Source organism: Thermus aquaticus, assembly GCF_001280255.1.
Lineage (GTDB): Bacteria > Deinococcota > Deinococci > Deinococcales > Thermaceae > Thermus > Thermus aquaticus.
The window spans coordinates 1,690,279-1,796,007 of sequence record NZ_LHCI01000106.1 but is presented as its reverse complement, the minus strand read 5'-3'; the positions used below and the strand labels follow the sequence as shown (position 1 = coordinate 1,796,007).

The window sequence follows — 105,729 nt, the reverse complement described above, 5'->3', positions numbered from 1 at the left end:
GTGGGCATCCGGGCCATGGACCAGGACTCGCTAAGCCTGGCCCGGGAAAAGGGCGTGGGCCTCTTCCCCGCCCACCGGATCCACCGGGAGGGGCTTCCCCTGAAGGCCATCCTCGCCGCTTTGGGTAGGCGGGTCTACATCTCCCTGGACTTTGACGCCCTGGACCCCGCCTTCATGCCCAGCGTGGGCACGCCCCTGCCCGGTGGCCTCTCCTACCGCCAGGTGGTGGACCTCCTCGAGGCCGTCTTCCAGGAAAAGGAGGTGGTGGGCATGGACTTCGTGGAGCTTTCCCCAAACGGCCAGTTCCACGCCGAGATGACCGCTGCCCAGCTGGTTTACCACGCCATCGGCCTAAAAGGGCTTCAGGCGGGCTGGCTTTCCCCCCTTTAGCCACATTCGGCCCGCCTTCCCTCCTATAGCCTCAGGGCATGCTTTGGCTTGGGGTTCTTCTGGGCCTCGCCCTTCCCACCCAGGCCCAAGGCCTCACCATTCCCGAGCTCCGGAAAAGGGTCTACGGGGAAGGGGGCTTCCGGGTGGAACGGGTCCTGGAGGAAAGGCCGGGCTTCACCCGGGTCCAGTTCTCCCACCTCTCGGACGGCCTTCGCGTCCACGGCTTCGCCAACCTGCCCAAGGGGCGGGGGTCCTTCCCCGTGGTGGCGGTCCTCCACGGCTACGTGGAGCCTTCCCGCTACCGCCTCCTGGCCTACACCACCCCCTACGCCGACTTCCTGGCCGAAAGGGGGTTTTTGGTCCTCCACCCCAACTACCGGGGCCATCCGCCCTCAGAGGGATCTCCCGCCAGGGGCTTGCGCCACCCTTACGCCGTGGACGTTCTGAACCTGCTGGCCGAGGTGCGAAAAGGGGCCTTTCCCCAGGCCGACCCCGCCAGGATCGCCCTCTTCGGCCACTCCATGGGGGGCGGCGTGGCCCAGGTGGTCAGCCTGGTGGACCCCGGGCTGAAGGGGGTGGTCCTCTACGCCAGCATGAGCGGCGACGAGCGGCTGAACCTGGAGAGGATCCGCTCCTGGTCCCAGGGGAGGCGGGGCGGGGAGTTCTTCACCCTGCCCGAGGAGGTCCTCAAAGCGGCCTCCCCCTGGACCTACCTGGAGGAGCTTTCCGTGCCCTATAGCGTCCACCACGGCACAAAGGACGCCCAGGTGCCTCCTGAGTGGAGCTTCGCCCTCTGCCGGAGGCTCAAGGACTTGGGTAAGCCGGTGGCGTGCTTGGCCTACCCCGCGGGGCACCTCTTCCGGGGTGAGGCGGACCGGGTTTTCCGGGAACGGGCCCTCGCCTTTTTGCGCCAAGCGTTGCGCTAGACTGGCGGCGTGAAGGCCTTCTTGGAAAACCTGACCGCCCTCTTCCTGGCCCTGGCCTTCGGGGCCGCCGTCTTCGGCGCCCTGGCCCGGCTTGTGGGGGCCAGGCGCACCTGGCCCTTCTTCGTCCTGGCCTTTCTCCTTCTTCTCCTGGCCCTCCTTTCCCGGGTAGAATAGCCCCCCGTGGCCAAGCGCGTGGTCTCCGTTTCCCTGGGGAGTAGCCGCCGGGACTCCGTGGCCGAGGTGGAGGTCCTGGGGGAGAAGGTGGTGCTGGAAAGGCGGGGCACGGATGGGGACTTCCAGGGGGCCATCTGCCTCATCCGGGAGCTGGACGGCAAGGTGGACGCCATCGGCCTGGGGGGCATAGACCTCTATTTGGTGGCGGGAGGGCGCCGCTACGTGATCCGGGACGCCCAAAAGCTCAAGGAGGCTGCCAAGAAGACCCCGGTGGTGGACGGCTCGGGCCTCAAGCACACCCTGGAACGCCGGGCCGTGCACGAGCTCTCCACCCTCTTTGACTGGAAGAGGACCAAGGTGCTCCTCCCCTCCGCCGTGGACCGCTTCGGCCTGGCCGAGGCCCTGGACGAGGTGGGAGCCCGGGTCCTCTACGGGGACTTCATCTTCGCCCTGGGGCTTCCCATCCCCCTCTACCGGCTTTCGCTCTTGAAGAAGCTGGCCTACCTCCTGCTTCCCGTTTTGACCAAGCTTCCCTTTGGCCTCCTCTACCCCACGGGGGAGAAGCAGGAAGAGTGGGTCGTGGACTGGCGAAGCCGCTACTACCGCTTTGCGGACCTGGTGGCGGGGGACTGGCACTACCTCAAGCGCCACATGCCCGAGGACATGCGGGGGAAAAGCGTCCTCACCAACACCACCACCGAGGAGGACGTGGCCTTCTTGAGGGCCAGGGGGGCCAGGTACCTCATCACCACCACCCCCAGGCTTTCGGGTAGGAGCTTCGGCACCAACGTGATGGAGGCCCTTCTCGTGGCCCTGGCGGGCCGGGAGCTTGGGGAAGCGGATTATCTTCGGTATATTGACCTATTAGGGCTGAAGCCCCAGGTCCTGGACCTGGAGAAGCCCCAGGAGGAGAGAGCATGATCAGCGTGACCGACCTGCGCCCGGGCACCAAGGTGAAGATGGAGGGCGGGCTTTGGGAGTGTGTGGAGTATCAGCACCAGAAGATCGGCCGTGGCGGGGCCAAGGTGGTGGCCAAGTTCAAGAACCTGGAGACCGGGGCCACGGTGGAGCGCACCTTCAACTCGGGGGAGAAGCTGGAGGACATCTACGTGGAGACGCGGGAGCTCCAGTACCTTTACCCCGAGGGGGATGAGCTGGTCTTCATGGACCTGGAGACCTACGAGCAGTTCCACGTGCCCAAGGTGCGGGTGGAGGCGGCCCGCTTCCTCAAGGAGGGGATGACGGTCCTGGGGGACATGTACGAGGGGCGGCCCCTCAAGATCACCCCGCCCACGGTGGTGGAGCTGAAGATCGTGGACACGCCCCCTGGGGTGCGGGGGGACACGGTTTCCGGGGGCTCCAAGCCCGCCACCCTCGAGACCGGGGCCGTGGTCCAGGTGCCCCTCTTCGTGGAGCCGGGGGAGGTCATCAAGGTGGACACCCGCACCGGCGAGTACGTGGGCCGGGCCTGAAAGGCCGGCCGGGGTAAGGACCCGGGCCTAGGCCCGGGTTTTTTGACCGGGTGCAAAGCTTTTCCTCAGGGAATCCTGGGGTAAGCTTTATGCCACGAGGTGCGGTATGACACCAAAGGAGCTAAAGCAGATCCTGCAGGCCCTGGTGGAGCACGGGGTGAGCGAGCTCACCCTGGAGACCCCCGACTACAAGCTCACCGTGCGCCGGGGTGGGGAGGTCCAGATGGTGGCCGTGCCCCAGGTAGCGGCCCCGGTGCCCGCTCCGGCTCCGGTTCCCGTCCCCGCCCCTGCGCCGGCTCCCGCCCCGGCGGAGGCGGCCCCTGCGCCCGAGGCCCCCAAGGCCGACGAGTGCCCGGGGTGCGTGGAGATCCGGGCCCCCATCGTGGGCACCTTCTACCGGGCCCCCGCCCCCGACGCCCCCCCTTACGTCAAGGAGGGGGACCGGGTGGAGAAGGGGCAGGTCCTCTGCATCATTGAGGCCATGAAGCTCATGAACGAGATTGAGTCTGAGGTCTCCGGCATCGTCAGGAAGATCCTGGTGGAAAACGGGGAGCCCGTGGAGTACGGCCAGCCCCTCTTCCTCATCCAGCCCCTATGAAGAAGGTCCTGATCGCCAACCGGGGGGAGATCGCCTTAAGGATCATCCGGGCGGCCAGGGAGCTGGGCATCAAAACCGTGGTGGCCCACTCCACCGCCGACGAGAAGAGCCTCCCTGTGCTTCTGGCCGACGAGGCCATCTGCATCGGGCCTCCCCCTTCCGGGCAGAGCTACCTCAACATCCCCAACCTCCTCTCCGCCGCCATCGTCACCGGGGCCGACGCCATCCATCCCGGTTATGGCTTCCTGGCCGAGAACGCCACCTTCGCCGAGATGTGCCGTGAGCACGGGATCACCTTCATCGGCCCCACGCCGGAGAACATGCGGGCCCTGGGGGACAAGGCCACGGCCCGCAAGGTGGCCCGGGAGGCGGGGGTGCCCACGGTCCCGGGCACGGACGAGGTGGAGAGCGTGGAGGAGGCCAAGCGGGCCGCCTTGGAGATCGGCTACCCCGTCATCCTCAAGGCCTCGGCCGGGGGCGGGGGGCGGGGGATGCGGGTGGTCCACACCGAGGAGGACCTGGAAAGGGCCGTCCTGCAGGCCCAGGAGGAGGCCCGGGCCGCCTTCGGCAACCCCGCCGTCTACCTGGAGAAGTACATTGAGGAGCCCAAGCACATAGAGATCCAGGTTCTGGGGGACGGGGAGCGGGTGGTCCACCTCTGGGAGCGGGACTGCTCCATCCAGCGCCGCCACCAGAAGCTTTTAGAGGAGGCCCCCAGCATCCTGCCCCTGGAGACCCGGCGGGCCATCGCCGAGGCGGCCAGGAGGCTTGCGGAGCATGTGGGCTACGTCTCTGCCGGGACCCTGGAGTTTTTGGTGGACAAGGAGGGCAACTTCTACTTCATTGAGATGAACACCCGCATCCAGGTGGAGCACCCCGTCACGGAGATGGTGACGGGGGTGGACCTGGTCCAGGCCCAGTTTAGGATCGCCATGGGGGAGAGGCTCTGGCTCAAGCAGGAGGAAATTGAGGTCCGGGGCCACGCCATAGAGGTGCGCGTCAACGCCGAGGACCCGGAGAAGGGCTTCAGGCCCTCCATCGGCAAGGTGGAGACCCTGCTCTTTCCCGGGGGGCCCGGCATCAGGGTGGACAGCCACCTCTACGCCGGCTACCAGATCCCCCCTCACTACGACAGCCTGATCGCCAAGATCATCGCCTGGGCCCCCAGCCGGGAGGAGGCCATAAGGCGCATGGAGCGGGCCCTGGGGGAGACGGTCATTGAGGGTCCCGGGCTCAAGACCACCATCCCCTTCCACCAGAAGGTCCTCCAGAACGCCTTCTTCCGCCGGGGGGCCGTCTACACCAACTTCGTGGCCCGGCGGATGGAGTTGTAGACTGGGCGTGTGATGGTGGACTACGAGATCAGCGACCAGGCCCTCGAGGGCCTGGTGGCCCACGCCTTGGAGGGCTTGGAGGGGGTCCGCCCCCTGGAGGTGGCCCCCCGCTCCCTGGGGGAGGTCTTCCGCCGCATGAAGCCCATCAAGGTGGAGCGCCATCCCGAGGGGCTTTCCGTGGACCTGGTCCTCTCCGTGGACTACGGGGCGGCCATCCCCGAGCTGGCCAAAGAGGTCCAGAAGGCGGTGGCCGAGGCCCTCTTCGTGGCCACCGGCGAGAAGGTCAAGGCGGTGAACGTCACCGTGGCCCAGGTGGAGTACCGGCCGGGGGGGCATGCGTAGGCGGGCGCGGGAACTGGCCATGCGGGCCCTCTTCGCCCACACCCAGGGGGGTGTGGACCTGGAGGAGGCCCTGAGGCACGCCCTGGAGGAGATGGGCGGGGAGGAGGAACCCTACGGGGACCCCCTGGACGAGGAGGGGGTGGCCTTCGCCAGGCGGCTTCTTTTGGGGTACAAGGCGCACCAGGAGGAGGTGGACCGCATCCTTAAGGAGACGGTGGAGGGCTGGGACTTCGGCCAGATGGCCAAGACCGACCTCACCATCCTCCGCCTGGCCACCTACGAGATGCTCTACGAGCCCACCCCCTTCGCCCCCCTTATTGAGGTGGCGGTGAAGATCGCCAACCGCTACGGGGGCGAGCACTCCGGGGCCTTTGTGAACGGGGTCCTGGGGAGGCTTTACCGGCGGATCCAGGAGGGAGAGATCAAGACGGTGCCCAAGGAGGACTAGGTGACCCAGGCGCGCATCCTTTCCGGCCACGAGGTGGCGGAGGCGGTTTACAAGGAGCTAAAGGAAAAGCTCGCCTCCCTTTCCTTCGTGCCCTCTTTGCGGGTGATCCGGCTTGGGGAGGACCCGGCCTCGGTCTCTTACGTGCGCCTCAAGGACCGGCGGGCCCGGGAGCTGGGCCTCAGGAGCCAGGTGGAGGTCTACCCCGAGGACTTCCCGGAGGAGGCCCTTCTTGAGCGCATAGAGGCCCTGAACCGGGACGAGGACGTGGACGGCATCCTGGTCCAACTCCCGCTGCCCCGCCACATCCGCGCCGAGCGGGTCCTGGAGGCCATCTCTCCCCTGAAGGACGTGGACGGCTTCCACCCGGTGAATGTGGGGCGGCTCTGGAGCGGGGGGGAAGGGCTTTTCCCCTGCACGCCTCTTGGGGTGATCCGCCTCCTCCGGCACTACGGCGTGGAGCTGAGGGGCAAGGAGGTGGTGGTCATCGGCCGCTCCAACATCGTGGGGAAGCCTTTGGCGGCCCTTCTCCTCCGGGAGGACGCCACCCCCACCCTGGCCCACTCCAAGACCGAGAACCTGCCGGAGGTGACGAGGCGGGCCCAGGTGCTGGTGGTGGCCGCGGGCCGCCCCCACCTGGTGCGCAAGGCCTGGGTGCGCCCCGGGGCGGTGGTGGTGGACGTGGGGGTGAACCGAGTGGAGGGGAGGCTTCTTGGAGACGTGCACCCGGAGGTGGCGGAAGTGGCGGGGGCCCTCACCCCGGTGCCCGGGGGCGTGGGGCCCATGACCGTGGCCATGCTGATGGCCAACACCGTGAAGGCGGCCCTCTTGAGGCGGCATGGAGCTCCTCGGTAACGGGATCTTCTGGACGGCCATGGCGGCCAACCTCCTGGCCCAGACCCTGAAGCTTTTCATCTACTACCGCCTCGAGGGCCGCTTCCAGTGGGAGCGCTTTCTGGAGACCGGGGGGATGCCCTCCAGCCACTCGGCCACGGTGAGCGCCTTAGCCGTCAGCGTGGGCCTGGAAGAGGGCTTTGACAGCGCCCTCTTCGCCGTGGCCGCCGTCTTCGCCCTCGTCGTCATGTACGACGCCACGGGGATCCGCCGGGCGGCGGGCCTCCACGCCCAGCTCCTGAACCAGCTGGTGCAGGAGATCCGCCGCCTGCAGGAGCTGGGCCCCACCCCGGCCCCCCTGAAGGAGCTTCTGGGCCACACCTACCTGGAGGTCTTCGTGGGGGCTCTTCTGGGCCTCCTGGTGGCCCTTGGCGTTCACTACCTCTTCCCGGCGGCGTAGAAGGCCAGGGTCTGGCCCAGGAGGAAGAAGAGAAGGCCCAAAACGGGGTTCAGGAAGAAGACGAAAAAGCTTAGGAAAAGGGCTACCAGAAGCGGGAGGAGGGGCTTCTTAAAGCGGTGAAACACGTAGAGGTTCACAAGCCCGAAGAAGAGGAGCGCCAGGAAGGCCACCGTTTCCACGGGAGGCCATTGTACGCTCTTGCCAGGCCCGGGGAATGGGGTAAACTTTTACCGAGTATAAGGAGGTGGCGCCCATGCTGACCCTACCGGAAAAAATCCTCTTCGTCCTCCTCCTGGCGGCAAGCCTCTACTACGCCTACACCGGCTTCCGCCGGGTCTATTTGGCCATCAGGCGGGGCCGTCCCGAGGACCGCTTTGACCGCCTGCTCCAGCGCATCGGGCGGGCGCTTTGGCTCACCCTCACCCAGCGGACGGTCTTCAAGAGGAGGCCTTTGGTTTCCCTCCTCCACGCCTTCGTCTTCTACGGCTTCGTCTACTACCTTCTGGTGAACCTGGTGGACCTCCTCGAGGGCCTCTTCGGCCTCCATGCCCGGGGGGGCTTCTGGAACCCTTATAACCTCATCGCCGACCTCCTCACGGCCCTCATCCTGGTGGGCATCCTGGGGCTCATGCTCCGCCGCTACGTGGTGGCGCCCCGGGACTTCACCTGGAACTCCAAGGTCCCCCTCCACGAAAAGGTGCGCCAGGGCATCCCCCGGGACTCGGCCATCGTGGGGGCCTTCATCACCTTCCACGTGGGTAGCCGCCTCCTCTCCAAGGCCTTCACCCTGGCCAAAGACGGCCCCGATCCCTTCCAGCCCGTGGCCAGCGCCCTGGCGGGGGCCCTCTCCGGCCTTTCCCCCCAGGCCCTCACTTTCTTTGAGCACTTCTTCTGGTGGGGCGTCTTGGGCTCCATCCTCCTCTTCTTGCCCTACTTCCCCCGCTCCAAGCACATCCACCTGATGATGGCCCCCATCAACCTGGCCTTCGGCAAGGAGAAGCCCGGGGCCCTGGTCCCCCTGGACCTTGAAAAGGAAGAGGAAAAATTTGGGGCGGAGAAGCTGGAAGACCTCTCCTGGAAGCGCCTCCTGGACGCTTACGCCTGCATCATGTGCAACCGCTGTCAGGAGGCCTGCCCCGCCTACACCACGGGCAAGGCCCTAAGCCCCGCCGCCATCCTCATCTCCGAGCGCTACGAGCTCAACGAGATCCTCCCCGAGTTCGCCTCGGGGAAGGAAAGCCCAAGGCCCCTCATGGAGTTCGCCCTCAACGAGGAGGCCCTCTGGGCCTGCACCACCTGCATGGCCTGCGTGGAGGTTTGCCCGGTGGGCAACGAGCCCATGCTCCACATCCTAGACGTGCGCCGGGCCAAGGTCCTCATGGAGGGCGAGTTTCCCCAGGAGCTCAACAACGCCTTCCGGGGCATGGAAAGGGCGGGCAACCCCTGGGGCATCAGCCAGGCCAAGCGCCTGGACTGGGCCGAGGGGCTTCCCGTGCCCAAGGTGGCGGAAAAGCCCCACCCCGAGGTCCTCTACTGGGTGGGGTGCGCCGCCAGCTACGACCCCCGGGCCCAGAAGATCGCCCGGAGCATGGCCCAGATCCTGAACGCCGCCGGGGTGGACTGGGCGGTCTTGGGCACGGAGGAGAAGTGCACCGGGGACGCCGCCAGGCGGGCGGGCAACGAGTACCTATTCTTCCAGCTGGCCACGGAGAACGTGGAAACCCTGAACCGGGTGGCCCCCAAGACCATCGTCACCACCTGCCCCCACTGCTTCCACACCCTCGCTAACGAGTACAAGGACTTTGGCGGTAACTATAGGGTGGTCCACCACTCGGAGTTCATCGCCGAGCTTCTCCAAGAGGGGAGGCTTAAGGTCAGCGAGGAGACCAGGAAGGTGGTCTTCCACGACCCCTGCTACCTGGGCCGCCACAACGGGGTCTACGAGGCGCCCCGGGAGGTGCTGAAGGGGGTAGGCTTCCAGCTCGCCGAGCCCGGGCGGAGCCGGGAGAAGAGCTTCTGCTGCGGGGCCGGCGGCGCCCAGTTCTGGAAGGAGGAGGAGCCCGGGGCCATGCGGGTTTCCCAGAACCGCTACCGCGAGCTCAAGGGCACGGGGGCGGAGGTCATCGCCACGGGTTGCCCCTTCTGCATGGCCATGATGAACGTGGAGGTGGCCCAGGACCAGGAGGCTCCCGAGGTCCTGGACATCGCCGAGCTGGTGGCCCGGGGCCTACGGGCGTAGGTGGACGGCATAGACCCTAAACCCCTCCATCCACCCCTCCCCGTAGGCCCGGAGGAGGAGGCCCGGGGGAGGGGTGAGGAGCTCCAGGGGTTCCCAGTAGAAGGGGCTTTGGGGCTTTCCCCGCCTCCTGGCCTCCTTTTGGCTGAAGCCCTCCACCAGGAGAAGCCCTCCCGGGAGGAGGAGGGGCGGGAGGAGGGCGAGTAGGGGGCGGTTCACGTAGTAGCTCACGACGATGGCGGCGAAGGGGCCTTTGGGGAGGCGGAGGGGGAAGGCCTCGAGGTCCATCTCCAGAAGCTCGAGGCCCGCCGTCCCCGCAAGCCGCCTCAGGGCCTCCCGGCTCCTTTCCACCAGGACCACCGGGCGCCCCCTCTGGAGGAAGTAGCGGGCGTTCCGCCCCAGGCCCCCCGCCAGGTCCAAGACGGGGCCCGGGGGCGCAAAGGGCCCGTAGGCCCGCACCACGAAGGCGGGGGCGCGCGCTTCTTCCCTTTCCCGGTAGAAGGCCTCCCAGTCCCTAGGCATCTCCCAGGAGGTAGCGGAGCCCGGGGGCCAGGGCCTGCTTCCAGGTGACCCAGTTGTGGCCGGAAGGCCTCTCCCTATAGGCGTGGGGGGCCTTTCGGTCGGCGAATAGCCCGGCGAAGCGGCGGTTGGGGCCGAGAAGCCACTCCAAAAGCCCCACCTCCAGGTAGAGCCTGGGGAGGTTCTCGGCCTCGGCGTAGCGCAGGAGGAGCCACTCCTGGTCCCGGTAGGCGTCCTGGCCCCCGGGGTGGGCCTTGAGGGCGGGGGAGAGGGCCAGGACCTTGGCGAAGCGGTTGGGGTGCCTCAGGGCCTGCCACAGGGAGAAGAGCCCTCCCAGCGAGGCGCCCACCAAGACCACCTCCCCCAGGGGGCCGTAGGCCTTCTCCACCTCGTCCAGAACCCGGTGGAACTCGCCTTCGTAGGCCTCGCTGAAGCGGTATTCCACGTTCCGGTCTATGGGCTCCACGAAGACCAGGCGCACCGGGGGGATCTCCCCCGCTTCCCGAAGGGCCTGGGCCACCTTGTGGAGGCCGGCGGTGCGGTAGAAGGCCACCCCGTCCTGGGCCACCACCGTGGCCTTGGGGGCCTCGCCCGTTTGGGCCACGTAGTAGCGCCTCTCCCCCAGGCGATGCCGCTCCACCCTGGGTTCCGCCTGGGGCTCCGGGGGGGCCTCGTAGCGGAAGCCGGGAAGCCTTATGGCCCTGGGGTAGGTCCACCAGGGGTTGTCGGCCCGCTCGGGGTTATCGGGGTCGGGGAAGGGCTTTCCCTCCTCGTCCAGGTAGGCGTACTCCACGTAGGCCCCTTCGGGGAACTCCAGGGTGAGGGGGCCCTTCAGGGGTATGGGGTTCCTTTCCCAGTCGGTGAAGTCCCCGATCAGGGCCTTGGCCTGGGGCGGAGGGTAGAAGGTGACGCGCCTTTTGCCGATCTCCACCACGGGTATACTCTACCCGTGAAGGTCGGCATCGTGGGTAGCGGCTTCGTGGGGAGCGCCACCGCTTACGCCCTGGTCCTCCAGGGGGTGGCCCGGGAGGTGGTGCTGGTGGACTTGGATCGGAAGCTGGCCCAGGCCCACGCCGAGGACATCCTCCACGCCACCCCCTTTGCCCACCCGGTCTGGGTGCGCTCCGGCTGGTACGAGGACCTGGAGGGGGCCAGGGTGGTGATCGTGGCCGCGGGGGTGGCCCAACGCCCGGGGGAGACCAGGCTCCAGCTTCTGGACCGCAACGCCCAGGTCTTCGCCGACGTGGTCCCCAAGATCCTGAAGGCCGCCCCGGAGGCGGTCCTCCTGATCGCCACGAATCCCGTGGACGTGATGACCCAGGTGGCCTACCGCCTCTCCGGCCTACCCCCGGAGCGGGTGGTGGGCTCGGGGACCATCCTGGACACCGCCCGCTTCCGGGCCCTCCTGGCCCAGCACCTCCTGGTGGCGCCCCAGTCGGTCCACGCCTACGTGGTGGGGGAGCACGGGGACTCGGAGGTCCTGGTTTGGTCCAGCGCCCAGGTGGGAGGGGTAGACCTCGAGGCCTTCGCCCAGGCCAGGGGGCGCGCCCTTACCCCCGACGACCGCCTCCGGATAGACGAAGGGGTGCGCCGGGCCGCTTACCGCATCATTGAGGGCAAGGGGGCCACCTACTATGGCATCGGAGCGGGCCTGGCCCGGCTCACCCGGGCCATCCTCACCGACGAGAAGGGGGTGTTTACGGTTAGCCTCTTCACCCCGGAAGTGGAGGGGGTGGAGGAGGTGGCCCTTTCCCTGCCCCGCATCCTGGGGGCTCGTGGGGTGGAGGCCACCCTTTACCCCCGGCTGAACGAGGAGGAGCGCCAGGCCCTCAGGCGGAGCGCCGAGATCCTCAAAGGGGCGGCCTCGGCCTTGGGCTTTTAAACCTTGTCCAGATGGGGGAAGAGGGTGAGGAGCTCCTCCTCCGTGAGCCCCTCCCCCTCCGCCTCCGGCGTCCAGGCCAGGTGGAAGGCCATGAGGGTGAAGGGGGTGCTGCCGGCGAAGGCCATGAGGACCTCCTTGACCCTCTTTCGGTCCGGGGGGCCGGGCCTGGGGAGCTCCCCCCGCACCGCCAGGAGGAGGGAGGCCACCAGGTACCGCCCCCCGGGCTCCACCCTGGGGGTGTAGGGGGTCGCCACCTTCTTGCCCTCAAAGTGGCGAAAGGTCTCCTGGTAGGTGCTGCGGTCTTCCAGCATCCAGGCGTCAAAGAGGGCCAGGACCCTCTCCTCGTCTCCGAAAGAGGCCTCGTAGCTGGCGAAGCGCCAGGCGGGCTCCTCCTTGAGGAGAAGGAGGGCCATCTCGTCCACCAGGTCGGCCAGCCCCTTGGCCGTGGTGGTGTCGGCGGCCTCGGCCAGGCGGCGGATGGCCCGCTGGACCTCGGGGCGCACCAGAAGGGCCAGGCGGAGCCGCCCCACGCTGGCAGGGGCCACCCCTTCCCCGGCCCGGCTCAGGCCCCGCACCATCCAGACCCCCAGCAAAAAGAGGCCGAAAAAGACCAGGACCGGCGCCACCCCCAGGCTCCCGCCCCCGCCTGGGTAGACGTAGACCGGGCCCGGGTAAGGGTAGGGGACGGGCATGGGGTAGGAAGGGGCGGGCCCGGGGCTCATGGGCGGGGGTGGGGGGGAGGGGGTGTAGGGCCGGCCGCCCACCCCACCCCCCGACTTCTGGCCCAGGCCCAGGGGCAGAAAGAGGAGAAGGGTGAGGAGGAGAAGAGGCCGCACGCCACCAGAATACGCCTTGGCGGCTTACCCCTTTGCGTGAAAGAGGCTTTTGCAGTAAACTTGACATAGGTAGGCTTAGGCTATGGACAAACCCCAAGAGACCGCCAAAGAAAGGAGGGAGAACATGCTACCGGAAACCTTGCCCGTGTGCCCTGTGAGGGGGTCGGTCATCTACCCCACCATGGTCATGCCCATTGACGCGGGCCGCCCCATCTCCATCCGGGCCATTGACGAGGCCCTGGCCCGCGAGCGCGTGCTCCTCATCGTGAGCCAGAAGGACAAGGAGGTGGAGAATCCCAAGCCCTCGGACCTCTACGAGGTGGGCACCGCCTGCAACATCCTCAAGATGCGCAAGAACCCGGACGGCTCCGTCCAGGTGCTGGTGCAGGCCTTCGCCCGGGTGCGGGTCAAGGCCTGGCTGGACCGGGGGGACCACCTCGAGGCCCAAGGGGAGGTGATCCCCGACGAGCCCGGGGACCCCATCCTGGTCAAGGCCCTGGTGCGGGAGGTGAAGGAGAAGTTCCAGGCCCTGCTCAAGGAGGGCAGGTACCTGCCCCCTGAGGTGGCCCAGTTCATCCTCAACCTGGAAGACCCCAGCCAGCTCGCCGACTACGTTGCCTTCCACATGGAGTTCCGCCTCGAGGACAAACAGCGGGTCCTGGAGACCGCCGACGTGGCCGAGCGCCTCAAGCGGGTCCTGGTCCTCCTGGGGGCGGAGCTGGAGCTCATAGAAACCCAGAGGCGCATCCAGCAGCAGGTCAAGGAGGAGATTGACCGCAACCAGAGGGAGTACTTCCTCCGGGAGCAGATGAAGGCCATCCAGCGGGAGCTCCACGGGGAGGAGGGGGCTGAGGAGGTGGAGGAGTTCAGGCAGAAGGTGGAGGCCCTGAACCTGCCTCCCGTGGTGCGCCAGGAGGCGGAGCGGGAGCTGAACCGCTTCGCCCGCATGCACCCCGACTCGGCGGAGGCTAGCGTCATCCGCACCTACCTGGACTGGATCGTGAACCTCCCCTGGAACGCGCGCACCCAGGACAACCTGGACCTGGAAAGGGCCAAGGAGATCCTGGAGCGGGACCACTACGGCCTGGAGAAGGTCAAGGACCGGGTGCTGGAGTACCTGGCGGTGCGCAGGCTCAAGGTGGAGCGGGCCAGGCGGGGGGAGATCCCCGAGGAAGAGGTGAACAAGGGCCCCATCCTCCTCTTCGTGGGGCCTCCCGGGGTGGGCAAGACCTCCATCGCCAAGAGCATCGCCGAGGCCCTGGGGCGCAAGTACGTGCGCATTTCTTTGGGCGGCGTGCGGGACGAGTCCGACATCCGGGGCCACCGCCGCACCTACATCGGGGCCATGCCCGGACGCATCATCCAGGGCCTGAGGCAGGCGGGCACCAAGAACCCCGTCTTCCTCCTGGACGAGGTGGACAAGCTGGGCATCTCCTACCAGGGGGACCCGGCGGCGGCCCTTCTGGAAGTTCTGGACCCCGCCCAGAACAAGGAGTTCGTGGACCACTACCTGGGCGTGCCCTTTGACCTCTCCGAGGTGATGTTCATCTGCACCGCCAACTTCCCGCAGAACATCCCCGCCCCCCTCATGGACCGCATGGAGGCCATTGAGTTCACCAGCTACATTGAGCAGGAGAAGCTGGAGATCGCCAAGCGCTACCTCCTGCCCCGGCAGATGCGGGAGACGGGCCTCTCCGAGGGGCAGGTGGTGGTGACGGAGGCGGCGCTTATGCGCCTCATCACCCACTACACCCGGGAGGCGGGGGTCAGGCAGCTGGAGCGGGAGATCGGGGCCCTTTTGCGCAAGGCGGCCCGCCAGATCCTGGAGGAGGGCAAGAAGCGGGTGCGCATCACGGAGAAGGACCTAGAGAAGTACCTGGGCCCGCCCCGCTTCCTCCCCGAGACCGAGGCCCGCGAGCCCCAGGTGGGGGTGGCCACGGGGATGTACTACACCCCGGTGGGCGGCGACATCATGTTCGTGGAGGTCTCGGTGATGCCCGGCAAGGGGAACCTGATCCTGACCGGGCAGCTGGGGGACGTGATGAAGGAGTCCGCCCGGGCCGCCCTCTCCTACGCCAAGAAGAACGCCGAGCGCTTCGGCATCCCCCTGGAGCGCTTTGAGAAGAGCGACGTCCACATCCACGTGCCCGCGGGGGCCATCCCCAAGGAGGGGCCTTCGGCGGGCGTGGCCATCGTGAGCGCCCTGGTCTCGGCCCTCACGGAGGTTCCTGTGCGCCACGACATCGCCATGACCGGGGAGATCACCCTCACGGGCCGGGTTCTCCCCATCGGTGGGGTGAAGGAGAAGGTCCTGGGGGCCAGGCGCGCCGGGATCCGGGAGGTCATCCTGCCCAGGCAGAACGAGCCCGACCTGGCCGACATCCCGAAGCCCCTCCGGCAGAACATGACCTTCCACATCGTGGAGCACCTGGACCAGGTCCTGGACCTGGCCCTGGTGGGGGGCCTGAAGGCCCTCGAGGCCCGGGCCAAGGCCAGGCCCAAGAAGCGGGTCAAAGGGGAGCTGGTGGCCCACGCCTAATGCCACCCCATGCGGGTCTGGGCCAGCCTGGGGGGCCCAGCCCCGAGTTCACCTCAGGGCCCGCACCCCCAGGAGGAAGAAGAGGAGGTTGGCCCCCCAGGCCCCAAGCTCCGGGGGCAGGGCCCCCACCCCCGCCAGGGCGCGGCCCAGGAAGAAGGCCCCGTAGTACCCCAGGGCCAGGACCACGCTGAGCCCCAGGGCCAGGCCCGTGCTCCGCCCGTAGCGGAGGGCCATGGCCGCCGCCAGCAGCACCAGGACCAGGTTGGCCAGGGGCAGGGCCAGCTTGGAGTGAAACTCCAGCCGGGCCCGGTCCCGCTCCAGGGGGGGGAGGAAGGGGTCCCTGGCCTTCCGCCAGGCCTGGGAGAGGCTGTTCTGGCCGAAGCTGAAGGTGTCGGCGTAGTCGGCGATGGCCCGGGCCCGGGAGAGGTCGGACTCCACCTCCAAGACCTCCCCCCGGCTCACCGCCCGGAAGACCCGCCGCACCTGGGCCAGGAGGTCCCTGGCCCCTTCCAGCCCCGGCACCTCCCGGAAGTCCACCCGGTAGAAGCGGTAACCCCTCAGGGTGATGAGGCGGTCGTCCCAGGTGCCCCGCTCGGCGAAGAGGAAGGTGCCCACCTCGCCCTGGAAGGAGACGATGCGCACCCCCACCATCTCCTTCCTTTCCATGTCAAAGTCCTCAAAGTAGAGGCTTCGCCCCTGACCGATGGGGATCTGCATGCCCTTGAGGCGGAAAAGCCCCGCCCCCTGGGTGTGGATCTCGTCCCACCAGGCCACCCGCACCCGGTTGTTGGCCTCGGGCACCACGTACTCCTGGAGGTACAGGGCGGCCACGGAGAGGAGGGCCCCAAGCCAAAGAAGGGGAAGGGCGGCCCGCCACAGGGGCACCCCTCCGGAAAGGAGGGCGAACTGGGCCCCTTCCGCCGCCAGGCGGCCGAAGACCAGGACGGTGGTGGTCACCAAGGCGATGGGAAAGGCCTGGACCAGGACCCCGGGCACGTGGTAGGAGAGCCAGCGGAGGATCTTGGGGATGGGGACCCCCTCCAGCCACCTCGCCCCGGCGTAGAAGAAGCCGAAGAGGAAGATGGCCGTGAGGAAGAGGAGGGTGAGGAAAAGGACGGGGAGGCTTTCCTTGAGGAGGTGGCGGTAGAGGGTCATGGGAGCCTGGAGGCGTAGGCGGCCAGGCGGGGGGCCTCTGGGGGGAGCTTGGTGCTGGCCTGGACCTTACCCCCGACGAAGCGCAGGTAAAGCCTGGCGGAGGGTCCCTGGCCTCTTAAGGTGGCCTTCCCCTCCTGATAGGTGAAGCGCCCCAGGACCAGGGCCTCCCGGGCCTTCAGGTCCGCCACCAGGGTCTCCGCCTCGAGGCGGGGAGAGTCCGCCCGCACCTTCCCCTTCAGGACCACGATGTCCTCGGCGAAGAGGGCCAGGGCCCTTTCGGCACTTAGGCCCTTGAAGTCGGCGTTGGCAAAGACCAGGGCGCCGAAGCAGGCCTCCTGCTTGGGGATGTCGTAGTCCAGGCTTTGGGCCCGGAAGGTCTCCTTGGCCGAGAGGAGCTCCAGGGCCCGGGCCCGGATGAAGGCCCCCTCCTTGTACTCTATGTAGCCCGCTCTTAGACGGAGGCCGTTCTCGTTGTCCACCAGGACCCCTCCCTGGGGCAGGGTGGTGACCCCGGTGTCCAGGTTGACCCGCTGGGGACCGGCGGGCTCCACGCTGAAGGCGGCGAAGCGGGCCGCCAGGGCCAGGGAAAGAAAGAGGGCCAGGGGAAGAAGCCTCATGGCCTGCACTATACCCCAGCTTTCTGAGAAGGGCCTTATACCCTTGTTTCCCGTTTCCTTCGGCCTACCATGCCCTGGCGCAAGCCAGCATGGGGTGGTATTCCGCCCGGCTCTCCTCCTCCAAAGCCTTGTATATTGGGCCCGTGCGCGCGCTGGCCTGGGGCCTGGCCCTAAGCCCCATCTTCCCCCCCCTAAGCCTGCTAAGCCCCCTCTTCCTCCCCCAGCTCCGGAAGCTTCCCAAGGCCGCCTGGGCGGTTTTGGCCCTCTACGGCCTCTCCCTCCTCCTCCCCGCCCTCTTCGCGGGGAAGGAGGCCCTTACGCTGGCCGCGCTCCGCCTCCTCTACGTCCTGGGCCTGGTGGGGGCGGGGGTGGCCCTAGCCCCGGTGGGCCTGGGGCCTTTGGGCTACGGCCTCTTCGTCCTCTACCTGGAGGCCTTCCTGGCCTCCTACCTGGCCTTCGGGGACCGGGTGTCCTCCGAGAGGCTCCTCCACCCCTACCACTCCCCCGTGGGCCTGGGGCTCATGGGGACCTTGGGAATCCTCCTGGCCTTCCACGTCCGCTACCCCTGGCCCTTTAGGGTCCTCCTGGGGCTCCTTGGCGGGGTGGTCCTCCTCCTCTCGGGAAGCCGGGGGGGGCTTCTGGCCCTTCTGGTGGGCGGGGCGGCGGGGGTCCTCTTCCAAAGGCGGGGGTGGCTGGCCCTGGGGGCGGCGGGGCTTTTCCTCTTGCTGGCGGGAAGTTTAGAGGCGCCCGTCGCCCAGCGCTTCTTCCAGGCCCACCTCTCCGGCCGGGAGGGGCTTTGGCTCAGGGCCTACGAGGTCTTCCAGGCCCACCCCTGGACTGGGGTCGGGCCCTACCTCCTGGGGGACGAACTCAAGGGGGTCCTCTTCGGGGACTGCTTCCTCTTCCCCTTCCTGGAGATGCGGGGAGTGGCCTGTCCCGAGGCCCTGAAGCCCTTGGGGGGCCTCTGGACCTTCGCCCACAACCACCTCCTGCAGGCCCTGGGGGAAAGCGGCCTCTTGGGGGCCATGGGCCTTCTCCTTTTGGTGGGCGCCTTTCTGGCGGGGGCCTGGGGGAGTGGGCTCCTCTTCTCCCTATTGCTGGCCTTTCTGGCCATGGGCATGGTGGACAACCCCTTCAGCGTGCCCAGCCCCTTCCGGGGGGAGGTCTTCTTCTTGGCGGGAGGGATGGCCCTCCTCCGGGGCTTCCGCCCGCCCCTGGCCCTGGGCCTGGCCGGGGCCTCGGCCCTTCTTTTAAGCCTCCCTTTCCTCTACCTGGCCACCCGGACCGCCCCTCCGCCCCCTACCCTCCTCTACGCCGCCATTCCCCAGGGGAAGGGGGTGGGGGTGGTCCGCCTCCAGGGCGAGGGGTACCGGGCCCAGGTCTGGCTCTGCCGGGAGGGGTGCCGGAGGCTTGGGTGGGAGTGGGACGCGGGCAAGCCCATTCTCTTCCCCTTCCCCGAGGGCCTGCCCCCGGGGAGGTACCAGGTGCGCATCGTCCTCTTCGGCCAGCACCGTCTGGCCCAAAAGCCCCGGTACGTTCTCCCTTTTGAGGTGGAGCGATGAGGTGGGTTCTGGGTTCCCTTGCCCTTATCCTCGGCTTCGGAGGCAGCCTTTTCCTCCTGGAAACCGCTTTGGGCACCCAAAGGGACCTCCCCCTGGCCTGCCTCCCCGGCCCCCTGCCCAGGGAGGCGGCCCTTTACAGCAACGGGGCCTTGGAGATCCCCCTCTGCCGAAAGGCCCAGGTGCGGATGGTCCTCGAGGGCACGCTGGCCCAGGGGAGGGGGCCCTGGGCCATGGTAGCGGAGGGGCGGCGGGTCCTCTGGCAGGGGGAGGTGCGGGGGCGCCGGGAAGTAAGGGTGGAGGCCACGGGGGAGGGGACCCTGGCCCTGGCCTTCACCAACGACCTCTACCAGCCTCCCGAGGACCGGAACCTCTTTCTGAGGGAACTCACGGTGGAGCCCCGCTAAAGGCCTACCTGACCCTCAGGCCAAAGCCCAAGGAAAACCCCGTGGCCTCGCCGTACTGGCCCTTGAGGACGTTCTGGGCCTTAAGCTCGTAGGCGAAGCAGCCATCGTAAAGACGCAAGGTGAGGCCGTACCGGCTCACCCCCTCGGGGCCCAGGCCCACCTGGGGCGCCAGCCACAGGGCCTGGCAGCAGGCGCGGTCGGGCTCGGGCATGGCGTAGGCGAGAAGCCACTCCGGGTAGCTCCCCTCCCGCCAGCCCACCCGGAAGCGGCCCAGGGCCCCGTCCTCGTAGGCCACCTCCACCCCCACCATCCGGTTTCCCAGGGGGTTTTCCAGGTAGTACCGCCCCTCCAGCGGCCCATAGGCCAGGAGGAGGTCCAGGCGCTGCCCCTCGGGCCTGGCCTCGTAGGCGAAGAGGTTCCGGGGGCCGAAGGGCTCCAGCCGGCCCCAGTAGCTCACCTCCGCCCTGGCCTCGCCTTCCCGGAACGCTGCCCGAAGGCTTCCCCACAGGGAAAGGTAGGGGTCCCGGCCAGGGTAGAGGGCGAGGAGGAGGCCCGGTTCCAGGCTTAAGGAAAAGGGACCCTCCCGGAAGCCCCAGGGGTAGCGGCCCTCCAGGCCCAGGGTCCACCCCTGGGCGCTCGCGGTCTCGGCGTAGCGCACAAAGGGCTTCAGCTCGGCCCCCTCCAGGAGGAAGCGGGGGGTGTAGCGGGTCTCGAGGCGGGGGGTGGCGGCGTTGGGGGGAAGGGGCGTGGCGGCGAAGAGGAGGTCATCCCAAAAGGCCCGCACCCCGGCCCCGTAGCCCAGGCGCACCTCGGCCCCCAGGCTGCCCTCCTTGAGCCCAAAGAGGAGGCTCTCCTTGGAGGTGGTGAGGCCGCTTGCGAGAAGGGTGAGCCGCCTCTTCCAGGCCCCCACCTCCTCCCCTGGCCGGGGAAGGGGGAAGTCCCTGAGGCCCAGGGTGTAGCCCCCGGTGTCCGAGGCGGAAAAGACCAGGGGGCTTTCCAGCCTGGGGGGGCGGTTCAGGTTGACCCTAGCCTCGGAAAGGGGTACCTCCAGGCCGAAAAGGCCCAGATGGGCCTCTCCCCTAAGCTCGCCGGTGTCCACCAGGAAGGTGGCCTCCTCCAGGGAAAGCCGAAGGTCCTCCCCGCAGGGGCAGGGGGTGGCGAGGAACCCAAAGAGCCGGGCCTCCTTCTCCGTGAAGATGGCCTTTTCGGCCCGCACCCGGTAGGCGGGGGTGGTGAGGCGGACCTTCCGGCCCTCCGGAGGGGAGCTGAGGGTAAGCTCGGCCGCCTCCGCCCTCAAGCGCCCCCGGGCCAGGCGCACCTCCTTCAGGAGCTTGCCCTCCAGGCGCCCCGCCTCCAGGCGCCAGCCCTGGGCCAGCCCGGTGAGCCCCTCGGCCTGGAAGGTTCCCTCCCCTTCCAGGTAGGCGATCCTTGGGGCCTCGAGGCGGAAGCCTTTCCCCTCCAGGCAGGCCCGGCCCTCAAAGACCAGGGCTTCCCCGTCGTAGCTCATCTCCTCGCCCCCCAGAAGCCCCTCCTCGGTTTCCAGCGTGTAGGGCCTTTCCGCGCACGGGCCCGCCAAGGCGGCGCCCAAGAGGAGAACCCAGGCCAGCGCCCGCTTCATGTGAAAGAGGATACCCCAGCTTCAGGGCTTCCAGCCCAAGGGAGCCGCCGGGTAGGGCGGGGCCTGGTTCCGCCTCAGCTCCACCCGAAAAAGCCGGCTAAGGGTGACCGTGCCCCCGGTGCGGGCCGCCTCCCCCAGGGCCTGGTCCAAGAGGGCGGCGAGCTCCATCAGCAAGCGGTCCTGCCGGGCCTTGTCCACGGGCAGGGCCCCGAAGGTGAAGCAGGCCGGGTTCACCGCCTGGCAGTGCCTCTCCAGGCGGAGCTTCCCCCCGAGGAAGTAGAGCCGCCACCCCCCCAGGTCTACCCGATACCCCGCCCTGAGGAGATCCCGGTACTGGAGGGATAGGCTCTCCCACAGGGCCCGGGCCTCCTCTCCTCTCGGGCTTAGGGTGTAGCGCCACCCCTTGGCCCCTCCCGCCGTCAGGGTCTGGCTTTGGGTGAGCCCCCAGTCCTGGGCCAGGACCGGGCCCCACCAGGCCAGGGCGAGAACCATCCAGCGGATCATGGGACTCATTTTGCTCATGGCTCAGCGGAAGATGGAGAGAAGGGCTAGGACCACCCCTATGGCGGTGAGGAGGAGCATGGTCTTGTTGAAGGCGGTGTTGATCTCGGCCTTCACCTCTTGGCGCAGGTTTTCAATGCGCCCTTCAAGCTTGGTCTCTACCGCCTGGATTCGCTCCTCCAACCTGGTCTCTACCGCCCGGATTTGCCCTTCCAGACTGGTCTTCACTTCTTGGATTTGCCCTTCCAGCTTGGTTTCTACCGCCTGGATTTGCCTCTCCAGCTTGATCTCAACTTCTTGGATCCGTCCTTCCAGCTTGGTCTCTACCGCTTGGATTCGCCCTTCCAACTTGGTCTCAACTTCTTGGATTCGTCCTTCTAGCCTGGTCTCTACCGCTTGGATTTGCCTCTCCAGCTTAGTTTCTACTGCCTGGATTCGCCCTTCCAGCTTGGTCTCTACCGCTTGGATTTGCCTTTCCAGCTTGCCCTCTAACGCCTGGATCCGTCCCTCCAGCTTGGCCTCCATTCCCTGGACCTCTTCCCGCAGGCCGTCAATGCGCCGGGAGAGGTCGTTGATCAGGGGGGGAGTATTTGGACCGTGGTCTCCACGATCCCCTCCAGCTTTTCCAGGCGCTCCAGCATCCGGTCCTCGGGCATACCTTCATCCTACTCCCTTATCCTCCTCCGGCGGGAGAGGGCGTGTTATACTCCCTCCCATGAGTGCGCCGATTGGCTTCAGCAGCCAGGGCCTCCGTGGGGTCATTGCTCGGGACTTCGCCTTGCTCGCCATCCTGGGCGTGGATAGCTTGGACGGGGTGAACTGGTTCTACGACAAAGCCTGGTTCATCGCCGAGGCCACAAGCCCCGATCTCGTCCAGGCGCTTTTGGAGGAGACTAAGTGCCCGCGCTGAGGTAGAGCCTTAAGATGGTGGCGAGCAGGCATCCCCGCTGCCCTCCTAGGGGATGAAAAATTTTTTTCAGACTGTGTAAATGGGGTCCGGATGTGTTAGTACATCTTTGGCGCAGAGCAGGAGCACTTCTACGAAGCTCAACCTTACATAATCTCTTCTACCTCTACGCCGTTCAGGCGGCCAATTACCTTTTCCCTCTCATCACCTTGCCTTACCTTACCCGGGTCCTGGGGCCCGAGGGGTTTGGCAAGCTCGCCCTGGCCCAGGCAGTGTCCCAGTACCTCTACATCGTCTTGGAGTATGGTTTCTCCCTCTCGGCCACCCGGGAGGTGGCCAAGTGGCGGGACCGACCGGAGGCCCTCCGGGGGGTCTTGGGGGGGGGTTTAGGTGCTCGGGCGTTACTTTCTTTGCCTGCGGCGGGAACCGCTTTGCTCGCCCTTTATCTATTTCCGCCCCTGCGAGGAGAATTGGGCCTGATAGGGGGAGGCTTTCTTCTCGCCTTGGGAATGAGCTTAAGCCCGGTCTGGTTCTTCCAGGGTATGGAGCGGATGGGTTTCGTAGCCCTGATGGAGTTCTTTGTCCGCCTTTTGGCGACGGTCGGGATTTTCTGCCTTGTGCGTTCCCCGGCGCAGGTGGCTTGGCCCTTGTACATCCAGGCTGTGGCCTCCTTTGTGTTGGGCTTCGCTGGCCTCGCATGGGCAACATCCTGGGTGGGACTTCGCTGGCCAAGATTTGGGGAGGCGTGGGGTTGGCTAAGACGGGGTTTTAGCCTCTTCTTGTTTCGCTCGGTGGTGAGCCTGTACACCACGGCAAACGTCCTTTTGGTAGGGCTTTTCCTACCCCCAGCTCAGGTGGCCCTTTACGCTGGAGCGGAAAGGCTCAGTAAAGCCTTGATCCCGATGTGGGACCCCTTTAGCAGGCTTTTCCTTCCCCGCTTTTCTTACCTTTTAGAGAGGAGTCCAAAAGATGCCTCGCGTCTTGCCCGGCGGGTGGGCAGCATCATGCTTGTACTGGGCCTTCTTGCGGCGGGGGTTTTTACGTATGGGGCACCCTTCCTAGTCCAACTGCTCTTGGGGCCCGGGTACGAAGGGGCGGTACCCCTAATGCAGGTTCTGGCCTGGCTTCTTCCCCTGATCGCCCTCTCTAATTTCTTGGGCATCCAGTGGATGCTGGCGCAGAGGATGGACCGCCCCTTCAACCTCATCATTTTTATCGCTGGATTATTGAATGTTGTTCTCGCCTTCTTGGTAGTTCCCCGTTACGGAACCTTAGGGATGGCCTGGGTCGTGGTTCTTTCGGAGGCCTGGGTGACCGGGGCTATGGTAGTTTATCTTTGGTGGAAGGGCCGGTTGCCCTGGAGGATGAATGAAGGTTGACTATCTCATCATCGGCGCCGGCTTCACCGGGGCCACCCTGGCGGAGCGCCTGGCCTCGGCGGGGAAGCGGGTTCTGGTGGTGGACCGCCGGGACCACATAGGGGGCAACGCCTACGACGAGTATGACCCCCACGGGGTCCTGGTGCACCGCTACGGCCCCCACATCTTCCACACCAACAGCAAGAAGGTGTGGGACTATCTCTCCCAGTTCACCGAGTGGCGCCCCTACTACCACCGGGTCCGGGCCGTGGTAGAGGGCAAGGAGATCCCCCTCCCCTTCAGCCTGGCCTCCCTCTGGGCCCTCTTCTCCCCAAGGTTAGCGGACAAGCTGGAGGAGAAGCTCATCGCCCACTACGGCTACGGGGCCCGGGTGCCCATCCTGGGGCTACGGGAAGCCGAGGACCCGGACCTCCGCTTCCTGGCGGACTACGTTTACCGCAACGTCTTTGAGGGCTACACCCTGAAGCAGTGGGGCCTGCGCCCCGAGGAGCTCTCCCCCACGGTCACAGCCCGGGTTCCCGTCCTGGTGAGTTACGACACCCGCTACTTCCAGGACACCTACCAAGCCATGCCCAAAGAGGGGTACACCGCCCTCTTCCGCCGGATGCTGGCCCACCCCAACATCAAGGTCCTCCTAGGGGCGGACTGGAGGGAGGTGGAGGGGGAGGTGCGCTTTGACCGTCTGGTCTTCACCGGGCCCATTGACGAGTTCTTCGGCTACCTCCATGGCCCCCTTCCCTACCGCTCCCTACGGTTTGTGCTAGAACACCACCCCCTGCCTTACGTGCAGGGGGTGGGCACGGTGAACTACCCCAACGAGCATCCCTACACCCGGAGCACGGAGTTCAAGCACCTTACGGGCCAGGACTACCTGCCCCACACCACCCTGGCCTACGAGTACCCCGAGGCTTACGAGCCGGGGAGGAACGAACCTTATTACCCGGTGCCCCGGGAGGAGAACGAGGAAAGGCTAAAGCTTTACCTCAAAGAAGGAGAGAAGCTGAAAACCGTCTTTTTTGCTGGCCGGTTGGGCGACTACCGCTATTACAACATGGACCAGGCTGTGGCCCGAGCTCTTAAGCTTTTTGAGGAGGTCGTCCGTGAGTGAGAAGGTTTGTGCCGTGATCGTCACCTACAACCGAAAGGACCTCCTACGGGAGTGCCTGAACGCTGTCCTAAGCCAGACCCGTCCTCCGGACCACGTTCTGGTGGTGGATAACGCCTCCACAGATGGGACCCCGGAGATGCTCAGGGCCGAGTTCCCTCAAGTGGAGGTGCTGCGCCTTCCTGAAAACCAGGGAGGGGCGGGAGGCTTTCACGAGGGGATGAAGCGGGCTTACGAGGAGGGGTATGAGTGGATATGGGTACTTGACGATGATACGATCCCGGAAGCCACCACCCTCTTCTTCCTCCTGGAGGGCGCTAAGCGCTACAACTTGGACATAGCCAGCCCCATCGCTGTTTCCTACGATGACCCTGAGAAGCTTGCTTTCCCCCTCTTGAACAGAGGGATGTTGACCTACGACTGGCGTTCGGTCCTACAGAATGAGCCGCGCTTAGGCCAGAATCTCCTCTTTCTAGGAGTTCTACTCAATAGACATGTGGTGGAGCGAGTGGGGTTACCCGACCCCCGCCTCTTCATCCGGGGCGATGAGGTGGAGTACAACAGGCGCATACTGAGGGCGGGGCTTAGGACGGCGATCCTTCCTTGGGTTCGGGTAAGACATCCTAGCTTCTCTGGAGAACTCTTTTTTCTCTCGGGAAGGCGCTTCGCTGTGGTTTATTCCGGAAGCCAGTTCAAGGACTTCTATAACTTTCGCAACCGGATGTACATTTTTCGCAAACACAGCAGGCTCTGGCCTGTTTGGGCGCTTTTAGAAGCTATAAGGCATGCCCTCTTCTTCCTCCTCCTTCGGAGATGGGACTGGCCAGGGTTCGTCTTTTGGGCCAAGGCGGCCTACCTCGGACTACGTGGCAGGCTTATACCTTACAAGGACTTCGCTAAGGAGAACTAGGAGCTTGGGGAGGGATGGGCATGCGTTGGGACTCTCTCGCCAAGAATCCCCCTCTCGTCACAATAGGGCTCCCCGTGTACAACCCGGGGCCCTTCTTGTCGTATGCCATAAGGTCCGTTTTTGCCCAAACCTATCCCTCGTGGGAGCTTGTGGTGGTGGATGATGGATCCACGGACGAGAGTTTGGAGCGTTTAAGGAGGATTGAAGATCCTAGGGTACGCGTACTGACCGACGGGAAGCGGCGAGGCTTACCCTACCGGTTGAACCAGATTCTAGAGGAAGCGTCTGGAGACTTCATTGCTCGTATGGATGCCGATGACCTTATGGATCCACGGAGGCTAGAAAGGCAGGTGGCGTATCTCCTCAAAAACCCAGGACTAGATGCTGTAACGACGGGGGCTTATATGATAGACCAACGGAACCAGCCTTTTGCTCTTTGGCCCGCACGCCAACCATCCCTGCAGGACGTGCTGTCCTGGGGAGGGTACTTGCATGCTTCTCTCCTTGCCCGGAGGGATTGGTATCAAAAGAACCCTTATTCCTTAGAGTATCCCAGGGCCGAGGACCGTGAATTTTTTGTGCGAACTTGGAATTCTGCCACGATAGGTGTCCTTGCAGAACCTCTGTACTTTTACCGATGGTTCGGCGTCGTAAAGCCCCAAAATGTTTTGCTAGGCTATGCAAGTGAACGCAAAATACTCTGGCGCTATGGACCTCAGCTTGTCGGTTGGAGGAGAACGGCTGTTCTCATTGGGAAGAGTTATATCAAAACGTTTGTTACTTATACTGCATATCGCTTCGGCCTTGTGCAGTTGTTAGAGCGTAGGCCAAGATTTTCGCCCTTAGATTTGGAAGACCTTGCAAAAGCCCAGAGCGCCATAAGAGCGGTGGCCCAAGCTCGGGTTCCTGGCTGGGAAATATTGGACGGCCCAGAGAATGAGGGAGACAAGGAGGTGTGATGGGAGCAAGAAATGACGCGAACCAGCGACTTGCGTTCTGGCCAGGAAAGCGAGTCGTAAAAAGGTTTACTCTTTCAGGTCTTTTAGGCTTGCTGGGTTTCCTGGTTGGGTTCGTATCCCGTACCGGGATGGGACTAGGGTGGGGTGATCGTGGGTGGTCTATTGGGTTGGTTGGATTCTGAACTACTGGATGCTATTGTGGTATAGTTCAGGCTTTAGGAGCAGGCTTTTGCTTTTCCTTCCTTTAGTATATGTAGCTATTGTGATTGTTCTCAGGGATAGTGGCACAGATGTTCGTACCTACGAGCAGGTGCTCAGGGGACTGCTTCATGAGGGCTCTAGTGCCTGGATACCTGGGTGGGAGCCTCTCTTTTTCCTTTTGGCAAAGTTGGGCTTGTGGGTTTTTGGCTCGGAAGTGGAGGCTCTTAGGTTTATAGGGGGCTTTTACGTGCTTGTTTTGGCTTTCTTTCTGGTTAGGGCAGACAATAGGGAGCTATTAATTTTTCACTTGCACTACCTGCCTCTGTTTGCCTACAGCCATGGGATGAACGCCGTTAGGGCTGGTCTTGCGACCGCTGTTTTCCTATTGGCCTGGCAGAGTCTCAGAAGGGGATTTAAGTGGAGCTTTTTCCTCTTGAGCTTAGCTAGCTTTCTTTTTCACTACTCTTCGGCCCTGGCTTTCGTTCTTTCCTGCGGAAATGAAATCCGCTTTAAGGTTTGGCGCAATTTCCTGCCCCTCCTGTTGATCTTTGCTGTCGTCTTCGGCTTGGTTTTTGTCTACTTAGACTACTTTGAGGCTAAGCTTGCCTTGTATAGCTCTTACGAAGCACCTTCTCCCTTTTCTGGGCTGATACGCACAGGGCTAGTCGTACTTTTATGGATGTTCTTTGTAAGTGGAAAGATTCCTCTTAAAGTGAAAATCAGATCATTTCTTTCTCTTGTTCTTCCCGCAATCATTCTACAGATACTCGCCTTTTGGTCATATGCTGCGCTCAGATTGGTGGATCTAATGCTCTTCCTCGCGCCCCTAGTGCTAGTTCGGGAGTACGACATGCTCGGGCGGTCACCGCCGCGCCTTTTTCGGGTTGGGCTGGTGTTGGTTAGTTTTCTAGGGATTTTGTTCACATATAGAAACTTTCTAGCGGATTACGATGGACAGGTTACCGGTACGGAAACGCCCTTCCTACCCTACAGGACCCTCACTAATGAGTAGAAGAAAAAAAGGAGATGAACATGCGCCTTCTCTACCTCATCACCCGCGCTGAGCCTGGCGGAGCCCAGGTGCACGTCCTGGAGCTACTCCGGGCTTTTAGGGGCCAGGCCGAGGTCCACCTTGGGGTGGGGGAGGACCGGGACGGGTTTCTCGTTGAGGAGGCGAGGAAGCTTGGGGTGGAGGTTCACCTCCTGAGGGGACTGGTCCAGCCCATACGCCCCCACCAGGACCTCCCCGCCCTTTTGGAGGTCGGGGCCCTTCTCAAGCGCCTCTGCCCCCACCTCGTCCACGCCCACTCCTCCAAGGCTGGGTTCCTCGGGCGGCTTGCGGCGAGGGCCTTGGGCGTGAAAAGCGTCTACACCGCCCACGGTTGGGCCTTCACCGAAGGGGTGCCGAAAGGGCGGAGGAGGCTCGCCCTCGCCATGGAGCGCTTCGCCGGAAGGCTTGGGGACCGGGTGATCGCCGTGTCCCATTACGACCGGGACCTCGCCCTCTGCCACCGGGTGGTCCCTGCGGAAAGGCTCAAGGTGATCTGGAACGGCGTGCCCGATACTCCCCTAAGGGCCCGCCCCGAGGCCCACCCCCCGAGGCTCGTCATGGTGGCCCGCTTCGCCCCTCAGAAAGACCACGCCCTCCTCCTCCGGGCCCTTGCGGGCCTAAGGGAGCTTCCCTGGACCCTGGACCTGGTGGGGGAGGGCCCCCTCCTTCCCCAAGCTCAGGCCTTGGCCCAGGCTCTCGGCCTTGCGGAGCGGGTGCGCTTCCTCGGGGCGAGGCGGGACGTGGCGGAGGTCCTGGCGGGAGCCCAGGTCTTCGCCCTCGCCACCCACTGGGAAGGCCTTCCCCTTTCCGTGCTGGAGGCCATGCGCTCCGGTCTTCCCGTGGTGGCCACGGACGTGGGAGGGGTGAAAGAGGCGGTGGTGGAGGGAAAGACGGGGTTTCTGGTGGGGCGGGGGGACGAGGCGGGGTTTCGGGAGAGGCTCGCACGGCTTCTGCGGGACCCAAGGCTCAGGGCCTCCCTGGGGGAGGCGGGGCGGAAGCGGTACGAGGAGGCCTTCACCTTGGAGAGGATGCTCCGGGAGACCTGGCGGCTTTACGAGGAGATCCTGGGTTAGGGTTTTTTCATGCTCCGTTTGAGTTCTTAGGGTAAGATGGCTGGCGTGAGCGCTTTGGAGCTGCGTATCCCTTACCGCGTGGCCCAGACCCGTTCCCGAACGGGCTTGGCCTTGGCCTTGGCGCCTCTGCCCTCCTTGGTCGCTGGGCTCCTCCTTTTCGGGGCCCCCCCGTGGGGGGAGGGGGTATGGCTCCTGGTGGGGCTCACTGCCCTGGCCCACCTCCTGGCCTTCTTGGCCACGGAGCGGATGGCCCGGTACCCTGGGCAGGAGTCCTGGAGCCTGGTGGGCTTTAACCTTCTCCTCTTCACCCTCTTCCTAGTGGCCGTCCTGGCCATGGGGCGGCTGTACTACTCCAGGGGCTATCTCCTCACCGCGACCCTCCTGGCCTTCCCCCTTCTCCTCCTCTACCTGAGGGGTCTTCCTCCGGTGAGGCTCGCCCTCCTCCCCGGGGGCGTGGCCGATGGGCTCCTCCGGGCCCTGGGCAGGGAGCTTCCCCCCTTGAGGGGCCTCGAGGGGGTGGAGGGGGTGGTGGCTGACCTGCACCGCCTGGACCCCAGGGCCCTTCCCCTCTTGGCCGGGGCCGCCTTCCGCGGCCTGCCCATCCTCCACGCCGCGAGGGTGTACGAGGGCTACACGGGGCGGGTTCCCCTGGAGCTGGCCGAGGGACTCTTTGCCCTGGCGGAGCGGGAACGGGGCCTTTACCCCCTGTTCAAGCGGGCCTGGGAGGTGGGGCTTGTGCTCTTCCTTTCTCCCCTCGCCCTTCTCGTGGGGCTCCTCGTGGCCCTTGCGGTTTACCTAGACCTGGGGAGGCCTGTGCTCTTCGCCCAGGAGCGGGTGGGCCTCGGGGGGAGGGCCTTCAAGGCCTACAAGTTCCGCACCATGCGGGGGGCTCCCCGGGAGGGGGCCTACGCCGGGGAGGAGGCGGAGAGGATCACTCCCCTAGGCCGCTTCCTCCGCCGCTACCGCTTGGACGAGCTTCCCCAGCTCTGGAACGTCCTCAGGGGGGAGATGGCCCTCGTGGGCCCCCGGCCCGAGCAGCGGGTCCTGGCCGAGGCCTACGCCCGAGAGATCCCCCTTTACGCCCTCAGGCACACGGTGCAGCCCGGCCTCACGGGGTGGGCCCAGGTGCACCAGGGCTACGCCGAGGGGAAGGAGGAAACCCTGGTGAAGCTGAGCTACGACCTTTACTACGTCAAGCACCTCTCCTTCTTCCTGGACCTCCGGATTCTCCTTCGCACGATCTGGGTGGTCCCCTCGGGCTTCCGGGCGAAGTGAGGCAAGGGTATGGAACCCAAAGACCTTACCCTCTTGGACCTCTTGACCCACCTGCGGTGGAGGAGGCGCGGGATCCTTTGGCTCGCCCTTGGGGCGGGGGTTTTGGTCTACTGGTCCATTTGGCTGGACCTTTACATCCTGTCTAGTAGACTTTAGGAAGCTTATGGTGGAGACCCCCCAAGACGAGCTTTCCCTGCGGGACATCGTGGAGGTCCTGAGGCGGCACCGGGTGTACCTCTGGGCCTTTCCCCTGATCCTGGCCGCCCTGGCCCTCATCTACGGCTTCCTCATCGCCGAGCCCACCTACGCCTCCACCGCCACCCTCAGCGTGGCCCCGGTGCAGGTGCAGGCCCAGCTGGAGCAGAGAATCCAGGTGCAGCAGGCCACGCCCATCACCTTTGAGGGGCTAAAGGCCCTGGCCCTCTCCGAGGAGACGGTGGGGGAGGTGTGGGAGGCCTTGCGGAAAGAGGGCAAGCTCCCCACGCGCTGGCAGGACCGGGGAAGCCTGCGAGGGGTTGAGCGGATGATGCGGGACCTCAAGGTCAAGGACATCTCCCCCAAGCTCCAGGCGGTAAGCCCTAACCAGGTGCCTCCCATCGTGGCCAGCCTCACCGTTCAGGCCCCGGACCCCCAGGTGGCGGCCAAGGCGGCCAACCTCTGGGTGGAGGCGGTGAAGAGGCGGGTGAACGCCATCCCCCTCGCCCGCCTCGAGGCCAGCCTCAAGGCCCTGGAGGAGCAGGTGACCCCCGCCGAGAAGGCCTACCGGGAGGCCCAGGCCCGCTGGGAGGCCTTTAACAAGACCACCACTCTGCCCCAGGACCGGGCGGAGCTGGACGCCAAGACCCAGGAGAGGGTGGGCCTGGACACGGAGCTGGCGGGCCTGGAGCGGGACCTGGCGGCGGTCCAGGGGCGGATCCAGGCCACCCTGGCGGAGATGCGCCGGCAGGAGGCCATCGTGCCCATCGGGACGCCTCCCGAGCAGCTGGCCATCATCAACCGGCGTTTAGCAGAGGCCCAGGCCTCTTTGGCGAGGGAGCTGGAGCGGGTGCGCCAGTCCTACACCCAGGCCGCCCAGGTTTTGGAGAAGTTTAAGGGGCGGGAGCAGATCCCCGTCTGGCAGGCGGAGCTTTCCGCCTATACCGAGGCCTACGCCTCAGCCCAGGCCAGGCTCATCGCCCTGCAGAAGGACCTGGCGCAGAAGCAGGCCCTCCTTCAGGACGCCGAGGCCCGCCTGGCGGAGTACAAGGCCCAGCTCCCCAACCTGTCCATTGAGAACCTGGTGGCTGGGCTCACGGTGAAGGAGGCGGAGGCCTTGGTGGCGGACCGGTTGAAGGAGGCCGATTCCAGGCTCAAGGCGGCCGAGGGGGCCTGGGCGGAGTTTCAGCGGAAGAGCCAGCTGGAGGTGTGGAAGCGGCAGCTGGGCGGGTACGCGGACCGGGTGGCCTCCATCCGCCAGCGGCTGGAGAGCCTGGCCACGGAGAGGGCCATTAAGCAAACCCGCCTGGAGGAGGCGGAAAAGGAGCTGGCCAAGGAGCCCAGGCTGATCACCCTGGAGCGGGAGATCACCGCCGACCCTGCGGTGGCGGCCGCCATCGCCCAGGGGGGGAACCTGAGGGACCTCCTGGGCCTCAAGCTCAAGAACCAGGAGCTAAACCCCGCCCACCTGAAGCTTCTCTCCACCGCCTTGGACCTCCGGGCGGACCTGGCGGCTTTGGACCGGGAGGAAAAAGCGCTTAAGGCAGAGGAGGCCAAGCTTGCGCCCTTGGTGCAGGACCTGCAGCGGTGGATTGCGGACGAGGAGGCGTTGCGGGCGCGGCTTTTGACGGAGTTGGACACGGCGCGGGACATTTACAACGCGGTGTACCGGTACGCGGAGAGCCTGAAGAAGGTGGCCTCGAGGCCGGACGCGGCCTTGCGGGAGGTGAGCCCCGATGTGCTGGCCTACCGGGACCGGGTGGTGGGCCTCAGGGCCGAGATCGCAGGCTTTAAGGCAGAAGAGGAAGCCCTAAAGCGGAGCCTCACCGAGCTGGACGGCCGCATCCGCGACCGCAAGGCCAAGATCGCCGCCCAGGAGCGGGAGAAGGAGGCCGTGACCCTGGAGTACGCCACCAAGAGGGCGGCCTACGAAGCCTTCCGTAGCCGCTACGACCAGATCGCCAGCCTCACCGCCCAGGACCTCACCTTTGACAACCCCAACCCCGAGTTCCAGCGCCTCCGGAGCGCCCTCATCGACGCCCAGGCCGAGGAGGCCCGGCTTTCTGCCAGGCGGGCCGCCCTCCTGGCCCGCATCAACCAGGTGGAGGCCCGCCTCGGGCTCCTCAAGGACCGGGTGGCCAAGGCCCAGGTGGAGCAGGACACGGTGAACCAGGCCCTAGAGCTGGCCAAAAACGCCTACCTGGCCCTGGCTCAAAAGCGCACCGACCTCCAGATCCAGATCGCCAGCAACCAGGAGGCCTGGGCCTCCATCCTGGCCCCCGCCTACCCCGTTTACGAGAAGGTGGCCCCCAAGCGGGGCCTCCTCCTGGCCCTGGCCGTGGCCCTGGGCCTGATGCTGGGGGTGATGGCGGCCTTTGTGGCCGAGGCCCTGAGGCCCAAGGAGCCCGCTCCCCAGGTGGGCTAAGTTAGGGCCTTCTCGTAGACCTCCAGGTACTGCCCGGTGATGGCCTCGGGGTGGAAGCGCTCCATGGCGTAGGCCCGGGCCCGCCTGCGCATCGCGGGAAGATGGGGGCTTTGCAAAAGCTCCAGGACCGCCTCGGCCAGGCCTTCCAGGTCCCCGAGCTCCACGAGCCTCCCCACCTCGGGGGTGACCAGTTCCGGCACCCCGCCCACCGCCGTGGCCACCACGGGCACCCCCGAGGCCAGGGCCTCGAGGGCCGCCTGGCCGAAGGACTCCTCCTCCGAGGCCAGGAGGAAGAGGTCCGCCGCCCCTAAGACCTCCTCCGGGTGGCGGGTGGGGGGGTGAAAGGTGACCCAGGGGGCCACCCCCAGCTCCTCCGCCACCCGCCTGGCCTCGGCCTCCTCAGGGCCCTTGCCCAGGAGGAGGAGCCGGGCCCTGGCCCGCCTTCGGACTTTGGCGAAGGCCCGCACGAGGTCCGGCACCCGCTTGATGGGGCGGAAGTTGGAAGCGTGCACCAGAAGCCACTCCCCTTCCTCGGCGTAAAGCCGCTTGCGCCCGGGCCTGGGGTAAAAGCGCTCCGGGTCCACGGCGTTGTGGATCACCGTGGGCTTAACCCCGAAGGCCTTCTCCGCCTCCTTGGCCAGGGCCCGGCTGACGGCGGTGGTGGCCCTGGCGGCCAGGAGGGCCCTTCGGGTGGGCCCGTGGAAGGCGGGATCCAGGCCCAAGACCGAGACGTCGGTGCCGTGGAGGGTGTGGACCAGGGGAAAGCCCTCGCCGAGGGCCAAATAGGCCGCCGCCGCGTGGGGGATGGCGTAGTGGGTGTGGACGAGGTCCAGCTCCAGGCGCTTGGCCTCCCTTTCCAGGGTGCCCGCCAGGGAGAGGGTGTAGAGGGGCCCCGGGAAGACGGGGTAGTAGGGCAGGTCCACGGGCACAAAGGCCACGGGGCTTTCTTGGGGAAGGCGGAAGGGCCGTTCTGTGGCGAAGAGGTAGACCCGGTGCCCCATCCGGGCGAGCCTTTCCGCCAGCTCCGTGGCCACGATGCCGCTTCCCCCAAGCCCGGGGTAGGCCACTAGGCCCAGCCTCAGCGAGGAAGGGCGCTCCGCCATGGTCCGAGCTTATCAGGGCCCCTCTTCCCCCAGGCCCTGGAGGAGGTCCTCGGCCTCTTCCATGTACCTGTCCCAGGGAATCAGGGCGAAGCCCTCCCCTTTGCGCGCGGCGTAGTAGGGGAGGTTCAGGGTCAGGGGGCTTCGGGTCTCCTGGTAGGCCCGCACCAGGGCGGGCGGGGGCTTGGGATGGAGGCGGGGCAGGAGTAAGTCCCCCGCCGCGGCGAAAGCCGCGGCGGGGGCCCCAGTACGGGTACTTAAGTGCCAATGCATAGACTTTGCAACACCCCCTGCCCCAGCCCTTCCCTGAGCCTCTCCATGTCCGGCCACCGCCTGAGGTTGCGGTGGAGGGTGGTGCGGTCCAGGCCCAGGTAGCGGGCGGTGCGGGGGGCGCTCCAGCCCTGGGCGGCCAGGCGAACCGCCTGGGCCCGGCGCAAGACCTTGAAGGGGACCACAGGGTTGGTCTCCAGCTCTCGGAGCCGGGCGTCCTCCTCTGGGGTCGGGTGGATGCGAAAGGGGGCAGGCATGTGGGTAGTTTAGTGCATGGGCACTTAGGAGGAGGGCCAGGCGGTACGGGAGAAGGCCCATCAGTTCCTACGCACCTTCTTGTTGAGGAAGTCCAGGAGCAGGTAGCGGCCGATGTTGCCCGGGTGGGTCAGGTAGGCCTTGCCCCGGGTGATCTGGGAAAGCTTCTTGACGAAGGCCAGAAGCTCCGGCTCTCGGGCCAGCATGAAGGTGTGGATGGGGATCCCCTCCCGCCTGGCCAGGGTGGCCTCCTTGAGGGTCTCCGCCAGGATCAGGGGGTCCAGGCCCCAGGCGTTTTTGTAGATCTCCCCGCTGGGCAGGGTGATGGCCGAGGGCTTGCCGTCGGTGATGAGGATGATCTGCTTCATCTCCCCGCCCATCTTCTTGAGGAGGGTCCGGGCCAGCTCCAGCCCGGCCTTGGTGTTGGTGTGGTAGGGGCCTACCTGGGCCAGGGGGAGGCGGGATAGGGGGATCTCCTCCGCTTTGTCGTGGAAGAGGACGAAGCGCACCTGGTCCCCGGGAAACTGGGTGCGGATGAGGTGGGCCAGGGCCAGGGCCACCTTCTTGGCAGGGGTGAAGCGGTCCTCGCCGTAGAGGATCATGGAGTGGGAGCAGTCCAGGAGGACCACGGTGCTCATGCTGGCGGTGTACTCGGCCAGGTCTATGATGAGGTCGCCCTGGTCCAGGTTCTCCAGGCCCTTGGCCGCCGCCTTCTTCAGGGTCTCGGGGACGTTGAGCTCCAGGGGGTCCCCCCAGTCCCAGGCCTTGGTCTCGCCGGTCTTCTCCACCCCGGGGGCGTGGTGGGGGGTGGGGTGGAGGCCTGGGGGGTTGCGGCCCAGGGCCCCCAGGAGCTCCCGGAGGCTTTTCAGCCCCAGGAAGTCCGAGGCCTTTTCCGTGAGCTCCAGCCGGGCCTCCCCCGCCTCGCCCCGGTAGCCGCCCTGGGCGGGGTCCGTGGGGTCCTGGCCCGGGAAGCGCACGTAGCCCGCCTCCTCCAGCTTGCGGATCAGGTTCTGGATGGCCTGGTAGAGGCGGGTTTCCTCTTTGCGGTTGGCGAAGCGGGCCTCGCGGAGCCAGTCCTCGGGGACCAGCTCGTTCTGGAGGAGGGCCTGAAGGAGGGCATCGTAGAGGTCCTCCAGGGTGGAGGCGCGGTTGGGGTCGGGGTCGTAGCGCTGGAAGGGGTCGGAAAACCCCGAGTCCAGGAGGAAGTCTTCCAGCAGCGCTAAGACCTCCTCGGGGGAGAGGTCCTCGAGGCCCCCCTCGTAGCGGGTGTAGCGGACGGCCTTCACCTTAACCTCCCAAGGACGGACTCCATGAGGCGGGTGTAGTTTGGATGCGCTCTAGAACTCGGCCCATAGCACCCCTTCCCTGAGCACCCGCTCCCGGAAGGCGGGCTCGGCCTCGGCCAGGTCCACCAGGTCCACCCGCCGCACCACCCTGGCCTCCTCCAAAGCCTCCCTGAGGAGGGGCATGAGGTCCTCGAGGGGCTTTTCCGAGAGGAGGGCCAGGTCCAGATCCGAGGCCCGCCTCCCTTCCCCCCGGGCCCAGGAGCCAAAGAGGTAAAGCCGCGTCCCGGTGCCCTGGAGGTAGGGCCTCAGGGCCTCCAGCACCGCCTCCTTGTCCAGGTCCAGGCTAGTTGCCATACCCCCTCGTCCTTTCCGCCGCCTGGTAGCTGGTCTCCCCCCGGGAGAGCTTCCTTCGGCCCACCAGGCCCTCGAGGACGAACTCCCCGGCGGAGACCAGCCGCTCAGGGCCCGTTCCCGCCAGCTCCCCGGCCGCCTCCAAAAGCCCCGGCACCTCCCCCATGGCCTCCAGGGCCGCCTTGGGGTCCTCGGGCAGGGTGAGGAGGTTGCCGGCCTCAAAGTGGGCCACGATGGGCTCGGTCCTCAGGCGATAGCGGGGGAGGACCATGCCGAAGGCCCGCTGGATGAGGTCCTTGGCCACCTTCTCCGCCCCCTGGAGCTCCCCCTCGTACTCCAGCTCCAGCTTGCCGGTGATGGCGGGAAGGCCCATGTAGAGGTCCAGGGGCCTCGCCACGGGCCTTCCCCCCAGGAGGAGGGCCCGCCTCTCGGCGCTCGCCGCCACCAGCTCCAGGAGGCTTATGGCCAGGCGCTGGGAAACCCCCGCCGTCTGGTCCACCCGGCGGTCCTCCCGGGCGGCGAAGGCCACGGCCTCCACGGCGAGCCGGATCCACTCCGGCACCTCCACCCCCTCGGGGAGGAAGGCCTCCTGGGCGCTGATCCTGGCCCCTTCCTCCAAGGAGCGGGGGTAGTGGGTGCGGATCTCGCTGCCGATGCGGTCCTTGAGGGGGGTGACGATCCGGCCCCGGGCGGTGTAGTCCTGGGGGTTGGCGGTGAAGACCAGCCACACGTCCAGGGGGAGGCGGATGGGGTAGCCCCGGATCTGGACGTCGCCCTCCTCGAGGATGTTAAAGAGGGCCACCTGGACCTTGGGGGCCAGGTCGGCGAGCTCGTTCACGGCGAAGATGCCCCGGTTGGCCCGGGGAAGGAGGCCGAAGTGGATGCTTTCCAGGTCGGCCAGGCCCGCGCCCCGGCGGGCGGCCTTGATGGGGTCCATGTCGCCTAGGAGGTCGGCCACGGTGGTGTCGGGGGTGGCCAGCTTCTCCACGTACCGCTCCTCCCGCCTCACCCAAACGATGGGGGCCTCGTCCCCGGCCTCCTCCAAAAGCCTCTTGCCCTCGGGGGAGATGGGGTTTAGGGGGTTGTCCCGAAGCTCCGTGGCCAGGGCGGGAATCTCCTCGTCCAGGAGGCCCGTGAGGCTACGGAGGATACGGCTTTTGGCCTGGCCCCGGGTGCCCAGGAGGATGAAGTTCTGCTTGGCCAGGATGGCCTGGACCAGGGCGGGGATCACCGTGTCCTCGTAGCCGTGAATGCCGGGGAAAAGGGGCTCTTTTCGCCTGAGCTTTTCCAAAAGGTTTTCCCGGGCCTCGTCCTTCACCGAGCGCCGAAGCTTTTCCATGGGGTAGGTTCGCTTGAGCTCGCCTAGAGTCCTGGCCTTCACCCTTACCAGTCTAGGGGAAAGGCCAAGGAGGGATTGTGGCCCTGAGGCCATGGCTAACGTCTTTCTCATGGCTTTGAGATATGGTGCCCTTGTGGAGATCCACGGCACCACCATCCTGGCCGTGCGCAAAGGGGGGGTCACCGCCCTGGCCGGGGACGGGCAGGTCACCTTGGGCCAGACGGTCCTGAAACGGGGGGCGGTGAAGGTGCGGCGCCTCGAGGTGGGCGAAGGGGTCCTGGTGGGCTTCGCCGGGGGCGTGGCCGATGCCCTGGCCCTTTTGGAGCGCTTTGAGGAGAAGCTCAAGGAGGCCAAGGGCCACCTCCTCAAGGGGGCGGTGGAGACCGCCAAGCTCTGGCGCACCGACCGGGTGCTCCGCCACCTAGAGGCCATGATCGTGGCCGCCGACCGGGAAAACATGGTCCTCCTCTCGGGAAGCGGCGAGGTCATCGCCCCCGAGGAGCCCCTTTTGGCGGTGGGGAGCGGGGGACCCTACGCCCTGGCGGCGGCCAAGGCCCTTTTCCGCCACTCGGCCCTAAGCGCCAAGGAGATCGCCGAGGAGGCCCTCAAGATCGCCGCCGAGGTGGACCTCTACACCTCCGGCCAGGTCACTGTCCTCACCCTGGGAGAAGCATGAACCTGACGCCCGCCGAGATCGTCAAGGAGCTTTCCAAGCACATCGTGGGCCAGGAGGCCGCCAAGAAGGCGGTGGCCGTGGCCCTCAGGAACCGCTACCGCCGCAAGAAGCTCCCCCCTGAGGTGGCCCGGGAGATCACCCCCAAAAACATCCTCATGATCGGCCCCACGGGGGTGGGCAAGACGGAGATCGCCCGCCGCCTGGCCCGGCTGGCGGGGGCCCCCTTCGTCAAGGTGGAGGCCACCAAGTTCACCGAGGTGGGCTACGTGGGCCGGGACGTGGACGCCATCGTCCGCGACCTGGCCGAGGCCAGCTACCAGCTGGTGCTGGAGGAGATGAAGAAGAAGGTGGAGGAGAAGGCCCTGGCCTTCGCCGAGGAGGAGCTAGCCACCCTGCTTCGCGCCTCCATCGCCGACGTGCGCTCAGGCCGCCTGGACGGGCTTTACGTGGAGGTCCAGGTGGAGGAGGAGGTGGGCCTGCCCTTCATGGGGGTCCTGGGGGGCGAGGCCTTCGGCGGCATGGGGGACATGCTGAAGGGCCTCCTGCCCAAGCGCCCCGTGCGCCGGCGCATGACGGTGCGGGAGGCCAGGGAGGTCCTCAAGAACCAGCACGCCGAGCGGCTCATTGACAAGGAGGAGCTTAAGGAGGAGGCCAGGCGCCGGGCCCAGGAGGAGGGCATCGTCTTCATTGACGAGATCGACAAGGTGGCCCGCCGGGAGGGCACCGTGGGCCCGGACGTCTCGGGGGAGGGGGTGCAGCGGGACCTGTTGCCCATCGTGGAGGGCACGGTGGTCTCCACCCGGATCGGCCCTGTCTCCACGGAACACGTCCTCTTCATCGCCGCCGGGGCCTTCCACGTGGCCAAGCCCTCGGACCTGATCCCCGAGCTCCAGGGGCGCTTCCCCATCCGGGTGGAGCTCTCCCCCTTAGGCCCCGAGGAGTTCTACCGCATCCTGAAGGAGCCGGAGAACTCCCTGATCCGCCAGTACACGGAGCTCTTGCGGGCCGACGGCACCGAGCTCGTCTTTGAGGATGAAGCCCTTTGGGCCATCGCCCAGGCGGCCCACCGGGCCAACCAGGAGCTGGAGGACATCGGGGCCAGGCGGCTGGCCACGGTGCTGGAGCGGGTTCTGGAAGAGGTCAGCTTCCAGACCGAGCTGGGCCGGGTGGAGATTACCCGGGCCTACGTGGAGAAGCGGTTGGAGGCGGTCTTCGCCTCGCCGGACGTGACGCGGTTCGTGCTGTAGGAGGAAGGATATGCGCTGGATGCTTCTGACCTTAGGCTTGCTGGCAGTGCCCACCTTGGCCCAGACCCCGCCCCCTGCGGCGGCGCAGGTGCGGCAGGTACAGCAGGACCCCCTGAAGACCGGGGTCCAGCTCTACGCCCTGGGGCGCTACGAGGCGGCCCTGAGCCTCTTTGAGCGGGCGGTGAAGGAGAACCCAGGGAACCCCGATGCCCTCTACTGGCTGGCCCGGGCCCAGCTGAAGATGGGCCTTTTGAACCCCGCCTTGGAGAACGCCAAGGGCCTGGTGGCCCGGAACCCCCGGTACATCGGGGGGTACATGGTCCTCTCCGAGGCCTACGTGGCCCTCTACCGGGCCTCGGAGGACAAGGAGAAGGGGAAGGCCTACCTGGAGCAGGCCCTTTCCGTGTTGCGGGATGCGGAAAGGATCAATCCTCGGTACGCCCCCATCTTTGCCCAGCGGGGCCTGGTTTACGCCTTCCTGGGGCAGATGGACAAGGCCGAGGAAGCCTTTAAGCGGGCCCTGGCCCTCGAGGACACCCCAGAGGTGCGCTCGGCCCTGGCGGAGGTCTACCTGGCCTCGGGCAAGCTGGACGAGGCTTTGGACCAGTACGCCAAGGCCGTGGCCCTGGCCCCCAAGAACCTGGACCTGAGGGTGCGTTACGCCTCCGCCCTTCTCCTGAAGGGTAGGCCCGAGGCGGCGGCGCAGGTTCTGGAGGAGGGGCACAAGCTGAAGCCCCTGGACGCCGAGGGCTGGTACACCCTGGGCCAGGCCTACCTCTCCCTCGGGCGCCCCAAGGAGGCGGGCGTGGCCCTGGAGAACGCCGTGGCCTTGGCGCCTTTGCGCTTCCCCGCCGCCTACTACTACCTGGGCCAGGTCTATCTGGCCTTGGGGGACGCCGCCAAGGCCAAGAACCGCCTCACGGTGGCGGCGCGCCTCGAGCCCAAGAAGCCCGAGTACCGCTACCTCCTCTGCCTGGCCAACGAGAAGCTGGGGGACAAGGAGGGGGCCCGCTACCAGTGCCAGGAGGCCCTCAAGCTGAAGCCGGGCTACAAGGAAGCGGAGGAGGTGCTTAAGCGGCTTTAGGCCCTGGGGTTTGTGCCCCCGGGGCTTCCCCTTGGCCCCAAGGTGGGCTATGGCGAAGGCCCATGTGGCGGTACCCGGGGGCTATCGCCTGTATGCCCCTGGAGGGATCGTTCAGGAAGTCCCTAAGCCTTAGGCTCTTACTTCTTCTCCTCCCCCTCCTGCAGGCCCTTCTTAAACTCCCGAGCCGACTGGCCGATGCCCCGGGCCAGCTCGGGGAGCCTCTTGGCGCCGAAGAGGAGCAGGATGACCAGGAGGATGAGGAGGATTTCCAGCGGTCCTAAGCGCATGGGGTCATGATACCACGCCTTGACCCCCTTTGGATGAGGTGCTATCGTGGCCTGTGGGTGGCCACGGCCCGGGGCGTAGCGCAGGCCGGTAGCGCACCTGCTTTGGGAGCAGGGGGTCGCCCGTTCAAATCGGGCCGCCCCGACCACGCGGGAGTAGCTCAGTTGGTAGAGCATCGGCCTTCCAAGCCGAGGGTCGCGGGTTCGAGTCCCGTCTCCCGCTCCACCAGGCCGGGGCTCAGCCCCGGCCCTTCGCTTGGGCCCGTAGCTCAGTGGACAGAGCAGCCGCCTTCTAAGCGGTAGGTCGGGGGTTCGAATCCCTCCGGGCCCGCCACGATGGAGACGCAAAACTTCGCCCCCCGGTAGCGTGGCCGGGGGGCGGGCCTGTTAGCTTACCGTTAGCTTACGGCTCAGGCCTGCCCTCGAGGCCCCAGGTAGTCCTCCGGGTCAAAGACGTAAACCTCGGGCCTCTTACCCCCGCCGCTTGCGGCCACGAAGTCCTCGGGGTCAAAGATGTGGGTTTGGCGCTCCTCGGAAAACATGTGCCGGTAGTTGTTGAAGGTGATGCTGGGGCTGGTGTGCCCCATGCGCTCAGACACCAGCTCCACGGGGGCCCCTCGGGCCAGGAGCATGGAGCCGTAGGTGTGCCTCAAGTCGTGCACTCGGGCAGGGGGCAGGCCTAGGCGCTTCAGGATGCGGGTTAGCGCCCGGTTTGGGGTGTTGTAGCCGAGGGGTTCTTGGCCGTTGACCCCGGGGAATACCCAAAAGGAGGGGGGTGGGTAGCTTCCAAGCCGCTCCCGCCACCACTCCCGGTAGCCCTCGAGGCGGGCCAGGGTCTTGCTGGGGATGGGTACCGCCCGCTTGCCGCTCGCGGTCTTGGGGTCAGAGATGGCGGTGCGGGCCCCGTCAAAAGACCAGGTTCGCCGCACGTAGAGGAGCCCCTTCTCCAGGTCTATGTCCTCCCACTGGAGGCCCAGGGCCTCCCCCTTCCTGAGGCCGCAGGAGAGGCAGAGCCTGAGGACGAGGGCCGTGCGGGGGTCCGGGTGGGCATCCAGGGCGGCCAAAAGGGCCTCTATCTCCCAGGTCTCCAGGGTCCTTCCGGGCTTCTCCCTCTCCTGCTCCAACCCGCCCCGAACCTTGACCGGGGCCACGGGGTTCCGGGCCACCAGCTCGAGGGCCAAGGCCTCCTCAAAGATGGCGTTAAGCTTCTCCCGCACCTTCTTCACGGTCCTCAGGGAAAGCCCGCGGTTCAGGAGCCCGTCAATGACGGCCCGGATGTCCCTGGGGTTCACCGCTTGGAGCCGGGCCCGCCCCAAGGGGTCCTTGGCCTGGGGGTCCTCGAGGGAGGGCAGGGCGTAGGCCAGCTCCTTCCGGTAGAGGAAGAGGGTCCTGGGTCTCACCTCCCGGGCCTTCCGCTCAAGCCAGCTTTGGGCGAAGTCCCGGACGGTGATGGCCTCGGGAGGGGCGAGGAGGCCCCGGAAGTGCTTGAGGGCCATCTCTTGCCGCCAGGCTTCCGCCTCCCGCTTGGTGGGGAAAGACCGGGTGAGCTTCTTGGGGCGGCCCGTCTTCGGGTCATGCCCCACCGTCAGTTGGGCCATCCACCTCCGCCGCTCCTTGCTGAAGAAGACCGTGCCCGTGCCTCGAGTGGCCCGCCGGGCCATCACCACCACCCCCTTCGCCTTCCCGCCCGCCTCAGGGTCCTCTTGGCCCACCTCCAGGCCAGGCGCTTGGGAAGCCGCCCCCGGGAGAGGGCCTTCACGTCCCCTATGAGCCTGAGAAGCCGCCAAAGCCACCTCACGCTTCCTCCTCCACCTCCTCTTCTTCCGCGGGCTCCCACCAATAGTGCTCCACCTTGAGGCCCCTGAGAAGGGCCTGCCCCCGCTCCTTGGGGGACAGGCCCTCGAGGACCCGGAAGAGGTGCCGGGGCCCGCGTATTCGCACGGTCCGGGTCTCCTCCCCGGGCTCCAGGGCCTCCACGCCCAGGGCCTTGAGCCGCCGCTTCAGGGGCGGCCTCACCAGGGCCAGGTGCCTTCCCCTCATACGGGGATTCTATCACGCCACACGATAGCGGTTCATTTGGGGTAGGGGCCCCAAAGCGGACCGCTTTCTTTCGCCTTCCGCCGCCTTTTGCCGCCTCCAGGACCGCCTTTTGCCGCCTTTTGCCGCTTTTTGCCGCCTTCCGCCGGGTCCTGGGCCTCGAGGGGAGGGGGGCGGGGAGGGGGCTTGGCCCCTCGAGGCCCTCCCCTTCGGGCCTGGCCTCACCCCTCCCGGGGGGCCTCCAGAAGGGGGGCCTGAAGGAGGGCGCTCCTAAGCCTCCTTTCGGCCACCTGGAGCCAGGAGGCCTCCCGCTCCACCCCCAGGAAGCCCCGGCCCAGGCCCACCGCCGCTACGCCCGTGCTCCCTGAGCCCATGAAGGGGTCCAGGAGGGTGTCCCCGGGCCTCGAGGCCAGCTCCACTAGCCAGGCCATGACGCTCACCGGCTTCTGGTGGGGGTGGCCCGTGGCCTCCCCGTCCCGCCCCGGCCTGGGGCTTGTGGCCAGGAAGAGGTCCTTCCCCCGGCCCGGGAGGCCCCTTAGGGCCAGGACCGGCTCAAAGGCGTAGGCGGGCCCCTGGGGGCGGGGCCTGGGGTCAGGCTTGCCCCAGATGAGGAGGCGGAAGGGGAGGCCCCGCTCCCGGGCGAAGGCCAGGGCCTCCTCCAGGCGGTCCTGGGGGAGGAAGAAGAGGACCGGCCCCCGGGCCACCCTCAAGGCCTCGGGAAGCCAGGCCAGGCTCCAGGAGTCCCAGGGCTCCCGCCCGTAGACCGCCCGAGGGTCAGCCCCTTGCCCGCTTTCGGGCCGCCGCCAATGGCCGGTGCCGTAGGGGGGGTCAGTGAGGACGGCCTCCACGGCCCCGGTCTTGAGGGAGGCCAGGACCTCGAGGGCCTCCCCGTGGTGGAGGCGCACGGGGGGCGAGGAGGAGAGGTCAAGGACCATCCTCCCCTCCTTCCAGGGCGGGTAGGGGCTTGGCCTCCCCCTCGGGGAAGGCCTCCTCGGGGGTGAGGTGGCCCCACTGCACCAGCATGGCCCGCACCCTGGGGTCTTCCGGGATGGGCCGCTCCAGGCCGAACAGCGTGTTTGAGACCACCCAGGCTATGGCCTGCCCCTCCAACGCCACCAGCTCCTTGCTCTTTCTCTGGGCCTCCTCCCGCCCCCGCCTCATGGCGGGGTCCTCCTCCTCCATCTCCTGGTAGGCGGCCCGGTAGGCGGGGGTGAGGGTGGCCAAGGCGTGGGCCGCCCGGAGGGCCACCTGAGGGTCCTCGTGCTCCAGGAGCTTGGCGGTCTTGCGGATGGCGCTCCAAAGCCGCCGCACCAGGGCCTTCCGGCTTCCGTACTTCTCCCGCATTCTGGGCATCTTTCCTCCACGTGCTAACCTGGGGCTATGCCTAGGCCAGCCCCGTCCAAACCCAAGGAGGCCCCCGCCTTCGTCCTCACCCCTCCCCGGAAGAGGGGCAAGCCGCCCCTTCCCGAACCCGTAAGCCCCACGCCCGGGAAGCCTAGCGAGGCGTACTTGGAGGCGCAAAGGCGTTGAACCTCCTCTTGGAGACCAGCGGTCTTCTCAAGCTCCTCGCCGCTAAGAGGGAAGGCCTGGCCGTGGTGCCAGTACCCGCTTTAGAGCCTCCGGGGGCAAGGTGAGGAAGGCCCAAAGCTCCCCCTTCGCCTCTTCCCCCACCTCCAGCTCCACCCCCTGCCCCAGGAGGTGGAGGACCAGGAAGAAGACCGCCTGCCCGGCCCGGTGGCGGCCCTCGAGGCGGAGGGCGAAGGCCCCCTCTCCCAGGTGCTCCACCGCCACCACGCCCAGCCAGGTGAGAAGCCTCAGGTCCAAGGAGATTCCCTTGGGCCAGTTCCTCAAGAAGAGCTCAGGCCCGTCCAGGGCGTACTTGTGGCTTTCCAAAAGAGTCTTCACGCTTCCTCCTTTCCCGCCTTCCCCCTCGCCGCCACCTTGAGGAGGGCCTCGAGGGGAAGGACGGCCAGGGGAGGCTTCCGGTCCGGCTTGAGGACCAGAAGCCCCCGCCCCTCTAGCCAGGCCTCCAGGGCCAGCCGCTTCCTGGCCTTCACCTCCACCACCACCTTCCCGAGGCCCGGAAGCTCCACCTCCAGGTCCCCGGGGTAGCCCGGGGCGCTCCCCGAGAGGGGGACTTTTCGGGCCTCGAGGCCCGCCTCCTTCAGGAGGGCCAGGACCTCCCGCTCCACCCGGCTTCCCTTGCGCTTGGGGGCCTTTCCCTTCACCCTTCACCTCCTTCAGGCCTGGGCGGCCCTCCTCAGGGCGTGGAGGCCTCCCTCCAAGTCCCCCTCCTCCAGGGCCTGGGCCAGGGCCATGAGGGCGAGGGGCGTGAGGCGGCGGTGGGGGGCCTCGAGGGCCAGGAGGGCCAGGGCCCTCCCGTGCTCCCGGGCCTCCTCCACCAGGCCCTCCATCCCCGGGGGAAGGAGCAGGAAGGCCTTGGTGCCCTCCAGGACCACTTCTCCATCCGCTTCCGCTATGGCCTCCAGCACTTGCGCCAAGGTCTTAGGCACGCTCTACCTCCTTGGGCTCAATCCAGGCTCGCGCGATGGGCTCGAGGCGGGGCGGGTTCCCGGCCCACACCCCTAGAAGCTTCACTTCCCGCGCATCCCGCCAGCCCTCCTCCAGGAAGGTTAGCCGCTCCACAAGCCACCCCTCCAGGCTTGGGGCGTTCTGCCCCGGCCAGGCGGCGTGGGCCTCGAGGTCCTCTTCAGTGGGCACGGCCAGGGCCCAGTAGAGGACCCGGCCATCGGCCACCACCCGAATCTTTGGCGGGCGCATGGCCCGAATCTTTTCGGCCAGGGGGCGGGCTACCAGGATGAGCTTCCGCCACGGGTTCACAGCTCCACCCCCTTCACGTTCACCTCCTCCACGCCGTCCAGGACACGGGAGTGGGGGGGCGGCGGGTACGGGTCCTGGGCCTCGAGGGGGGTCTCCTCCGTTTTAGAAGGAAGGGGGGAGTCAATAGCCGCATTAGCCGCAATAGCCGCGGATGCCGTTCCAGACGGCGTTTCCTCCTGCGGCGTTTGCGCGGCTATTGCGGCTATTGGAGGCGGGGAGGGGGGACAATAGCCGCAATCGGGAGTGCCGTCCTGGAGGGGCTTTGCGGCGTTTGCGGCGTTTGCGGCTATTGTGCCCCCCACTCTTTCTAAAAGCCACCGGTGCCTCTTGGTCCTCCGGTCGCGCTCACCCCTAATGACGATGCCTGCCCCGCGAAGGGCGGCTTGGAGGCGGGGGAGGTGCTTGCCCAGGCCCTGGGGGGTCCGAGGCCACCCCTCGGGCTTGCGCTTGGCCTCCTCGAGGCCCATGACCTGCTCCAAGTTGGCCAGAAGCTCAGCCGTGGGGTACTCCCTCCGGTGCCCCTCGGGCCAGTCCCGGGTGAGGAGGAGGATGGCCTGGGCCACGGGGTCAGCCTCGAGGGTGTCCTGCTCCATAGCGGCCTGCACCTCGTAGAAGGCCGCCACCACCTCCCCGGCCTCGAGGCCCAGGGCGGGGGCGGCGGCCTCAGCCCACACCGCCCAATCGGCCAGGCGGGGGAGGGAAGAGAGGCCAGCCCGGGCCTCCTCCCACCTCCTTAGGGCGGTTGAGGCCGCGGTGAGGAGGGCCCCCAGGGCCCGGGGGTGAAGGCGGGCGAAGAGCTCCCAAAGCTCCCTCTCGGGCCGCCTCTCCTCATCGCTTAGGCGGGAGAGGGCCACCAGGGCGGCGCGGTCGGCCAGGTCGTCCCTGAGGGCCCCGAACGCAATCCCGGTCAGGACCACCGGGCGCTTGGCCTCCATCACAAACTCCTCGCCATCGGTGTAAAGCTCCCGCTTTCCCAGGCCGCCTCCGGTGCTCAGCCGGCACAGGGCATCGCTTAGCCGCAAGGACACGGCGCTGAGGTTGTCAAAGGCCAGGATCCACGCCCCCCTCGCCCCCACCATCAGGGCCTCCTCGTCCTTGGGCTCAGCCCTCAGCCCCCCTTCCTGGGGGTCCAGGAGGCTCTTCAGGACCAGGGCGGCGGTGGTCTTCCCGCTCCCCTTTTCCCCGGTCAGGACCAGGATGGGGTAGGGCCCGCGGGGGTTGAGGGCCCCGACAAGCCACCCCAGGACCAGGGCCCAGTCCCGGCGTTCCCTGAGGGGCAGGAGGGCGGCCAGCTCCTCGAGGGCTTCGGGCCCGGTGGGCTCAGGAAGGGGAAGCGGGCGGGTGTAGCGGCTACGGCGGAAGCGCACCGGGCACGCCCGGCTCTCCACCACGCGCCACCCCTCAGGCCCCACCTCCACGGCCTTCCAGTCCTCCCGGCCCAGGTCCAGGTAGACCCGGCCCTCGTGTTCGGCCACCCGGGGATGGACGGCGTGCTGGGGCCCCTCGTAGAGGGCCTTGGCCTCGAGGACGGCCCGCGCGTCCTGAAGGGCCTGGGCGTAGAGGGGCTTCTCCGTGGCGCGGTAGTAGAGGCCCGCAAGCCAGGCGCGGAAGGCAGGGCTCCGCAGGGGGTAGTGGGCCACGATGCCCTCTCCCTCGGGGACGCTGGCCCAGGGTTCCCGGTCCTGAGCGTGCCAAAACTCCCCCCGCTCCAGGGCCAGCCGCACGGCCACGGCGGCGGCGTTGTCCTCCTTGGGGGCGGGCCCCAAGAAGTCCTGCCAGGCCTGCCGCACCGCCTGCAGGGTGGCCCCCACGCGCTTGGCGGCCTCCCTCAGGACCCTATCAGCCTCCACATGGTCAAGCCCCTCCTCCACGATGGCCGCGAAGAGGGGGTTGCGCTTATCCCTCCAGGTTTCGGGGGTCAGTTCCTGCAGAATGGCTTCCAGGTGCTCACTCATGGGCCACCCCCCTCATGCGGGCCCGGCGGGCCAGGGCCCACGCCAGGCGCGGGGGCAAGGGTTGGGGGCTTCTTTGCGCCTCCTCGAGGCCCCCTTCCTCGGAGGCCTCCACCTCGGGGGCCCCTTGGAGGAAGCGGCCCACTTCCTCAGGCCCGAGGCGCTTGAGGGCATCAAGCCAGTCCTCCCCCTCCACGGGGGGCACGGCCAGGCGCACCTTCCGGCCCTCCCGGAGGAGCCTCCGGGCCAGGGCCTTGGCGGCCTCGAGGCCCGCCTTGTCGTGGTCAGGGCACACCACCACCTCATGGGCCTCCGGGGGCAGGGCCACCCCGGGCATAAACCCGGCGGCGACGGTGGCCCACACCGGCCACCCCGTGGCCTCCCGCACCGCCAACGCGGTTTCTATGCCCTCAGCTAGGGCCAGGGGCTTGCCCGCCTCGAGGGGGAAGAGGCGGATGGCCCCGCCTTTGGGCCTGCTCCCCTTGACCAGGCGCTTCTCCCTCCTCCCCCGGCCATCGGGCTCCAGGGTGGTCAGGTGCAGGCCCAGGAGCCCCTTTACCCCTTCCACCCGGGCCACCATGACGGGCTCCCCCCTGAGGAAGGCCAGCCTGAGGGCAGGGGGAGGCTCCAGGGAGAGGCCCCGGGCCCTCAGGTAGCGCCTGAGAAGAGGGTGGCCCGGCTTCGCCTTCTCCCACAACGCCTCCCACCTCTCCCGGTCCTCGGGGGAAGGGGCTTCGGGTTCGGGGGGCCTGGGCCTCGAGGGGAAGGGAGGCCTCCAGGCCCAGGGGTCAGGCTCCCGGAGGTCCTTCCAGGTGAGCCCTACGGCCTGGAGGACGGCCTCAGGGGGGCACCCGGCGAAGCAATGGAGGAGCACGCGGCCATCCCGGAGGGCGATGGAAAGGGACGGATTCCGGTCAGGATGGGCGGGGCACCGGGCCATCCAGGAGCCTGCCCCCGCGCGGCGCACCCCCTCGAGGCGGCCCAGGAGGACTTCCACTTGTGGTAGACTTGGGGTGTCCTCCACTCGGGCGGCGGGGTGCTCCCACACCCCGTCAAGCGCTTTTCTCATACCGCTTCCTCCTCAGGTTCTTCTTGGAGCTGGCCAAAGAGGCTCAGGAGGTCCTGAACCCCTGGGGCTCCCTTGGGGTTCTCCTCGAGCCAGGCCCCAATGAGCTCTCCCCGGCGCGCCCGGGGGAAGGGCTCCAGGCCCTTGGCCAGCTCCTCCAGGTAGGCCAGGAGGTCTTCCGCCTCTTCCCGGGTGAGGTCCTTTATGGAGGCCAGCTCCCGCTCCACCCGCCTCTGGGCCAGCTCCCGGGCGGGCTCCCCCTTGAGGCCCAGGGCAGAGAAGGCCTGGGCCAGGGCCCCCACCTGCTCAGGGGTGATGGGGGCGGGAGAGGGGAGAGGGGCGGGCCTCGAGGGGGACGGGGGGCTAGCGGGGGAGACCACCTGGGCGGGCTCAGGAAGGTCCATGACCTCCTCCGGGGTGTAGACCCCCGTGGCCACGCCGGGGAAGACGGTCCTCACCCCCTCGGAGATGAGCCGGGCCCGAAGCATGGCCCGGGGGTACTTGTGCCAGCCGCTGTCCCGCTTGTCCAGGAGGCCCGCCCGTTTAGCGTCCTCGAGGGTCCAGGCGAGGCGCACTGTGCCCCCCTGGGGGTGGGAGAAGGTGGCCTCAGCCCGCTCGTCCGTGAGGGCGTGCCACTCCCCCCGCCCTCCGGCGGCCAGGAAGCGGGCCAGCATGGCATCCGCCCTCAGGGCGGGCCTCCCGCCAATGATGTGGTACTCCTGCACCGCCCGGGCGGGGTGCGTCCCCTCCGCCTGGGCCAGGAGCATGAGGGCCACGGCCTGCACGGGGTCCTTGACCCCGAAGAGGCCGCTTTTGGCCATGTATTGGGCGGCCTTTTCTATTTCCGCCAGGCCCCACTCCCCTTGACGGGAGGGCCTGGCTTCCCTCTTCTCCAGCGCTTCCAGCTTCTCAATCGGCTTCACGGCTTTCCTCCAAGAGGGGCCCGAAGTTGTTGCGGTAAAGGGCCTCCTCCACTTCCTCGAGGGCCTCTTCCGGGCTCAGCTCCCCCGCCCTCCAGGCCCGAAGGAGGACGGCGATTTCCTCCACCGCCTGGCCCGCGTCCCAGCACCCCCCGCGCACGGCTACCTCCTGCCCCTCGAGGCCTTCTTCTCGCTTTCCGCGTTGATGACGCTCAGCTCGTGGGCGATCCGCTCCCCCTCCTCCCGGGACACCTCGCCGGCCAGGAAGCGGGCCACCACGGGCCGAGGGATGAGGTAGTTCTTGCCGAAGCGGAAGCCGAAGACCCGGGCCACGGCCAGGGCCTGGTTGTAGCTGAATCCCATGAGGTCCTTGAACTCCTCCACCCTGTAGAAGGGCTTGAGCTCCTTCTCCTCGTTCATGCTTTGCCTCCCGTCTTTGAGTAGCCTCTTTTGTTTGCCTAAGCCGCTGTATGCCGTCCCCGAAAAGGGGAAGGGGGCGTTTTGGTTTTGGAGGAGCCCGGCTGAGCCGCATGCGGGCTAAAAAGCTTTTGCCCCCTGGGTTTCCCCAGGGGGCACTTACCCAACCTTAGCCCTAAGGTACCTTAGGGGGTGGGGGGGTGTCAAGCGCCTCCCTGGGGGGGCGGCCCCGGTTGACTCGGGTGGAGCCCGGCTGAGCCGCATGGGTCCCTAAAAGCTTTTGCCCCCGGGCTTTCCCCGGGGGCACTTTTGGCACTCTAGCCTTATTTTAGCGCTGAGCTTGGTCCTTGTCTAGAGGCTAGGGCAGGGGCCCCCGGGGTGTCCAAGGTTGCCTAAACTCCCGCCACCTCCTTCGCGAAAACCCCCAGGATGCCTGGGGCGAAGTCCTCGAGGGCCGCCAAATACCCCGCCTCCAGGGCGGGAAGGGCCTCCAGGGGGAGGCCGGTCTTCTCCAGGACCTCCTCGAGGCGGGCCTCAATGAAGTGCCAAAGGGCCTCTTGCTTCCTCTCCTCAACCTTCCCCACGCCGCACCTCCTTCTCCTTGACCGCAAGCCAAGCGATGAGGGCGGAGGAGAGGCCCACGCTCCCCGCGAAGAGGGCCGTGGGCCAGTCCCCCGCCTCCCGAAGCCAAAGGGCCGTCATGAGGGCCGTCCAAAGCCACGCCCTGAGCACGCTTCCCCCTGAGGAGGGGAGAGGGCGGGGCTCACCCCGCCCTCTCCCTTTAGGCCCAGCCGAACTCCCGCCGGAGGGCCTGGGCGCTGTTGTCCTCCCGCTCTTGGCGAAGGGCCTCGAGGCCCAGGGCGGCCTCGTAAAGCTCCTCCTCGTCCATGAGGGCGCAGGAGGGCTTCCCGGTCAGGGCCCGGAGGACCAGGCGGTAGCCGTCCCCCTCGAGGCCAAGCTCCTTGGCCAGGGCGTGCACCCGGGCCAGGAGGGCCTTCCTCCGGGGGGTCAGGGGAAGCTTGGGGGCCTCTTGCCTGTGGGTTTTGGGGCTGATAGGCTTGGTCATGCTTACCACTCCTTTCGGTAGGCCCTAGGGGGTCGGTCTTGGCGGGTCGCCCCCTAGGTACCCTTATAGTACCTAAGTATAGGCACTATGTCAATAGGTGTAGCCCACGAGTTTTGGTAAGCTATGGGCGTGGGGAAGCCGCGTATCCAAATAAAGCTCAGGGCCATCCTGGATGAAGAGAGGGTCAGCGCTTACGCCCTGGCCCAGGCTTTGGCAGGGAAGGTAGGGCGCAACACCGTCTACTCTCTCGCCCGAGGTGAGAAGCAACGCCCTGACCTCGAGGCCCTCGCCTGGGTAATCTGGGGCCTACGGAAGCTCACGGGCAAGCCCTACGGCGTTCAGGACCTCCTGGCCTATGAAGAGGAGCCCTAACCCTCTCCCTCGCACCCCCCGGGCAGAAGGGCCTCCCTGACCTCGAGGTCCAGCACCCGCTTCAGCTCCTCTTTCCGCTCACAAATCTCCCGAACGATGGCCCGCACCTCCTCGGGGTTCTCGGGGTAGGCCCTCTGCAGTTGCTCACGGAGGATGGGAAACTCCAGCACTTCGGCCAGGACGTAGTCAACGTCAAAGTCCTCCGGGTTGGCCAGTATCTCCTTCAGCGTTTCCCAACGGCTTCTGGCCCTCTCCAACGGGCTGGGCAACTTGAACTCTTCCTCCATCGGGGCCTCCTTCCCTTAGGGCGGCTTCCTAGGGATGAGGATACCACGGCCCTCGAGGCCGGCCCGAGTTGGGGTAGGGGAAGCCTACCCCCCGAGGCTGGCCTGGCCCCTGGCTTTTAGAAAAAGCGGCGGGGCAATAGCCGCGAACGCCGCAAACGCCGCAAACGCTCTCCAGGACGGCATGCCCACTTGCGGCTATTCGCCCCCTCTTCCCCGCAATAGCCGCACAATAGCCGCAGGCAGAAATGCCCTCCCAGACGGGCTTCGCGGCTATTGCGGCTATTGCGGCTATTCGCTTCCCCCTTCTTTCTAAAAGGACTTGGGGGGCTACCCCAAGAGGCCCTGGCCCGGGGCCCGGGGGGAGGGGCCCCGGGAGGCCTCCTGGGCCTCGAGGGTCAGGCCGCGGCGGCGGTGGGGCTACGGTGAGAAGGGCCTCCTACATCGTGAAGGAAAGGCACAAACTTGCAGGGGGAGGCCTCCCCCCCGGCCTTGACCGGGCCTCGAGGCGGTTTAGAGAAGCAAGAGCTTTGGCAAGAGCTTTGGGGGCTCTTCCACCAGGGCGCTCATGAGGGACAGGCACCGCACTCCGAAGGCGAAGGCCACGTAGGGTAGGGTAGGCTTTCCCTTCACGCGCTCGGTTCTCCCGTCAACCTCGGGTATCGTGTGCCTTTCCTGTGTGATGATGGTGAGCCCCCGAGCTTTGGCTATGGCCACAAGGAGGGGGTCAGCTCCTCGGGCGAAGCTTTGCGCATCGTGAGGCTGGAAGTGCTTCTCTACAAAGGCCTGGACTTCGGCCGAGAGGGCAAGTTCCCTTCCGGTGGGGGAGATGGGTTTGTACCGGTTCTTGAGCTTCCAGAGGGCTTCATAACCTGGCTTTGCCTTCCCCTTCTCGCCAAGAACCTCCTCTTGCACCATGTCAGCAATGAGGAACCTGCCTGAGCACACCCCATCCTCTAGCCAGTCCTCGAGGACTACCTTGGCTTCTTCTTGGCTAAGGCGCAAGGCGGAAGCCAGGGCGCGAAGCGGTCCTTCGTGAAAGGGCGTTATGATAGCGTTCGCGTCAAGGAGATACCGGTTCACTCTGCCCCCTGGTGAGGAACTCCCAAGCCGTCCTCAGGCTCACGTTCAGGAGGTAGGCTACCTCCTTGGCATCCACTTCCCCCTCTTGGGCCGCCTTTCTCAGCTCCCGCGTGAAGGCGGGGCTGTTCTGCACCTCCAGAGCACGCCAAAAGTCCCCGCCCCCTCCACGGGGGGGAGGGGGTTCTCCCCCTTTCAGGGCCTCGAGGGCTTCCAGGAAGCTCCCCTTGGGGATGAGCCCCAGGCCTAAGGCCCGCCTGAGGGCGGCCAGTTTGCTTACCTTGAAGCGCTCAGAGGCTTCCCTGGCGGCCTCTAAAGGGGGGCGGTCTTGGGGCCAGGCCTCCCGGAAGGCTTCCTCGGGCATGAGAAAGGCCGCGGCCACCTCGTCCGCCCAGGCCTCCACTTCCGCCTGGGGCTCCTCCTCGAGGGCCCCGTCCAGCCCACCCTCCCCCCGCCACACGTGGGCCAGCTCGTGGGCCAGGGTGAAGACCTGCCTCCTGGAGTAGTCCCGGGCGTTCACGAAGACCACAGGGGCCACATGGTCTACCAGGGCGAAGCCAGAGAACTCCCCGGGGTCATACACCCGCCGGGTGTTAGTCCCCACGTGCCCCTGCCTGAGCACCAGGACTCCCAGCTCCTCCACCTTGCTTACCAGCCCCCGGAGGAAGTCCTCTACCCGGGGGGCCTTCCACAGGGCCTCAAGGTCCAAAAGCTCCCTCAGTTCCTCCGCCACCTCATGGGGAGCCTTGGCCTTTCCGCTTCCCACGAAGGGGAGGGGTTCCCTTCGCCTCTCCCGCCACCAATCCTGCTTCCTCAGGGCATCGTAGGTGGCCTCGAGGAGTTCTGGGCTTGGCCTCTCGCCAAAGGAGGGCCCGCGGCGCAAGTCCTTCACGGGGAGCTGGGGGCCTTCTTTCGGGGGCGGGAGGAGGAGCTTGGGAAGCCCCAAGTGGAGGGCCTTGGCCAACTTGCGGGCCTGGGCGTAGGTGGGCTTGGCCTGGCCCTCAAGCCAGGCGCGAAGCTTCTCCTCCCTCACCCCCACCTTTCGGGCGGCCTCTTCCACCCCCAGGCGGCTCCACTCGAGGGCCCATCGCAGGGTGTCCGGGTGAACGGGTACCTCTACCTTCTCTGGGTTGGGGTTTTGGGCTTCCCTCAACTCCTCCATACCCGGACCCTCCCCGGTATCTTACGCCACACGCCTCGTTCACGCTTTAGGTCAGCAACCTGAGCCGGGAAGACTCAAGCGTGGTAGGCCGTGCGGGACTTGAACCCGCGACCACCGGCTTATAAGGCCGGCGCTCTCACCAGCTGAGCTAACGGCCCCCGCACAAGGGCATTATAGAGCCCGCATCGTGTTGCGCAATAGGAGATGGGCGAAGGGGAGAGGGGCCTCGAGGGCAAGGAGGCCTCCTTGGGGGTGCCCCTCAAGAGAATGGAATCGTTGCGGCTCAGTGTTAGCTTACCGTTAGCTTATCGGCCTAACTCCACCCCCCGGTACACCATCCCCTGAGGGCCAAAAAGCCCATAAGGAAGGCCTATCCTGGAAGTAGCGGGAAACACCTGGACAGGCTTTTGACTCCTTCTAAGCGGTAGGTCGGGGGTTCGAATCCCTCCGGGCCCGCCACGATGGGGACGCAAAGCTTTCCCCTTCGGTAGCGAGAGGGGAAGGCCTTTTAACCTTCAGCGACCGATCTCCCGGCCCTGAACCCGGACGAACGCATGGGAGACTCTAGGCCGGGATAAAAAGAGGGGGACCGACTCCGGAAGGAGGTCCCTTTACCTTCACGGCTTCCCGAGCTCCAGGCCGAGCTGGACGCTTATCTGGCGTACTACAACCGCCGCAGGCCCCACATGGCCTTGGGAGGGCGGGCACCCCTGGAGTTCCTGGCTAAAATGCAGGAGGAGTCGGTACCCCCTAAAGGCCCTTGCCTGGCTGGGCGCAGAGAAGGTAGGCTTGGGGCGGAGGTTCCCGTGGAAGCCCTTGGCGCGGTGCAGGACCTGGCCCGGCGCTTCGCCCGGGAGAAGGTCCTTCCTGAGGCGGCCAGACTGGACCGGGAGGCCTGCTTTCCCTGGGAGCTATTCTGGGAAGGGGCGGCCCTGGGTCTGCCGGTTCTGGTGGTGCCGGAGGTCTATGGCGGCGCGGGGCTTGGGCCCAAGGCCTTGGCCGTGGTGGCGGAGGAGCTGGCCTATGCCTGCCCTGGGGTGGCGGCGGCCCTCCTCCTCAACAACCTGGTGGCCGACGCCCTCCTCCTCTCCGAAAGCCGGTACGCCCAGGCCTTCTTGCCCCGCCTGAAGGAAGAGGTGGCCTCCTACGCCCTGACCGAGCCCCATGCGGGCTCGGACGTGGCCGCCATCCGCACCCGGGCGGAGAAGGCTCCGGGGGGCTTCCGGCTTTTTGGGCGCAAGACCTGGATCAGCCACGCCCCTGAGGCCAGCTTTTTTGTGGTCTTTGCCAAGGTGGCCGAGGGGCGGGAGGGCATCGCCGCCTTCTTGGTGGAGCGGAAGGAGGGGATGGAGGTGGGCCTGCCCCTGCCCAAGATGGGGCAGAAGGCCTCCCCCGCAGCCGAGGTGGCCCTGGAGGGGGTCTTGGTGCCCGAGGAGGCCATGATCGCCCGGGAGGGCTTCCGTCTGGCCATGCGGGTCTTTGACCGCTCCCGGCCCATGGTGGCTGCCATGGCCGTGGGCCTCCTGCGCCGGGCCCTGGACGAGGCTCTGGCCTACGCCAGGGTGCGGGAGGCTTTCGGCAAGGCCCTTTGGGAGCACCAGGGGGTGGGGTTTAAGCTGGCGGAGATGGCCATGGACCTCGAGGCCGCCCGCCTCCTCACCCACCGGGCCGCTGACCTGGCGGAGAGGGGAGAGGCCAACTCCATGGAGGCGGCCATGGCCAAGGCCTTCGCCGCCGACGCTGCGGTGCGGGGGGTGTCCGAGGCCCTCCAGGTCTTTGGGGGCAACGGCTACTCCGAGGACTACCCCATGGCCAAGCTCTACCGGGACGCCAAGGTGCTCCAGATCTACGAGGGCACCTCGGAGATCCAGCGGGTGATTGTGCTTAGAGAGCTCCTTAGGAGGGAAAGATGGGCGAGCCGGTGATCCTCGAGGCGGTGCGCACCCCCATAGGTAAACGGAACGGGGCCTTAAGGGCCTGGCGGCCCGATGCCCTTTACGCCAGGGTGCTGGATGCCCTTTTGGAGCGCACGGGAATAGACCCCGCCCTCATCGGGGACGTGGTCACGGGGTGCGTGACCCAGGTGGGGGAGCAGGGGGCCAATGTGGGGCGGCTCGCCGTCCTCCTTTCCCGGCTTCCGAGGGAGGTCCCCGCCGTCACCCTGAACCGGATGTGCGGCTCCAGCCAGCAGGCGGTTCACTTCGCCGCCCAGGCCATCGCCGCCGGTGACCTGGACTTCGCCATCGCCGGGGGGGTGGAGAGCATGACCCGGGTGCCCATGTTCTCCGACATCGGCGAGGGGTTTTCCACCCTTAACCCTGCTCTCTTCGGGCGGTATGAGCTCGTTCACCAGGGGGAGAGCGCCGAGCGCATCGCCGAGCGGTACGGGTTCTGCCGGGAGGAGCTGGACGAGTGGGGTTACCTCTCCCATAAGCGGGCGGCCCGGGCCGAGTGGGAAGGGCGGTTCCTGAAGCAGATGGTCCCGGTAGAGGGCCTGGACCCTGAGGAGAGGCCCTTCCTCCTCGTGCGGGACGAGGGGGTACGCCCCGACGTGGACTACGAGAAGATGCTCTCCCTCAAGCCTGTCTTCCGGGAAAACGGGGTGGTGACCGCGGGCAACTCCAGCCAGGTCTCCGATGGGGCCGCGGCCCTCCTACTCGGGGATAGGGAGAAGGCCCAGGCCCTGGGCCTCAAGCCCCGGGCCCGCTTCCTGGCCCGGGTGGTGGTTGCGGGGGACCCCACCCTGCAGCTCCTGGAGGTGATCCCCGCGGCCAAGAGGGCCCTGGAGAGGGCAAGGCTTTCCATCCGGGACATAGACGTGGTGGAGGTCAACGAGGCCTTCGCCAGCGTGGTCCTGGCCTTCTTAAGGGAGCTTGGCCCAGACCCGGAAAGGCTTAACCCCAACGGCGGGGCCATCGCCCACGGCCACCCGTTGGGGGCCACGGGGGCCATCCTCATGACCAAGCTCCTCCACGAGCTGGAGCGGACGGACGGGGAGTTTGGCCTCCAGGTCATGTGCATCGGCCACGGCCAGGCCACGGCCACGGTCATCCAGAGGATCTAGGAGGAGTCTATGGAAAGGAGCGCTTTGGTGACGGGCGGGGCCTCGGGCCTGGGGCGGGCGGCGGCTTTGGCCCTGAAGGCCAGGGGGTACAAGGTGGTGGTCCTGGACCTCAAGCGGGGGGAGGAGGACCTCCCTTATGTGGAAGGGGACGTGGTCCGGGAAGGGGACGTGGAGCGGGCGGTGGCCGAGGCCATGGCCCAAGGCCCCCTCTTTGCCGTGGTGAACGCCGCCGGGGTGGGCTTGGCCAGGAAAATCCTGGGCCGGGAGGGCCCCCACGACCTGGAGAGCTTCCGGAAGGTCGTGGAGGTCAACCTGGTGGGCACCTTCAACGTCCTGCGCCTCGCCGCCTGGGCCATGCGGGAGAACCCCCCGGACGGGGAGGGCCAGAGAGGGGTCATCGTCAACACCGCCAGCGTGGCCGCCTACGAGGGGCAGATCGGCCAGGCGGCCTACGCCGCCAGCAAGGGGGGCGTGGTGGCCCTCACCCTGCCCGCGGCCCGGGAGCTCGCCGAGTGGGGCATCCGGGTGGTGACCATTGCCCCAGGCCTCTTTGACACTCCCCTCCTCCAGGGCCTGCCCGAGAGGGCCAAGGCTTCCCTGGCGGAGCAGGTGCCCTTTCCCAGGCGTCTGGGCCGCCCCGAGGAGTACGCCGCCCTGGTCCTCCACATCCTGGAAAACCCCATGCTGAACGGAGAGGTGGTAAGGCTGGATGGCGCCCTCCGCATGGCCCCCGGGTAGGGTCCTGGACCTGACCCGCCTCCTTCCCGGTCCCTTGGCGGGGAAGCTCCTTTTGGGGCTGGGTTTCCCCGTGCTCAAGGTGGAGCCCCCCGGAGGGGACCCCCTGAAGGCCCTGGCCCCCGAGGCCTACGCCTTCCTAAACGAGGGCAAGGAGGTCCTGAGCCTGGACCTGAAGGCCGAGGAGGGGCGGGGGCGCCTTCTCGCCTTGGCGCGGGAGAGCGCCCTCCTCTTGGAGTCCAACCGTCCCGGGGTCATGGAGCGGCTGGGCCTGGGGCCGGAGGTGCTTCTGGCCGAGAACCCCCGCCTGGTCTACGTGCGCCTCCGGGGCTACCCCGACACCCCCGACCCCGGCCACGACCTCACCTACCTGGCGGAGGCGGGGCTCCTTGGCCGCTTTCCCTGGAAAGCCTTCCAGTTCGCCGATCTGGCGGGAGCCTACGCCCTGGCCCTCACGGCCCTGAAGGGCCTCCTCCTGGGTGGGGGGGTTTACGAGGTGGCCCTCTCCGAGGCGGTGAAGGCCATGGCCTACCCGCCCATTCCCTTCCTGGACGGCTCCGTCCTCTGCTACGGGGTCTACCCCGCTAAGGAGGGGGAGGTGGCCCTGGCGGCCCTCGAGGCCCACCTCTGGGCCCGCTTCTGCGAGAAGGTGGGCCTTTCCGAGCTCCTCCATGCGGCCTTCAGCCCGGCCCGGGAGGAGAACCCCGCCTACCGGAAGCTTCGCGCCCGCTTCCTGGAGGAGACCGCCGAGGCCTGGGAGGCCTGGGCCAGGGCCGAGGGTCTTCCCTTGCGGAGGGTGAGGGGCTAAGGGTCCCACCGCGGCAAAAGCCGCGGTGGGGCACTTAAAAACCCGGCCCCCAGAGGGGGCCGGGGAGCGCCTGCCCCTTAGTCAAACTTGTTCTGCTGCAGGAGGCTCGCCGTCTGCTGGATGGAGGGGATAGCCCCCGCCACCTTGCGCAGGTTGGCCCGGGTTCCCTTGTACCAGGGGATGGTGGTCTTGGGGTCGGTGTAGCCGGAAACCAGGGAGTTGCTGGTGCCCCGCCAGTGGTACATGACCAGGAAGAGCATCCCCGGCTTGACGGCGTCGGTGACGTAGACCAGGAAGGTGCCGTTCCCTTCCTCGTTGTAGACCTCTACCAGGTCCCCGGACTGGAGGCCCAGGCGCTTGGCGTCCTCGGGGTTGACCTCCACGTAGGGGAGGGGCAGGGCCATGGCCTTTTCGGGCAGGTGGCGGTCGTGGTAGGCGGTCTGCCAGATGGTCTGGGCCCGGCCGGTGGTCACCCAGAAGGGGTAGGCCTTGGCCTTATCCCCCTCCAGGTACTTGGCCACCTCGGCGGGGTAGCCCTCCCAGTCGTCGCTCCCGTACCACTTGAACTTGCCGTCCGGGGTGCCGAACTTGTGGGTGTAGCGGCGCAGGGTGCCCACCAGCTTTCCCGTCTTGGGGTCCCGGCGCACGGGGGTGCGGATGCCCTGTTGGCCCACCTCCTTGAGGAACTTGTAGGTGACCCCCTTGTAGTTCTCGGCCTCCAGCTTGGCCTCGTCCTCCTCAGAGACCCGGTTGTCGGAGAACTCCTCGGCCCCCGCCAGGAAGACGTCCTCGTCCGTCTTCCAGTTCTTGCCGAACTCAAACTTCTCCGCCTCCTTGGCCTTGCCCTCGGCCCGGTAGAGGTCGGCGATGCGGAGGCCCACCAGCTTGAAGATCTCCCAGTCGGGCTTGGCCTCGCCGGGCGGGTCAATGAACTTCTCGTAGAGGCGGAGGAGGCGGCTGTTGCAGTTGATGGAGGTTTCGTTGGCCTCGCCCCAGGCGGCGGCGGGGAGGATGAGGTGGGCGTCCCTGGCGGTCTCCGTCATGTAGATGTCCTGGACCACCAGGAAGAGGGCGTCGGGGTCGGAGTAGAGGATGTCCAGGATCTTCTGGGCCCGCTCCCGGATGGTGCCGGGTTCGCCCCCGGCCCCCAGGGCCTTGGTCAGCTTCTCCGTGCGCTCGTGGATGCGCTTGCGGAAGACCTGGTTGTTGGGGGTGGAGAGGTAGGGGTCGTTGGCGATGACCCAGTAGAACTTGCCCTTGCCCTCCACCAGGAACTTGTCCACGTTCACCGGAGGGCCGCCCCGGTAGATGGAGCCCGGGGTGGGGGCGGGCGGGCGCACGTACCCCTCCTGGTGGCCGCCCTGGCGGCCGCACCCGGTGCCGGCCCGGCCGATGTTGTGGGTCAGGACGGCGAGCTGGACGATGGCCGCCACCTGGTCGTAGTTCTTCATGTTCCAGATGATGCCCTTCTCGTAGATGGTGAGGGTGCGCCGCTTGAAGCCCCCGGCCTTGGGCTTGGCGATCCAGTCGGCGGCCTGCTCAATCTGGGCCCGGGGCACCCCGGTGATCCGCTCCACCTGGGCCATGAACTCCCCGTAGGGCACGTCCAGCTTGAGGCTCTTCTTCTTGTATTCCTCAAAGAGCCCCATGTCCGTGCGGGCCTGGAGGTAGGCCATGTCGTAGTAGCCCCGCTCCCACACCACCCGGGCGATGGCGTTGGCCAGGATGTAGTCCGTGCCCAGGTTGGGCCGGATCAGCATGACCCGGTCCTTGGCCACGGTCTCGGCCACGGTGTAGGAGCTGGTCTTCCTGGGGTCAATGACGATGAGGCGGCCGGCCTCGGCGGGCTCCCCCTTCTCGTAGGCCTGCTGCTTCTCCGGGATGGTGGCCCCTTGGATGTTGGGGAGCATGTGCTCCACGTAGAAGACCGTGGCCGTCTCGTAGGAGTTGGCCCCCCAGAGGACGATGGTGTCGGCGAGGCGGGCGTCGGAGTAGTCGTAGTTCAGCTCGTGGACGCCCCGCTCCCGGCTACCCCAGACCTCGGAGTTGTAGGCGGGGCGGTTGTGGATGGCGATGTGCTTGACGGAGAGGGCGGAGAAGAAGAGCTTGCCCGCCGCGTAGTTGTCCTCAAACCCCTGGCCCGAGCCCCCGTGGTCGTAGCACTTCACGGCGATGTTGTCGTCGTTGCCGTCCCGGTCCCGGATGCCCTTGATGAGGAGGCCCATGAGGGTGAGGGCGTCCTGCCAGGTGATGGCCTGGAACTGGTCCCCCACCCGCAGGAGGGGGTAGGTGAGGCGGTCCTGGGTGCCCCGGTCCAGGCTCCAGACGGTGAGGGCGTTGGTGCCGCCGCGGATGGAGTAGTTGCCCCGGTTGATGGGGCTGTCCTTGGCGGGCACCATGACCACGTGGTACTGCCGGCCGTCCTTGCCCAAGGTGACGGCGTGCATGGTCTCCGTGTAGCTCAGCCCGGCCAGGGGGGGCTGGGGCTGGCTGAGGTCCAAGCCGAAGGCGTTCTGGTTCGGCTTGGGGCCCCCCTGCTCGCCCACGGGCCAGACGTAGACCTTGTAGCCGCACCCCACGTTGCAGTACTGGCAGACCGTGTTGTAGACCTTGGCTGTCTTGGGCGGGATGGGAAGCTGGTCCCTCCTGGGAATGAGCGCCATAGACACCTCCTACACGTTCTTCACGCGGCCCCAGATGAGGCCGGCCACGGCCACGGCGTAGATGTCCCCCTTCCCGTCAATGCGCAGGGGAATCTGGGGGAGCCAGGAGCTGGCCATGCCCTGGTAGGTCTGGCCCGCCTTGGCGGGGTCAAACATGGAGTAGTGGCAGCGGCAGATGAAGCGGCCCTTCTCGTACTGGACGGGGCAGCCCATGTGGGTGCAGAGGGCGGAGAAGGCCACGATGTCCCGGTCCTTGCCCACGCCGCCGATGGCGGGGCGGCCCAGCTTGACCAGGATGGCCGGGGCGGAGGCGTCGGGGTAGTTGAAGGTGATGGGCTGGCCCGTCTTCACCTGGGAGAGGTTGGCCACCTTCACCGCCGGGTAGGTGAGGCTGGGGGCGTACCAGAGCTGGGCCTTGCCCCCGGCGGCGAAGAGGGCGGTGGCCGCCGCCGTGAGCTGAACGAAGCGCCTGCGGGTCAGGGTTTGCGTCATACCTTTGTCCCTCCTTTCCTTGACAGTTTGAAGGCTATCAAACCAGGCCGAGGGTGTCAATAGTGTGCAGGGCTTCCACATATACCCCATAGGGGTATGAACAGAAAGAGGCGATGGAAATGGGCTTTGGCCGGTGGGGTATGGGACCCCCTGTGCCCACGCGCTTATGTTGGTGGGGCGGTTTGGTTGTGGGGGCCCTTTCCGGCATAATGGTCCTATGAAGCGGATGGACCTCACCCAGGGCCGCCTCGAGGCCCTGGCCCACCCGGCCCGGGTGGCCATGGTGCGCCTTTTGGCCGAGCTTCCCGACGAGCACACCCTGCGGGACCCCCGTTGCGGCACCGCCTACGGGGTCTGCTTCTGCCACCTCAAGGAGAGGACGGGGCTTTCCGCCCCCACGGTGAGCCACCACCTCCGTATCCTCCGCGAGGCGGGCCTGGTGGAGGGGGTGCGGGTGGGCCGCTGGACCTACTACCGCCTGCGCCCGGGGGCCCTGGAGGCCTTGGCCCAGGAGCTTCTTTCCCTGGCCCGGCAGGCGAGACGGGCTCTGGAGGAGGAGCGGGCGGTGTGATGCCACCCCATGCTGGGAACCCCGGCAAAAGGTTCCTGGGGAAGTTACTAGGCATGGTGGGCCGAAGGAACTAAGTGCCCGCACTTTGGTTTCGCGACATGGGGTGCCCAAGTGGGGGCTTTGGAAGGGCTTTTCTGGGGCCCCCACCGCGGCTTTTGCCGCGGTGGGGTACTTATTGGGCCCAAGGAGACGGGAAGCATGGGTACCTCCCCGGGGCAAGGGCCATGGGGGCCCCAAAGGGGCGCCTCCCGGCCTTGGGAAAGGGGCCGCTTATGGCCAGAGCGGGGTCGGGGGACGCCTTGCCCGTGGTATCCTCACCCCGGGCCCGGCTGGGCCGTCCCATGTTGCGGCTGGAGAAGATCACCAAGCGCTTCGGTTCCGTGGTGGCCAACTGGGGGGTGAGCCTCGAGGTGGGCCGGGGAGAGGTCCTGGCCCTCCTTGGGGAGAATGGGGCGGGGAAGACCACCCTGGTCAGCGTCCTCTACGGCCTCTACGCCCCCGACGAGGGGCGGATCCTCTTGGAGGGAAAGGAGGTGCGCATCCCCTCGCCCCGGGCGGCCCAGCGCCTGGGCATCGCCCTGGTGCCCCAGCACCCCGAGCTCATAGAGGCCCACAGCGTGGCGGAGAACCTGGCCCTGGGCCTGGACCTGCCTCCCTTTTTCAGCCGCAGGGGCCTCCTTGGGCGCCTGCGGGGGCTTCTCTCCGATCACCCTCTGGGGGTGGACCTGGAGGCGCCCGTCCACCGCCTCTCCGCCGGGGAGAAGCAGCGGGTGGAGCTTCTGAGGGCCCTCCTCAACCGGCCCAGGGTCCTGATCCTGGACGAGCCCACCAGCGTCCTCACCCCCAAGGAGGCCGAGGACCTCTTCCAGGAGATCCGGCGCCTCAAGGCCAGGGGCCTCGCCGTCATCTTCATCAGCCACAAGCTGGACGAGGTGCTGGCCATCGCCGACCGCATCGCCGTCCTTAGGGGCGGGGAAAAGGTGGGGGAGCTTAGGCGGGAAGAGGCCGACAAGGACACCCTCATCCGCCTCATGGTGGGCCGGAGTGTGGCCCCGCCCCCCAAGGCCCCCCCGCCCAGGGAGGAAGTGGTCTTGGAGGTGGAGGGGCTTACGGTGCCCCGGCACGGCTTCCCCGTCCAGGGGGTCTCCTTCGCCTTGCGGGCCGGGGAGGTCCTGGGTATCGCCGGGGTGGCGGGAAGCGGCCAGGCGGAGCTCCTCGAGGCCCTGGCGGGCCTGAGGCCCTACAGGGGCCAGGTCCGGTTCCTAGGGGCTCCCCTCCCCAAAGACCCTGCCCGCCTCTTCGCCCTGGGGGTGGCCCACGTGCCCGAGGAGCGGGCCATGGGGGTGGTGGGGGGGATGAGCGTGGCCGAGAACCTGGCCCTGCGCACCTATCCCCGCTACGCCCCAAGGGGGCTTCTGGACTACCGGGCCATGGAACGGGACGCCGAGGGCCTCATCGCCCGCTACCGCATCCAGACCCCTTCGCCCGGAACCCCGGTCCGCTTCCTCTCCGGCGGCAACGTGCAGAAGGTGATCCTGGCCCGGGAGCTCAAGGACGGCCCCAGGCTGGTGCTGGCCATGCACCCCACCTACGGCGTGGACGTGGGGGCGGCGGAGGAGGTGCACGCCAGGCTTCTGGACCTGGTGCGGGAAGGGGCGGCGGTCCTCCTGGTGAGCGAAGACCTGGACGAGATCCTGGCCCTTTCCCACCGGGTGGCGGCCATGCACCGGGGGCGGCTGGTGGGGCCCGTTCCTCGGGAGGAGATGAGCCGCGAGCGCCTGGGGCGGATGATGACGGAGGGGCGGGCATGAGGCTGGAGCTGGACCCCAACCCCAGGCCGCAAAAGACCTTCCTGGCCTACGCCCTCTTCCTCCTCTTGGCCTTCCTTTTGCTGGGGGCTCTCTTCCTGGCCTACGGGGTCTCCCCCCTCAAGGCCTACGCCCTCCTCCTCTCTCCCCTCACCGACCCCCTGGGCCTAGCCGAGATCGCCCGGCGCACCATCCCCCTCCTCCTCATCGGGGCAGGGCTTTCCCTGGCCTTTAGGGTGGGGTTTTTCAACATCGGGGCCGAGGGCCAGCTCCTCCTGGGGGCCGTGGGGGCCGCCTACGCCGCCCTCTTCTTGCCCGTGGGGCCCTGGACCCTCCCCCTCATGTTCCTCCTAGGGGGCGGGCTTGGGGCCATCTGGGCTGGGCTTGCCGCCTGGCTCAGGGTGCGCTTTGGGGCCAGCGAGATCCTCACCACCCTGATGCAGAACTACCTGGCCTACTACCTGGTGGTCTACCTGGTGGCCGGGCCCTGGAAGGGGCAGATGGTCTTTGGCTTCCTTTACACGGACCGCTTTCCCCAGGAGGCCCAGCTCCCCCGGCTGGGGGAGACCCTGGTCCACTGGCCCACCCTCCTCCTGGGGGTGGCGGCGGCCATGATCCTCCTCCTCCTCCTTTTCCGCACCCCTTTGGGCTTCGCCTTTCGGGTCCAGGGGGAAAACCCCTTGGCGGCCCGGTATCTGGGCCTGCCCGGGGGGAGGCTCCTTTTCCTTACCGCTCTCATTAGCGGCCTCCTTTCCGGCTTCGCCGGGGTGGGGGAGGTGGCGGGCATCCACCTGAGGCTTCTGGAGCCCGCCCAGATCTCCTTGGGTTACGGCTTCACCGCCATTCTGGCGGCCTGGCTGGCCCGGGGGAGGCCCCTTCTGGTCCTCCTCACGGCCCCCCTCCTGGGCCTGATCCTGGCCGGGGGGGATGCCCTGAAGCTCTCCCTTTCCATGCCCTTTAGGGTGGTGGATGTGGTGAGCGGGCTTTTGCTTCTGGCCCTGATCGGGGCCGAGGCCTCGAGCCGGCACCGGATCCTCTGGAGGCGCTGATGGAAGAAGCCCTGTTGCGCGCGGTGCTCTTTGGAACCCCCATCCTCCTGGCCTCCCTGGGGGCCCTCGTCTCGGAGCGGAGCGGGGTGGTGAATCTGGGCGTGGAGGGGATCATGGCCCTTTCGGCCCTGGCCGCCTTCGGCGTGGCCCTGGGGGCGGGCCCCTACCTGGGCCTTCTGGCGGGGGTGGGGACCGGGGTCCTAGGGGGGATGGTCTTGGGCCTCTTCGCCGTCACTTTGAGGGCCAACCAGTTCGTGGCCGGCCTGGCGGTGGCCGCTTTGGGCCTGGGGGCCTCGGGGCTTTTGGGGAAGCGGTACGAGGGCCTGCCCCTGGAGTGGACCCTTCCCGAGGGGGGCATGGCCCTCCTGGCCTTTTTGCTGGCCCTTTTGCTCCACCATCTCCTCTACCGGAGCCGCTTCGGCCTCTACCTTCGGAGCGTGGGGGAGAACCCCAAGGCGGCGGACCTCTTCGGGGTCAGCGTGGACGGGGTCCGCTACGGGGCCCTGGCCCTGGGGGGCGGGCTCATCGGCCTGGCCGGGGCCTACCTCTCCCTGGCCTACCGGCCCTCCTGGACCGACGGGATGACGGCGGGGTTAGGGTGGGTGGCCATCGCCCTGGTGATCCTGGCGGCCTGGGAGCCCCTCAGGGCTGTCCTTGGGGCCTACCTTTTCGGCCTCCTTTTCTTCCTGCAGTTTCGGCTCCAGGGCAGTGTACCTATACCCAGCGAGGCCTTTGGCGCCATGCCCTACCTTTTGGTTATCCTGGTCCTGGCCCTATCGGGCCGCGCCCGGGCGCCCAAGGCCCTGGGCGTGCCCTTTGAGCGGGGGAGGTGAGGCATGCGAAGACTCCTGGCGTTTTTGTTGGCGGCCCTGGGCCTTTCCCTGGCCCAGGGGGAGAAGCTGAAGGCCTGCTTTATCTATGTGGGGCCCATCGGGGACGCAGGCTGGACCTACGCCCACGATGTGGGCCGGAAGAAGGCCGAGGCCGCCTTGCCCTGGCTGGAGACCCGGTACGTGGAAAGCGTCCCGGAGGCCCAGGCCCTGCCCGTCATGGACCGGTTTGTGCGGGAGGGGTGCCAGGTCATCTTCGCCACCAGCTTCGGGTACGGGGAGGCGGTGCTGGAGGCGGCCAAGAAGTACCCTGAGGTCATCTTCGCCCACGCCACCGGCCTCAAGCGGGCCCCCAACGTGGCCACCTACATGGCGGACTTCTACCAGGTCTACTACCTGAACGGCCTGGCCGCCGGGGCCCTCACCAAGACGGGCAAGGTGGGGTACGTGGCCGCTTTCCCCATCCCCGAGGTGAAGCGGCACATCAACGCCTTCACCCTGGGGGTCAGGGCGGTCAACCCCAAGGCCCAGGTCCTGGTGCGCTGGATCAACGCCTGGTACGACCCGGCCAAGGCCCGGGAGGCCACCGAGGCCCTTCTCGCCCAGGGGGCCGACGTCTTCGCCTTCACCGAGGACACGCCCACCGTCATCCAGACCGCCGCCAGGAAGGGGGCCTACTCCTTCGGCCACTACACCCCCATGCTCAAGTTCGCCCCCGACCACGTGGTCTCCGGGCAGATCGTCCACTGGGAGGTCATCTACATGGACTTCCTGAAGAAGGTGAAGGAGGGCGTCTACACCGCCAAGAACCTGGAGAACGTGGACTACTTCTGGCTCCTCCAGCACGGGGCCGTGGAGATGGGGGCCGACTACGGGGTGCCCATCAACCCCAAGCACGTGCCCCTTCTGCGGAAGGCCCAGATGACCGTGGGGGGCAAGAAGGTGGCCGTCTACGACCGGATCATGGCCCTCCTCAAGGACATGTCTAGCCCCAAGCCCACCTTTGACCCCTTCACCGGGCCCATCAAGGACCGCAAGGGGGTGGTGCGGATCCCGGCGGGAAGGAAGGCCTCCCTCCGGGAGCTCCTCACCATGGAGTGGGCGGCGCCCGGCGTGGTGGGGGACTGGCCGGGGGAGCCCAAGTAGGCCAAGAGGCCAAAGGGGGCCGGCCTTCCCTGCCCCCTTGGTTTTTAAAGGCTTTTGAGGGCCTCTTCCAGGATCTCCAGGCCCAGGGCCGCCTCCTCCCGGGAGAGGACGAGGGGCGGGGCCAGGCGCAGGGCGGAGGGCCCCGCCGCCAGGGTGAGGAGGCCCTTTTCAAAGGCGAGCCTTTGGGCCTTGTCCCGGAGGTCCGGGCGGGGCTCCTCGGGGCTTCCGAAATCCAGGCCGATCATGAGGCCCCGGCCCCGCACGTCCCCCAGGAAGGGAAAGCGCTTCTGCATCTCCCTTAGGCCGGCGAGGAGGAAGGCCCCCACCTCCCTGGCGTTTTCCATGAGGCCCCCCTCGAGGAGGTCCAGGGTGGCCTGGGCCGCGGCCGCCGCCACCGCCTGGCCGCCGAAGGTGGTGCCGTGGGCCCCGGGGCGCCAGCTCCCGAGCTCCTCGCGAAAGAGGACGGCGCTCAAGGGGTAGCCCGAGGCCAGGCCCTTGGCCAGGACGTAGACGTCGGCCTCCACCCCCTCGTGCTCCAGGGCCAGAAAGCGCCCGGTGCGCCCGGCCCCGGTCTGGACCTCGTCGGCCACCAGGAGGATGCCGTGCCGCTCCAGGAGGGCCTTGAGCTTTGGAAGGAAGCCGGCCGGGGGCAGGACGTAGCCCCCTTCCCCCTGGATGGGCTCCAGGAAGAAGGCGGCCACCTCCTCGGGGGGCAGGACGGTGGCGAAGAGGTGCTCCAGGTGGGCCAGAACCGCTTCCCCCACCTCCTCTGGGCTTGCGCCTAAGGGGGGGCGGAAGGGGTTGGGGAAGGGGACGTGGACCACCCCAGGAAGGAGGGGGGCGAAGCCCTTGCGGTAGGCGCTTTTGCTGGCGGTGAGGGAGAGGGCCCCCAGGCTTCTTCCGTGGAAGGCCCCGGTGAAGGCCAGGAGGTAGGGCCTTCCCGTGTGGTGGCGCACCAGCTTGATGGCGGCCTCAATCCCCTCGGTGCCGGAGTTGCCGAAGAAGACCCGGTACCCGCCGCCCACCTTGGCCACCAGGCGCTCGGCCAGGGAGAGGGTGGGCTCGTGGGTGAAGTCGGAGAAGCAGACGTGGGCGAAGCGCTCCGCCTGGGCCTTCACCGCCGCCAATCCCCTCGGGTGGGCGTAGCCCGTGGTGTTGACGGCGATGCCCGCCATGAAGTCCAGGAAGACGTTGCCGTCCACGTCCTCCAGAAAAACCCCCTGGCCCCGGGCGGGGACGAAGGGGTAGGGGCGGACGTAGGAGGGGGAGAGGACCTTTTCCCCCCGGGCGAGGAGCTCCTGGGCCTTGGGGCCCGGCAGGGGCGTTTTCACCTCGGGTTTCATACGGGGCCAGTCTACCAAGGCCCAAAGCGCTTTCCCAGGCCAACTTTATGCACCCTTTTGCGGCTTTTTACCCTTGCTTCCCCTGTTCCTCGGCCCACCAGCCCTGGTAAGCGCCCCAGGAGCCTTCCGCCGGGGTAGGCACTTAGAGGAGGCCCCTGGCCTTTAGGTGGGGCCTGGCGTAGAAGAGGGTGAGGGCGGTGGAGGCGTCCTGGACCTCGCCCCGCTCCAGGAGGGCGTAAAGCTCAGCGAGGGGGATTTCCACGGGCTCTAGGAGTTCGCCGTCCTCGAGGGCCGGCCGGCCCACCCGCCTGGCCCCCAGGGCCAGAAAGGGATGGAAGACCACGGCGGTGAAGGAGGGCTGGGGGTGGAAGGGGGGAAGGGGTAGGTAGGTCTGGGCCTCCGCCCCCACCTCCTCCATAAGCTCCCTCTTGGCCGCCTCCATGGGGGTTTCCCCGGGGTCCACCTTGCCGGCCGGCACCTCCAGGAGGAACTTGCCCGTGGGGTGGCGGTACTGGCGGATGAGAAGGGCGGTGGCCCCTTCCGTCACCGGCAGGACGAAGCTGGCCGCCACGGGCCCCGGGCGGTAGATGTAGGTGATCTCCTTACCGGTGTGGGTCAGGAGGCGCTCCCGCACCAGGCGCACGGGCTCGGAGAGGATCTCCTCCAGGGTAAGCCGCTTCCAGGGGCTCATCGCGTCATGCGCTCAATGACCCGGCGCACCTTCTCCCCCGGGGCCCTGGGGCCCAGGGCCTTGGTCACGGCCCCGATGGCGGCCAGGGGGGTCTTGAACTGGGAAAAGTCTATGTTCTCCCGGATCCAGGCCTCCAGCTCCTCCTCCGACATCTCCTTGGGCAGGAAGCGGTCCAGGAACTCCACCTCAAAGGTGTTCCCCTGCTCCAGGGCGATCTCCTTCAGGGCCTTCAGGACCTTGACCGCCTCCTCATCGGGGAGGGGCTTGCCGTTCCCCTTGCGGTCCAGCTCCGCCTTCACCACCCGGGCGAAGTCCAGGGTCCTCTGGTCCCGGGCCTTCATGGCCTCCTTAATGGTCTCCTTGATGGCCTCGTAGATCATCCCCTCCAGTCTAGCGGGTACAATCCTTTCCGTGTGGGCGCTCCTTTCCGTTTCCGATAAGCGGGGGCTAGTGCCCTTCGCCCAGGGCCTCTTGAGGCTTGGCTTTAAGCTTCTCGCCACCGGGGGGACCTTCAGGGTCCTTGAGGAGGCGGGCCTTCCCGTCACCTACATCTCCGACTTCACCGGCTTTCCCGAGGTTCTTTCGGGGCGGGTCAAGACCCTCCACCCCAAGGTCCACGCCGCTCTCCTGGCCCGGCCCGACCAGGAGGAGGAGCTGAAGGCCCTGGGGTTTGAGCGGATCAGGGTTTTAGCGGTGAACCTCTACCCCTTCCGGGAGACCGTGGCCCGGGGGGCTTCCTTCCACGAGGCCCTGGAGCAGATAGACATCGGGGGGCCCGCCATGCTGCGGGCCGCCGCCAAGAACCACGAGGCGGTGCTGCCCGTCTGCGATCCCGAGGACTACGAGCGGGTTCTTGTGGCGCTGGAGCGGGGTCCTGAGCCCGAGTTCAGGAGGGAGCTTGCCCGCAAGGCCTTCGCCCACACCGCCACCTACGACGCCGCCATCAGCGAGTGGCTTTCCGGGGAGAAGTTCCCCGAGGAGAAGTTTTTGGTTCTGAAGCGGCTTTCCCCCCTCCGCTACGGGGAAAACCCCCACCAGGAGGCCGCCCTTTACCGGGTGGTGGGGGAGGAGGGGCCCCTCCTCAAGGCCCAGGTCCTCCAGGGCAAGGCCATGAGCTTCAACAACTACCTGGACGCCGAGGCCGCCTGGAACCTGGTCTCGGAGTTCACCGAGCCCGCCTGCGTGGCCATCAAGCACCAGAACCCCTGCGGCGTGGCCCTGGGCCGGGAGGCCCTCGAGGCCTACCAGAAGGCCTACGAGGCCGACCCCGTTAGCATCTTCGGGGGGATCGTGGCGCTAAACCGCCCGGTGGACGGCCCCACGGCCCGGGCCATGGGCGAGGTCTTTCTGGAGGTGGTCCTGGCCCCGGAGTTCACCGAGGAGGCCCTGGCCCTCCTGGCCCGCAAGAAGAACCTGAGGCTTCTCCGCGTGCCCGAGCCGGCAGAGGGCCCTTACCTGGACCTGAGGCGGCTTAGGGGCGGGCTCCTCCTCCAGGACGCCGACACCTATGACCCCGTGGCGCCCAGGGTGGTCACCCAAAAGGCCCCCACCGAGGCGGAGTGGCGGGACCTCTGGTTCGCCTGGAAGGTGGTGAAGCACGCCCGCTCCAACGCCATCGTGGTGGCCAAGGGGGGGAAGACCCTGGGGATCGGGGTGGGGCAGACCAACCGCCTGGCCGCCGCCCGGCAGGCCCTCGAGGCCGCCGGGGAGGAGGCCCGGGGGGCCGTCTTGGCCTCGGACGCCTTCTTCCCCTTTGACGACGTGGTGCGCCTGGCCGGGACCTTCGGCATCGCCGCCATCATCCAGCCCGGGGGGAGCGTGCGGGACGGGGACTCTATTCAGGCTGCCGACGAGCTGGGCCTGGCCATGGTCTTCACCGGCGTGCGGCACTTCCGCCACTGAGGCGCTTTCTCTCCCTTAGGCGCCTGGCGGCCTCCTTGAAGCCCACGAGCTTCCTGGACTCCTCGTCGTGGAGGTGCATGTCGGCGAAGGCGATCTTGAAAGCGTCCTTCAGGGTCACGGTGGGGGCCACCTTCACCAGGTCCACCTCCTCCTGCACCTTGGGCAGGTGGTAGTTGGGGATCTTGGGGGCCAGGTGGTGGATGTGGTGGAAGCCGATGTTGCCGGTGAGCCACTGGAGGACCTTGGGAAGCTTCAGGTAGGTGCTCCCCTCCATGGCTGCCTTCAGGTACTCCCAGCGGGGGTCGTGCTCCCAGTAGGCGTCCTCAAACTGGTGCTGCACGTAAAAGAGGAAGATGCCCACCATCCCGGCGAAGTACTGGATGGGCAGGTAGACCAAAAGGAGGGTCTTCAGGCCGAAGGCCAGGTAGATGCCCACCAGGAGGAGGACCAAAAAGAGGTTGGTGAGGGCCACGGAGTTGCGCACCGAGGGCTTTTCCGAGCCATAGCCCAAGGGCAGGCGGTAGGAGAGCATGAAGACGTAGATGGGCCCAATGAAGAACATCACGAAGGGGTTGCGGTAGACCCGGTAGGCGAGGCGCTGCCAGGGGGTGGCGTCTAGGTACTCCTGAAGGGTCATGGTGTAGATATCCCCCACCCCCCGCTTGTTCAGGTTGCCGCTGGTGGCGTGGTGCCGGGCGTGGGAAAGCTGCCAGTGATGGTAGGGCACCAGGGTCAGGACCCCGGTGAAGAAGCCCAGGAGGTCGTTCATCCACTTTTTGGGGAAGAAGGAGCCGTGCCCGGCATCGTGCTGCAGGATGAAGAGCCGGACCAGGAAGAGGGCGGCCGCGAAGTCCAGGGCCAGGGTGAGGAGGAGGGAGTAGTTGAGGGAAAGGTGGGCCAGGTAGAAGAGGCCCAAAAGGGGGAGAAGCGTGTCCGCCACCTGGCGGAGACTTCGCCAGGTGTTGGGTTTGGCGTAGGGCTTTATAAGGGGGATCCAGTCCTTGGGTTCTACTTTGTTCATCGTCACCACGCGCTCTTTAGGAGCACAGCTTATTGTAGGCCTTTCTTGAATGAAACATATGAGAGGCGGGACCGCGGATCTACCCACGATCCCAAGGCGCACGCCGCCCTGAAAACCACTTTGAGCTGGATGCGAAAAATCGCCACCTTGCGGGGTTTCCGCTTCTACCGGGTCCGGGCGGAAAAGGGAATCCAGGTGAAGAGGTGAGGGAAGCCCTGGGCTGCTGTGGCCTGGGGCTGGCGGTGCCGACCCTCTAGCGGGGCTTAAGGCGGTCCTCCGAGTCCAGGAGAAGGGTCACGGGACCGTCGTTGACCAGGTGCACCCGCATGTGGGCCCCGTAGACCCCGGTTTCCACGTGGACCCCCTGGGCCAAAAAGGCCTCAATGGCCGCTTCATAGAGGCGCCTGCCCACCTCGGGCGGGGCGGCCTGGACGAAGGAGGGGCGGTGGCCCTTGCGGGTGTCGGCGTAGAGGGTGAACTGGCTGACCAAAAGCACCTCGCCCCCCACGTCCAGGAGGGAGAGGTTCATCTTCCCCATGGCGTCGGGGAAGATGCGCAGGTGGACGATCTTCCGGGCCAGGTAGTGGACGTCCTCCTGGGTGTCCTTCTGCCCCACGCCCAGGAGGACCAATAGCCCCAGGCCGATCCGGCCCACCACCTCCCCCTCCACCTCCACAAAGGCCTCGCTGACCCTCTGCACCACGGCCCGCATTCTCACCTCCTGGGGCCAGCGAAGAAGGCGATGGTCCCGGGGCCGGCGTGCACGCTGACCGCCGCCCCGGCGTTTAGAACGGAGAGGATCTCCACGCCTTCCGCCCGGAGGAGCTCCCCTAGCGCCCTGGCCCCCTCCGGGTTCCCGGCGTGGGCCAGGTGGACCAGGGCTCCTTCGGGGAAATCTTTTCGGAAAAGTTCGGCTATCTTGTGCATTCCCTCCATAAAGCCTCGCACCCTGGGTCCGGCCTCCACCTGCCCTTCCCGCACCAGGAGGACGGGGAGGATGCGCAAGAGCCCCCCCACGAAGCGTTGGAGCCCCCCGATCCGCCCCGAGCGGTGGAGGTAGGTGAGGGTCTTGGGAAGGACGTAGCCCAAAACCCTTTTTCGGTAGGCGGCCACCGCCGCCTCCAGGCGCTCCCAGGCCACCCCTTGCTGGAGAAGGCGGCGGGCCTCCTCGAGGACCAGCCAAAGCCCCCCGTTCAGCGACCAGGAGTCCAGGACCTGGACCCTGCCCCCGTACGCCCGGGCCACGGCCTGGGCGGTGGCCACGGTTCCCGAGAGCTTTCCCGAGAGGTGGACGGAGAGGACCCGGTCGTGGTCCAGAAGAAGCCTCTCGTAGGTGGCCCTGAGGTCCTCGGGGGCCGCCTGGCTGGTGGAAAGCCTTTCCCCCTTTTCCAGAAGCGCCAGGACCTCCTCGGGGCCGATTTCCAGGAGGTCCCGGTAGCTCCGCCCGCCGTGGATGACCTGGACGGGCACCAGGTGGATGCCCTTCTCCAGGGCCTCTTCGGGAGAAAGGCCCAGGGTGGTGTCGGCCACGAAGGCGGTCTTAGAGGCTGTAGGCATAAAACCCGTAGGTGCCGGGGCCGGTGTGGCTGGCGATCACGGCCCCGAGCTCGCTCACCAGAGCCTCTTCCACGGGAAGCCCCAGGCCCAGGATCATGGCCTTGAGCTCCCGCACGGCCTCCTCCTCACCGCTGTAGAGGAAAAAGGCCCGGACCTTCCCCCGGCCCGTGGCCCAGGCCCGGAAGTCCTTCACGATCTCCTCCCGGGCCTTCCTTTCCCCCCGGGCCCGGCCCGCCGTCTCCACCCGGCCTTCCTTGAGGGTGAGGATGGGCTTGATGTTGAGGAGGGTGCCCAGAAAGGCCTGGGCCCCGCCGATGCGCCCGCCCCGCTTCAGGAACTCCAGGGTGGCCACGGTGAAACGCACGAAGTGGTCGGCCCGGATGCGCTCCAGCTCCTTTAATACCTCGGCCAGGCCCTGGCCCGCCATAAGAAGCTCGTGGGCCCTCAGGACCATCATGCCGACGCCCAGGGAGGCGGCCTGGGAGTCAAAGACCGTGACCCGGCCGGGGAAGCTCTCCGCCGCCAGGAGGGCGGACTGGACCGTGCCCGAGAGCTTGGAGGAGATGTGGATGGAGAGGGCGTGGTCCGCCCCCTTCAGGGCCTCCCCGTAGACCCGGGCGAAGTCCTCGGGGGAGGGCTGGCTGGTGGTGGGGAAGGCCTCCCCCGAGCGCACCTTGGCGAAGATCTCCGTGGGCGTGATCTCCTCCCAGTCCCGGTAGACCCGGCCTCCCAGGTTCACGTAAAGGGGGACCACGAAAACCCCCAGGCGCTCCCTTAGCGGCTTGGGTAGGTCGGCGGTGGAATCGGTTACCAGCGCGGTTCTCATAACCCTCCTTTTGGTCCGGCCCAGAATACCACATCCCGCCTCAGTGGGGTTCCAGGGGTAGGGGACCCTGGGTTAGGGGAGGGTCGGGAACTGGATAGAGATCCGGTTCAGCGTGATGGCGCGGTCTTTGGGGCTCCATCGGATAGCTGCTTTCCCGTCAGGGAAACATCTTGCAGCCCGCTCCTACTGGGGCCTGGTGGCCCAGGTAAACCCCATTCCTGGTCCTTCGGAGCAGGGTCTTGCTCAGGATGGCCGGGGTGGAACTATGGGGTAGCACGCGAAGGCATCCTCTTCGCCCTCAAGGCCAACCCCCGCCTGGGGCTTTTGCGCAGGCCCATGGGCTATGGGGCGGAGGCGGTGTCCCTGGGGGAGGTTTTGCGGGCCTACCGGGCGTGCTTTTCCCCGGAGGAGGTGGTTTGGAACGGGCCGGTGAAGACCCCGGAAGCCCTCGAGGCCCTCCGGGGCCAGGAGCCTTTGGTGGTCCTGGACTCGGAGGCGGACCTGAGGCGGGTGGCGGCCCTTCTGCCCGGGGCCAGGGTCCTCATCCGGGTGAACCCGGACCTCCCCGTGGCCACCCACCCCCACCTGGCCACGGGGAAGGGGGAGAGCCAGTTTGGGGTCCTCCCCGAGGCGGTGCCCCGGTTAATGGGCTTGGCCCAGGCCCTGGGGCTTCGCTTCCTGGGGCTTCACCTGCACCTGGGCTCCAAGCTGGAAAGGGTGGAGGACTTTCTGGAGGGGTACCAGGTCCTGGAAGGGCTTTACCGGGCGGTGGGGCCGGTGGAGGTCCTGGAGCTGGGGGGCGGGTTTGGCCTGGGGCTTCCTCTGTCCCTTCTCAGGGAGCCCATGGAGGCCCTGGCCCGGCTCTACGGGGCCAAGGTCTACCTGGAGCCCGGGCGGTACCTGGTGGCGGAGGCGGGGGTTTTGGTGGCCCGCATCTGGGGGATCAAGGAAACCCGCAGGCGCTACCTCCTCCTGGACGCCGGGATGACCAGCCTCCTGCGCCCCGCCCTCTACGGGGCCCGCCACCCGGTGCTACCCCTTTACGAGGGCGGGGAGGAGGAGGTCTACGACCTGGCGGGGCCCGCTTGCGAATCCGGGGACGTGCTGGCCCGGGAGGTGCGGCTCCCCAGGCCCAGGGAAGGGGATGCCTTGGCCATCCCCGAGGCCGGGGCCTACGGGTCCAGTATGGCCCTCACCTACCTGGACACCCCGAGGCCCCTGGAGCTCCTCTGGACGGGGGAGGGGTGGGAGGTCCTGCGGCGGAGGGAGCCCCTGGAGCGGTTCTTTGAGGGCGAATCCTAGATACCCCGCCGTGGCTTTTGTCGCGGCGGGGGCCCCAAAGGGCGCGGGGGAGCCTAAGGAAAGGCTCTCTATAAGGCACTGGGCGGCCGCTTAGGCCCGCCGAAAGAGGCCGAAGATGGGTCAGTGGGCCCGAAGGAGCTCGGGGTGCCACTGGAGGCCCAGGTAGAGGGGGTGGCCCTCCAGGACCACGGCCTCCACCAGGCCGTCCGGCGCGTAGGCCATCGGGCGCAGGCCCCGGCCCAGGGCCTTGAGGCCCTGGTGGTGGTAGGAGTTGACCCGGAAGGTTTCGGGAAAGAGCCCTCTTAAGGGGCTGTCTCCCTCGAGGCGGGCCCCGTGCCCGTGGGCGCCCCAGGCGGGTGGGCTCTTCTGGGCGTGCTGGAGGGGAAAGCCCGCCGCCTTAAGGTCCTGGTGGAGGCTTCCCCCAAGGGCCACGTTCATCACCTGGATCCCCCGGCAGACGCCGATGGTGGGCAGGCCCTTCTCGGCGGCGTAGCGGGCCAGGTAGAGCTCCAGCCCGTCCCGGTCCGGGTCCACTTCTCCCAAGTCAGGGTGGGGTTCCTCGCCGAAGTGGGCGGGGTCCACGTCGGGCCCGCCCGGCAGGAGGAGGCCGTCCAGGTGGGGGAGGAGGCGCTCCAGGGCCTCCGGGGGCTGGGGTGGGATGAGGGCGTAGGCCAGGCCCTGGGAGGCCAGGGCCTCGAGGTAGGGCTCCAGGAGGCCAAGGAAGGTGCGGCCCTCGAGGGCGCGGCGCTGGGTGGGGATGCCGATGAGGCGCATGGGTCCATTAAAGCAGGTAAAATCCCCGTGTGGCGTTGGCAGGCCTGGTTCTCACGCCCGAAGGCCTAAGGCCGGGCCGCCTCTACTTCTCGGAGCGCATAGAGGCCTTTGAGCCCGCTCTGGTGGAAGGCCCCTACATCCTGCCGGGCTTCATAGACCTCCACGTCCACGGCGGCGCTGGCCGGGAGGCCATGGAAGGGGAGGAGGCCGTGAGAACCCTGGCCCGCTTCCACCTGGCCCACGGGACCACGGCCCTTCTGCCCACCACGGTCACCGCCCCGCCGGAGGAGATCCTTGGGGCCCTGGAGGGGATCCGCCGGGCCATGGAGGCCGGGAGGGGGGAGGCCCGCATCCTGGGGGCCCACCTGGAAGGCCCCTTCATCAGCCCCAGGCGCCTGGGGGCCCAGCCCCCCTTCCCCCGGGAGCCGGACCTGGAGCTCATGGCGGCCTTCCTGGAGGCCGCCCCGGTCCGGGTGGTGACCCTGGCCCCCGAGCTCCCGGGAGCCTTGGACCTCATCCGCTTCCTCTCCTCCCGGGGGGTGCGTCCCCAGGTGGGGCACACCGAGGCCAGCTACCGGGAGGCCCTTCTGGCCCTGGAGGCGGGGGCCACGGGCTTCACCCACCTCTACAACGCCATGCCCCCCCTCCACCACCGCCATCCGGGTCCTGTGGGCCTGGCTCTGGAGCGGGGAGGCCACGCCGAGGCCATCCCCGACGGCCTCCACGTGGACCCCGCCGCCCTGCGCCTGGCCCTTAAGTGCATTCCCGGCCTCTACTTTGTCAGCGACGCCGTGGCCGCCGCCGGGATGCCGGACGGCCTATACGCCCTGGGGCGGCACCGGGTGGAGAAGCGGGGGGAAGGGGTCTGGCTGGGGGAGAGCCTGGCGGGGAGCGCCCTTACCCTGGACCAGGCCCTGAGGAACCTGGTGGCCTTTGGCCTCTCGCTGGAGGAGGCGGCCAGGCGGCTTTCCACGGTGCCCGCCCGCTACCTGGGCCTTAGGGACCTGGGGGAGATCGCCCCGGGGAAGCTGGCCGACCTGGTGGTCCTGGACGAAAGGCTTAGGGTCCTCGAGGTCTACCTAGGCGGGAAGAGGGCCTTCAGCGCCGGCGCACCAGGTTGAGGCCCAGGACGAGCAGGCCTTGGCGCAAAACGGCCTGTGGGGTCCTGGGTATCTTGCTCCACTCCCGGGGCTAGGCTTGCAACCTTATGCAGCGGGTGGTAAGTTATCCCGCAAAGGAGGTCAGCTATGTGCGCGCCCCTGGTGATGGAGACGGTGGCCCGTTCCCTTTCCCGGAGGAGCTTTCTAGCCTCGAGCCTGACGGCCCTGGCCGGCGCCGCCCTGGCCCAGGCGGCGGTCCCGGGCAAGGCCTTCTCCCAGGCCGTGGACCTCACCCACGAGCTCTCCCCGGAGATCCCCCTCTTCCCCGGGGCCGAGCCCATGCGCATCACCACCCTGGTCACCGTGCGCCAAAACGGCTACTACGGCAACCGCCTGGACCTCTGGGAGCACTCCGGCACCCACATGGACGCCCCGGCCCACTTCGTGGAGGGGGCCCCCACGGCGGAGAAGCTTCCCCTAAGCGCCCTCATCGCTCCCCTGGCCGTCATCCACATCCACGAGAAGGCGGCCAAGGACCCCGACGCCCAGGTGACCGTAGACGACATCCTGGCCTACGAAAGGCAGTACGGCCGCCTGCCCAAGGGGGCTCTGGTGGCCATGCACTCGGGCTGGGAGAGCCGGTGGCGGGACCCCAAGGCCTTCCTCAACCAGGACGCCTCGGGCACCCTCCACTTCCCCGGCTTCTCCCCCGAGGCGGCGGCCTTTTTGGTGCGGGAGCGGGAGATCGTGGGCATCGGGGTGGACACCCTTTCCCTGGACTTTGGCCCCTCCAAGGACTTCAAGACCCACGTCACCGTCCTGGGGGCGGGGAAGTACGGCCTGGAGAACCTGGCCAACCTGGCCCAGGTGCCCCCTTCGGGTGCCCTCATCTTTGTGGGAGGCCCCAAGCACAAGGGCGCCTCGGGCGGGCCGGTGCGGGCGGTGGCTGTATGGTGATCTCCTGGCTCCGGGTGCCGGAGGAAGCGGAGCTTTCCGAGGAGGTGCGGGCCCTTTTCGCCCACTTCCGAGAGAAGACGGGCTTCGTGCCCAACGTGGCCCGGGCCTTTGCCCTGAGCCCCCGCTTCCTCCTCTGGTTTCGGTACTACGACACCCTGATGCGGGGGGAAGGCCTCCTGAGCCGGGAGGAGCGGGAGGCCATGGCGGTGGCCATCAGCGGGGAGAACCGCTGCGAGTACTGCGTGGCCAGCCACAAGCGCTACCTCAAGGACCTCACGGGGGACCCGGTCCTCCCCGAGGTCCTGGCCGCCAACCCCAGGAGGGCGGAGCTTCCCCCAAGGACGCGGGCCCTGGTGGACTTCGCCCTCAAGGTCACCCACAGGCACTTTGAGATGACCGAGGAGGACCTGAGGCCCTTGAGGGAGGTGGGCCTCAGCGACGAGGCCATCCTCGAGGCGGCGGAGGTGGCGGCCATGTTCAACTTCACCAACCGCCTCCTCAATGCCCTGGGCTTCAAGCCCAACCCCGAGTACTACGCATGAGCTTCCTGGCCTTCCGCAACCTGAGCGTGGCCTTCGGGAGCTACGTGGCCGTGGATGGGGTGGACCTCTCCGTGCGGGAGGGGGAGTTCGTGAGCCTGGTGGGCCCCACGGGCTGCGGCAAGAGCACCCTCCTCAACGTGGCCGCCGGGCTTCTTTCCCCCACCCAAGGCCAGGTCCTCTTGGAGGGGAAGCCCCTCGAGGGCCTGAACCCCGTGGCGGGCTACCTCTTCCAGCAAGACGCCATCCTCCCCTGGAAGACGGCCCTGGACAACGTGGCCCTGCCCCTGGTCTTCCGGGGGATGGGGTGGCGGGAGGCCCGGGAGAGGGCCCGGGTCTGGCTGGAGAAGGTGGGGCTTGGCCGGTTTCCACGCCACTTTCCCCACCAGCTTTCCGGCGGGATGCGCAAGCGGGTGGGCCTGGCCCAAGTCCTAATCGCCAACCCCCGCCTCCTCCTCATGGACGAGCCCTTCTCGGCCCTGGACGTGCAGACCCGGCAGCTGATGGAAAACGAGCTTCTGCGCCTGTGGCAGGAGGACCGCAAGACGGTCCTCTTTGTCACCCACGACCTGGAGGAGGCCATCGCCCTGGCCGACAGGGTGGTGGTCCTTTCCGCGGGGCCTCGCTCAAGGCCCATCGGGGAGTTTCCTATCCCCTTACCTAGGCCCCGCGATGTGGCCGAGATCCGGCTTACCCCGGAGTTTTTGCGCCTGCACCGGGAGATCTGGGACCTGCTGAGGGGGGAGGTGATGCGGGCCCATGCGGGGGCTTAGGGTGCGTCTTTGGCAGGCGGGGCTGCTCCTCGCCTTCCTGGGCCTTTGGGAGTGGGCCTCGAGGACCGGCCGCATAGACCCCTTCTTCTTCTCCAAGCCTTCGGACATCCTGGCCCGGGTGTGGCGCTGGTTCGCCACCGGGGAGGTCTACCCCCACCTCTACGTGACCTCGGTGGAGATGCTTTTGGCCTTTTTCTTCGGCACCTTCTTCGGGGTCCTCATGGGGCTTTGGCTGGCCCTATCCCCTGGTGTGGCCCTAGTCCTGGACCCCTACGTGAAGGCCCTCAACGCCATTCCCCGGGTGGTCCTGGCCCCCATCTTCACCCTCTGGTTTGGCCTGGGCATCCTTTCCAAGGTGGCCTTAGGGGTGACCCTGGTCTTCTTCGTGACCTTCTTCAACACCTACCAGGGGGTGAAGGAGGTGAGCCCCGTGGTCCTCAACAACGCCAGGCTCCTCGGGGCCAAGCGGGGCCACCTCCTCCGCCACATCTACCTGCCTGCGGCCGCCAGCTGGATCTTCAGCTCCTTGAGGACCTCCATCGGCTTCGCCGTCATCGGCGCCGTGGTGGGGGAGTACCTGGGGAGCGCCGCCGGGCTCGGCTACCTTATCGCCCAGGCGGAAGGGGTCTTTGACACCACTGGGGTCTTCGCCGGAATGGTGGTCCTGATGGTCTTCGTCCTGGTTTTGGATGCCCTGGTGGGCGCCTTGGAGAGGCGGCTTCTCGTCTGGCGCCCCCGGGCTGAAGGAGGTGAGGCATGAGGCGGATGCTGGCGGTTTTGCTGGTCCTTTTGGCGTTTGGCCTGGCCCAGACCCGGGTGGTCCTGGGCGTGGGGGGGAAGACGGCGATGGTCTACCTGCCCCTCACCGTGGTGGAGCGTCTGGGCTACTTCAAGGACGAGGGCCTGGACGTGGTGATCCAGGACCTAGGGGCCGGGGCCCGGGCCCTCCAGGCCTTGATCGGAGGAAGCGTGGAGGTGGTCATGGGCTTCTACGACCACACCATCCAGATGCAGGCCCAGGGCCGGGACATCGTGGCCTTCGTCCAGGTGGGCCGGTACCCCGCCATCGTCCTTGGGGTCAGGTCAGACCTGGCGGACCAGATCCGGACGGTGGCCGACCTGAAGGGCCGTAGGGTGGGCGTCACAGCCCCCGGGAGCTCCACCCACTTCTTCCTCAACTACCTCCTGGTGAAAAACGGCCTCAAGCCCACCGATGTCTCCGTCATCGGCGTATCCGTGGGGGCGCAGGCGGTGGCGGCGGTTCAGAACAAGCAGGTGGAGGCCATTTCCAACGTGGAGCCCGCCATCACCCTTCTGGAGGAGCGGGGTCTTTTGAAGGTCCTGGCCGACACCCGGTCCACCAAGGGGACCCGGGAGGTCTTAGGCGGCGAGTACCCGGCCGCCGTTCTCTACACCACCCGGGCCTGGCTGGACAAAAACCCGGAGACCGCCCAGAAGCTGGTGAACGCCATGGTGCGGGGCCTCAAGTGGATGCAGGGTAAGACCCCGGAGGAGATCGCGGCGGTCCTCCCCGAGGAGTACTTCCTAGGGGATCGGGCCCTGTACCTGAAGGTCTTGAAGAACTCCCTGGAGTCTTTCTCTCCCAACGGCCGCTTTAGCGACACCGCCCCCCTTAGGCCCCTTACCGTGCTCTCGGCTTTTGACCCCAACGTGGCCCGGGCCAGGATTGACCTCAAGCGCACCTACACCAACGCCTTCGTGGACCGGGCCCTGAGGACGCTAAAGTGAAGGAGGAGGTGGGAAGATGAAGCGGATTCTGGCAGGGCTTCTGGCGTTTTCCCTTGGCGCTTTGGCCCAGACCTGGAACATGGCCACCCCCTACCCCCCGGCCAACTTCCACACCCAGAACATCCTGCAGTTCGTCAAGGAGGTGGAGGAGGCCACGGGGGGAAGGATTAAGGTGACGGTCCACCCGGGGGGTTCCCTCTTCCCCCATCCCCAGATCCTGCCGGCGGTGCGGAACGGCCAGGTGCAGATGGGGGAGGTGCTCATGTCCCTCCTGGCCAACGAGAACCCCATCTTCAACCTGGACTCCATTCCCTTTGTGGCCACCAGCTACGAGGAAGCCTGGCGCCTCTACCAAGCCCAGCGCCCGGAGGTGGAGAAGTGGCTCCTGCAGCGGGGCGTGGTCTTCCTTTACTCCGTCCCCTGGCCCCCCCAGGGGCTCTACACCAAGAAGCCGGTGAACAGCGCCCAGGACCTCAAGGGCCTCCGCTTCCGGGCCTATAACCCGGCCACGGCCCGCCTTGCGGAGCTCCTGGGCATGGCGCCCGTCCAGGTGGAGGCGGCGGATATCCCCCAGGCCTTCGCCACGGGCATCGTGGAGGCCATGATCACCTCCCCCGTAACCGGGGTGGACAGCCAGGCCTGGGACTTCGCCCGCTACTTCTACGACATCAAGGCCTGGATTCCCAAGAACATGGTGGTCATCGGCCGCCGGGCCTTTGAAAGCCTTTCCTCCCAGGACCGGGAAGCCCTTCTGCAGGCGGCCCGAAGGGCCGAGGAAAGGGGCTGGAAACTGTCCCAGGAGCAAGAGGCCAAGGCCCTCCAGACCCTGGCCGCCAAGGGCATGCAGGTGGTCAAGCCCTCGCCCCAGCTCATGGCCGACCTCAAGAAGGTGGGGCAGACCATGATCCTGGAATGGCAGCGGCAGGTGGGGGCCACCGGGGTCAAGGTCTACCGGCAGTACCTGGGGCGATGAGGGCGCTGGAGCGGGCCCTGGCGGCCCTCTACCGCCTGGCCGAGGAGCTTGCCCTCCTCCTCGGCCTCTTCATCCTCCTGGTGATCCTGGCCCAGGTGGTGGGGCGCTTTGTGGGCTTCGTGGTGCCTTCGGCCTTGGAGCTGGCGGGCTTCGCCACCGCGGGGCTTGTCTTTCTGGGCCTGGCCCCCACGCTGAGGGCAGGCGGGCATGTGCGGGTCCAGCTCCTCTGGGAGAGGCTTCCCCCTAGGGGCCGGGCTTGGGTGGAGCGCCTGAGCCTTGGCCTGGGGCTTTTGGCCGCCCTTTACGCCGCCTGGGCCCTTTGGGCCAAGATGGGGGAGAGCCTGCGCTTTGGGGACCTGGCCCCGGGCCTCCTTCCCCTACCCCTCTGGATTCCCCTGGGCGTGGTGGCCTTCGGGGCCAGCGTTTTCGCTCTGGCCCTTCTGGAGGCCCTTCTAAAGGCCTTCCGGGGGGGAAGGTGAGCCTCCTAGAGATCGGTATCCTCCTGGCGGGCCTTCTCTTCCTCCTCCTAGCCCTCGGGGTCTATATCGGCCTGGCCCTTATCCTGGTGGGCCTGGCTGGCCTTGCCCTCTTTACCACGGCCCCCCCGGGGCCCAACGTGGCCACGGCCCTCTGGATCAGCACCTCCGGCTGGAGCCTGGCGGCGCTACCCCTCTTCGTCTGGATGGGGGAGGTCCTCTACCGCTCCCGCCTGGCCCAGAGCCTCTTCCAGGGCCTCGCTCCCCTCCTGGCCCGGCTTCCCGGGGGCCTTCTGCACGTGAACGTGGTGGCCAGCGCCCTCTTCGCCGCCGTCATCGGCTCCTCGGCGGCCACCACGGCCACGGTGGGGCGGTTCACCCTGCCTGAGCTCCTCAGACGGGGCTACCCCAAGCCGCTGGCCCTGGGCTCCCTGGCTGGGGCCGGCACCCTGGGCTTTCTCATTCCCCCCAGCGTCATCATGATCGTCTACGGGGTCATGGCCGAGGTCTCGGTGGCCCGGCTCTTCATGGCGGGCGTGGTTCCCGGCGTCCTCCTGGCCCTTCTCTTAATGCTGACCGTGGCCCTGTTGGCGTTTTTCCAGCGCCACCGCCTTCCCCAGGAACCCCCTCCTCCTTTTGGCGAGGTCTTGAGGGGTTCGCTGGCGGTTCTTCCCGTTTTCTTCCTCATTTTGCTGGTCCTGGGGTCCATCTACCTGGGGGTGGCCACGCCCACGGAGGCGGCAGCCATCGGGGTGGCGGGGGCTTTCGGCCTCACGGCCTTGAGAGGGGAGCTGAGCCTGGCCCTCTTTCGGGAAAGCCTCCTGGGGGCGGTGCGCACCACCAGCATGATCGGGCTCATCCTGGCGGGGGCCGGGGTCCTCACCCTGGCCATGGGCTTCACGGGCATCCCCCGGGCCCTGGCGGCCTGGGCGGCGGAGGCGGGGATCACCCCTCTTCTTTTCGTCTTCCTCCTCAGCCTGGTCTACGTGGTCCTGGGTTGGTTCCTGGACGGGATTTCCATCGTGGTCCTCACCATCAGCGTCATCCTGCCCGTGGTTAAGGCCATCGGCCTGGACCCATTGTGGTTTGGCGTGTACCTGGTCATCATGGTGGAGCTGGCCCAGATCACGCCGCCCGTGGGCTTCAACCTCTTCGTCATCCAGTCCCTCACCGGGGAGGACCTCTTCCGCATCGCTCGCTACAGCCTTCCCTTCATGGGGGTGCTCCTCCTCATGGTGGTGCTCCTGGTGGCCTTTCCTGGCCTCGCTACCTGGCTTCCCAGGACCATGACGGGAGGGTAGGGTGAAGCTAGTTCCCCTGTTCTTCGGTTTTCCTGCCTGGAGCCACAAGCGGAACCCTTGCTCAGGCTTGGGGATGGCAGAGAGGTGGTTTTGCGTCTATAGGGGGTGGTGAGCGTGGTCGTGGACCTGAACGCAGATGCGGGGGAGTCCTACGGGGCCTTTGCTTACGGGTACGACCGGGAACTATTCCCTCTGGTGACCTCGGTGAACCTGGCCTGCGGCTTCCATGGGGGAAGCCCCTCCAGGATCCGGGAGGCGGTGGCCCTGGCCAAGGCCCACGGGGTGGCCGTGGGGGCCCACCCCGGTTTCCCCGACCTGGTGGGGTTTGGCCGCCGGGACATGGTCCTTTCCCCGGAAGAAGTCTACGCCGATGTCCTCTACCAGCTGGGGGCCCTTTACGCCTTCGTGAAGGCCGAGGGGCTTTCCCTGCACCACGTGAAGCCCCACGGGGCCCTATACCTGAAGGCCTGCCGGGACCGGGAGACGGCCCGGGCCATCGCCGAGGCGGTGAAGGCCTTTGACCCCGGCCTTCCCCTGGTGGTCCTCCCGGGGACGGTGTATGAGGAGGAGGCGGTGAGGGCGGGGCTCAGGGCGGTGCGGGAGGCTTTTCCGGAGCGGGCCTACCTGAAGAGCGGCCAGCTGGCCCCCCGCTCCATGCCGGGAAACTGGATCACCGACCCGGAGGAGGCGGCCCGTCGGGCGCTGGACATGGTCCTGAGGGGTAGGGTGGAGGCCTTAGACGGGGGAGAGGTGGAGGTGCAGGCGGAGACCCTCTGCATCCACGGGGACAATCCCCGGGCCCCGGAGGTGGCCCGGGCGGTGCGGCGGGCCCTCGAGGGGGCCGGGGTCAGAATCCAGGCCTTCTAGGGGGGTCTTGACGCTACGGTGGTCCCAGGGTAGCCTTTGGGGCAAAAGGGGTAAAAGGGGATGCGCCGTTTAAGCTTACTGGGCGTTTTGCTTCTTCTCGGCGTAGCCTGGGGCCAGAAGCCCCGGGTCATCCTTATCGTGCGGGATAGCACGGGGCCCACGGTATGCCCTTTAGACCACCCTGGCCCGAAGGTGGTGTAGCCCTGCCCCGCCTACACACTTCCACGCTTCCATGGCCCTGGGCAGACTAAGGGGGATGAGCGCACAGGTGTACCTCTTGGAGGAGGCGGAGGGGTTTTCCAAGGACCTCCTGGGCGGTAAGGGGTTCGGCCTGGTGGCCATGCGCAAGGCCGGGCTACCCGTTCCCCCGGCGTTTGTCATCACCACCGAGGCCTGCCGCCGCTACCTGAGGACGGGGGAGGTACCGGGGCTTTGGGAGGAGGTGCGGGCCAAGATGGCGGCCCTCGAGGGCCTAACGGGCAAGCGCTTTGGCCTGGGGGAGGGCAACAACCCTCCCCTTCTCGTTTCCGTCCGGAGCGGGGCCCCGGTTTCCATGCCCGGCATGATGGACACCATCCTCAACCTGGGCCTCTCCCTGCAAGGGGTGGCGGCCCTCTCCCGGGCCACGGGGAACCCCCGGTTCGCCTGGGACAGCTTCCGAAGGCTCCTCGCCATGTACGGGGAGGTGGTCTTGGGGGAGAGGGCCGAGGTCTTTGAGGGGATGCTTTCCGCCCTCAAGGAGAGGAAAGGGGCCAGGAGCGACGCCGAGCTCACCGCCGAGGACCTGGAGGAGCTGGCCCACGCCTACCTGGCCCACCTGGAGGCCCGGGGCACCCCCTTCCCCATGGACCCCTGGGCCCAGCTGGAGGGGGCGGTTCTGGCGGTCTTCCGCAGCTGGAACAACCCCAGGGCCCGGGCCTACCGCCGCATCTACGGCATCCCCGAGGACCTGGGGACGGCGGTGGTGGTCCAGGCCATGGTCTTCGGCAACCTGGGGGAGGACTCGGGGACCGGGGTGGGCTTCACCCGCAACCCGGCCACCGGGGAGAAGGGGCTTTACGGGGAGTACCTGAGGAACGCCCAGGGGGAGGACGTGGTGGCGGGCATCCGCACCCCTGAGCCTCTGGACCGGCTGAAGGACTACGCCCCGGGGCTTTACGGGGAGCTTTTGCGGGTGGCGGAGCGCCTGGAAGGGCACTTCCGCGACATGCAGGACTTTGAGTTCACGGTGGAGAAGGGCAGGCTCTTCCTCCTGCAGACCCGCTCGGGCAAGCGCACGGCCCAGGCGGCGGTGCGCATCGCCGTGGAGATGGCGGAGGAGGGCCTCATCACCAGGGAGGAGGCCATCCTGAGGGTGGAGGCCAACGCCCTTCCCGGCCTCCTCCGGCCCGCCGTGGACCGGGAGCGGGCCCCAAGGCCCCTCCTCAAGGGCCTTCCCGCAAGCCCCGGGGCCGCCTTTGGCCACGCCGCCTTCAGCAACGAGGCGGTGGAGCGGCTCAGCGCCCAGGGGCTTCCCGCCATCCTGGTCCGCCCCGAGACCACCCCCGAGGACATCACCGGCATGTACCTGGCCAAGGGGATCCTCACCGCCCGGGGCGGCCTCACCTCCCACGCCGCCGTGGTGGCCCGGGGCCTGGGGGTCCCGGCGGTGGTGGGGGCCGAGGCCCTGAGGGTTTTCCCCGAGGAGGGCCGGGCCGTGGCCGAGGGGGTGGAGGTGCGGGAGGGGGACCTCCTCACCCTGGACGGAAGCACGGGGGAGGTCTACCTGGGGGTGGTCCCCCTGGTGGAGGCCGCGGGGGAGGCCTATTTGCACAAGCTCCTCGCCTGGGCTGAGCCCTACCGGCGCCTGGGGGTCAGGGCCAACGCCGACACCCCCGAGGACGCCAGGCGGGCCCGGGAGCTGGGGGCCGAGGGCATAGGGCTTTGCCGCACCGAGCACATGTTCTTCCACGAGGAGCGGCTTCCCTGGGTGCGCCGCCTGATCCTGGCCGCCACCCCGGAAGAGGAGGACGAGGCCCTTCAGGCCCTCTTCCGCTTCCAGAAGGAGGACTTCAAGGGGATCCTGAAGGCCATGGACGGCCTTCCCGTTCCCGTGCGCCTCCTGGACCCGCCCCTCCACGAGTTCCTGCCCCCTTTGGACGAGCTTCGCCAGAAGGCCGAGGCCGGGGACGAGGAGGCCAAGCGCCTCCTGGAGCGGGCCGAGGCCCTAAAGGAGGTGAACCCCATGCTGGGCTTTAGGGGAGTCAGGCTCCTCCTCCAGAGGCCCGGGATCTTCCGCATGCAGCTAAGGGCCCTCCTCGAGGCGGCCAAGGAGCTTCGGGAGGAGGGCTTTGACCCCAGGCCCGAGGTCATGGTCCCCCTGGTGGCCGACCCCAAGGAGGTGGAAAGGGCTAAGGCCCTGGCGGAGGAGCTCTTCCGGGAGTACGGCCCCATCCCCTTCGGCACCATGGTGGAAACCCCGAGGGCGGCCCTCCTAGCGGCGGAGATCGCCCCTTTGGTGGACTTCTTCAGCTTCGGCACCAATGACCTGACCCAGATGACCTTCGGCCTCTCCCGGGACGACGCCGGCAAGTTCCTGCCCCGGTATGTGGAGGAGGGGCTCTTCCCCTTTGACCCCACGGAGCGCCTGGACGAGAAGGGGGTGGGCAGGCTCCTCCGCCTGGCGGTGGAGGAGGGGAGGCGGGCGAACCCCGCCCTAAAGCTGGGCCTCTGCGGGGAGCACGGGGGCGAGGCGGGGAGCGTGCGCTTCGTGGCCGACCTCCTGGACTACACCTCGGCGAGCCCCTTCCGGGTCCTCACCGCCAGGCTCGCCGCCGCCCAGGCGGGGCTTTCCTCCCTGCAGCCTGTCTGAAAGCTCCGCCCTTCAGGTGCCCTCTGGAAGCCGCAGGGGTCTTCCCGCCACCATGAGGTAGACCTCCGCCTCCCGGGCCAGGAGGGCGTTGACGGCCCCCAGGAGGTCCCGGTACCGGCGGGCCAGGGGGTTTGCGGGCACGATCCCCATGCCCACCTCGTTGGAGACCAGGATCACCCGCTTTTGGGCGGAACGGATGGCCTCGAGGAGCTCCTCGGCCTCTGCTACCGGGTCCAGGCCCCTTTCCAGGAGGTTGGCCACCCAGAGGGTGAGGCAGTCCACCACCACCGTGGGGTGGCGGGCCCGCCCCAAGGCCCCCGCGAGGTCCAGGGGTTCCTCCAGGGTCTCCCAGGTGGGGGGGCGCTCCTCTTGGTGGCGGCGGATCCTCTCTGCCATCTCCTCGTCCCGGGCCTCGGCGGTGGCGATCAGGGTGGCGAAGGGCCCGGCGAGCCTCTGGGCGAAGCGGCTTTTGCCGCTTTTCGCCCCTCCCAGGACCAGGACGGGGCCGGGCCTGGGCGGGGGGTCGGGGGAGGCCGGGGCGGGGCTTGGGTGGACCCCGCCGGCGAGGCCCAGGGCCCGGTGAAGGGCCGATAGGTCCAGGTGCCTTTCCAGGGCGTCGGCCAGCCCGTCCAGGGCCTCGTCCAGGCCCCTGGCCTCCCGGCCGAAGAGGACCCGCTGTACGCCCGGGTTTTCCAATAGGCCGTGGAGCCAGGTGGCGAGGAGGCTTCCTTCCTGGTGGAAGAGGGGAAGCCCTTCCCCGTGGTGGATCTCGTACCCCTCCACCAGGAGGCCGTTGAGCCCTTCCCAGGGACCAGAAAGCCCACCGAGCCGCACCCGCCGCCTCAGGACCGTCTTCTCCCGCCGCATCCTCACCCTGAAGGGCAGGAGGCCAAGCCCCGGGAAGACCCCCCTTTCCTCCACCCCCTCCTCGTCCAGGAGGGCCTCCGAGAGCATCTCCGCCCCGCCGCAGATGGCGAGGACGGGCTTGCCCGCTTCCAGGTGCCTCCGGATCACGGGCAGAAAGGCCCTAAGCCAGGGGAGGTCCCGGGCCGGGAGGCGGCTTCCCGGGAGGACCAGGAGGTCCGCCCCCTCGGCCTCCTCGGGGGTGCGGGCGTAGCGGGGCCGGGCCACCTCCCCGAGGGCCCAGAACTCGTCCAGGTTGGCGGCGTGGGGGTAGCGGAGGAGGGCCACCCGGGGTCCCCCTTGCCCCTCGAGGCGGTGGCGGAAGCCGTCCTCCTCGGGGAGGGAGAGGGGGAGGAGGGGAAGGGTGCCGAGGACGGGGACCCCAGTCCAGCCCTGGAGGAGGCCGTAGGCGGGCCTTAGGAGCTCCAGGTCCCCCCGGAACTTGTTGAAGACGAAGCCCAAAAGCCGCTCCCGGTGCTCCCCCAGGAGGGCCCAGGTGCCGTAAAGCGCCCCCAAGGCCCCGCCCTGGTCCACGTCGGCCACCAGGAGGGCCTTGGCCTCCGCCCACTGGGCCACCTTCAGGTTGGGGAGGTCGGGCCAGAGGTTCCGCTCCACCGGGCTTCCCGCCCCTTCCAGCACCAGGAGGTCGTACTCGGCGAGAAGGCCCTCCAAGGCTTCGCGAATGGGGGCCTCGAGGTGGGGCCTCCTCTCCTTCCAGGGAAGCTGGGAAAGCCTTGGGTCCACCTTTCCCCACACCACCACCTGGGCCCCCCGCTCCCCGAAGGGCTTGATGAGGATGGGGTTCATGCGCACCTCGGGCTCGGCCCCCGCCGCCAGGGCCTGGAGCCACTGGGCGCTGGCCATCTCCCCGCCCGCCACCACCCGGGCGTGGTTGGCCATGTTCTGGGCCTTGAAGGGGGCGGCCCGGAGGCCGAGCCTCCGGAAGTGGCGGAGAAGGCCAGTCGTGAGGAGGCTTTTCCCCACCCCGCTTCCCGTGCCCCAGACGATGAGGGCCTTAGCTCCCGCCAAGGCGCACCTCCACGGCCTTCTTGGCCTCCTCGGTGTAGGCCTCCTTGGGCGTGAGCCCGGGAAGGGCGTCGGGGTAGCGGGTGGGGATGTGGAGCTTGTCCAGGGCCAGGGCCTGGGGCAGAAGGGGGTGGAAGAAAGGGGCTTCCTCCGGGGGGAGGTCCCGGAGGAGCCGGGCGAGGCTGTGGCCCCGGGGGTCTAGGCCCAGGGCGATCCAGAGGGCCTTTCCTCTCTCCCGGTCGTCCCAGGCCTGGGCGAGCCAGCGGCGGGCCTCAAGCAGGCGCTTTTCCACGCTCATAAAGGGGTTTCGCCTCCCGTAGGACCCCCTGGAGGAAGGGGAGGTCCCGGCGCTCTTGGAACTCCTCGGGGGTGAGGACGAGGGCCTCCACGGGGAGGGGGGCATCCTTTAGGAGCTCCAGGACGAGGCCGATGCGCTTTAGGGGCGGGAGGGAGGTGCGGGCCACCATCAAAAGGTCCAGGTCCGACCTTCGGTCCGCCGTCCCCCGGGCGTGGGAGCCGAAGAGGTAGAGGGCCTCCAGGTCCAGGGCCGCCCTAAGCCGCCCCAGGGCCTCCTCCAGGTAGCGGGCGAGCTCCGGGGTCATGCCCCCAGTCTAGCAAGAACCCCTTCCAGGGCTTCCAAAAGGGCCTCTATGGCCTCCTCCCGCTGGGCTGAGAGCCGGAGCCACTCGGGGAGGCCGAAGCTGGTGGCGTCCCGCACCCTTAGGCCCCTTTCCCTCAGGGCCCGGGCCACCGCCGTGGCCCTGCCCACCCGCACCATGAGGAAGTTGGCGGGGCTTTCAAGGACCTCGAGGCCGAGCGCCCTAAGCCCCTCGGCCAAAAGCCGCCTCAGGCGGTGGAGCTCGGCCCGGCTCCACTCCAGCCAGGCCCGGGCCCTAGGGTCCAGCTGCCCCCGGAGGAGGGCCTCCCCGTGGGCGGATACGGGCCAGCTCGGGGCCAGGTTCCGGAAGTGGGTGAGGTCCAGGGGGGCCACCAGGTAGCCCGCCCGCACCCCGGTGAGGCCGTGGGCCTTGTTGGGGCTGTAGAGGCGCCATACCCCCTGGGGGAGGGCAAGGGGTTCTTCCATGAGCTCGTAGTAGGCCAGGTCCAGGACCAGGGCTCCCCCGGCCCGCCGGGCGGCCTCCTCCAGGAAGGGGTAGACCTCCCCCGTGGGGTTGTTGGGGACGCAGAGGAAGGCCAGGGCGCTTCGGGGGAGAAGCTCCAAAAACTCCTCGGGGCTTCGGGCCTCCCAGAGGGGCAGGTCCAGGGCCCGGGCCGCCCGGGCGTACTCGCTGAAGGTGGGGGGAAGGAGGAGGATGGGGCCGCGGAGGTAGTTCCAGCGGCTAAGCCGGTGGATGAGCTCGCTGGTCCCGGTACCCACGGCCACCTGGGCCTCGGTCACGCCGTGGGCCTGGGCCAGGAGGCGGTGGGTCTCCCGGTAGAGGGGGTCGGGGTAGCGGCTTGGGTCCACTTGCTGGAGGTATTCAAGGATGACCGGGTTGGGCCCCAGGGCGTTGGCGTTGGTGGAGAAGTCGTAAAGGGGCTCAGGGCCGCCGTCGGGGCCGCCGTGGATGGGCGCCAGCACGTCGTCCAGCATGGCCTCATTTTCCGGGATCCTATCCCTTAGGATTAGGGCCCAGGCTAAGGGTTGCCGCGGGTGGGACCTAGGGGCTTGCGGGGGGGCGGCCCCTTGTGGAAGCATGGAAACGGAGGGTCCTATGAGGATCACCTTGAGCGTACTCAAGGCGGATATCGGTTCCGTGGGCGGGCACACCCTGCCGAGCCCGGCGGTGCTGGCCGCGGTAAAGGAGGTGGTGGAGGAGGCCAAGGGGAGCCTTCTCCTGGACGCCTACGTCTTCCATATCGGGGATGACATCGTCCTTCTCCTTTCCCACACCCAGGGGGTGGCCCACCCCGCCATTCACGAGCTCGCTTGGAAGGCCTTTCGCGAGGGGACGGAGGTGGCGAAGCGGGAGGGGCTCTACGGCGCGGGCCAGGACCTCCTGAAGGACGCCTTCACCGGCAACCTCCACGGCCTCGGTCCCCAGGTGGCGGAGATGGAGTTTGCGGAAAGGCCTTCCGAGCCCTTCATGGTCCTGGCGGCGGACAAGACCGAGCCCGGGGCCTTCAACCTTCCCCTCTACCTGGCCTTCGCCGACCCCATGTACTCCTCGGGCCTCCTCCTTTCCCCGGAGCTTAGGCCCGGCTTCCGCTTCCGCATCATGGACCTGGCGCAAACCGAGCGGGATAGCTACATTGAGCTGGACGCTCCCGAACGGCTTTACGACATCGCCGCCCTCCTCAGGGACTCCCACCGCTTCGCCATAGCCTCCATCTGGTTGCGCAAATACGGGGAGGTGGCGGCGGTGGTGAGCACCACCCGCCTTAGGAACATCGCGGGGCGGTACGTGGGCAAGGACGACCCCGTGGCCCTGGTGCGCACCCAGAAGATCTTCCCCGCCACGGAGGAGTTTGGCCCGCCCTTTGCCCTGGCTCCCTTTGTGGCCGGGGATACCCGGGGAAGCCACCACCTGCCCCTCATGCCCGTGAAGGCCAACACCCCGGCCTCCACCTTCTTCTGCGTGCCCATGGTTTGCGCCCTAGGCTTTTCCCTCAAGGAGGGGCGGCTCACCGGCCCCGTGGACCTCTTCGCCGACCCTGTCTGGGATGCGGTGCGGGCTAAGGTGGTGGAGAAGGCCCAGGAGATGCGCCGCCAGGGCTTCTATGGCCCCGCCATGCTACCCATGGAGGAGCTGGAGTACACCGGGATCGCCGAGCGCCTGAAGGAGCTGGAGAGGGAGTTCAGCTGAGCTGGCCTCACGGCCCGGGCTCCAGAAGGGGGATGGCCCCTTCCCGCATCCGGGCCAGGACGGGCTTAAGGGCCTCCGCCTCATCTCGGGTGTAGGCGTGGAGCTCCACGGGAAGCCCAGGAAAGGCCTTCCGGGCCAGGCGGTGGAGGTCGGGCCTTGGGGCTCCCTGGTAGACCAGAAGGAGGTCCACGTCGCTTCCGGGCAGGGCCCGGCCCTGAGCCCAGGAGCCGAAGAGCCAGGCCTCCTCGAGGGGGACTTCCCGCCTCAAGGCCTCTACCCCTTGCCTAAGCCTCAGAAGCAGGTCCTCCCTAGTCCATCTGGGATAGAAGACCCTCACAGAAGGCATACACCGCCTCCCCGTGGGCCAGAAGCCTTTCCGCCTCCGGCCTCCGGTAGCGTTCAAAGGGGGCCCCTTCCGGCAGGGCGTCCGGGTAGCGGGAGGGGATGTAGGCTTTGTCCAGCTCGCTGGCGGCGTCTAGGAGGGCTTCTGGCACGGGGAAGCTTTGGGAGAGCTCTTCCAGAAGCCCCGCTACCGAGTGTCCCCAGGCCACGGCCCCCATCCGCTGGAAGACCGCCTTAACCGCCTTTTCCGCGCCCTGCTGGGCGGCGAAGGCCGCCCACTCAAAAAAGCCTTCCCTCAAAGAGAGCCTGGCCTGCTCCAGGTCCCGCCGGGCCTAGAGGAGAAAGTCCCGGCTCCGCTCCATGGCCTAAGCCTACCATCCCCTCAAAGCGGTGAGCCCTGCTAGGAGTAGTCCAGTCCCGTACCCCACCCCGCCTGCCCAGAGGAGGGCCCTGGCCACGTGCCCTGGCCCCGGAGAGGGGGCCTCGGGGTTCAGGGCGTAGGTCCCCCGCTTCCTCAGGCGCACCCCGAGCCTCAGGGCCAGGGCGGCCATGGGGAAGCCGGCGTTGGGGGAGGGGGTCTTGCGGGCCTCCCGGAGGAGCCTCCTCCAGAGCCTGGGGGGGCAGAGGAGGAGGCCGGTGAGCCGAGCCGGCAGGAGGTTCAGGAGGTCGTCGGCCCGGGCGGCGAAGGCGCCCCTGGCCCCGTGCTCGGGGTAGCCCCACATGGCGTCGGCGGTGTTGGCGTAGCGGTATAAGGCGGCCCCTCCGAGGCCCAGGAGGGCGTAGTAGAGGAGGGGGGCCAGGAGGCTGTCCGAGAGGTTCTCCGCCAGGCTTTCCAAGGCCGCCTCCCGCACCTCTTCCTGGGAGAGGCCGTCCGTCCTCCGGCTCACGATCCGGGAAAGGCGCCTTCTTCCCGCCTCGAGGCCCTCCTCCAGGGCCCGCTCCACCCAAAGGACCTCCAGGAGGAGCATCCTGAGGCTGAAGAGGGGCTTGAGGAGGAGGCCGAGGAGGACAAAGCCCAAGGCCAGGGGCCTCAGGAGGAGGTCCAGGAGGAAGGCGGGGAGGGCGAAGAGGAGGGCCCCCAGGGTCCAGTAAAAGGCCCCGGACCAGAACCCCCGCACCCGGGGCCAGGCCCACTCCAGATACCGCCCCATCCAGACCACGGGGTGGAGCCTGGGAGGGGGTTCCCCCAGGAGGGCGTCCAGGAGGAGGGCAAGGAGGAGGCTCATCCTTGGGGTAAAAGCCGGTCCAGGACCCTCCTGGGCCAGTCCACCACCAGGACGCTTCCTGGAGGGACGAGGCCGTCTTCCCCGAGGGCCCTGAGCGCGGCCCGCACCACCCCGCCGTGGGTGAAGAGGAGGGCTGGGGCCTTTAGCCCCTCCAGGAAGCGGAAAACCCTTTCTTGGAAATCTTCCAGGCTCTCCCCGCCCGGCGGGTGGAAGCCCTGGAAGCGGAGGAGGGCCTCCTTGTAGGCGGGTTCCAGGGCCTCCCAGAGGGCGCCCTCGAGGGCCCCGAAGTGGATCTCCCTCAGAGCCCAGGTGGCCTCGGGGCGGAAGCCCGCAAGCTCCGCCGTGCGGAGGGCCCGAAGGAGGTCGGAGCTATAGGCGGGGAGGGGGGGAAGGAGCCCCTTCAGGGCCCGGGCCTGGGCTTCGCCCTCCGGGGTGAGGGGGAGGTCCGTCCAGCCCAGAAGCCTTCCCTCCCGGTTCCAGAGGGTCTCGCCGTGGCGCACCAGCCAGAGCTCCACGGGGTGAGTTTAACCTTGGCGCCCAAGGCGGGAGGGTGACGGGGGTCTGGACGGGCCCCAGGCCTAAGTACCCCGCCGTGGCTCTCACCACGGCGGGGGCCCCAAAAGGGCGTACCAGAGCCTAGGGAGGGGCTTTCTATGGGGGAAAGCGACGGGTGGTTAGTTATCATGGGACCTGTGGAGGGCCGCGATCCAAAGAGCGTACTTGAGATGGCCCGGGAGCGCATGCAGCAGCTGACCAAGCCTCCCCGCTCCTTGGGCTTCCTGGAGGAAGTCGCCCTGCGCCTAGCCGCCATCCAGGGCCGGGTGAAGCCCGAGCTGGGTCGGGGGGCGGTGGTGGTGGCCGCCGCCGACCACGGGGTGGTGGCCGAGGGGGTTTCCGCCTATCCCCAGGAGGTGACCTGGCAGATGGTCCTGAACTTCCTCCGTGGGGGGGCGGCCATCAACCAGTTCGCCAAAGTGGCCGACTGCGAGGTCTACGTCTTGGACGCAGGGGTCATTGGGGATCTTCCCGATCACCCCAGGCTCCTCAAGGCCAAGGTGCGGGAGGGGAGCGCCAACCTGGCCCAGGGCCCCGCCATGACCCTGGAGGAAGCGGAAAAGGCCCTCCAGGCAGGCCGCCTGGCGGCCAGGCGGGCCCTCGAGGAGGGGGCCACGGTGCTGGCCGCGGGGGACATGGGCATCGGCAACACCACGGCGGCCGCGGCCCTGGCCGCCGCCCTCCTGGGCCTGCCTCCGGAGCGGGTGGTGGGCCGGGGGACGGGGGTGGGGGAGGAGGGCCTCTCGCGGAAGCGGGAGGCGGTGAGGCGGGCCCTCGCCCGCCTCCGCCCCGGCATGGGTCCTTTGGAGGTGGCCGCCGAGGTGGGGGGGCTGGAACTCCTGGCCATCGCTGGGGTCTACCTGGAGGGGGCGGCGTGGGGCGTCCCCCTCGTCTTGGACGGTTTTCCTGTCTCCACGGGCTTCCTCCTGGCGAGCCGCCTAGACCCCGGGGTCTTGGGCTACGCCTTCGCCGGCCACCTCTCCCGGGAGCCCGGGCACAGGGCGGTCCTCGAGGCCTTGGGCCTGAGGCCCCTTTTGGACCTGGACCTGGCCCTGGGGGAGGGGACGGGGGCGGTTTTGGCCATGCCCCTCCTCCGGGCGGCGGCCCGCATCCTCCACATGGCCACCTTCGCCGAGGCGGGGGTGAGCGGGTCCCAATAGAATGGGGTGGCCATGATCCTCACCACGAGCGGTTCGGTAGAGGGACGCCAGGTGGAGGCCTACCTGGGCATCGTCTTCGGGGAGGCCATCGTGGGGGCCAACCTCTTCCGGGACCTCTTCGCCCAGATCCGGGACATCGTGGGGGGGCGGAGCGGGGCCTACGAGGCCGAGCTCCGCCGGGCCCGGGAGCTAGCCCTGGAGGAGATGAAGGAGGAGGCCCGCCGCCTGGGGGCGGACGCCGTCATCGGGATAGACGTGGACTACGAGGTGCTGGGCGGCAACAACTCCATGCTGATGGTGACGGCAAGCGGCACCGCCGTGCGCCTCAAGCCTACGGGGCTGACCAAGTAGGCCTTGCGCCCCTTCCTGGCCGCTCTAGCCCTCCTCACCGCCCTCCCTGTGCGGGGGGTCTTCTCCCAGGAGGAGATGAGACGGGGGGTGGGGTTCTTCCCCTTGGTGGGCTACCTCCTCGGGGGGGTTTTGGCCCTGGCCTCCCTCCTGCCCCTGCCTCCGGGCCTCGAGGGGGCCCTCCTCCTCGCCCTCTGGCTGGGCCTCACCGGCTTTTTGCACCTGGACGGCCTTCTGGACTCGGCGGACGCTCTCCTTGGGGCCAAGCCCCGGGAGAGGCGCCTGGCCATCCTCAAAGACCCCCACCTGGGGGCCTTCGCCTTCGGGGTGGGGGGGCTTTACCTCCTCCTCAAGTGGCAGGCCCTGGCCCCGCCTCCTCCGCCCCTCTTCCTCCTCCTCCTGCCCGGCTTCGCCCGCTTCCTGGTCCTCCCCTTCCTGAACCTTTACCCCTTGGCCCGGGAGGGGATGGCGGCCCTGGTGCGGGGTGGGCCCCTCCTTCCCGCCTTGATCTTGGCCTTGCCCTTGCCTCTCCTCTTTCCCCTGCCCACCTTCCTAGCCGTCCTCGCCGCCTTCGCCGTGGCCCGGCTCGCCCTTTCCCGCCTTGGGGGGCTTACTGGGGACGTGCTGGGGGCCATGATCGCCCTGGCCGAGCTTGGGGGTCTGCTAGGCTACGCCCTATGGAAAGCCCTAGGCGGGTGAAGCCCTACACCAAGCCATCGGGGGAAAGGCGGGGCCTCCTCATCGTCTACACCGGGGACGGCAAGGGGAAGAGCACGGCCGCCTTCGGCCTGGCCCTAAGGGCCCACGGCCGGGGGCTTAGGGTGCGGATCTTTCAGTTCCTGAAGCACCAGGGGGCCCGCTTTGGGGAGCACCGGGCGCTGGCGAGGTTGGGCATCCCCATAGAGGGCCTGGGGGACGGGTTCACCTGGAAAAGCCGGGACCTCGAGGCCTCCGCCCAAATGGCCCGGGAGGGGTGGGCGCGGGCCAAGGAAGCCCTCCTCTCCGGGGCCTACGACCTCGTGGTCCTAGACGAGGCCACCTATCCCCTGCGCTACGGCTGGATCCTCCTAGAGGAGTTCCTCGAGGCCCTAAAGGCCCGGCCTTCCCACGTCCACGTGGTGGTGACAGGCCGGGGCGCCCCCGAGCCCCTTTTGGCGCTGGCAGACACGGTGACGGAGATGCGGAAGGTGAAGCACGCCTTTGACCTGGGGGTACCGGCCCAGAAGGGCATAGAGCACTAGGGGCCTCCTTGGAGGTATGCTTTAGGCGATGACGGATAAGAACCTGGCCCGCTTTTACACCATTGCCCAGGAGATCTGGAGCCAGCTTCCTCCTCAGGCCCGCTTCCGCCCCGTGGAGGACGGCAAGATTCTAGCTCGGCACCGCGCCTTTCTGGAGGGCCTGACCGAGGGGCTGGTCCAGGGCTTTTACGACACCCTCTTCGCCCACCCTCCCACCCGGGCCGTTTTTCGCGAGGGGGAGAGGCCTCTTCGGGAGAAGACCCTGAGGGACTGGTACCTCCGCACCTTGGCGGGGCCCTTCAACGGCCAGTACTTTGCCTGGCAGGCCCTGGTGGGCCTGGTTCACGTGCGGCGGGGGGTGACCAACGCCATGATGACCAGCATGTGGAACTGGCTCACGGAAGAGGTGGCCAGGAAGGCCCAGGAGGCCCTGCCCCCTGAGGAGGCCCGGGCCCTGGAGGGGGCTTTCCGCAGGCTCGCCTTCACCGTGGCCGCCCTTATCTCCGAGGAGTACCTGGACGCCTACCTCGAGGCCCTGGCAGAGGGCATGGGGCAGGAGCCCACCTCCTTCCGTGCCCTGGCGCAAAGGGAGGCGGAGAGGCTTCTGAGGGAGCTAAGGCCCCGGTGAACCCGCCCCGCCTCCTCCTGGCCGCCCCCCACTCGGGCGCGGGGAAGACCACGGCGGCCCTGGCCCTCCTCCTCCGCTTCCGGGAGATGGGCCTAAGGGTGCGCCCCTTTAAGGTGGGCCCAGACTACATAGACCCCACCCACCTGGAGCGGGCCGCGGGGCTGAGGCCCTACAACCTGGACGGCTTCTTCCTGGACGAGGCGGGGCTCCTGGGCCTCTTCGCCCACGGGATGAGGGGGGCGGACCTGGCCCTCATAGAAGGGGTCATGGGCCTCTTTGACGGCCGGGACCCCTGGGGGAAGGAGGGCTCCGCCGCCCAGGTGGCCCGCCTCCTGAAGGCCCCGGTGGTCCTGGTGGTGGACGCCCAGGGGATGGCGGGCTCCATCGCCCCCCTGGCCCTGGGCTTCGCCCACCACCATCCGGAGGTGCGGGTGGTGGGGGTGGTGGCCAACCGGGTGGGTTCGGAGCGGCACGCCGAGATCCTCAGAGAGGCCCTGGCCCCCTTTGGCCTGCCCCTCCTGGGCTGGCTTCCCAAAGACCCCGCCCTGGAGCTTCCCGAGCGCCACCTGGGCCTGGTCCTGGCGGGGGAGGTGGAGCCGCCCCTAGAGGCCTTGGGGCGGGCGGGGTGGTGGGACTTGGAGGCCCTCCTCCGCCTGGCCCAAGGGGCTCCGCCCCTTCCCGAGGCCCCGCCCTTTCTCCCCGAAAGGCGCCCGCCCCGGGTGCGGGTGGCCTACGCCTGGGACCGGGCCTTCCGCTTCTACTACCCCGAGGCCCTGGAGCTCCTCGAGGCCCTGGGGGCCGAGCTCCTCCCCTTTAGCCCCCTCGAGGACGAGGCCCTCCCCGAGGCCGAGGCCCTCCTCCTCGGGGGCGGCTACCCGGAGCTCTTCGCCGGGAGGCTTTCGGAAAACCGGGCCATGCGGGAGGCCATCCGCCGCTTCCCTGGCCCCATCCTGGCCGAGTGCGGGGGGTACATGTACCTCTCCCGGGGGCTTTGGGTGGAGGGGGCCTTCTTCCCCATGGTGGGCCTCGCTCCGGGGGAGGCCCGCATGGAGCGGCGGCCCGTCCTGGGCTACCGGGAGGTGGAGGCCCTCAGGGATAACCCCGTGGCCCAAAGAGGGGAGAGGTTAAAGGGCCACGAGTTCCACTACGCCCGCCTTTCCCCCTCCCCAAGCCCCGCCTGGCGCCGGGTGGGGGGAGAGGAGGTGGAGGGCTTCACGGACGGGCGGGTTCTCGCGAGCTTCGTCCACCTCTACCTGCCCGCCACCCCGGGGGCGGCGGAGCGCCTTTTGCGCTCGGCGGCAGGGGGAGAGGGAGCTTAAGCCAATCCCTTCCTAAGGATGGGAAGAAGCTCGGGTCGGACGAGCTCCGGGGGCGGAGTCTTTCCCTCACGGAGAAGGGCCCGGACCTTGGTCATGCTGATGGAAAGGCGTTTCTCCCGGTGCCCCTCGGGACAAGTCCTCTCCGAGGCGATGCCGCCGCAAAGGGAGCAGTGGAAGACCGCCCCCACCTTGACGATCTCAATCCCTAAGGGGGGAAGCCGGTCAAAGATGCGGTGGGCGGCGTAAGGGTCATAGAAGTCCCCCACCCCGGCGTGGTCCCGCCCCACCAGGAAGTGGGTGGCCCCGAAGTTCTTCCGCACCAGGGCGTGGAAGACCGCCTCCTTGGGCCCGGCGTAGCGCATGGGGGTGGCGAGGCCGAAGAGGGCCACCCGCTCCTCGGGGAGGAAGTGGCCGATCAACGCCTCGTAGGCCTCCACGATGACTCCCGTGGGGAAGTCGTCCTGTTTCTTGGCCCCGAGGATGGGGTGGACTAAGACCCCGTCCGCGAGCTCCAGGCCGAGCCTTATCAGGTACTCGTGGGCCCGGTGAGGGGCGTTGCGGGTCTGGAAGGCCACCACCCGCTTCCAGCCTCTTTCCCGGAAGAAGGCCCGCACCTCCTCCGGGGTCTTCTCCAGGGGGGTGCGCTCCCTGGCCTTGAGGACCTCCACCCGCCCCCCTAGGGCGTAGGGGCCCTTGGCGTAGAGGCGGGCCACCCCCGGGTGGGCCTCGCTCTCCGTGCCGAAGACCGCTCGGGCCAGGGCCCTCAGGTCCAGCTCATAGACCTCGGCCACCTCCAAGAGGGCCACCTCCTCCCCCCGGTGGCGGAGGAGGACCTGCTCTCCCGAGTGCACCCGAGGCCTTTCCGGGAACTGCAGCAGAATGGGTATGGTCCAGACCTCCCCCGTGGGGAGGCGCATCTCGTGGGCCACGCTGAGGGCCTCTTCCCGGGTCATGAAGCCCCTGACCGGGTGGAAGGCTCCCGTGGAGAGGTTCTCCAGGTCCAGCCTTTCGTCCTCGCCGATCTCCAGCCGCAGCAGAGATCTGTCCATGCTAAACCTCCGCCCAAGCCCTTTTGAGGATCCAGGGAGCCAAGGCTCCCACCACCTTCCCGATGGCCCAGACCGCCGGGGAGGCCACCTCTACCCGGTCCTCGGCTACCTGGCCCAGGGTGGCCAGGACCCGCTTCTCCCTCGGGGTGGAGGCCCGCTCCACGAAGAGCGTGGGCTCCTCTGGGTCCCGTCCCAGGCGCAGGAGCTCCCGGGCAATCCAGACCCGCCTCCCCACGCCCATGAGGACCACCAGGGTGGGGACCTGGGCGAAGGGGGCAAGGTCAGGGTAGCCTCCGCCTTCCAGGACCCCCGAGACCACGGCGAAGCCTTGGGCCAGGCCCCGGTGGGTCAGGGGAAGGCCCGGGGCCAGGGCGCTCGTGACCCCGGGGACGACCTCCACAGGAATGCCGTGCCTCAGGAGAAAGCACACCTCCTCCCCGCCCCGGCCGAAGACCATGGGGTCCCCCCCTTTCAGGCGCACCACCAGGGGGTAGCGGCGGGCGTAGGCCAGGAGGAGCCGGTGGATCTCGTCCTGCTTGCGGCTTTCCCCCTCCCCCTTGCCCACGTAGACCCTCTCCCCCCGGGCCAGGGCCAGGACCCTCTCGTCCACCAGGCGGTCGTAGAGGACCACGGGGGCCTCCTTGAGGAGGCGGTAGGCCTTCAGGGTCAGAAGCTCCGGGTCCCCGGGCCCCGCTCCCACCAGGTAGACCCTACCCATGGGCTCCCCCCCGGTAGACCAGCTGCCCGCCGATGAAGAGGAGCCAGAGGAGGAGGGCCACCCTCAGGGGTTCTCGGGGAAGCCTCGTGGCCAGGAGGGCCCCCGTGAGGGCCCCTAGGACGCCGCCCGAGGCCAGGGCGAGGAGGAGGCCCTCCTCCACCTGGCCGAAATAGAGGTGGACCCCACCCCCCACCAGGGCCAGGACGAGGCCGAAGAGGAGGTCGGTGCCCACCACCTTCTGCGGGGAAAGCCTGGTGGCGTAGAGGAGGAGGAGCGTTCCCAGGGCGCCTGCCCCTGCGGAGGAGAAGCCCACCTCGAGGCCGATCCCGAAGGCCGCCGGGGGAAGGAGTCCGGGCCGCTCCTCTCCCCGAAAAGACCCCTTAAGGCTCCGCCAAAGCCCAAGCCCGGCGGAAAAGACCACCGTGAGCCCCACGAGAAGGAGGACCAGGTCCTTGGCTCCCTTGAGGTGGGCGAGGAGGAGGCTTCCCAGAACCACCCCCGGCACCCCCCCGAGGAGGAGGCGGAGGAGGGGCCAGGGGGCCACCTGCCCCCGGAGGAGGTAGACGGCCCCCGCCGGGACCTTCACCAGGAAGCCGAAGAGGAGCGCCGTGCCCACGGCCACCTCCGGGGGAAGCCCCAGGGCGAGGATGAGGAGGGGCGCGGTGACCGTTCCCGCCCCCACCCCTGTAACCCCGATGGCGAAGGCGATGAGAAAGCCCAGAAGATAGGCCATCTAGCCCTCCTTTCCGTGCAGATGGATGCCGCACTCCAGCTTGCCCTTGCCCGCCCAGCGGCCCGAGCGGGGGTCGTTGGGGTCTAGGGGTTTGGCCGTGCAGGGGGCGCAGCCGATGGAGAGGTAGCCCTGGTCGTAGAGGGGAAGGTAGGGCAGGTCCTCCACGGCCAGGTAGGCGAAGACCTCCTTCAGGGTCCAGTCGTAGAGGGGACTCACCTTCCTCAGCCGATGTCCCGAGGGCAACAGGGCCTCCTCCACGGGTTGCAGGCCGGCCCGGGTGGGGGACTGCTCCCGCCTCAGGCCCGTGAACCAGGTGTCGTGGGCCTCGAGGGCTCGGAAGAGGGGCTCCACCTTGCGGATCTGGCAGCAGCGGTGGGGATCCGTCTCGTAGAGTCTTCCATAGCGGCTTTCCTGCTCCTCCCGGGAAAGCTCCGGGACCAGGTTTACCAGGCGGAAACCCAGGCGCCTTTGCATTTCGTCCCGGTAGGCGTACACCTCGGGGAAGTGGTAGCCCGTGTCTAGGAAGAGGACGGGGATGTCGGGCCTTTCCCTGAGGAGCAGGTGAAGGACCACCACGTCCTCCGCCTGGAAGCTACAGGTGAAGCAGGGGTTTTGGCTCTGGGCGAGGGTCTCTTGCACCAGGTTCTTGGCGGCCTTCACCTTGTCCACGCCTCCACCTCCGAAAGGGTTTCTTCTGCCCTTTGGATGGCCCTCGGCAGGCCCTCCTTAGGGTCTAGGTCCAGTTCCTCCAGGGCCTGGTCCACGATGCGGTACCAGAGCTCCTTTCGCGCGGAAAAGCTAGGGATTTGGGCGATCCGGGGCCGCAGGGTGCGGAGGTAGGCCACGAGCGCCCCGTAGCTTTCGGGGAAGAGCCGGGCCAGTCGCTCCTTGAGCCGCACGGCGAGGGCGGGGGCAGCCCCCGAGGTGGAGAGGGCTACCACGAGCTCCCCGCGCCTCAGGACGGCGGGGAGGATGGCGCTGGCGTTTTGTGGGTCGTCCACGGCCACCAGGAAGATCCTCCGCCGCTCCGCTTCCGCCCTGATCCAGGGGTGGATCCCCTTGTCCTCGGGGTGGCTCACCACCAGGACGTAGCCCTCGAGGTCCCCCTCCCGGTAGCCCCGGGGGATCCAGCGGATCCTCCCTTGGGCCGCCAGCTCCTTAAGGCCGAACCGGTCCTCCGGGGCCAGGACCGTGACCCGGGCTCCCGCCTCTAGGAGGGCCTGAAGCTTGGCCTTTGTCTCGGGGCCGCCCCCGATGAGGAGGACGGGGCGGTCCCTTAGGTCCAGCATCAGGGGGAAGTAGGTCATGCTACCTCCTTCTGCAGCGCCCTTTTGAAGCCTTGGAGGAGGCTTCCCAGGCGCTCGGTCTCGTCCACGTAGAAGGGCCTCACCCCCCACTCCCTTAAGGCATCGGCGGTCACCCGGCCCACGGCCAGGGCCTTGACCCGGGGGTTGAGGGCCTCCGCCAGGGCCTTGGGGTCCTTGGCCCCTTCAAAGAGGAACTCCACCTGGATGGCGGCTACGAAGGCCAGGGCGTCCACTTCCCCCCCAAGCACGGCCTCCTCCAGGCGCAGGATCCCCTCGGGGTCGGGAAGGTGGCGGTAGGGGAGAAGGGGCAGGACCCGGTAGCCCCGAGCCCGCAGGGCCCCCTCCAGGAGGGGCAGGGGTTTGCCGTAAAGCTGGAGGGCGGCCACGCCGCTGCCTTGGGGGAGGAGGGGGAGAAGGCTTTGAGAGGTGCCGTCCCCTACGGCGTGGGGCGTAAGGCCGATCTCCCGGAGGGCCCTGGCCGCCTTGGCTCCCCGGGCCAGGCGGAAGGCCTTTTCTAGGGGCTTCTTGAGGTCCAGCCCGAGGTCCTGGGCGGCCCTCAGGAGGTCCTTGATCCCCACCCCCGTGGTGGCCAAGAAGAGGTCCACGCCCCGGTCAAGCTCCCGGAGGCGGTCCTCGTACTCGGGCACGGGGACCTTCTCCGTGGCCTGGACGGGAAAGAGGAGGGGGATAAAGCCGAGCCGCTCCGCCAGGGCCTTGAACTCCTCCTTGCGCCTCAGTCCGGCGTAGGCCATGCGCATGGTGTCCTCCTCTCTGGGCTCCCAGGCTGGCCTGGGGCTAGACGGCGCACTCCCCGCGCCCAAGCCGGACGCTGAAGGCCTTCCCCTCGGCCCCCAGGTCCTGGTAGAACTCGGGGGCTTCCTCGTAGGGGGGCACCTCCTGGAGGTCCTGGAGGAGGGGCTTGAAGGAGGCGGCCCCCACCCGGTCCAGGTAGGCCGGGAAGCTCTCCCCGTTTTGCCTTTCCTCCAGGTAGCGCCGGAGGATCCGCTCCACCGCCTCGGGGACCCTGCGGGCGGGGACGCGCCCCACCACCTGGCCGAAGCGGGCCTCCCCTTCCCGGGTGCGTCCCCCCAGGAGGAGGACGTAGTGGGGCACCTCCCTTTCCCCCACCTTGCGGCTTGAGCCGTAGAAGCCGAGGTCGGCGATGTGGTGCTGGCCGCAGGAGTTGGGGCAACCGGAGATCTTGAGGCTGATGGCCTTGGCGTTGGGGTCCTGGGCCAGGGGGAGGGGAGCGAGGTGCCCCTCCAGGGCCTGGGCGAGCCCTCGGGAGTGGGTGATGGCCAGGTTGCAGGTGTCGGCTCCGGGGCAGCGGGTGATGTCCAGAAGGGTGTGGGCCCCGGGCTGGGCCAGCCCTGCCTCCAGGAGGGCCTCGTAGAGGCCCCCCAAGGCCTCCTCGGGAACGAAGCGGAGGAGGAGGTTTTGGCTGATGGCGCTCCGCACCTCGGCGGCGTAGGTCTCGGCGATGGCGGCCAAGGCCCTCAGGCCCTCCGGGGAAATGTCCCCTAGAGGGAGGCGCACGGCCACGGTGTAGAAGCCCTCCTGCTTCTGCCGGTAAAGGTTGGTGCGCCGCCAGGCGTCAAACCCGGGGGCGAAGGAGAGGGGTTTCCTGGGAGGCGAGGGGAGCCTGGGGGGTTCGGGAGGGGGAGGCGGGGCCCAGGCCTTCAGGTCCTCCCCCGTGGCCGTGAGCTTCACCAGGCGCCTTTCCTCCCGCACCGCCTCCCGGAAGGCGGCGATCCCCCACTTTTTCACCAGGAACTTGAGGCGGGCCTGGGTGAGGACCTGGCGGTTGCCGTGGCGGTCAAAGAGGCGGATGACGGCCAGCATGGTGGGCAGGAGGTCCTCCTCGGGAGTGAAGGCCTCCAAGAGCTCTGCGCTCATGGGGGCGGCCCCCAGGCCCCCGCCCACGTAGATGCGGAAGCCCCTCCTGCCCCCTTCCACCGCCGCTACCACCCCGATGTCGTGGATGGGGGTGCGGGCGTGGTCCGTGGCGCACCCCTCAAAGGCGACCTTGAACTTCCGGGGCAGGTTCTGCCCCACGGGGTGGCGGAGGAAGTAGCGGTAGGCGGCCAGGGCGTAGGGGGTCACGTCAAAGGGCTCCTCTGGGGAGACTCCGGCGTAGGGGCAGCAGGTGATGGCCCGGATGGAGTGGCCGCAGGCCTCCCTTGTGGTGAGGCCCACGGCGTTCACCGCCCGGAGCACCTTGGGCACGTCCCGGCGGTGCACGTGGTGGAGCTGGACCGCCTGGCGGGTGGTCACGTGGGCCAGGCGGTTTTCCGTGTAGCGCTCCGCCACGTCCGCAAGGACCCTCAAGGCCTCGGGGGTTACCAGCCCCACCGGGAGCTTGATGCGGACCATGTGGTGCTCGGGGCGGCCCCGGATGCCGTAAATGCCATTCTTGAGCCGGTAGATCCGGAAGTCCTCCGGGTCCTCCTCGCCGGCCTCGAGGCGGGCCAGCATGGCCTCGAGGTGGGCGATCTCCCGCTCTACCGCTTCCGATAGCCCCATCTACGGCCTCCTTTCCCCGCCCAAGGCGGGTTGGCGGCTATGATATACCAATGAGTCTGTGAATGTCAAGGGTATAGGGGCTTGCCTTGCAAAGGTCGGGATAATGGGCGTATATTCCCGCCCCGATGGGCAAGCGAGGCTTCCTTCGCAGGGAGGCAAGCCCCAAGGAGGTGCTGGAACACTGCCTGCGCCTGGCCCGGGAGGTGGCTCCACCCACCCCCAAGGGCCAGCGGGGCCGCCCCTGGCGCTACGACCCCGGCCTT

118 protein-coding genes, 4 tRNA genes and 4 pseudogenes (1 of these 126 only partly in view) are annotated in these 105,729 nt (G+C 67.9%); 64 read left to right on the top strand and 62 right to left on the bottom strand.

Annotated features, from left to right (window positions below; translation table 11 throughout):
* The 11 genes from speB to BVI061214_RS10480 form a co-directional block, all read left to right on the top strand.
* Nucleotides 1–390 carry the final stretch of an agmatinase gene (gene speB, locus BVI061214_RS10525; protein WP_053768341.1) on the top strand. 480 nt of this gene lie to the left of the window's left edge, so only the last 390 of its 870 coding nucleotides appear in the window; its start codon lies off the left edge, out of view; its stop codon occupies nt 388–390.
* 38 nt (nt 391–428) lie between these two features.
* Nucleotides 429–1,316, top strand: coding sequence for an alpha/beta hydrolase family protein (locus tag BVI061214_RS10520; RefSeq protein ID WP_003048287.1), 888 nt, complete (start codon nt 429–431; stop codon nt 1,314–1,316).
* 9 nt (nt 1,317–1,325) lie between these two features.
* Nucleotides 1,326–1,490 carry a hypothetical protein gene (locus BVI061214_RS13325; protein ID WP_003048289.1) on the top strand — a complete coding sequence of 55 codons (165 nt, stop codon included), beginning with the start codon at nt 1,326–1,328 and terminating at the stop codon, nt 1,488–1,490.
* A gap of 6 nt (nt 1,491–1,496) precedes the next feature.
* On the top strand, nt 1,497–2,411 hold the full coding sequence (locus BVI061214_RS10515; RefSeq protein ID WP_053768340.1) for a hypothetical protein: 915 nt from the start codon (nt 1,497–1,499) through the stop codon (nt 2,409–2,411).
* Complete coding sequence (efp, locus tag BVI061214_RS10510) at nt 2,408–2,962, top strand: elongation factor P (RefSeq protein ID WP_053768339.1); 555 nt, start codon at nt 2,408–2,410, stop codon at nt 2,960–2,962. The genes BVI061214_RS10515 and efp overlap by 4 nt, the downstream gene beginning before the upstream one ends.
* 106 nt (nt 2,963–3,068) lie before the next feature.
* Complete coding sequence (accB, locus tag BVI061214_RS10505) at nt 3,069–3,560, top strand: acetyl-CoA carboxylase biotin carboxyl carrier protein (protein ID WP_053768338.1); 492 nt, start codon at nt 3,069–3,071, stop codon at nt 3,558–3,560.
* The gene (gene accC / locus BVI061214_RS10500) at nt 3,557–4,894 is read left to right on the top strand and encodes an acetyl-CoA carboxylase biotin carboxylase subunit (RefSeq protein WP_003048298.1); all 1,338 of its coding nucleotides are present in this window, start codon (nt 3,557–3,559) and stop codon (nt 4,892–4,894) included. The genes accB and accC overlap by 4 nt, the downstream gene beginning before the upstream one ends.
* 12 nt (nt 4,895–4,906) lie before the next feature.
* Nucleotides 4,907–5,236 carry an Asp23/Gls24 family envelope stress response protein gene (locus BVI061214_RS10495; RefSeq protein ID WP_003048300.1) on the top strand — a complete coding sequence of 110 codons (330 nt, stop codon included), beginning with the start codon at nt 4,907–4,909 and terminating at the stop codon, nt 5,234–5,236.
* Complete coding sequence (gene nusB / locus BVI061214_RS10490; RefSeq protein ID WP_053768337.1) at nt 5,229–5,684, top strand: transcription antitermination factor NusB; 456 nt, start codon at nt 5,229–5,231, stop codon at nt 5,682–5,684. Before BVI061214_RS10495 ends, nusB begins: the two co-directional genes overlap by 8 nt.
* Entirely contained in the window at nt 5,685–6,536 is an 852-nt protein-coding gene (locus BVI061214_RS10485) for a bifunctional 5,10-methylenetetrahydrofolate dehydrogenase/5,10-methenyltetrahydrofolate cyclohydrolase (protein ID WP_053768336.1), read from the top strand.
* On the top strand, nt 6,520–6,975 hold the full coding sequence (locus BVI061214_RS10480) for a divergent PAP2 family protein (RefSeq protein WP_003048307.1): 456 nt from the start codon (nt 6,520–6,522) through the stop codon (nt 6,973–6,975). The genes BVI061214_RS10485 and BVI061214_RS10480 overlap by 17 nt, the downstream gene beginning before the upstream one ends.
* Here the strand turns inward: BVI061214_RS10480 and BVI061214_RS10475 are convergent.
* Complete coding sequence (locus BVI061214_RS10475) at nt 6,954–7,154, bottom strand: hypothetical protein (RefSeq protein WP_040684502.1); 201 nt, start codon at nt 7,152–7,154, stop codon at nt 6,954–6,956. The two genes, BVI061214_RS10480 and BVI061214_RS10475, sit on opposite strands and share 22 nt — an antisense overlap.
* A 74-nt stretch (nt 7,155–7,228) precedes the next feature.
* On the opposite strand from BVI061214_RS10475, the gene BVI061214_RS10470 reads away from it, so the two are divergent.
* Entirely contained in the window at nt 7,229–9,214 is a 1,986-nt protein-coding gene (locus tag BVI061214_RS10470) for a (Fe-S)-binding protein (protein ID WP_053768335.1), read from the top strand.
* Here BVI061214_RS10470 and BVI061214_RS10465 read toward each other — a convergent pair.
* Complete coding sequence (locus BVI061214_RS10465) at nt 9,203–9,733, bottom strand: class I SAM-dependent methyltransferase (RefSeq protein ID WP_053768334.1); 531 nt, start codon at nt 9,731–9,733, stop codon at nt 9,203–9,205. The genes BVI061214_RS10470 and BVI061214_RS10465 overlap by 12 nt on opposite strands.
* The gene (locus BVI061214_RS10460) at nt 9,726–10,664 is read right to left on the bottom strand and encodes an alpha/beta fold hydrolase (protein WP_053768333.1); all 939 of its coding nucleotides are present in this window, start codon (nt 10,662–10,664) and stop codon (nt 9,726–9,728) included. Before BVI061214_RS10460 ends, BVI061214_RS10465 begins: the two co-directional genes overlap by 8 nt.
* A 15-nt stretch (nt 10,665–10,679) precedes the next feature.
* Between BVI061214_RS10460 and BVI061214_RS10455 the strand changes: the two genes are divergently transcribed.
* Nucleotides 10,680–11,612, top strand: coding sequence for an L-lactate dehydrogenase (locus BVI061214_RS10455; protein ID WP_053768332.1), 933 nt, complete (start codon nt 10,680–10,682; stop codon nt 11,610–11,612).
* On the opposite strand, the gene BVI061214_RS10450 is transcribed toward BVI061214_RS10455, so the two are convergent.
* On the bottom strand, nt 11,609–12,448 hold the full coding sequence (locus tag BVI061214_RS10450) for a DUF1517 domain-containing protein (RefSeq protein WP_053768331.1): 840 nt from the start codon (nt 12,446–12,448) through the stop codon (nt 11,609–11,611). The two genes, BVI061214_RS10455 and BVI061214_RS10450, sit on opposite strands and share 4 nt — an antisense overlap.
* A gap of 124 nt (nt 12,449–12,572) precedes the next feature.
* Here BVI061214_RS10450 and lon point away from each other — a divergent pair, with 124 nt between their 5' ends.
* Nucleotides 12,573–14,987: an endopeptidase La gene (gene lon, locus BVI061214_RS10445; protein ID WP_053768654.1), complete on the top strand. Its 2,415-nt coding sequence runs from the start codon at nt 12,573–12,575 to the stop codon at nt 14,985–14,987.
* A gap of 48 nt (nt 14,988–15,035) precedes the next feature.
* On the opposite strand, the gene BVI061214_RS10440 is transcribed toward lon, so the two are convergent.
* Together BVI061214_RS10440 and BVI061214_RS10435 are read right to left on the bottom strand one after the other, a co-directional pair.
* Nucleotides 15,036–16,142, bottom strand: a complete 1,107-nt coding sequence (locus tag BVI061214_RS10440; RefSeq protein ID WP_053768330.1) for an LptF/LptG family permease — start codon at nt 16,140–16,142, stop codon at nt 15,036–15,038.
* Nucleotides 16,139–16,759, bottom strand: a complete 621-nt coding sequence (locus tag BVI061214_RS10435; RefSeq protein ID WP_053768329.1) for a hypothetical protein — start codon at nt 16,757–16,759, stop codon at nt 16,139–16,141. Before BVI061214_RS10435 ends, BVI061214_RS10440 begins: the two co-directional genes overlap by 4 nt.
* 143 nt (nt 16,760–16,902) lie before the next feature.
* On the opposite strand from BVI061214_RS10435, the gene BVI061214_RS10430 reads away from it, so the two are divergent.
* Both BVI061214_RS10430 and BVI061214_RS10425 read left to right on the top strand, forming a co-directional pair.
* Nucleotides 16,903–18,321: an O-antigen ligase family protein gene (locus tag BVI061214_RS10430; RefSeq protein ID WP_053768653.1), complete on the top strand. Its 1,419-nt coding sequence runs from the start codon at nt 16,903–16,905 to the stop codon at nt 18,319–18,321.
* The gene (locus BVI061214_RS10425; protein ID WP_053768328.1) at nt 18,318–18,725 is read left to right on the top strand and encodes a hypothetical protein; all 408 of its coding nucleotides are present in this window, start codon (nt 18,318–18,320) and stop codon (nt 18,723–18,725) included. The genes BVI061214_RS10430 and BVI061214_RS10425 overlap by 4 nt, the downstream gene beginning before the upstream one ends.
* 4 nt (nt 18,726–18,729) lie before the next feature.
* On the opposite strand, the gene BVI061214_RS10420 is transcribed toward BVI061214_RS10425, so the two are convergent.
* From BVI061214_RS10420 to BVI061214_RS10410, 3 genes and pseudogenes are all read right to left on the bottom strand, one after another.
* The gene (locus tag BVI061214_RS10420; protein WP_053768327.1) at nt 18,730–20,343 is read right to left on the bottom strand and encodes a hypothetical protein; all 1,614 of its coding nucleotides are present in this window, start codon (nt 20,341–20,343) and stop codon (nt 18,730–18,732) included.
* Nucleotides 20,344–20,364: 21 nt separating this feature from the next.
* Nucleotides 20,365–20,856: a hypothetical protein gene (locus BVI061214_RS10415; RefSeq protein WP_053768326.1), complete on the bottom strand. Its 492-nt coding sequence runs from the start codon at nt 20,854–20,856 to the stop codon at nt 20,365–20,367.
* A 12-nt stretch (nt 20,857–20,868) separates the two neighbouring features.
* Nucleotides 20,869–21,500 (bottom strand): annotated as a pseudogene (locus BVI061214_RS10410) (hypothetical protein).
* 59 nt (nt 21,501–21,559) lie between these two features.
* Here BVI061214_RS10410 and BVI061214_RS10405 point away from each other — a divergent pair.
* From BVI061214_RS10405 to BVI061214_RS14075, 9 genes are all read left to right on the top strand, one after another.
* The gene (locus BVI061214_RS10405; protein WP_053768325.1) at nt 21,560–21,754 is read left to right on the top strand and encodes a hypothetical protein; all 195 of its coding nucleotides are present in this window, start codon (nt 21,560–21,562) and stop codon (nt 21,752–21,754) included.
* A gap of 92 nt (nt 21,755–21,846) precedes the next feature.
* The gene (locus BVI061214_RS10400) at nt 21,847–23,130 is read left to right on the top strand and encodes a flippase (protein ID WP_053768324.1); all 1,284 of its coding nucleotides are present in this window, start codon (nt 21,847–21,849) and stop codon (nt 23,128–23,130) included.
* Entirely contained in the window at nt 23,120–24,238 is a 1,119-nt protein-coding gene (gene glf / locus BVI061214_RS10395; protein WP_053768323.1) for a UDP-galactopyranose mutase, read from the top strand. Before BVI061214_RS10400 ends, glf begins: the two co-directional genes overlap by 11 nt.
* Entirely contained in the window at nt 24,231–25,145 is a 915-nt protein-coding gene (locus BVI061214_RS10390; RefSeq protein WP_053768322.1) for a glycosyltransferase family 2 protein, read from the top strand. The genes glf and BVI061214_RS10390 overlap by 8 nt, the downstream gene beginning before the upstream one ends.
* A 14-nt stretch (nt 25,146–25,159) precedes the next feature.
* On the top strand, nt 25,160–26,104 hold the full coding sequence (locus BVI061214_RS12660; RefSeq protein WP_248841761.1) for a glycosyltransferase family 2 protein: 945 nt from the start codon (nt 25,160–25,162) through the stop codon (nt 26,102–26,104).
* 229 nt (nt 26,105–26,333) lie between these two features.
* Nucleotides 26,334–27,317 carry an EpsG family protein gene (locus BVI061214_RS10385; protein ID WP_162208015.1) on the top strand — a complete coding sequence of 328 codons (984 nt, stop codon included), beginning with the start codon at nt 26,334–26,336 and terminating at the stop codon, nt 27,315–27,317.
* A 20-nt stretch (nt 27,318–27,337) separates the two neighbouring features.
* Complete coding sequence (locus tag BVI061214_RS10380) at nt 27,338–28,429, top strand: glycosyltransferase family 4 protein (RefSeq protein WP_053768652.1); 1,092 nt, start codon at nt 27,338–27,340, stop codon at nt 28,427–28,429.
* Between the two features lie 36 nt (nt 28,430–28,465).
* Nucleotides 28,466–29,704, top strand: coding sequence for a sugar transferase (locus BVI061214_RS10375; RefSeq protein WP_053768320.1), 1,239 nt, complete (start codon nt 28,466–28,468; stop codon nt 29,702–29,704).
* Between the two features lie 163 nt (nt 29,705–29,867).
* Nucleotides 29,868–32,324, top strand: a complete 2,457-nt coding sequence (locus BVI061214_RS14075; protein WP_053768319.1) for a Wzz/FepE/Etk N-terminal domain-containing protein — start codon at nt 29,868–29,870, stop codon at nt 32,322–32,324.
* Here BVI061214_RS14075 and bshA read toward each other — a convergent pair.
* From bshA to BVI061214_RS10340, 6 genes are read right to left on the bottom strand one after another with little or no spacing between them, the layout of a single operon-like run.
* The gene (gene bshA / locus BVI061214_RS10365) at nt 32,321–33,427 is read right to left on the bottom strand and encodes an N-acetyl-alpha-D-glucosaminyl L-malate synthase BshA (protein WP_053768318.1); all 1,107 of its coding nucleotides are present in this window, start codon (nt 33,425–33,427) and stop codon (nt 32,321–32,323) included. The two genes, BVI061214_RS14075 and bshA, sit on opposite strands and share 4 nt — an antisense overlap.
* 12 nt (nt 33,428–33,439) lie before the next feature.
* Complete coding sequence (locus tag BVI061214_RS10360; protein ID WP_248841760.1) at nt 33,440–33,697, bottom strand: hypothetical protein; 258 nt, start codon at nt 33,695–33,697, stop codon at nt 33,440–33,442.
* The gene (locus tag BVI061214_RS10355; RefSeq protein ID WP_053768317.1) at nt 33,682–33,951 is read right to left on the bottom strand and encodes a helix-turn-helix domain-containing protein; all 270 of its coding nucleotides are present in this window, start codon (nt 33,949–33,951) and stop codon (nt 33,682–33,684) included. The genes BVI061214_RS10360 and BVI061214_RS10355 overlap by 16 nt, the downstream gene beginning before the upstream one ends.
* Nucleotides 33,952–34,011: 60 nt before the next feature.
* Nucleotides 34,012–35,235 (bottom strand): vWA domain-containing protein, encoded by a 1,224-nt coding sequence (locus BVI061214_RS10350; RefSeq protein WP_053768316.1) that lies wholly within the window; start codon nt 35,233–35,235, stop codon nt 34,012–34,014.
* Between the two features lie 51 nt (nt 35,236–35,286).
* Entirely contained in the window at nt 35,287–35,589 is a 303-nt protein-coding gene (mntA, locus tag BVI061214_RS10345) for a type VII toxin-antitoxin system MntA family adenylyltransferase antitoxin (RefSeq protein ID WP_053768315.1), read from the bottom strand.
* Nucleotides 35,579–36,967 (bottom strand): sigma 54-interacting transcriptional regulator, encoded by a 1,389-nt coding sequence (locus BVI061214_RS10340; protein ID WP_053768314.1) that lies wholly within the window; start codon nt 36,965–36,967, stop codon nt 35,579–35,581. The genes mntA and BVI061214_RS10340 overlap by 11 nt, the downstream gene beginning before the upstream one ends.
* A gap of 49 nt (nt 36,968–37,016) precedes the next feature.
* On the opposite strand from BVI061214_RS10340, the gene hslV reads away from it, so the two are divergent.
* Genes hslV through BVI061214_RS10325 form a run of 3 tightly spaced genes read left to right on the top strand, consistent with a single transcriptional unit; the run spans nt 37,017 to nt 39,932 of the window.
* Nucleotides 37,017–37,601, top strand: coding sequence for an ATP-dependent protease subunit HslV (gene hslV / locus BVI061214_RS10335; protein ID WP_248841759.1), 585 nt, complete (start codon nt 37,017–37,019; stop codon nt 37,599–37,601).
* Nucleotides 37,598–38,848 carry an ATP-dependent protease ATPase subunit HslU gene (locus tag BVI061214_RS10330; RefSeq protein ID WP_053768313.1) on the top strand — a complete coding sequence of 417 codons (1,251 nt, stop codon included), beginning with the start codon at nt 37,598–37,600 and terminating at the stop codon, nt 38,846–38,848. Before hslV ends, BVI061214_RS10330 begins: the two co-directional genes overlap by 4 nt.
* Nucleotides 38,849–38,858: 10 nt before the next feature.
* Nucleotides 38,859–39,932 (top strand): tetratricopeptide repeat protein, encoded by a 1,074-nt coding sequence (locus tag BVI061214_RS10325; RefSeq protein ID WP_053768312.1) that lies wholly within the window; start codon nt 38,859–38,861, stop codon nt 39,930–39,932.
* Between the two features lie 137 nt (nt 39,933–40,069).
* Here BVI061214_RS10325 and tatA read toward each other — a convergent pair whose 3' ends face one another.
* A complete protein-coding gene (gene tatA, locus BVI061214_RS10320; RefSeq protein WP_053768311.1) occupies nt 40,070–40,219 on the bottom strand; it encodes a twin-arginine translocase TatA/TatE family subunit in 150 nt (49 codons plus the stop codon).
* Nucleotides 40,220–40,288: 69 nt separating this feature from the next.
* Here tatA and BVI061214_RS10315 point away from each other — a divergent pair.
* The 3 genes from BVI061214_RS10315 (at nt 40,289) to BVI061214_RS10305 (ending at nt 40,550) form a co-directional block, all read left to right on the top strand.
* A tRNA-Pro gene (locus tag BVI061214_RS10315) sits at nt 40,289–40,365 on the top strand.
* Nucleotide 40,366: 1 nt separating this feature from the next.
* A tRNA-Gly gene (locus tag BVI061214_RS10310) sits at nt 40,367–40,442 on the top strand.
* A 32-nt stretch (nt 40,443–40,474) separates the two neighbouring features.
* Nucleotides 40,475–40,550, top strand: a tRNA-Arg gene (locus BVI061214_RS10305).
* A gap of 76 nt (nt 40,551–40,626) precedes the next feature.
* Here BVI061214_RS10305 and BVI061214_RS10300 read toward each other — a convergent pair.
* The 17 genes from BVI061214_RS10300 to BVI061214_RS10235 form a co-directional block, all read right to left on the bottom strand.
* Nucleotides 40,627–41,877: a site-specific integrase gene (locus tag BVI061214_RS10300; RefSeq protein ID WP_053768649.1), complete on the bottom strand. Its 1,251-nt coding sequence runs from the start codon at nt 41,875–41,877 to the stop codon at nt 40,627–40,629.
* Nucleotides 41,877–42,014: a hypothetical protein gene (locus BVI061214_RS13010; protein ID WP_003044736.1), complete on the bottom strand. Its 138-nt coding sequence runs from the start codon at nt 42,012–42,014 to the stop codon at nt 41,877–41,879. Before BVI061214_RS13010 ends, BVI061214_RS10300 begins: the two co-directional genes overlap by 1 nt.
* Nucleotides 42,011–42,256, bottom strand: coding sequence for a hypothetical protein (locus BVI061214_RS10295; protein WP_053768310.1), 246 nt, complete (start codon nt 42,254–42,256; stop codon nt 42,011–42,013). Before BVI061214_RS10295 ends, BVI061214_RS13010 begins: the two co-directional genes overlap by 4 nt.
* Before the next feature lie 218 nt (nt 42,257–42,474).
* Nucleotides 42,475–43,188 (bottom strand): DNA-methyltransferase, encoded by a 714-nt coding sequence (locus BVI061214_RS10290; RefSeq protein WP_053768309.1) that lies wholly within the window; start codon nt 43,186–43,188, stop codon nt 42,475–42,477.
* Entirely contained in the window at nt 43,178–43,606 is a 429-nt protein-coding gene (locus BVI061214_RS13005; RefSeq protein ID WP_053768308.1) for a DNA repair protein RecN, read from the bottom strand. Before BVI061214_RS13005 ends, BVI061214_RS10290 begins: the two co-directional genes overlap by 11 nt.
* A 219-nt stretch (nt 43,607–43,825) precedes the next feature.
* On the bottom strand, nt 43,826–44,158 hold the full coding sequence (locus BVI061214_RS10280) for a hypothetical protein (protein ID WP_053768307.1): 333 nt from the start codon (nt 44,156–44,158) through the stop codon (nt 43,826–43,828).
* Nucleotides 44,155–44,481 carry a PDDEXK family nuclease gene (locus tag BVI061214_RS10275; protein ID WP_053768306.1) on the bottom strand — a complete coding sequence of 109 codons (327 nt, stop codon included), beginning with the start codon at nt 44,479–44,481 and terminating at the stop codon, nt 44,155–44,157. The genes BVI061214_RS10280 and BVI061214_RS10275 overlap by 4 nt, the downstream gene beginning before the upstream one ends.
* Before the next feature lie 12 nt (nt 44,482–44,493).
* Nucleotides 44,494–44,766 (bottom strand): hypothetical protein, encoded by a 273-nt coding sequence (locus BVI061214_RS10270; protein ID WP_053768305.1) that lies wholly within the window; start codon nt 44,764–44,766, stop codon nt 44,494–44,496.
* Entirely contained in the window at nt 44,759–45,094 is a 336-nt protein-coding gene (locus BVI061214_RS10265; protein ID WP_053768304.1) for a hypothetical protein, read from the bottom strand. The genes BVI061214_RS10270 and BVI061214_RS10265 overlap by 8 nt, the downstream gene beginning before the upstream one ends.
* Nucleotides 45,091–47,049 carry a DNA primase gene (locus BVI061214_RS10260; RefSeq protein WP_082333148.1) on the bottom strand — a complete coding sequence of 653 codons (1,959 nt, stop codon included), beginning with the start codon at nt 47,047–47,049 and terminating at the stop codon, nt 45,091–45,093. The genes BVI061214_RS10265 and BVI061214_RS10260 overlap by 4 nt, the downstream gene beginning before the upstream one ends.
* Nucleotides 47,042–48,115, bottom strand: a complete 1,074-nt coding sequence (locus tag BVI061214_RS10255) for a toprim domain-containing protein (RefSeq protein ID WP_082333147.1) — start codon at nt 48,113–48,115, stop codon at nt 47,042–47,044. The genes BVI061214_RS10260 and BVI061214_RS10255 overlap by 8 nt, the downstream gene beginning before the upstream one ends.
* Nucleotides 48,112–49,035, bottom strand: a complete 924-nt coding sequence (locus BVI061214_RS10250; RefSeq protein WP_053768303.1) for a hypothetical protein — start codon at nt 49,033–49,035, stop codon at nt 48,112–48,114. The genes BVI061214_RS10255 and BVI061214_RS10250 overlap by 4 nt, the downstream gene beginning before the upstream one ends.
* Nucleotides 49,022–49,192: a hypothetical protein gene (locus BVI061214_RS13000; protein ID WP_156303256.1), complete on the bottom strand. Its 171-nt coding sequence runs from the start codon at nt 49,190–49,192 to the stop codon at nt 49,022–49,024. The genes BVI061214_RS10250 and BVI061214_RS13000 overlap by 14 nt, the downstream gene beginning before the upstream one ends.
* A 2-nt stretch (nt 49,193–49,194) precedes the next feature.
* Nucleotides 49,195–49,452, bottom strand: coding sequence for a hypothetical protein (locus BVI061214_RS10245; RefSeq protein WP_053768302.1), 258 nt, complete (start codon nt 49,450–49,452; stop codon nt 49,195–49,197).
* 389 nt (nt 49,453–49,841) lie between these two features.
* Nucleotides 49,842–50,033 carry a hypothetical protein gene (locus BVI061214_RS10240; protein ID WP_053768301.1) on the bottom strand — a complete coding sequence of 64 codons (192 nt, stop codon included), beginning with the start codon at nt 50,031–50,033 and terminating at the stop codon, nt 49,842–49,844.
* Nucleotides 50,020–50,181, bottom strand: a complete 162-nt coding sequence (locus tag BVI061214_RS13500; protein WP_155982917.1) for a hypothetical protein — start codon at nt 50,179–50,181, stop codon at nt 50,020–50,022. The genes BVI061214_RS10240 and BVI061214_RS13500 overlap by 14 nt, the downstream gene beginning before the upstream one ends.
* Nucleotides 50,182–50,230: 49 nt before the next feature.
* Entirely contained in the window at nt 50,231–50,515 is a 285-nt protein-coding gene (locus BVI061214_RS10235; RefSeq protein WP_053768300.1) for an HIT family protein, read from the bottom strand.
* A gap of 129 nt (nt 50,516–50,644) precedes the next feature.
* Here BVI061214_RS10235 and BVI061214_RS10230 point away from each other — a divergent pair, with 129 nt between their 5' ends.
* The gene (locus tag BVI061214_RS10230) at nt 50,645–50,887 is read left to right on the top strand and encodes a hypothetical protein (protein ID WP_053768648.1); all 243 of its coding nucleotides are present in this window, start codon (nt 50,645–50,647) and stop codon (nt 50,885–50,887) included.
* Here BVI061214_RS10230 and BVI061214_RS10225 read toward each other — a convergent pair.
* From BVI061214_RS10225 to BVI061214_RS10210, 4 genes are all read right to left on the bottom strand, one after another.
* Nucleotides 50,884–51,174, bottom strand: a complete 291-nt coding sequence (locus BVI061214_RS10225) for a hypothetical protein (protein ID WP_053768299.1) — start codon at nt 51,172–51,174, stop codon at nt 50,884–50,886. The genes BVI061214_RS10230 and BVI061214_RS10225 overlap by 4 nt on opposite strands.
* Before the next feature lie 510 nt (nt 51,175–51,684).
* Nucleotides 51,685–52,254 (bottom strand): DUF4411 family protein, encoded by a 570-nt coding sequence (locus BVI061214_RS10220; protein ID WP_082333146.1) that lies wholly within the window; start codon nt 52,252–52,254, stop codon nt 51,685–51,687.
* Nucleotides 52,235–53,413, bottom strand: coding sequence for an XRE family transcriptional regulator (locus BVI061214_RS10215; protein ID WP_053768297.1), 1,179 nt, complete (start codon nt 53,411–53,413; stop codon nt 52,235–52,237). Before BVI061214_RS10215 ends, BVI061214_RS10220 begins: the two co-directional genes overlap by 20 nt.
* An 81-nt stretch (nt 53,414–53,494) precedes the next feature.
* Nucleotides 53,495–53,571, bottom strand: a tRNA-Ile gene (locus BVI061214_RS10210).
* A gap of 471 nt (nt 53,572–54,042) precedes the next feature.
* Here BVI061214_RS10210 and BVI061214_RS14215 point away from each other — a divergent pair.
* From BVI061214_RS14215 to BVI061214_RS10190, 5 genes and pseudogenes are all read left to right on the top strand, one after another.
* Nucleotides 54,043–54,111: pseudogene (locus tag BVI061214_RS14215) on the top strand (integrase core domain-containing protein); the annotation flags it as partial.
* A 126-nt stretch (nt 54,112–54,237) separates the two neighbouring features.
* Complete coding sequence (locus BVI061214_RS10205) at nt 54,238–55,338, top strand: acyl-CoA dehydrogenase family protein (RefSeq protein WP_053768647.1); 1,101 nt, start codon at nt 54,238–54,240, stop codon at nt 55,336–55,338.
* On the top strand, nt 55,323–56,477 hold the full coding sequence (locus BVI061214_RS13490; RefSeq protein WP_053768296.1) for a thiolase family protein: 1,155 nt from the start codon (nt 55,323–55,325) through the stop codon (nt 56,475–56,477). Before BVI061214_RS10205 ends, BVI061214_RS13490 begins: the two co-directional genes overlap by 16 nt.
* A 9-nt stretch (nt 56,478–56,486) precedes the next feature.
* Nucleotides 56,487–57,215 (top strand): SDR family NAD(P)-dependent oxidoreductase, encoded by a 729-nt coding sequence (locus BVI061214_RS13485; protein ID WP_053768295.1) that lies wholly within the window; start codon nt 56,487–56,489, stop codon nt 57,213–57,215.
* Nucleotides 57,187–58,020 (top strand): CoA transferase, encoded by an 834-nt coding sequence (locus tag BVI061214_RS10190; protein ID WP_053768294.1) that lies wholly within the window; start codon nt 57,187–57,189, stop codon nt 58,018–58,020. Before BVI061214_RS13485 ends, BVI061214_RS10190 begins: the two co-directional genes overlap by 29 nt.
* Before the next feature lie 77 nt (nt 58,021–58,097).
* On the opposite strand, the gene BVI061214_RS10185 is transcribed toward BVI061214_RS10190, so the two are convergent.
* Complete coding sequence (locus BVI061214_RS10185) at nt 58,098–60,683, bottom strand: arsenate reductase (azurin) large subunit (protein ID WP_053768293.1); 2,586 nt, start codon at nt 60,681–60,683, stop codon at nt 58,098–58,100.
* A 9-nt stretch (nt 60,684–60,692) separates the two neighbouring features.
* Nucleotides 60,693–61,175 carry an arsenate reductase (azurin) small subunit gene (locus BVI061214_RS10180; RefSeq protein WP_053768292.1) on the bottom strand — a complete coding sequence of 161 codons (483 nt, stop codon included), beginning with the start codon at nt 61,173–61,175 and terminating at the stop codon, nt 60,693–60,695.
* A gap of 217 nt (nt 61,176–61,392) precedes the next feature.
* Between BVI061214_RS10180 and BVI061214_RS10175 the strand changes: the two genes are divergently transcribed.
* From BVI061214_RS10175 to BVI061214_RS10155, 5 genes are all read left to right on the top strand, one after another.
* Nucleotides 61,393–61,746 carry an ArsR/SmtB family transcription factor gene (locus tag BVI061214_RS10175; protein ID WP_248841758.1) on the top strand — a complete coding sequence of 118 codons (354 nt, stop codon included), beginning with the start codon at nt 61,393–61,395 and terminating at the stop codon, nt 61,744–61,746.
* A 341-nt stretch (nt 61,747–62,087) separates the two neighbouring features.
* On the top strand, nt 62,088–63,557 hold the full coding sequence (locus BVI061214_RS10170; protein ID WP_053768291.1) for an ABC transporter ATP-binding protein: 1,470 nt from the start codon (nt 62,088–62,090) through the stop codon (nt 63,555–63,557).
* Nucleotides 63,554–64,603 carry an ABC transporter permease gene (locus BVI061214_RS10165; RefSeq protein ID WP_053768290.1) on the top strand — a complete coding sequence of 350 codons (1,050 nt, stop codon included), beginning with the start codon at nt 63,554–63,556 and terminating at the stop codon, nt 64,601–64,603. The genes BVI061214_RS10170 and BVI061214_RS10165 overlap by 4 nt, the downstream gene beginning before the upstream one ends.
* Complete coding sequence (locus BVI061214_RS10160; RefSeq protein ID WP_053768289.1) at nt 64,603–65,436, top strand: ABC transporter permease; 834 nt, start codon at nt 64,603–64,605, stop codon at nt 65,434–65,436. Before BVI061214_RS10165 ends, BVI061214_RS10160 begins: the two co-directional genes overlap by 1 nt.
* Before the next feature lie 3 nt (nt 65,437–65,439).
* The gene (locus BVI061214_RS10155; protein ID WP_053768288.1) at nt 65,440–66,579 is read left to right on the top strand and encodes a BMP family ABC transporter substrate-binding protein; all 1,140 of its coding nucleotides are present in this window, start codon (nt 65,440–65,442) and stop codon (nt 66,577–66,579) included.
* Nucleotides 66,580–66,623: 44 nt separating this feature from the next.
* On the opposite strand, the gene BVI061214_RS10150 is transcribed toward BVI061214_RS10155, so the two are convergent.
* The 3 genes from BVI061214_RS10150 to BVI061214_RS10140 form a co-directional block, all read right to left on the bottom strand.
* Entirely contained in the window at nt 66,624–67,922 is a 1,299-nt protein-coding gene (locus BVI061214_RS10150; protein WP_053768287.1) for an acetyl ornithine aminotransferase family protein, read from the bottom strand.
* Nucleotides 67,923–68,064: 142 nt separating this feature from the next.
* Nucleotides 68,065–68,613, bottom strand: a complete 549-nt coding sequence (locus tag BVI061214_RS10145; RefSeq protein ID WP_003048709.1) for an NUDIX domain-containing protein — start codon at nt 68,611–68,613, stop codon at nt 68,065–68,067.
* Nucleotides 68,610–68,993, bottom strand: coding sequence for a GatB/YqeY domain-containing protein (locus BVI061214_RS10140; RefSeq protein WP_053768286.1), 384 nt, complete (start codon nt 68,991–68,993; stop codon nt 68,610–68,612). The genes BVI061214_RS10145 and BVI061214_RS10140 overlap by 4 nt, the downstream gene beginning before the upstream one ends.
* Nucleotides 68,994–69,024: 31 nt before the next feature.
* On the opposite strand from BVI061214_RS10140, the gene purH reads away from it, so the two are divergent.
* Nucleotides 69,025–70,515 (top strand): bifunctional phosphoribosylaminoimidazolecarboxamide formyltransferase/IMP cyclohydrolase, encoded by a 1,491-nt coding sequence (gene purH / locus BVI061214_RS10135; protein WP_053768285.1) that lies wholly within the window; start codon nt 69,025–69,027, stop codon nt 70,513–70,515.
* Here purH and BVI061214_RS10130 read toward each other — a convergent pair.
* The 4 genes from BVI061214_RS10130 to BVI061214_RS10115 form a co-directional block, all read right to left on the bottom strand.
* Nucleotides 70,487–71,536 carry a fatty acid desaturase gene (locus BVI061214_RS10130; protein ID WP_053768284.1) on the bottom strand — a complete coding sequence of 350 codons (1,050 nt, stop codon included), beginning with the start codon at nt 71,534–71,536 and terminating at the stop codon, nt 70,487–70,489. The genes purH and BVI061214_RS10130 overlap by 29 nt on opposite strands.
* Nucleotides 71,537–71,789: 253 nt before the next feature.
* Nucleotides 71,790–72,248 carry a D-aminoacyl-tRNA deacylase gene (gene dtd, locus BVI061214_RS10125; RefSeq protein ID WP_053768283.1) on the bottom strand — a complete coding sequence of 153 codons (459 nt, stop codon included), beginning with the start codon at nt 72,246–72,248 and terminating at the stop codon, nt 71,790–71,792.
* Nucleotides 72,249–72,250: 2 nt separating this feature from the next.
* Complete coding sequence (locus BVI061214_RS10120; protein ID WP_053768282.1) at nt 72,251–73,093, bottom strand: DegV family protein; 843 nt, start codon at nt 73,091–73,093, stop codon at nt 72,251–72,253.
* A complete protein-coding gene (locus BVI061214_RS10115) occupies nt 73,077–73,919 on the bottom strand; it encodes a DegV family protein (protein ID WP_053768281.1) in 843 nt (280 codons plus the stop codon). The genes BVI061214_RS10120 and BVI061214_RS10115 overlap by 17 nt, the downstream gene beginning before the upstream one ends.
* 76 nt (nt 73,920–73,995) lie before the next feature.
* Here BVI061214_RS10115 and BVI061214_RS14210 point away from each other — a divergent pair.
* The 3 genes and pseudogenes from BVI061214_RS14210 to BVI061214_RS14200 form a co-directional block, all read left to right on the top strand.
* Nucleotides 73,996–74,185, top strand: a pseudogene (locus BVI061214_RS14210) (hypothetical protein); the annotation flags it as partial.
* 13 nt (nt 74,186–74,198) lie between these two features.
* Nucleotides 74,199–74,816: pseudogene (locus BVI061214_RS14205) on the top strand (diaminopimelate decarboxylase); the annotation flags it as partial.
* 6 nt (nt 74,817–74,822) lie between these two features.
* Nucleotides 74,823–75,221: a hypothetical protein gene (locus BVI061214_RS14200; RefSeq protein ID WP_428843232.1), complete on the top strand. Its 399-nt coding sequence runs from the start codon at nt 74,823–74,825 to the stop codon at nt 75,219–75,221.
* Between the two features lie 120 nt (nt 75,222–75,341).
* Here BVI061214_RS14200 and BVI061214_RS10105 read toward each other — a convergent pair whose 3' ends face one another.
* On the bottom strand, nt 75,342–75,995 hold the full coding sequence (locus BVI061214_RS10105; protein WP_053768280.1) for a gamma-glutamyl-gamma-aminobutyrate hydrolase family protein: 654 nt from the start codon (nt 75,993–75,995) through the stop codon (nt 75,342–75,344).
* Between the two features lie 29 nt (nt 75,996–76,024).
* Here BVI061214_RS10105 and nagA point away from each other — a divergent pair, with 29 nt between their 5' ends.
* From nagA to ppdK, 11 genes are all read left to right on the top strand, one after another.
* The gene (nagA, locus tag BVI061214_RS10100) at nt 76,025–77,116 is read left to right on the top strand and encodes an N-acetylglucosamine-6-phosphate deacetylase (RefSeq protein ID WP_053768279.1); all 1,092 of its coding nucleotides are present in this window, start codon (nt 76,025–76,027) and stop codon (nt 77,114–77,116) included.
* A 126-nt stretch (nt 77,117–77,242) separates the two neighbouring features.
* A complete protein-coding gene (locus BVI061214_RS10095) occupies nt 77,243–78,052 on the top strand; it encodes a cyclase family protein (RefSeq protein WP_053768278.1) in 810 nt (269 codons plus the stop codon).
* Nucleotides 78,046–78,594, top strand: coding sequence for a peroxidase-related enzyme (locus tag BVI061214_RS10090; protein ID WP_053768277.1), 549 nt, complete (start codon nt 78,046–78,048; stop codon nt 78,592–78,594). Before BVI061214_RS10095 ends, BVI061214_RS10090 begins: the two co-directional genes overlap by 7 nt.
* On the top strand, nt 78,591–79,364 hold the full coding sequence (locus BVI061214_RS10085) for an ABC transporter ATP-binding protein (RefSeq protein ID WP_053768276.1): 774 nt from the start codon (nt 78,591–78,593) through the stop codon (nt 79,362–79,364). The genes BVI061214_RS10090 and BVI061214_RS10085 overlap by 4 nt, the downstream gene beginning before the upstream one ends.
* A complete protein-coding gene (locus tag BVI061214_RS10080) occupies nt 79,351–80,124 on the top strand; it encodes an ABC transporter permease (protein WP_053768275.1) in 774 nt (257 codons plus the stop codon). Before BVI061214_RS10085 ends, BVI061214_RS10080 begins: the two co-directional genes overlap by 14 nt.
* On the top strand, nt 80,121–81,113 hold the full coding sequence (locus BVI061214_RS10075; protein WP_053768274.1) for an ABC transporter substrate-binding protein: 993 nt from the start codon (nt 80,121–80,123) through the stop codon (nt 81,111–81,113). The genes BVI061214_RS10080 and BVI061214_RS10075 overlap by 4 nt, the downstream gene beginning before the upstream one ends.
* Nucleotides 81,114–81,129: 16 nt before the next feature.
* Nucleotides 81,130–82,086: a TRAP transporter substrate-binding protein gene (locus BVI061214_RS10070; RefSeq protein ID WP_053768273.1), complete on the top strand. Its 957-nt coding sequence runs from the start codon at nt 81,130–81,132 to the stop codon at nt 82,084–82,086.
* On the top strand, nt 82,083–82,565 hold the full coding sequence (locus BVI061214_RS10065; RefSeq protein WP_082333145.1) for a TRAP transporter small permease subunit: 483 nt from the start codon (nt 82,083–82,085) through the stop codon (nt 82,563–82,565). Before BVI061214_RS10070 ends, BVI061214_RS10065 begins: the two co-directional genes overlap by 4 nt.
* Nucleotides 82,562–83,863, top strand: a complete 1,302-nt coding sequence (locus tag BVI061214_RS10060; RefSeq protein WP_053768272.1) for a TRAP transporter large permease — start codon at nt 82,562–82,564, stop codon at nt 83,861–83,863. The genes BVI061214_RS10065 and BVI061214_RS10060 overlap by 4 nt, the downstream gene beginning before the upstream one ends.
* 114 nt (nt 83,864–83,977) lie before the next feature.
* Nucleotides 83,978–84,730, top strand: coding sequence for a LamB/YcsF family protein (locus BVI061214_RS10055; RefSeq protein ID WP_053768644.1), 753 nt, complete (start codon nt 83,978–83,980; stop codon nt 84,728–84,730).
* 256 nt (nt 84,731–84,986) lie between these two features.
* Nucleotides 84,987–87,581 carry a pyruvate, phosphate dikinase gene (gene ppdK / locus BVI061214_RS10050; RefSeq protein WP_053768271.1) on the top strand — a complete coding sequence of 865 codons (2,595 nt, stop codon included), beginning with the start codon at nt 84,987–84,989 and terminating at the stop codon, nt 87,579–87,581.
* Between the two features lie 12 nt (nt 87,582–87,593).
* On the opposite strand, the gene BVI061214_RS10045 is transcribed toward ppdK, so the two are convergent.
* The 4 genes from BVI061214_RS10045 to BVI061214_RS10030 are packed head-to-tail and all read right to left on the bottom strand — an operon-like array spanning nt 87,594 to nt 91,104.
* On the bottom strand, nt 87,594–89,513 hold the full coding sequence (locus tag BVI061214_RS10045) for a cobyric acid synthase (RefSeq protein ID WP_053768270.1): 1,920 nt from the start codon (nt 89,511–89,513) through the stop codon (nt 87,594–87,596).
* Nucleotides 89,500–89,808, bottom strand: a complete 309-nt coding sequence (locus tag BVI061214_RS10040) for a HEPN domain-containing protein (RefSeq protein ID WP_053768269.1) — start codon at nt 89,806–89,808, stop codon at nt 89,500–89,502. The genes BVI061214_RS10045 and BVI061214_RS10040 overlap by 14 nt, the downstream gene beginning before the upstream one ends.
* A complete protein-coding gene (locus tag BVI061214_RS10035) occupies nt 89,783–90,112 on the bottom strand; it encodes a nucleotidyltransferase domain-containing protein (protein WP_053768268.1) in 330 nt (109 codons plus the stop codon). Before BVI061214_RS10035 ends, BVI061214_RS10040 begins: the two co-directional genes overlap by 26 nt.
* A complete protein-coding gene (locus BVI061214_RS10030; RefSeq protein WP_053768267.1) occupies nt 90,109–91,104 on the bottom strand; it encodes a pyridoxal phosphate-dependent aminotransferase in 996 nt (331 codons plus the stop codon). Before BVI061214_RS10030 ends, BVI061214_RS10035 begins: the two co-directional genes overlap by 4 nt.
* Before the next feature lie 121 nt (nt 91,105–91,225).
* Here BVI061214_RS10030 and fbp point away from each other — a divergent pair, with 121 nt between their 5' ends.
* Nucleotides 91,226–92,317 carry a fructose-1,6-bisphosphate aldolase/phosphatase gene (fbp, locus tag BVI061214_RS10025; protein ID WP_053768266.1) on the top strand — a complete coding sequence of 364 codons (1,092 nt, stop codon included), beginning with the start codon at nt 91,226–91,228 and terminating at the stop codon, nt 92,315–92,317.
* Nucleotides 92,318–92,324: 7 nt separating this feature from the next.
* Here the strand turns inward: fbp and BVI061214_RS10020 are convergent, their stop codons facing one another.
* The 4 genes from BVI061214_RS10020 to BVI061214_RS10005 form a co-directional block, all read right to left on the bottom strand.
* Nucleotides 92,325–92,663 (bottom strand): nucleotidyltransferase domain-containing protein, encoded by a 339-nt coding sequence (locus tag BVI061214_RS10020; RefSeq protein ID WP_053768265.1) that lies wholly within the window; start codon nt 92,661–92,663, stop codon nt 92,325–92,327.
* The gene (locus BVI061214_RS10015) at nt 92,626–92,958 is read right to left on the bottom strand and encodes a HEPN domain-containing protein (protein ID WP_248841757.1); all 333 of its coding nucleotides are present in this window, start codon (nt 92,956–92,958) and stop codon (nt 92,626–92,628) included. Before BVI061214_RS10015 ends, BVI061214_RS10020 begins: the two co-directional genes overlap by 38 nt.
* Nucleotides 92,959–93,030: 72 nt before the next feature.
* The gene (gene cbiB, locus BVI061214_RS10010; protein WP_003048759.1) at nt 93,031–93,885 is read right to left on the bottom strand and encodes an adenosylcobinamide-phosphate synthase CbiB; all 855 of its coding nucleotides are present in this window, start codon (nt 93,883–93,885) and stop codon (nt 93,031–93,033) included.
* Nucleotides 93,882–94,400, bottom strand: a complete 519-nt coding sequence (locus BVI061214_RS10005) for a histidine phosphatase family protein (protein ID WP_053768264.1) — start codon at nt 94,398–94,400, stop codon at nt 93,882–93,884. Before BVI061214_RS10005 ends, cbiB begins: the two co-directional genes overlap by 4 nt.
* 210 nt (nt 94,401–94,610) lie before the next feature.
* On the opposite strand from BVI061214_RS10005, the gene cobT reads away from it, so the two are divergent.
* From cobT to BVI061214_RS09975, 6 genes are read left to right on the top strand one after another with little or no spacing between them, the layout of a single operon-like run.
* On the top strand, nt 94,611–95,600 hold the full coding sequence (gene cobT, locus BVI061214_RS10000; RefSeq protein WP_156303313.1) for a nicotinate-nucleotide--dimethylbenzimidazole phosphoribosyltransferase: 990 nt from the start codon (nt 94,611–94,613) through the stop codon (nt 95,598–95,600).
* A 12-nt stretch (nt 95,601–95,612) separates the two neighbouring features.
* Nucleotides 95,613–95,951: a heavy metal-binding domain-containing protein gene (locus tag BVI061214_RS09995; RefSeq protein WP_053768262.1), complete on the top strand. Its 339-nt coding sequence runs from the start codon at nt 95,613–95,615 to the stop codon at nt 95,949–95,951.
* Between the two features lie 3 nt (nt 95,952–95,954).
* The gene (locus BVI061214_RS09990; protein WP_053768261.1) at nt 95,955–96,647 is read left to right on the top strand and encodes an adenosylcobinamide-GDP ribazoletransferase; all 693 of its coding nucleotides are present in this window, start codon (nt 95,955–95,957) and stop codon (nt 96,645–96,647) included.
* Nucleotides 96,626–97,189, top strand: coding sequence for a cob(I)yrinic acid a,c-diamide adenosyltransferase (gene cobO / locus BVI061214_RS09985; RefSeq protein ID WP_053768260.1), 564 nt, complete (start codon nt 96,626–96,628; stop codon nt 97,187–97,189). The genes BVI061214_RS09990 and cobO overlap by 22 nt, the downstream gene beginning before the upstream one ends.
* A gap of 28 nt (nt 97,190–97,217) precedes the next feature.
* Nucleotides 97,218–97,817, top strand: coding sequence for a protoglobin domain-containing protein (locus BVI061214_RS09980; protein ID WP_053768259.1), 600 nt, complete (start codon nt 97,218–97,220; stop codon nt 97,815–97,817).
* On the top strand, nt 97,814–99,136 hold the full coding sequence (locus tag BVI061214_RS09975) for a cobyrinic acid a,c-diamide synthase CobB (protein ID WP_053768258.1): 1,323 nt from the start codon (nt 97,814–97,816) through the stop codon (nt 99,134–99,136). The genes BVI061214_RS09980 and BVI061214_RS09975 overlap by 4 nt, the downstream gene beginning before the upstream one ends.
* On the opposite strand, the gene sat is transcribed toward BVI061214_RS09975, so the two are convergent.
* The 7 genes from sat to BVI061214_RS09940 are packed head-to-tail and all read right to left on the bottom strand — an operon-like array spanning nt 99,133 to nt 105,466.
* Nucleotides 99,133–100,185, bottom strand: coding sequence for a sulfate adenylyltransferase (gene sat, locus BVI061214_RS09970; RefSeq protein WP_053768257.1), 1,053 nt, complete (start codon nt 100,183–100,185; stop codon nt 99,133–99,135). The two genes, BVI061214_RS09975 and sat, sit on opposite strands and share 4 nt — an antisense overlap.
* A gap of 1 nt (nt 100,186) precedes the next feature.
* A complete protein-coding gene (cobA, locus tag BVI061214_RS09965) occupies nt 100,187–100,903 on the bottom strand; it encodes a uroporphyrinogen-III C-methyltransferase (RefSeq protein WP_053768256.1) in 717 nt (238 codons plus the stop codon).
* Entirely contained in the window at nt 100,896–101,636 is a 741-nt protein-coding gene (locus BVI061214_RS09960) for a sulfite exporter TauE/SafE family protein (protein ID WP_053768255.1), read from the bottom strand. Before BVI061214_RS09960 ends, cobA begins: the two co-directional genes overlap by 8 nt.
* Nucleotides 101,637–102,305 (bottom strand): phosphoadenylyl-sulfate reductase, encoded by a 669-nt coding sequence (locus tag BVI061214_RS09955; protein WP_053768254.1) that lies wholly within the window; start codon nt 102,303–102,305, stop codon nt 101,637–101,639.
* On the bottom strand, nt 102,293–102,943 hold the full coding sequence (locus BVI061214_RS09950) for a precorrin-2 dehydrogenase/sirohydrochlorin ferrochelatase family protein (protein WP_003048777.1): 651 nt from the start codon (nt 102,941–102,943) through the stop codon (nt 102,293–102,295). Before BVI061214_RS09950 ends, BVI061214_RS09955 begins: the two co-directional genes overlap by 13 nt.
* The gene (locus BVI061214_RS09945; RefSeq protein WP_053768253.1) at nt 102,940–103,701 is read right to left on the bottom strand and encodes a uroporphyrinogen-III synthase; all 762 of its coding nucleotides are present in this window, start codon (nt 103,699–103,701) and stop codon (nt 102,940–102,942) included. Before BVI061214_RS09945 ends, BVI061214_RS09950 begins: the two co-directional genes overlap by 4 nt.
* 37 nt (nt 103,702–103,738) lie before the next feature.
* Nucleotides 103,739–105,466, bottom strand: a complete 1,728-nt coding sequence (locus BVI061214_RS09940) for a nitrite/sulfite reductase (RefSeq protein WP_053768252.1) — start codon at nt 105,464–105,466, stop codon at nt 103,739–103,741.
* Nucleotides 105,467–105,729 lie beyond the last annotated feature (263 nt).

Excerpts from the sequence above, each read along its gene's own strand:
- BVI061214_RS10520 (WP_003048287.1), top strand. The coding sequence starts at position 429 with ATGCTTTGGCTTGGGGTTCTTCTGGGCCTCGCCCTTCCCACCCAGGCC.
- efp (WP_053768339.1), top strand. The coding sequence starts at position 2,408 with ATGATCAGCGTGACCGACCTGCGCCCGGGCACCAAGGTGAAGATGGAG.
- accB (WP_053768338.1), top strand. The coding sequence starts at position 3,069 with ATGACACCAAAGGAGCTAAAGCAGATCCTGCAGGCCCTGGTGGAGCAC.
- accC (WP_003048298.1), top strand. The coding sequence starts at position 3,557 with ATGAAGAAGGTCCTGATCGCCAACCGGGGGGAGATCGCCTTAAGGATC.
- BVI061214_RS10495 (WP_003048300.1), top strand. The coding sequence starts at position 4,907 with ATGGTGGACTACGAGATCAGCGACCAGGCCCTCGAGGGCCTGGTGGCC.
- nusB (WP_053768337.1), top strand. The coding sequence starts at position 5,229 with ATGCGTAGGCGGGCGCGGGAACTGGCCATGCGGGCCCTCTTCGCCCAC.
- BVI061214_RS10480 (WP_003048307.1), top strand. The coding sequence starts at position 6,520 with ATGGAGCTCCTCGGTAACGGGATCTTCTGGACGGCCATGGCGGCCAAC.
- BVI061214_RS10470 (WP_053768335.1), top strand. The coding sequence starts at position 7,229 with ATGCTGACCCTACCGGAAAAAATCCTCTTCGTCCTCCTCCTGGCGGCA.
- BVI061214_RS10465 (WP_053768334.1), bottom strand. The coding sequence starts at position 9,733 with ATGCCTAGGGACTGGGAGGCCTTCTACCGGGAAAGGGAAGAAGCGCGC.
- lon (WP_053768654.1), top strand. The coding sequence starts at position 12,573 with ATGCTACCGGAAACCTTGCCCGTGTGCCCTGTGAGGGGGTCGGTCATC.
- BVI061214_RS10440 (WP_053768330.1), bottom strand. The coding sequence starts at position 16,142 with ATGACCCTCTACCGCCACCTCCTCAAGGAAAGCCTCCCCGTCCTTTTC.
- BVI061214_RS10435 (WP_053768329.1), bottom strand. The coding sequence starts at position 16,759 with ATGAGGCTTCTTCCCCTGGCCCTCTTTCTTTCCCTGGCCCTGGCGGCC.
- BVI061214_RS10425 (WP_053768328.1), top strand. The coding sequence starts at position 18,318 with ATGAGGTGGGTTCTGGGTTCCCTTGCCCTTATCCTCGGCTTCGGAGGC.
- BVI061214_RS10420 (WP_053768327.1), bottom strand. The coding sequence starts at position 20,343 with ATGAAGCGGGCGCTGGCCTGGGTTCTCCTCTTGGGCGCCGCCTTGGCG.
- BVI061214_RS10415 (WP_053768326.1), bottom strand. The coding sequence starts at position 20,856 with ATGAGTCCCATGATCCGCTGGATGGTTCTCGCCCTGGCCTGGTGGGGC.
- BVI061214_RS10405 (WP_053768325.1), top strand. The coding sequence starts at position 21,560 with ATGAGTGCGCCGATTGGCTTCAGCAGCCAGGGCCTCCGTGGGGTCATT.
- glf (WP_053768323.1), top strand. The coding sequence starts at position 23,120 with ATGAAGGTTGACTATCTCATCATCGGCGCCGGCTTCACCGGGGCCACC.
- BVI061214_RS12660 (WP_248841761.1), top strand. The coding sequence starts at position 25,160 with ATGGGCATGCGTTGGGACTCTCTCGCCAAGAATCCCCCTCTCGTCACA.
- BVI061214_RS10380 (WP_053768652.1), top strand. The coding sequence starts at position 27,338 with ATGCGCCTTCTCTACCTCATCACCCGCGCTGAGCCTGGCGGAGCCCAG.
- BVI061214_RS10375 (WP_053768320.1), top strand. The coding sequence starts at position 28,466 with ATGGCTGGCGTGAGCGCTTTGGAGCTGCGTATCCCTTACCGCGTGGCC.
- BVI061214_RS14075 (WP_053768319.1), top strand. The coding sequence starts at position 29,868 with ATGGTGGAGACCCCCCAAGACGAGCTTTCCCTGCGGGACATCGTGGAG.
- bshA (WP_053768318.1), bottom strand. The coding sequence starts at position 33,427 with ATGGCGGAGCGCCCTTCCTCGCTGAGGCTGGGCCTAGTGGCCTACCCC.
- BVI061214_RS10360 (WP_248841760.1), bottom strand. The coding sequence starts at position 33,697 with ATGCATTGGCACTTAAGTACCCGTACTGGGGCCCCCGCCGCGGCTTTC.
- BVI061214_RS10355 (WP_053768317.1), bottom strand. The coding sequence starts at position 33,951 with ATGCCTGCCCCCTTTCGCATCCACCCGACCCCAGAGGAGGACGCCCGG.
- mntA (WP_053768315.1), bottom strand. The coding sequence starts at position 35,589 with ATGGCAACTAGCCTGGACCTGGACAAGGAGGCGGTGCTGGAGGCCCTG.
- hslV (WP_248841759.1), top strand. The coding sequence starts at position 37,017 with ATGGCTAACGTCTTTCTCATGGCTTTGAGATATGGTGCCCTTGTGGAG.
- BVI061214_RS10330 (WP_053768313.1), top strand. The coding sequence starts at position 37,598 with ATGAACCTGACGCCCGCCGAGATCGTCAAGGAGCTTTCCAAGCACATC.
- BVI061214_RS10325 (WP_053768312.1), top strand. The coding sequence starts at position 38,859 with ATGCGCTGGATGCTTCTGACCTTAGGCTTGCTGGCAGTGCCCACCTTG.
- tatA (WP_053768311.1), bottom strand. The coding sequence starts at position 40,219 with ATGCGCTTAGGACCGCTGGAAATCCTCCTCATCCTCCTGGTCATCCTG.
- BVI061214_RS10300 (WP_053768649.1), bottom strand. The coding sequence starts at position 41,877 with ATGGCCCGGCGGGCCACTCGAGGCACGGGCACGGTCTTCTTCAGCAAG.
- BVI061214_RS10295 (WP_053768310.1), bottom strand. The coding sequence starts at position 42,256 with ATGAGGGGAAGGCACCTGGCCCTGGTGAGGCCGCCCCTGAAGCGGCGG.
- BVI061214_RS10290 (WP_053768309.1), bottom strand. The coding sequence starts at position 43,188 with ATGGTCCTTGACCTCTCCTCCTCGCCCCCCGTGCGCCTCCACCACGGG.
- BVI061214_RS13005 (WP_053768308.1), bottom strand. The coding sequence starts at position 43,606 with ATGCCCAGAATGCGGGAGAAGTACGGAAGCCGGAAGGCCCTGGTGCGG.
- BVI061214_RS10260 (WP_082333148.1), bottom strand. The coding sequence starts at position 47,049 with ATGAGTGAGCACCTGGAAGCCATTCTGCAGGAACTGACCCCCGAAACC.
- BVI061214_RS10255 (WP_082333147.1), bottom strand. The coding sequence starts at position 48,115 with ATGAGAAAAGCGCTTGACGGGGTGTGGGAGCACCCCGCCGCCCGAGTG.
- BVI061214_RS10245 (WP_053768302.1), bottom strand. The coding sequence starts at position 49,452 with ATGAACGAGGAGAAGGAGCTCAAGCCCTTCTACAGGGTGGAGGAGTTC.
- BVI061214_RS10235 (WP_053768300.1), bottom strand. The coding sequence starts at position 50,515 with ATGACCAAGCCTATCAGCCCCAAAACCCACAGGCAAGAGGCCCCCAAG.
- BVI061214_RS10225 (WP_053768299.1), bottom strand. The coding sequence starts at position 51,174 with ATGGAGGAAGAGTTCAAGTTGCCCAGCCCGTTGGAGAGGGCCAGAAGC.
- BVI061214_RS10215 (WP_053768297.1), bottom strand. The coding sequence starts at position 53,413 with ATGGAGGAGTTGAGGGAAGCCCAAAACCCCAACCCAGAGAAGGTAGAG.
- BVI061214_RS13490 (WP_053768296.1), top strand. The coding sequence starts at position 55,323 with ATGGGCGAGCCGGTGATCCTCGAGGCGGTGCGCACCCCCATAGGTAAA.
- BVI061214_RS13485 (WP_053768295.1), top strand. The coding sequence starts at position 56,487 with ATGGAAAGGAGCGCTTTGGTGACGGGCGGGGCCTCGGGCCTGGGGCGG.
- BVI061214_RS10190 (WP_053768294.1), top strand. The coding sequence starts at position 57,187 with ATGGCGCCCTCCGCATGGCCCCCGGGTAGGGTCCTGGACCTGACCCGC.
- BVI061214_RS10185 (WP_053768293.1), bottom strand. The coding sequence starts at position 60,683 with ATGGCGCTCATTCCCAGGAGGGACCAGCTTCCCATCCCGCCCAAGACA.
- BVI061214_RS10180 (WP_053768292.1), bottom strand. The coding sequence starts at position 61,175 with ATGACGCAAACCCTGACCCGCAGGCGCTTCGTTCAGCTCACGGCGGCG.
- BVI061214_RS10175 (WP_248841758.1), top strand. The coding sequence starts at position 61,393 with ATGAAGCGGATGGACCTCACCCAGGGCCGCCTCGAGGCCCTGGCCCAC.
- BVI061214_RS10170 (WP_053768291.1), top strand. The coding sequence starts at position 62,088 with ATGTTGCGGCTGGAGAAGATCACCAAGCGCTTCGGTTCCGTGGTGGCC.
- BVI061214_RS10165 (WP_053768290.1), top strand. The coding sequence starts at position 63,554 with ATGAGGCTGGAGCTGGACCCCAACCCCAGGCCGCAAAAGACCTTCCTG.
- BVI061214_RS10160 (WP_053768289.1), top strand. The coding sequence starts at position 64,603 with ATGGAAGAAGCCCTGTTGCGCGCGGTGCTCTTTGGAACCCCCATCCTC.
- BVI061214_RS10155 (WP_053768288.1), top strand. The coding sequence starts at position 65,440 with ATGCGAAGACTCCTGGCGTTTTTGTTGGCGGCCCTGGGCCTTTCCCTG.
- BVI061214_RS10150 (WP_053768287.1), bottom strand. The coding sequence starts at position 67,922 with ATGAAACCCGAGGTGAAAACGCCCCTGCCGGGCCCCAAGGCCCAGGAG.
- BVI061214_RS10145 (WP_003048709.1), bottom strand. The coding sequence starts at position 68,613 with ATGAGCCCCTGGAAGCGGCTTACCCTGGAGGAGATCCTCTCCGAGCCC.
- BVI061214_RS10140 (WP_053768286.1), bottom strand. The coding sequence starts at position 68,993 with ATGATCTACGAGGCCATCAAGGAGACCATTAAGGAGGCCATGAAGGCC.
- BVI061214_RS10130 (WP_053768284.1), bottom strand. The coding sequence starts at position 71,536 with ATGAACAAAGTAGAACCCAAGGACTGGATCCCCCTTATAAAGCCCTAC.
- dtd (WP_053768283.1), bottom strand. The coding sequence starts at position 72,248 with ATGCGGGCCGTGGTGCAGAGGGTCAGCGAGGCCTTTGTGGAGGTGGAG.
- BVI061214_RS10120 (WP_053768282.1), bottom strand. The coding sequence starts at position 73,093 with ATGCCTACAGCCTCTAAGACCGCCTTCGTGGCCGACACCACCCTGGGC.
- BVI061214_RS10115 (WP_053768281.1), bottom strand. The coding sequence starts at position 73,919 with ATGAGAACCGCGCTGGTAACCGATTCCACCGCCGACCTACCCAAGCCG.
- BVI061214_RS10105 (WP_053768280.1), bottom strand. The coding sequence starts at position 75,995 with ATGCGCCTCATCGGCATCCCCACCCAGCGCCGCGCCCTCGAGGGCCGC.
- BVI061214_RS10095 (WP_053768278.1), top strand. The coding sequence starts at position 77,243 with ATGTGCGCGCCCCTGGTGATGGAGACGGTGGCCCGTTCCCTTTCCCGG.
- BVI061214_RS10090 (WP_053768277.1), top strand. The coding sequence starts at position 78,046 with ATGGTGATCTCCTGGCTCCGGGTGCCGGAGGAAGCGGAGCTTTCCGAG.
- BVI061214_RS10085 (WP_053768276.1), top strand. The coding sequence starts at position 78,591 with ATGAGCTTCCTGGCCTTCCGCAACCTGAGCGTGGCCTTCGGGAGCTAC.
- BVI061214_RS10080 (WP_053768275.1), top strand. The coding sequence starts at position 79,351 with ATGCGGGGGCTTAGGGTGCGTCTTTGGCAGGCGGGGCTGCTCCTCGCC.
- BVI061214_RS10075 (WP_053768274.1), top strand. The coding sequence starts at position 80,121 with ATGAGGCGGATGCTGGCGGTTTTGCTGGTCCTTTTGGCGTTTGGCCTG.
- BVI061214_RS10070 (WP_053768273.1), top strand. The coding sequence starts at position 81,130 with ATGAAGCGGATTCTGGCAGGGCTTCTGGCGTTTTCCCTTGGCGCTTTG.
- BVI061214_RS10065 (WP_082333145.1), top strand. The coding sequence starts at position 82,083 with ATGAGGGCGCTGGAGCGGGCCCTGGCGGCCCTCTACCGCCTGGCCGAG.
- ppdK (WP_053768271.1), top strand. The coding sequence starts at position 84,987 with ATGAGCGCACAGGTGTACCTCTTGGAGGAGGCGGAGGGGTTTTCCAAG.
- BVI061214_RS10040 (WP_053768269.1), bottom strand. The coding sequence starts at position 89,808 with ATGAGCGTGGAAAAGCGCCTGCTTGAGGCCCGCCGCTGGCTCGCCCAG.
- BVI061214_RS10035 (WP_053768268.1), bottom strand. The coding sequence starts at position 90,112 with ATGACCCCGGAGCTCGCCCGCTACCTGGAGGAGGCCCTGGGGCGGCTT.
- BVI061214_RS10030 (WP_053768267.1), bottom strand. The coding sequence starts at position 91,104 with ATGCTGGACGACGTGCTGGCGCCCATCCACGGCGGCCCCGACGGCGGC.
- fbp (WP_053768266.1), top strand. The coding sequence starts at position 91,226 with ATGAGGATCACCTTGAGCGTACTCAAGGCGGATATCGGTTCCGTGGGC.
- BVI061214_RS10020 (WP_053768265.1), bottom strand. The coding sequence starts at position 92,663 with ATGCCTTCTGTGAGGGTCTTCTATCCCAGATGGACTAGGGAGGACCTG.
- cbiB (WP_003048759.1), bottom strand. The coding sequence starts at position 93,885 with ATGAGCCTCCTCCTTGCCCTCCTCCTGGACGCCCTCCTGGGGGAACCC.
- cobT (WP_156303313.1), top strand. The coding sequence starts at position 94,611 with ATGGCCCGGGAGCGCATGCAGCAGCTGACCAAGCCTCCCCGCTCCTTG.
- BVI061214_RS09995 (WP_053768262.1), top strand. The coding sequence starts at position 95,613 with ATGATCCTCACCACGAGCGGTTCGGTAGAGGGACGCCAGGTGGAGGCC.
- cobO (WP_053768260.1), top strand. The coding sequence starts at position 96,626 with ATGGAAAGCCCTAGGCGGGTGAAGCCCTACACCAAGCCATCGGGGGAA.
- BVI061214_RS09980 (WP_053768259.1), top strand. The coding sequence starts at position 97,218 with ATGACGGATAAGAACCTGGCCCGCTTTTACACCATTGCCCAGGAGATC.
- sat (WP_053768257.1), bottom strand. The coding sequence starts at position 100,185 with ATGGACAGATCTCTGCTGCGGCTGGAGATCGGCGAGGACGAAAGGCTG.
- cobA (WP_053768256.1), bottom strand. The coding sequence starts at position 100,903 with ATGGGTAGGGTCTACCTGGTGGGAGCGGGGCCCGGGGACCCGGAGCTT.
- BVI061214_RS09960 (WP_053768255.1), bottom strand. The coding sequence starts at position 101,636 with ATGGCCTATCTTCTGGGCTTTCTCATCGCCTTCGCCATCGGGGTTACA.
- BVI061214_RS09950 (WP_003048777.1), bottom strand. The coding sequence starts at position 102,943 with ATGACCTACTTCCCCCTGATGCTGGACCTAAGGGACCGCCCCGTCCTC.
- BVI061214_RS09945 (WP_053768253.1), bottom strand. The coding sequence starts at position 103,701 with ATGCGCATGGCCTACGCCGGACTGAGGCGCAAGGAGGAGTTCAAGGCC.
- BVI061214_RS09940 (WP_053768252.1), bottom strand. The coding sequence starts at position 105,466 with ATGGGGCTATCGGAAGCGGTAGAGCGGGAGATCGCCCACCTCGAGGCC.